The sequence below is a fragment of the Mesorhizobium sp. 01N446 genome, from assembly GCF_056399285.1.
Genome location: NZ_JBFTRA010000009.1, coordinates 161,574 through 272,535, shown reverse-complemented (window position 1 = coordinate 272,535; position 110,962 = coordinate 161,574). Strand labels below are relative to the sequence as shown.

Here is a 110,962-nt window from a genome sequence, read left to right as displayed (position 1 = left end):
ACACGCCGGCAACGACCTGCGCGAGCAGGAGCGAAAGCGCCTGCCACAGCTGGGTCGGATCTGCCGGATCTGGGGTCAGGCCGGCTTGGGTGATCACCTTCAGGATCTCATCCTGAAGGTCATTGACCAGCTTGGCGGGAGGAATGGCGCCAATGAGACCGGCCGTGCGGTTGGCATCCCAATAGGGGACGCGCGTGTTGCTTTCCGGCGCGTTGCGCGGATTGACGAATTTCATGTGATCCTCGTTTCAGACGGAGAAGATGACAGTCGTCCAGGCCGGCTTCATCGCTCTGAACAGACAGATGAGATCGGCGGGCAGGCCAAGGTCGCCGAAGGGCGTCAAGCCCATTTCGGCCTCGCCCATGTGGAAGTCGTAGACCGGTACGTTGGGCACGCTGACGATCCAGACATACTGGACGGGTTCGCCGCCGCTCAACTCGTCATTGCCGCCCATTTCGGAACCGCCCATGCAGAACGGCTCGGGTTCCTCGATCGTGATGGTGTATCCGGCATCGGCCGCGAGCTGGATGAAGTCGGCGGGGGTGATGGTGCCGCCCGAGCGGATCTTGAGCAGCAGCGAGCGCATGCGCATGTCGATCGTCTGGTCGGGACCGAGGCATGGGTCCGGCAGGCCGTACTCGATTTCCCAATCATCCAGCGAATTGACGATGGTGACCGCCGTCGATTCCAGCGCAACCCCGAACAAAGCGCGGTAGGCGTCGCCAAGTCCGGAACCGATCGCGCGCCAGAAGCGGGCAAGCACCGACAGCGGATCAAGCGCCTGGTTGTCGGGGGTGCCCCATGCGGCGCCTCTCGGCAGCAATGCCGTCAGGAACCCGCCGGACGTTTCGTCATCCGGATCGGCCAGGATGTCGGACTGGTCGGGTACGGCAATGGAGGTGTCTTCCGGGGCGAAATGGAAGAATGCCCGCTCGTCCTCGCCGAGATATGGCGGCCAGCGGGTTGCCGGACCAATGGGGGCCGGATCAGACATAGGACACCGTGCCGAGGACCGGCATCTTGCCGTCGATATAGGTGATGTCGCCTGAGGGATCGATCAGGACATGCCGGTCCTCGCCGACAGCCTTGCTGACCGCTTCCGACACCCACGACCGCGACAGCGTGAAGGGAGCCGTCGAGATACCTGGTCTTCCTCGCGCTAGCAGCATGGCCGCGATCGAGGCCGATATGGCCGACCGGGTCTGCACCGTGTCGAGGGCAAGGCCGGCGATGGTAATGTCGAGATTGACGGGAACTGGCGCCGATACCGACAGGCCCGCACGGATCAAGCGGCGCGCTTCAAGCGCCTCCTGGACGATGGAGATGTCACCGGCCTCGGGAATGCCGTTGACGCGGCCATCGAACAGAAACCAGACACCGACCGTTCCCGGCGCGTCGGCGAAGGGCAAGGCCCAGGCCTGCGAGACGCCGGGGACTTCGCGGGCGAAGCGCTCATAGTCGGAATAAGCCCCACCCTGTGGCGGCCGCCGCTTGCGGTCGAGGATGCGGGCGCGCAGGCTGGCATCGGTCTCGGTATCGGCGCCGCCGCCAATGCCGGCAGCTGCCACGCTAGCATCGAGGTCAAGATTGGGGAATTGCGTCGGGTCGGCGCGCTGCATCGTCTCGCCGGCCGCAATGTTGGTGACCGCACCATAGTCGTCGGACAGGACCAGAAGTGTGACCAGCCCCACCAGGTCGGAGCGGGCGTCCGATGCCGAACGGTAGAGGCGGCTGTTGTAGACGAAGCCGATGCCGGCCGGATAGATCGTGTCGGCATAGCCGCTCAGCGTGACATAGCCTCCGGCGCGCGACTTCGGGCGCCGATAGATGCCGTACTCCGCGCCGTGGCGCTCGAGGTGCTGCACGCTGGCTGTCGTGGCGAAGATCTGCTCGTAGAGCCAGGCGGCGCGCAGATGCATGTCGTGCAGCCCGGCCGCGACCATCTTGACGATCGCGGTCAGATTGTTCGGCGACACCAGCGCATCGGATCCAGGCAGATAGCGGCGCAAGGCACCGCGCAGCCGGGTCGATATCTCAGTTGGCGAGAGGACGGTCCAGGGCATTGGCTATGCCTCACGCGCCGCATCGGCGGCGTCGCCGCCTGGCGCTCCGGCGGGGCGGGCAAACGTGCCCGACGCCCGGTCGGGCTTGCGGCCTGTGGCCGGTTCGCGTTCGACCTTGTTGAGTTGCGTCTGCACCATTTGCTCCATCAGTCGGCGGCTAGAGGACGGTCCAGGCCACGCATCTGCTCCCACAGGACGCCGAAGCGCTGGTCGAACACGACCGCGCCTTCGCGGTCCTTCAAGGTGATGACGAGGTCGATGCGGCGCTGCGCCGGATCGGCGGTGGCGACCACGTCGACAGATGACACCGCCTTTTGATCGACAAGGGTTTGCAGCGCGGCGCGCGCGTAATCCTCCGCCCGCAGAGCGGTGGCGTCGCTTGCGGTCGAGCGGCGCAACAGCCAGAGCTTGGAGCCGATCGGCGTTTCGCCGAGGTCGGTGCGCAGGTCGAAACTGTCACCGGCCCAGCCGCGGTTCTGTTCTTCGGGCGGCAGCTCGTCCGGCTCGACGCGGGCGTCGGTCATCAGGCAGAGCAGGACAGCAGTCGCCAGCTCTGCCCGTGCACGCAGACCTCCGGCATTGGCCTTATCGTCGCCGGCCAGCGCCCAATCGCCGCTGGTGCCGTCCCATATGGTGTCGGGTGACAGCAGCGGTTCGCCGTCGCCTGTGAGCGGAACGATGCGGATCATCAGTGCGAATGGTGGTTGGTGTTGCCGGTGGTGTCGATGATCGACCCCGTGGCGAAGATGTCGCCGTCGACGTTCAGGTTGCCCTTCAGGTTCCAGGTGCCCCCGGTCAGGGTGATAGTGCGCGAACCGAAATCCATGGTCACCCCTCCCGCGAACAGTTTGATGATGTTGCCGCTGGCGTCGTAGAGCGCCGATGCGCCGTCCGGAATATCCGGCCGGTGCGAGGCGTGCTCGATGCCCATCAGCATTGCCTGCGTGCGCCGGCCGGGCATCACCATGGCGACGCCGATCGCGCCCTTCGGCGGGCGGCTGGCAGCGCCATGCGGCTGGACGAACAGGAGATCCTTGAACGCCTCGCCAGCGAGGCCGCGACCGGAAATCAGCAACTGACCGTTGTCGAAACGCGAACTGTCGATCTCGAAGCGGGTCAAATGCGCAGAGGACTTCATTGTCATTGCGCCGAGTACTCCGCTTTCGGTTCCGGCGCGGTCCAGCCTTTGCCCGACTTGGAGCCTGACGAGCTCCCCCCCAGGGCGCGCGGATCGGCGAGCGTCAAGGTCGCGCGCGTGCCGTCGCTTTCAGCCTTGGTGTCCTGCGTCAGTTCGACGGATTTGATGACCATCATCTGGTCGAGATAGATGCGGGGGTGCCTGACATAGACCAGCCAGTTGGGCGTCCAGATCCTGCCGCCCTGATCGCGCCAGCCGACAACGGAAATCGTCGCGCTGACCGCCAGACCAGCTGCGGCGCGCGCTTCCCACTCAACGGCGTTCTTCATGTGCGAGGCAGTGGCCTCGCCGTCCAGCACGATAATCTTGGGCCGGCTGCGGCCGGCAGCGGATGCCCTTGCCTCGGGGCGCAGCGCTTGCGCTGTGACCCCGCGCGATTGCTGGCCGCGCACGATGGTCGGAGTGAATCTGCCCTCGCCCGAGAATTCGGCGCTGGCCGAGACGATGTTGACGCCAGCGGCGAGCCCGCCCGAATGCGATCCTTCCGGCTTCTTGACGATGGCGAGTTTGCCCTCGGGCGTGTCGTGAATGACGGCGGCCTCGGCGCGCGCCAAAGGCTCTAGCGTCGAGTAGAGCGATTCCCCCGGCTCGATCTGGTGCTTGGCGATGGTCTCGAAAGACCCTTTCGCCTCGATGCCGATGCCGAGATTGTCGAAGGCATCGCCGATGCCCTTGATGTCCTTGTTCTCGACCAGGCCGGTCTTGTGCAGGATCGAGGTTTCCACCGCATCGACCGTGCGCGAAACAAGGGTGATCGTCGCCTGCCAATCGTCCGGTCCCTGGTCGGGGCGCAGATCCCTGACATAACCCGTAAGCAGCAACGTGCCGTTGGCGGTCAGGGTCGCCTTGTCATCAGGCCATGGCGGCGACACGCCGGACGGTATGTGCCCGGTGACGACAGCGGTGCGGACTGCCTCTTCGGCCGAGATCGAAATCGACACATCGTGCCAGGGCAGGAAGATGCCGCCGGCCATGATGGCAATGGTTTCCAGAGGCAAGGCACACTTCCTTCAGTCTGGCAGGCCATCTGGCTGCGCCGTCGTTTCGACATCGTTAGCCAGGTCGTACGTGACACGTTGCGGTAGAAGCGATGCGCTATATCGTAAAGGTAAGTAATACTGACCGGTTTATGCCGCGCAACGCGAGTCGCGTTGACTTAACAAAGGCACAGGGTCAAGAATGCTATAATTTAAGGAGGGAGCAATGCTCGAATTTAGAACTACCCAAGGACTCACGTCGTCTCTAAATCCCAGCAGGCTGGTGGAACTTCTATATATCGACCGACAAACGTCGAAATCTGGGACAAGCATAATTTTTACTCACTGGAGTGACGAGACGGCCGAGCCGGCAGAAAGCCTCGCCGAACGGTTAATGGCCCAAGCAAAAATCGTGAACTTTCATATACTAATAGATGGGAAAGCTTCCATTCCGGTATGGTTCAACGCTGATGCCATTATCCAGGTCTGGGAAACAAAAACCGGTCACTCCATGATTGTAGCGGAACCTCGGACAACCACTCTTGTTGCCGAGAGCTATAAAGAGGTCCTCGACGCTCTTGCCAACGCAAAGGTAAAGTCATCGCCGGCAAATGCCCAGGTGGCCTCCACAACGACAAAGCGAGGCCCTCGCAACGGCTGAGCGAATTCCAGCTTGCGCTGGCTAAGGCGCAACGGCCTCAAACAGGACGGGCATGGCGGCCGGCGTGGCAACGCTGTTGCGCGACACGAGTTCGCCCGCCCTGCCCGCGTCGCCGTAAAGCGCGTAAGCAAGCGCCGTCGCCGGCAGCGATATCTCGGTCTGGACGTTGACCAGCGGCGCGCGGTTTGCGGCGACAGCACTCAGATCAGATGCGGCGGTGGCGGCAATGTCTGACAGCCATTCATTGACCGTCACGTCAAGGCCGCCGGACAGCGCGTCGAGAACCGGATCGACCACAGGCGCGATGCGGTCGCGCGCGCGTCGGGCGTCCTGGCGGGAGAAGTAATCACCAGCGGCGAGCGTCTGGCAGAAGCCGGCCGCAAAGGCCGCCGCCGCCACCAGATCGAAAGCATCTGAACCTGCGGGTACGGCCGCCAGGGCGAACGCCTCTACCGTGGGTGCGGGATCGCCGACATTGGCGATTGCCCCGCAAGTCGAGACGATCGCAGACGCAATGGCCGGCGCCTGCGCCACCGGCTCGCTCGACAGGCGGTTGATCGTGGCGATCGCATCGCCGATTTCGGATTGCTTCGCATCCGGCAAGGCCGCTGCGCTTGCCACGGATGTCAGTTGGCCGGCAGCGGTGGCGATGGCCAGCGCCGAAGGTGCGGCCTGCCCCGCTGCCGTGTCGCGCATGCGGAATGCGGCGGCATTGGACACGAGTGCTGCGCCAGCCGAAATCAACGACGCAATTGCCAGCGCGCCGGGGACGGCAGCGAAAGGCAGCGACGGCAGACCGGCGGCGACGAAGTCGATTTCGAAGCCGACAAAGCCGGCGCGGCCGCGCTCGCGCGACAGGCTCCAGCGCGGCACGCGCACCAGGACCGGGCCGGACATCGGCAGGACAAGCGTCGCCGCTTCCGGCGCGTTGAGCGCGGCCGTGAAACTGCGAGCGGCGGCATCGGCAAGATCGCCGGCAACGTACGCCGACAGGCTGAAGCGCCTGACATCGCCGCCCATGTCCTCGGTGACATGCAGGTCGGAATAGGCAATCGGCGAAACGGCAACACGCCGGCCGCCCTCGGCATTCTCGACCTCGACGAAAAACGGCACGCCCCGAAAGGATGCCGGGCGGAAGGCCTTCAACCAGTCGCGCATCAACGTGGCCCCATGACACGGCCGGCATCGGAACGGCCGGTATCGGCGCGCACCGGCTTGAGCGAACCGATCGGGCGCGACAGGTCGGCGGCGGCACTGCGCGCGGCGGCTGCAAGGCTGTTGGCGCCCGAGACCAAGGCATCCTTGAGGGTACCGGCGACCGACGACAGGCTGTCGGCGCCTTCCTTGATGCTATCGCCGGCCTGCTTGCCGCCGTCCGAAACAGAAGACGCCGTCTCGATGCCGGCGCGCTTCAGGTCGGCAGCAGCAGTGGTGGTGGCCATCTCCAAAGCGTCCGGGTCGATTATGGCCTCGCGCAAGCCGACATGTTTCTGTTCGAAAGCGCCGTTGCGAACGGCAGCCGCATGACCGCGCCCATAGAGCTGGTATTGCTCTGCCATGGTCGGCGCTGACGGGCGCGGCGACGGTACCGGGATTGAACCGGCCTGATCCTGCCGGCGCGACGGCAATTCCGGGCTGGCGCTCATCGGCCCCTTGGCGGCGAGCAGGCCTTCCGGCGAACGCCAGCCACCCTTGAACGCCATCATGCCCTGGTCCTGATTGTCGAAGCCGTTGCGTAGCCACCACATGCGCTTTTCCCAGAAGCTCATGCCCTCCTTGTCCAGCTGCGCGTTGATGAACTGCGCCTTGTCCATGTTGGAACTGACGAAGTCCATGGCGCCGGTCGCGCCAGGCGCGATGCCAGAACCGATCGCGCGCATCATGCGTTCCCATGATGCGCCCATCCTGTCGATCTTCGCCTGGTTGTCATCAAGGATCTTGCCGAGATCGCGCAGGGTCGATCCGTCGACGTGGTCAAGATCGGCGACGAACTGATGGAAAGCGTCCTTGCCCTGAACGAGCGCGCGCATGCCCTTCTGGACCTGGAGATCGGTGAACAGGCGCGGGATCCTCGACAGATCGCCCTTGGTCGCCTTCTCGGTCAACTCGATCATCACGTCGAGCAGATCCTTGCCTTCCTGACGGGCTTTGGCCAGTTCCTCCGGCAGATTGATATGGAATTTGGCGAAGTTCTTGACCGTTTCCTGGCTTTCCATTTTCTGCAAAACGTTCTGCAGGTCGGTCGCAGCCTCGGATGCATCGCCTTCACGGATGCGGATGGTCTGCAACGCCGACGCCAGCCGGCCGAGGCCCTTCTCGCCCTTGTAGCCAAGCGCGGCGAAGGCCGGCGCCAGGCTCGGGATATACTGTGCCATGTCCTTCAGTTCGAACTTGCCCTGCTTGCCCGAGGTGACAAGGATGTCGAAGGCGCGCTGCATCTGGCCACCGGCAATGCCGAAGTTCGTGCCGATGGAATCCGCCGTGGTGGCGATGTCGGTGATTTCCGCGCCCGCCGCCTGCGCGGTCGCGGTCACGGCCGGAAGGAAGGATAAGGCATCGTCAAGGTTGCGGCCGGCGGCGACGAGCGTTTCCAACCCATCGGTCACACTGTCCTGCGTCGTCGAATAATCGAGCGCCGCACGGTCGACGGTGCGGAACATTTCGGCAAGCTTGTCCTTGCCGGCATCGGCATTGATGGCAATGCGGTTCAGCCGGCGTTCGGCGCTGGCGAAATTGGTGACGAGCGCCCCTGACCCGCGCACGATCTGGTAGCCGATAACGCCACGCATCGCATTCATGGCAAGGGCGGACGTGCGCGCCATCATGGTCTGCGTCCTGTTAAACGCTAGGGCCTTCTGGTTGACCTGGTTGAGCTTGCCCGACAGTTGGCCGAACGCGCCCATGGGGCCAAGCTTCGCCGACAGGCGCAGTATGGCCTCGATCGTGCGGTTCATTTTTGTGGCCTGCGTTTCAGAAAATCCATGCCGCGTCGGTGCAGCTTGGCGATGTCGGAAAAGGTCAGCGGCAGAACAGCGCTCGGCTGCCAACCAAAATAGAAAAGAAGGTCATCGGCCCGCAAGCCAACAACGTCGCCTACGCGCTGCCCGATGGCGCGGTACGGGTAAAAAAATCGATGACGCCATCCCTCACCAGTCTGGCATCCGCGAGACTGAGGACGCCCAGCTTTTCGATCCCCGGCGCGGTGACGCAACGCTTGACATAGGCCGAAACCGTTGCCGTATTCTCGATAACGACATCTTGGCCGGCGGCACGTTGCATTTCGTAAGGCTCGCCGAGCGCCAGCAGATCTTCGAAGCCGGGCTCGCGCACGGTGACGCTTTTAAAAACCTCGCCGTGCGCCTCATACTGCTTCGATAAAGCGATGATCTTATCGGCCATCGTCAGATTTTCTTGTAAGCGCGTGCGATGCCGGCGACGCCGGAGACCTCGCCTGTCGCACGATTGATGGACGGCTGGCCGGTAAACGCGGCCTCCGTCCACAGATGCTGTGCGCCATTGAACGTTTCGTTCAATGTGACATTGAAGCCTGACGAACGCATGAGGCGGTTCCAGTCGTCGGCCGGCATATCTTCGAAGGTCAGCTCGAAGCCGTAGCCGGTCGGCTCGGCGGTGCGATAGACCGATCCGTCCTGGTTGGCGGCGCCGGTAAAATTGAGGTTGGACGGCTTCACCGTCGCAGCCCCGCGCACAACGATGCGGTCGCCCGTCGACAGGGCAAACGTCATCTCTCCACCGAAATTCTGCATCGGTTTTTCCTCTTTTTTGTGAAGCCGTTTGGACTGATCGCACGCTTGCCGCGCACCAAGCGGCGAAGGCTTCGCCCGTCACGATCGGGCGCGACGCAGCCAGTCGGACGTTAAGCTGGCGCCCAGAACAAGACCGGCAGCTGCGAGGCCAAAATCTTCGGGAACCTGAAGCATCACCGCTGCACCGGTGCCGATCAAGGCCCAGACGATTGGGATCACCGACAGCGGCATCACGGATCGACCGCGTAGCTGCAACAACAAGCCGATCGTGAAGATGGTGCTTGGGCACGGCGCCACCCCGAACAACGGCCCTTTCATCAGGCCGTGGCCGGCCGCGATGCCAAGAATTTCGTAGACGAGCGCCGAATAGAGGATCAGCGCAAGGCCGACAATTGATTGCCAGCTCGATCGAAGCTCGAAGCTGAGGTCCGGCGGGGCAATCGCCGCATGCAGGGCAAAGAGTGCTGCCTGGGCCACGAACAGGCCGGCAAAGACTTTTGCCACCGGATTGACCGGCGCAAAAAACAGCAGCTGATAGGCCACTCCATTCCATGCCCACAGAACCGACAGGACAGCGAAAACAATCCTCTCTCGGGCAGGAGAACGACCACTCAGCATTGCACCGACGGCTAACGCGCCAAGGGCGTAGGCGACGATCTGGAAGGGCCAGATCGCTTTGTTGTAAGCGGCGAAGACCGCAAAGAACTGTTCAACACCGAATGGCAAGGTCGGATCCAAACTGTGCGGGAAGGCGTTGCGTCAGTAGGTAACAAGGTCCGTGTGTCCAAAGCCCTTGGTGTAGTCGAGCACCGAAATGACCGACGGCATTACTCGAAATATCCGCACGTCCTCCGGGCCTGGCATCTTCATCGGCAAGGGCGGGGCGTCCGGATATTTCAGAGGCAACAAGCTGAGGACCTTCTCCGCTTCGGCCCGGTCCTGCACAGGTTCGGCGTGGGCAGCCATCGACAGGCCGGTGATCGCCATCAGATCGGCGGTGTCATGGTCAATCGTTAGGGAAAGCCGGTTATCCCTCGCCAGGTTCTTGGCCTTCTGGCTCTCAAGACCGCACAGGAAATAGAGGGTCAAGCCGTCATTCACATATCCAACTGTGGTGGCCTGGGGCCAGCCGTCGGGCCGCAAGGTGGCAACCGTCATGATGCGGTGGGAGCTCAACAGGTTGAGAATGGTATCTCTGATCTTCTGATCCATGGCTATCTCCAACAAGCAAGACTTGGCCACGGTAGCGAAAACGCCTCAACCGGCTTTGATACGTGTCAAACAGCGCTGCACGGATGCTCCGGAGCACCCTCACCTATCGACGCGATATTGGCTGTAAAGCCGGGCGTTGGCGGCGATCACGTCGAGGGCGTTGACGCGGTCGATCGGCGCCAGGATGTCGACGCGGTTGGCGTTCTGGGTGTTGCGCTGCACGATCAGGCGATCGGCGAAGCCGCGCGCGTTCTCGAGCACACCCTGAAGCTCCAGCGTGTCGGCAGCATGCACAAGCGTCGCCTTGATCGATTTCGGCGTCGACAGCGACCCGAGGCCGCCGGGATTCTCATCGGCAAGCGCCTTCTGGCCGTGTTCATAGGACAGCTGCGCCCGGAAGAAACGGAGAATGGCGATCAGCTGGCCGATGGCCTGGATATCACGGAAGGTCTCGTCCGGCTGGGCGTTGGCGTCCTTCTGGTAGGTGGTGATGATCTTGTCGATGGCAACGCGACCGTCCGAGGTGATCAGAAAACTCGAAATGCCGGAGCGCAGCAGGGTGTTGCGGCCCGCATAAGTCGGCACGGTCGAGCGGTTGCGCTGCGCCTTGACGCCTTCGACGACGAGGCCGGTCTGGTTGCGCGACACGTTGCCGGTCACGCCATCGGACAGCCAGGGCACGATGCGGGCAACAAGGCCCGCCGCCCACAGCCATGCCGGCGTGGCATTCCCGGCCGACGCGATGCGCGGCAGTATGGTCAGGTGGCGATCATTGAGCGACAGGCCGAGCGTGGTGAGCGCCGAGGTCGAGCCAGTCGACGGCACGAAGACATGGCCATAGACCTGGCGGCTGTACGCCCAGCGACCAGAGGTGTCGTTGAGAAGCGCGGCATAGCGGGCGATGTTGGTGGCGTCGGCGAAGGGCGAGACGATCCAGTCATAGGGATCGTCGCCGAGCGAGGCCAATGCGTTCGACAGGTCAGGATCGCCAGTCGGCACCACAGTGTTGGTGAGGGTCAGCACGGCGCCGGCAAAGGCGTTGGCGTTGACCGTGGTCGGCACGAAGAAATCGAGATCCGAGAAGATGGCGCCGGCATGCCGGGCGGTGACGGTGACGGTATCGGTCGTGACGGTCGCGGTGACCGGCAGGGACGCGCCGGTCAGGCTGTTGAAATAGGCGTTGATGGCGGCCGCAAGTGCCGCGGCGACGGTGTTGGCGCTGTCGCCGGCCGCGATCTGGACCTGGACGGGTTCGCCGGCGATCTCGATGACGCCAGCGCCACTGCCGGCCGGAACCGAATTGACCGTGATGGTGTCGACGCGCGCCGTGCCGGTCGCGGCGGCCGAGACAATCCAGGTTTCCTGCACCGGAGCGTTGAGGAAGGCGACGCGGGCCATCTCGGCCAGCATCGAGCCGGCACCGGCCAGCGCCACGGCTTCCTGCGCCGACCCGATCGCCTGCGGGGTGTTGTCGGCGATCTCCGCGCCCGCGTTCTTGTGGCCGATCAGCAGCAGCCGCGACGCAGACTGGTAGCTGCCGCCCGAGGTCACCTCGAACGCAAAAAGCGGCGCCACCAGCCCGGCGCCGGGGATATTGTTGAACTGGATGGACATAGGTGCTCCTCTGGTTAGGCCTCACGCGCCGCGTCGGCGGCTTTGCCGCCTGGCGCTCCGGCAGGGCGCGCCATCAGGCGCGACGCCCGGTCGGGCTTGCGGGCTTCGCCCGGGCAGGCTCTTCGATGACCAGCGAACCGTCATTGATCAGTTGCATCCAGACCGGATCTTCGCGATCGATGGTCTGGCCTTCGGCCGGGAAATCGGTGTTCGGTCGGAAGGGGTGCGGCATGCGATGCGTCGCATCAACCAGCCTGGCGAAAACCAGCTTGGGCATGTCAGTCTCCGATGTCGGCGAAGGGCGGCGAAATATTATATGCCGGTCCGGCCTGGCCGGATACGCCATTGACTTTGGTTTCGAAGGCGAAGGTGTCGAGCACCGGCATCGGTTCGGTAGAGCTGAAGTGCGCCGCGATGCGTAGGAGTGTCGCCTTGGCATAGGAGTTGTCCGGCAGCATTGTTGCGATCCCCGCGGCGGGCTGCGGCAAGCCGCCGGCAGGCGTGAAGTCGTCGTCCGGTATCAGGCAATCGAACAGCATGGTTGTCCGCTGCCAGCGCAGGCCGAGTTCCGGAACCGCGAACCCTTCTTCGTCGATGCTCTCGACGGCGATGACCGCCTTGCGAAAGATTACGCCGGTCGGGCCAGCGGTCAGCGCGAAACGCACCTGGGCGCAAAGGGCCGCAAGCACGATGCGCGCCTCTGGGTCCGAGCCAACGATGGCGTCGACGAACGCGCCGTCCTCGTCACTCGAGGCCACGGCCAGTTCGGCGACCACTTCGAGGATGGTGCGACCGTTGCGCGAGACGCTCCCCTGCCCGGCGCCGCGACGCGCTGATTCCGATTTGCGCGTGAACAGCGACAGCACGGGCGTGTACTCCTTGCCAGGCTCCAGATTGTCGAGCGACGGCCGGCGGCTGTCGAAGACGCGCTCGCGGGCGAGCGTCGGGAATGTGCCCGCGCCGGTTGGAGACAGGCTTTCCACGGCCGCCAGGCGAACGATCTCGGCCGCGATGGTCATAAGGCGGCCCTGGTGCGGTTGACGAACAGCGCCTTGCGGCGGCCACCATCGTCAGGGATGGCCGCGACGATGTAACGGGTCTCGCCCAGGCCGACGATGTCCTCGAGCTTGATCGGATGCGGCCATTGCGTGGACAGCGCGGTGATGACGGCTTCATGGCTCGGCATTTCGCGAACCCTGTCCCGGTCGGTCATCAAGGTCGCGGGATGGGAAAAACCCGGCACCAGCGCGGCCGGGCCGAAGTGGATGGAGCCGGTGAAATCGAAGCCGGCGCGATCGGGATCCGCGACGCGGTTCGCGTTGACGCTGGCACCCTTCGCGGTCGGGAAGACGTGGAAGGTTTTGGTGTCGAAGACTTCGGCGACGGTGGCTTCCGTCGCTGCAAGTGCCGTCTCCCACTCGATCATCTGCCTCAAGCGCGCTTGGCCGTCAGCAGCATTTCCGGCCGCGTGCAGATGAACAGCGGATAGGAATAGATTTCCGGCCGGCGCCAGGCGTCGCGGTCCTTGTCGGCGATGATCATGCCGTATTTTTCCTGCCCCCTCTGGTTCACATAGGGGAAGAATTCGGCCGGGGCATAGCCGACCTGGAAGGCGCCATTGGCGCCGATCGGGAAGAACTTGGCCTTGTCGGACGGGATCGCCAGCTTGGAGCCGTCATCGGTGCCACGGTAGTTGATGAAGGTGATGCCTTCGATCTCGATCGAGGAATAGCCCTCGATGTTCTCCAGGCTGGACGCCCGCTCGGTCCCAAGCTTGGTTTCCTTGATCTGCTTGTGATTGACGAGGTCGTCGAAGAACTGGTCGCCGGTCAGCGACCCGATCCGGGTGCCCGATGTCCAGACACCCTTGGCCGCCTTCTGCATCGAGCGCTTGATGTCACGGCATTTCTTGCGGACATCGGTGGTGTCGACATCGAGCGCGAAACTGACCTCGGCCGGCGGCGCGATGCCCCATTCCGTGAACCAGTTGTTGATGACGGTGGTTCCGTCCGCGTCGTAGACGATGCCGAGCACGGCGCCGAGACGCATATGCTCCCAGGTCAGTTCGAGGTCGTCGGTCATTTGCGCAGTACGGTCGGCGACCTCGCTTTGGACATCGCGGACCGCCTCGTCCATCGGCAGGCCCGCCACGCCCTGCAGCGTTTCGGCGTAGATGGTCGAGCCCTTGGCGAGGCGCACGGTCCGGAACGGACGGATATCCATGCCGGTCAGGTCGAGTTCCTCGGGCGGCGCGCCGGTCGAGGAGGTCGGGATGAGCTGCAGCACGCCTTCCTTCTTGGCAATCAGGATGATGCGCGAGCGCGAGTAGATCGGCTTGAACAGGCCGAGCGTTCCAAGGAGCTGCGGCTTGAACTCGATCTTGCGAACGACTTCCTCGTTGAATTCGACCACGCCGAACGCGTTCTGGTCGAAAATGTTCATGACGGTGGACAATGGTCTTCTCCGTTGAGAGGTCTTGGGGAGGAAGGCGCCGCTTCAGCGGCCGACGATGCCGAGCGCCTCGAGCTGGTCGAGCGCATTCCGCTTTTGGGTAGCGGAAATGCCGTTCGGCCAGATCAGGGCGTTTGCCTTCACTTCGCTGTCGCGCCTGGTGATGGTGCGACGCACGTCGCCGGATGTCGGATCGCAGGGCTCGTAAAGGATGGCCGAAGCCTTCTTGAGACCGTTCGTCGCCGCGAGATTGAGCGCCCCGTAGGGCCCCTTGGTCGCCTCGACGCTGACGGTGAATTTCTCGCCGACGACGAAATCCTGCGTGCCATCGGCGATGGTGAACTTGATCTGTTTGGTGAAGGCGGCGCCGACGGTCGCCGTGCCGACTTCGTTGCCGTCGGGGTCTTCCACGCGGAACTTGCCCCCATTTGCCACGACGGCGATGCAGACGATGTTGTAAACGCCTTCCCTGACATCGGCGCCGAAGGCCGGATCGGCGAGCGTCAGCGCGCCGGTGTTTGCGGCGTTGCCCGCATCGGCGGCGGCGACAACCGTGGCGGAAGCCGCCGAGATCTGGCCAAGCACCGTACCGGCAAGCAGCGGGCCTGTGCCGGTGATCGTGACCTCCTCGCGCGAGCGATAGATGCTGGACGCTTCCGAGACGATGTAATGCGCCGCGGTGCGGCGGTCTTCCGTCAGAACGGTCATGACGGTTTCTCCTTGAATTGATGTCAGAAGGCTGGTTTCAGGCGCGGCGCCTGTTGGTCTGGGCGACGACACCGCCCCAGCCGAGATCGGCCTTTTCCGTCGTGCCCGGTTGGGCGAGCCCGGCGGCGGCAAGGCGGCGCTGCTCGTAGTCACCCTGGTTGACAGTGGCTTTTGGCGCCGCGAAGAGCGCTGCCTTGATCTCGTCAACGGAGAGCTGCGTCGCGCAGAGCATGTCGGCAAGTGTCTCGCGGCCCTTGACCTCCTCCAACGCCATCACCGACGCACGCCGCGCGCGGTCGGCCGCGATGGCTTCGACCCCTGCCTTGCTCAAGGCCGAAGCATGTGCCGTCTTCAACTGTACGATCTCGGCCGCCAAGGCGTCCGCCCGTTCCTTCTCCGTCATGGAATTCTCCTCTTGCTGACGGGTTGACGCGGCTGACTTCGCCGCTGGCGCACTCGCCGCTTGGTGCGACCAGCCGTTTTTGCTGGCCAGAGCGGTAAGCCGCTTCGGCGCATGCGCGTAGATGCGATAATCGAATGCAGCGACGGCGCCGGCCCTGTCATCGCCGGGGCCGGTGGCGAAGCCCTGTTCGACGGCCTCGGCAGCCGTCAACCAGGTCTCCCGTTTCATGATCTCGCGACACTGCTCGACCGAATGGCCGGATTTGGCGGCGTAGACACGCGCATAGGCAGTCGCCAGCGCCTCCAGGCCTTCGATCGATTTTGCGTGGTCGCCCGACGTGCCGAAGGTGAAGCCGGAGGGATCATGGATCATCATGATCGCGCCTTCCGCCATGGTGATCGTTTCGCCGGCCATGGCGATCAGCGAAGCAGCCGATGCGGCTATGCCCTCGACGACGATATCCGTGCGGCCGGCGCGACGGGCCAGCAGCGCATGGATGGCCGCGCCCTCGGTGGCGATGCCGCCGCCGGAATTCAGCCTGACGGTGAGATCGGCGGCGTCGTCGATCCGCGCCAATGCGATCACCACCTCGGAATAGGTGAAGCTGTCGCCGAACCAGGCGTCACCGACATCGCCGGACAGCGTCAGCACGCCCTCGGCAAGGATTGCCGCCATCGTCGTCTCCTTCAGATGAACCGGACTGTCTTTGCGTAGCGCGACCGCTTGCCCTGTTTGGCCGAACAGGCGGAGGCCAAGCGCATCAGTTCGGCATCGAGCGCCGCAACGTTGCCCACCGCGACGCGCACGCGCTGATGCGTGACCGGCGAGCGGACCTCGGTCTCCTCGACACGCTCGCCCGCGATCAGCTTCAGCTTTGCCGCGTAGAGCGCCTGGTAGAGCGCGCAGGGATCCTCGGCATCGACCTCGACGCCCGCGATCCTGATCAAGCTGGACATCAGGCATCTTCCTTTTTCTTCGATGCCTTCTCGCCGGGGATGACATCCTCCTTCGATCCGTCGCCGCCAGGATTGCGGTCGAAGGGCGACGGCATGCCCTCGGCAAGGTAGCGCTTGTGCCAGAACAACCGGCGCTCGAAGACCTCCTCGGCGTCAGCGCCGATCTCGGCGCATTCCATATCCGGCGTCGAGGTGCCGTTGAGCAGCCGCTCGGTTGCGGCCTTGGCGCTTTTCTGGTCGTCGGCGGTTGCCTTGGCCGGTCCCTGCCAATTCGTCCACAGCACCTTGTCCCGGTTCGCGGCAAACGCATCGTAGCCACCTTTGAACGGCAGCCTGCCCGTTCCGATGAGTTCGTCGACACGGTGCTCGAAGCCGATCTGGCAGATCGGCGAGGCGATGCGGTCGCGCCTGCGCGTCACCACCGGGTGCAGCGATGCTCCCTCCATCCGCGTCGAGGAGTAGGTCGCGCCCTCGTAGTTCATGGTGTAGCTGGCGACGCTGATGCCGATGGCCCGCGCCATGCCGCGCTGCAGCTCGTTCGAGACGGGAAGGAACTGCGGCCCCGGAATACCCGTCGCCATCAGGTCGAGCTTTTCGCCGGGCGCCAAATGCGAGATCTTCGGGTCGCTGCCGACCGAAATTTCGCTTTCCGCCGCCTTGTCCATGACGGCGAGGAAATAGTCGCGAAACTGGTTGCGGAGTTCCCTGGTCTCCTCCCCCTCGCCCAGCGCTTCCATCGCCTCGAAGGCCTCGGCCGATGGCTTTTCGCTGGTCAGGACCTGCGCGAACACGGTCTGCAGGATGCCGGCCTGAATGGTCGTGTCGACGAGCAGCTCCCACTGCAGGTATTCGCGGAATGCCGCCACCAGCCGCGAAATGCCGCGCACGTCGTTGCTGTCGACGGGATCGAAGACATGGGCGACCATCTGCCGCCCCGCCGCGTCATAGCCGCGCCGGTCGCGCTTGACGATGATGCCGGTTTCCCGTTCAGCCAGCCGATAGGCGACCGGGCGGCCGTTCTCGTCATGGATCACACCCTGGTAGAGCCCTTCCATCTCGCTGGTGTCCTGCACCAGCGCGGTCGGCGTGGTCAGGCACATCTTGGTGCCTGAACTGATGCCATAGCGGCGCCGCGTCCCGGTCGCCATGTAGTCCATCAGCATCAGCGCCTCGCCGTAGACGACGTCATGGCGCAGCGCGATATCGACCATTTGCGGGGCGGTGAACTTGCCCTTGAGATCGCATTCCCGCGCATTCCAGGCCCAGTGCTTCCACTCGGTCTTGAGCAGCCTGATGAACTCGTCCGTTTCCTTGCGGTCGTAACCAAGCCGCGACAGGTCGGGCATGGGGTTGAGGATGAGTTCGACGCCGACCGTGTCGGCGATGACCTGGTCGACGGCGCCGCGAAGCCGCCCCGAATTCTGGATGATGTCCATGGCCAGGCCAGCCGCGCGGCGCCAGGCGATGCGCACCTCCTCGCGATGGTCGCGAAGACCGCCGCCGCGCGTCGACAGGATCCTCGAGCGCGTGTCTCGCAGATAGGACGCCTGGGGCGCGGGCCGGCTCGACGCGACCGCGGCGCCGGCCTTCACCCGGATGCGCGGTTTTTCGGTCATGCACGCTTCTTCCACTTCTCGCGCCGGGCTTTGGAAGCCTGATGGGTTGTCGTCTCCTTCGATGCCGGCCGGGCGTCGGGTTGGAACTCGGCCGCATTCAGAGCGGTCAGCAGGTCCGGCTCAGGAGCCGGGCTCAGCCGTTTGCGCAGAGCCGCCCAGTCGTCCGCTCTCATCGTCGAGAGGCCGAGCATTTCCGCCATGGCCATGGCGTAGACCTGCGCGTCGAGGCAGTGGTTGTCCTGCCGCAGGCGTTTCCATTCCTCATGGAACTTGCCGCGAACGACTTCGGCGACGAATGCCTCCGCCGTGAGCTGCAGGAAATATTCCTTCGGCAGGAAGTCGCCGAAATGCACATAGCCGGGCGGATCGGCCGGCTCGCCGGACCGCAGGCCGAGCTTGTGGAGATTGGCGAACAGCTCGGCCTTGAGGCCCCAGGTGCCGACCGGCCAAAGCATCGCACTGCCGAACCGCTTGCGCTTGCCCCGCTTGTTGACCGACTTCTTCGCCGGAACGCTGATGGCCGGGACACCACGACCGCCGACACCCTTGACGGCATAGGCGTAGGCGCGACGGCGGCACCACTCCAGCACCTGGTTGGTGCGCCCGCCATCGCCACCGTCCACCGCCAGCGCCTCGATCCGCCTGGTGCCGCCGAAGGCATCGTCGAGGGGCGTGGCGAAGAACGTGTCGAGTTGCGGCCAGGCGCCTTCGGCGGCATTGTCCGTCGCGCCTTCGAAGAAGCGGACGCCCAGCACCCAGCTCTGGCGATCCTCGCCGAAGGCGGCAACGATCGCCCAGATTCCATTGTGCTGGACGTCGGCGCCGGCGACAAGAATAAGCCCTTCGGCCGGAACCTTCATTTCGCCGAAAGGCTCGCGGCGTTCCATCAGCCGTTCGTATTCGGGGGCGTTGCCCTTCATCTTGGCGGGCAGGCCCAGCACTAGGTTGAAGACGCCCTTTTCGCCGAGCCCGCCGGATTTGGAGTGGTTGAGCACGTCCTCGGCGATGGCCTCGTAGCTCATCATCAGCGAATCGAAGGCATCGACGTGAAAGCCCGGATGGCGGTCCGGTCCCTGCGCCGCCGCGATGTAGCGGCCGGCCCTTACGCCGACAACGCGTTCCGTCTCGCTGACGATGTGGCCGCAATCCGGGCAGACGTAGAAGCTCTTGTGCGGGTGCAGGCGGTCGAGGTGGAAGCCGTCATAGACCTGCTTGAACCAGTGTCCGCACTCGACGCAGGCGATGTTCCAGAAGCGCTGGTCGGAACGCTTGAAGGAACGGTCGATCCGGCAGTGGCCCGGCGCGTCGCCAAGCTCGTCGCCGGTGTCGATTTCCGGCGTCGAAAGCTCGAAGATCTTAAACGATTTCGTCCGGCGGAACGCGGTGAAACGGCCGAAGAAGAGCGTCTCCGGATCGTCGCCATTGATGTGGGTCTGCCATTTGGAGACCTCGTCCTTGACGCCATAGCGGGTGGTCTTGCCGGACAGGTCGGTCGCCACATTGGCGTTGGCCAGCATCAGCGATCCGCCCGCGAAGCGCTTCTCGTACATGGTCGAGCCGGCGCCGGAGCGATCGATCGCCGGGAAGATCACCCGCTTGCCGGTCTGGGCGTGCCAGGCCTCGATCGTCGGCTGCAGCTTCTGGCTGTTCATGTCCCGCAGGAAATCGATCGAAGGCAGGCCGTAGATCGTGTTGTCGGGCGCGGTGTCGGCGATGTAGAGCGACCAGGCCAGGGCGAGGATCGTCACGCCGGTCTGCTGAGACTTGCGGACCGTGACCAGATTGCAGGGATGTTCGATGCTCAGGCAGTCGGCGATATCGCCGAGGTAGGGCGCGTCCTCGAGCGCCCAGAGTTCCCCCTTCTTCGGCCCGTCGATCAGGACGATGTTCTGCGGCAGCCAGTCGCGAAAGCGCGCCGGCGGTCGCGGCCTGATGGCATCGGCCAGGGCGCTGCCGGCAAGGCGCAACGCGCCCGGATGGCCAGCGTCGAAATGGATGCTCACAGGTCTTCGTCCTCGAGCACTTCGTCATGCTCGGCGGCGTGCTCGACGATGGCGCGCAGTTTGTCGGCAATCTCGGTGTTCAGATCGAAGGCGACGGTCCGCAACAGAACGCGCAATCCGTGCGAACCTTCTCTCGATACGGCAAGGGCCATGTCGTCGGCTTTGTTCTGCAGGCGGGCGATGCTCGATTGGATTTCGCGGCCGCAGACGATCAATGCCTCGCGCATGCGGTCGGCGCGGACCAACTGGCTGACCTGTTCCTGCCGCCGTAGCTTCTCACGACCGACCTTCAGCCAGGCTTCCTGCCGAAGCGCTTCGTCGCGGGACGTGCTTGAATTGGCAGATGCATGCGGCGGCGAATCCCTGCGCGCTGCCGCAATCTTCTCGGAGCTGGAGAACTCGCCCCGATAGTGATCGTAATGGGCGAGCGAGAACCGAATGACGCGGTCTCGACCGTCGCGCTCGACGGGCAGGTCATGGTCGTCGACCAGGCGCCGCACGAGTTTTGTCACGGCTTGCTTCGTGACGCGGTCTCGCGCCGCCACGTCCGCCGGCGTCGCCATCACGATTTCTTCCGACGGCATCCAGACAACCTCGCTTACGCCGCTGACAACCCTGACAACCCAACTTTTCCAAATGATCGACTGGCCGAAACCCGGGGTCGTCCCGGCCCGTTTGGGGGGTGGACGGTTGTACGGTCCCTAGACGGGGTGGGTCATCGAGGTAGGAGGTTCGAGACCTCGTGGAGGTAGCGAGCGAGGAGATGGCTCTCCATCACGTCGATCATCCCCTTAAGATACACATCGGGGTTGTTGATCACGGCGTGAGCGGGGTTCGGGCCGTAGAGTTCGTGGATCGGCAGCCTCGCCTTTCCTGCCCGCATGAACACACCCTCGTGGCCGCTGCCCATCGCCGCGATGAAGGCCGAGCGATAAGACCCTCGCATCCGAACGGTCACGCCCTTGGCGGTCTGGCGGGCGCCGATCTTGGCAAGCGGTATCCAGTTCGACCTCATGACCACGTCGGATGCATCACGCCCAGGATTGGACGCAACCTTGGTCAGCCCACGCACAATCGACTGCGGCAGTTGGACATGCTCGGAGCTGCGCTTGACGATGCGCGTGCGCGCCATTTCTGTGACGCGGCGCAGTGCCCTCGACGCCGCCTTGTCCCTGATCTCGGCCGGCAGGCGCGCAATGCTCCGCGCCAGACGCTCGAAGTCTGATGCGTCGGCATGAAGCTCGATTGCCATCCGCTCGTTCCAACAAAAAACCCGCCTCGGCTGGCCGGGCGGGCTGTGATCTGATTTACCGTGTTCAGGTGTAGGTCAAGTTTCCGCCGCGCGTCAACGAGCGGAGCCGGTTTTTTTCGCGGCATGTTCCGCCGCCCCTTCGATCAAGGTTACGCCCGGCCTGTCGCTGTCCAGCCAAGGCGTCATCGACCGGTCCGAGAACACCAGCCTGTGACCTGTCAGCTGGGTGACGATCTCCTGCTCAAGTCGGCGCAGCGCGGCCACCCATATCTGATAGTCGAGGCGGCCAAGGATATCGCCCGCAGGGTCGGCCGACAGTTCATGCTTGCGGTAGGCACCGCTCATCGGCCGCCCGGAACGGGCATTGTAGCCGTCGACTTCGAGATCATAGGTCTTGCCGTCCTCATGGCGTATGCTCTGCAGGATGAACCATGCGGGCCTGCCGCCGCGCTCCACCAACCTGACCTTCGAAGGCTCCGCCTGATAGTCCGGCACGCGGCCAAGAATGGCGGTGCCGACGACCAGGCTGACGACGCCTTCGGCGCGCAGATGCCGTGGCCTCGCTTTGTAGCGTTCGACGGCTCGGTCAACCGCCGCCTGCGCCAGGCCTTCGGTGTCGGGCCAATCCGTCAGAGCGTTCCAGCCCTCCGGAACGACCACATCGCACTGCGCCAGCCCAGCAACGCCGCGGCCGACCAGCACAGCGTCGTCATGCGGTTCGCCCTGCTCGATCCAATAGTTGTCGTAATCCCTGGCCCCACGATCGATCAGCGCGCCGAGTTCGCCAAAGCTCAGGATCTTGCCCCATGACGATGCCTGCAGCGTCCGCCAGACCGAGTTCGGATTGTCCAGCCCGTCCACACCACCGCCCTTAGGCAATTCGTGCACGAATGCCCAGGTCAACAGCTCTTCAATCGTTACCGTTTTCATCCTTGTCCCTGCGATAGTTTTCGATGGTTGCGAGAGTTTAAGCGACAGTCTGAAAGTGAGCTTTGTTAAGGGATTCCGGGGAGTTGGCCGGACGGCGCGGGAGTTGCGACAGTTCTTGTCGGGCGAATGCCAGATGTTTCCCCGGCCCCTGCCCCGTCGTCCCCGTCAACCCGTCCGAAAACTGGTGCAAACTCCCGCAAGCATCTGATTTCATTTGCATATCCGCTCCTTCCAAACTGTCGCGGACTGTCGCCAAGTGTCGCGACTGTCGCGCCAGTCAGCGGCCCAGCCAGCGCCCAAAGCGGGGTTGCGGGGCTCATCGGAACTGGCTTTCCAGGTCCGGGGTCTGTCGCGTCGCCGGCACGTCGACCAGCCGCAGGCCGCGATAGACGACGATGCGCCCGTCCACCCGGTCGTATTTCTTCTTCATGATCAGCCCGAAGGCGGTCAGTGAAATCGGCTTGCCGCCTTCGTCGACGGTGAAGTCGACATAGGCCTGGTAGAACTGCTTGGCGGTCAGCTCGCCCGCGGGATCGCCGACGACGCAACGCGCGCAGAAGGCCGAGGTGCGGTCCATCTCGTCGCGGTATTCCTGCGTCTTCAGCCGCACCGCATCGGGAATGACCAGGCCTTCGCGCAGGAAGATCATCACCCCCTCGACCAGCCAGTTGAGGATGCCCGGATATTCCGGCACGAACTCGGCGATCACCGCCTCGAACTCGCGCTGGTCGGCCTCGGCGATGATCTTCGACCAATGGATGACGGCCATGCGGCGCCATATGCCGTTGTCGGTGCCGGTGATTTTCGGATAGCCGTTGCCCGACATGTGACCGGTAAACACCGGCTTGAAATCGAAGTAGCCCTCGAACAGATCGCGCACGGTAAAATGCTCGCCGCCGGTCAGATCCTTGACCAGGTTCTCGCGAAGATCCTCGCCCTCGGGCAGTTCCTTGACGCGCAGGAAACGGCGGCCATAAAGCCTGGCCATGTCGGGGTTAGCGGCACCGCCGGCCTTGCCCTCGCCGATGAAGGATTCCGATGGCAGCGTCACCGCCGCCTCGCCCAGCAGGCGGCAGAGCGTCTCCATGTAGACCGACTTGCCGTTCGCCCCCTTGCCGTAATGGAAAAACAGCTTCTGCACGGTGATGCCGACGAGGCCCAGCCCCGAGGCGACCTGGACCATGCGCCGGACATCGTCGATCGGCAGCTTGTCGCGCAGGAACTCGTCCCATTTCGGACATGTCGCGGTCGGGTCATACTCGACGGGCACACGCTGCGTGATCATGTCCTGGCGGCGATGGCCGTAGACGATCTTGAGTTCGGCGTCCGCCACCTGCAGGAACTCGGGCAGGTCCTCGCGGCAATCGTCTGGATCGTCGAAAGCGGGATTGCGGATCCGCCTTGTCGTGCGGCGAAAGCACAGCGTGTGCGAAGCAAGCGCCACCTTCAGCGGGTCGGCGTTGAACTCGTCAGGGCCGCGCTGGATATGCGGCGCGGCACAGGCGAGCATCGCTTCCAGACGCCCCTTGTTCTTGGAGGACACCGCATGCGTCATGCGGCGGCTGACGCGCCTGGCGACATTGGCGTGCGAGGCCTCAGCGACCTTGGCAAGCTTCCTCTGCGCCGGCGTTCGCTCCTCTTCCGGCACTTTCAGCGCCTCGGTGCCGCGTTCGATGGCCAGCCTTTCGGCAGGCGTCGGCTCGATATAGTCGACCTCGAGCGCGATCCGCCCGCCGACATTCTGGGCGATGGCCAGCGCGCGCGTCTCTCCGGTCTCGATGTCCCAATGCGTGCCGGTCCAGACCGCGAAAGCAGCCCTGCGCGCCTTCGATTGCGCCCGCACCAGCAGATCCTCGCCGAAATGCGCCAGCAGGCGTTCGGCATTGTCGGTGTCGGAATGGTCGAGCGCAGCACATGCGCGGACGATGTCGAGATCGACCTTGCCGCCACGGCGCGGCTCGCCATCCTGCGGCTCGCCAACGGCGTCGTCAGACGGGGTGCGGGGCAAGGCCGCCGCCTGCGCCTGGCGCGTCGCTTCATCGAGGAGTGCTGCGACCTCGGGCGGCATGGCGGTCTGTTTCCTGGCCATTCAAGCCTTCGCCCCGGCAGCCATGCCGGCAAAGTCGTAGCCGGCGCGCGGCCAGACGATCGGGACGAGGCGCCCCGCCCTTGCGTGCCTTGCGCGGGCGCGCGCCATGGCGGCGGCCGTCATCACGCGTTCGGAATCGCCGTCGGCCAACAGCACCAGTTCGCTGACATGGTCGGCCACCCACATGCCGTCGTCGCGATCCCGGCCTGCCTTCGGCAACGGCCCGGCCACCATCACCGGGCGGGCAATGCCCTTGCTGTCGGGCTTGCTTAGCGTCGGATGCGCGAAGCGTGACGAGACCTCGGCCGGGCCGGCGAGATTGCCGAGATCGCCGGCGGCGAAATAGAAGGTGTCGCCGCGCCAGCCCTCCCAGGCCGCGAACGCGGCGCCGTTCTCGATGCCCTCGCCGCCGACCCAGCGCGCAGCGCGAGGCTCACCAAACAGCGGGATCAACCCGCCCTTCTTCGAGCCGCGCATCTTCTTGGTCGGCAGCACATCCCCGGTGAGCGGGTCGACCAGAAGCGGCCGGTATTTCGGCGGCCGCTTTTGGTCGAGCCAGGTAATGTGGCAGCCAATGGCGAGCAGGTCCGCCCCGATAAATGGCGCGACCATGGCCGGTCCGCGATGAACTTCCCGTGGCCGACCGTCACCGTCCTGGCCATGCCAGTAAGGCAATGCGGATGCATGGCGCAGCCAGCGCGACGCGCCGATGCGGCCGCAGCCCCGCGCCTCGAGATAGTCGGCGACTGGTCGGCCATAACGGCCAACCGGGGCAGCCGCGTCAAGGATGGCTAGCGCTTTCGCCCGTTCCCGATCGCGGAAGCCTGCCTGCCTCTCCGCCTTGGCGCCGGCTTCCGCTTGATTGTTCTGCCGGCGCTGCTCAATCCGCTCCAGAAGCGCGGTGCAAACCGCACTGCCACCGCCGTAGCCCGGAACAGGCCGGGCGAGCACGATCGAGCAGGCCTCGAGGAATCCCTCCCGCCGGTGAATGTCGAGCCCGAAGCAATGCGCCGCCATGCCGATGGCATCATTGCCGCCGGCACCACCGGTGCGGCAGTTCCATTTCTGCTTGCGCGTGTTGAAAGCGAAGGTGTCGGTGCCCCCGCAGCTGGGGCAAGGTTGCGGGTGCTCGTAGTGGTGGCTCGTGAATCTGAGACCGAGCTGCATTGCGGCTGCAGATATCGACACTGACCTTGCGTCGTCGACGAATTGATCGAGAGCCAAGTCCATCTTCTCAGTCCGCTACGCTCATCATTCGAACAAGGCGAGCTGCGCCGGCGGAGCCTCTCTGGGCAAGCCGATGGCTAAGAGTGCGGATCGCATGCGCTGCCGCCAGAGGCACAACTCCGTTGCCGAGCATGCGAAGTCGATCCACGCGACCAGTGTCCAGTTTGCCGGCCAACCCATCAGCCATTCGACAAACAGCGGGTTCAAGATGCGGCGCCCCTCCAATAATGTCCTGCCAGGTCTCGACGTCAGCGGGGCCGGGAGGGAAGAGGCCAATCGCAGGGTCTCGTTCATCGATTTCGAATTGCCGGGTTGATGGCTCTCGCCGAAGCTCAGCGAAGTCGGTGTCGGCCACGAGCGTGCCTGGGTCTCCAGACCTACCTGGCGCTTCGTTCCGTCCGGTGCCATGCCTGTGGGAGAAACGCCCGCCCGAAGCGTTCGACCCCCATTCGGCAGGTTGGGCGTATACCAGAGATGCTCCACGAAATTCGGCAGCTGGTGCAGATGGCCCGCCCCTTTCGTCACATGGTCCGATCCATTGGCACCCTTGTAGTCCCGCGCTGCAGGCGTCGGCCAGTTGGCCACCACGTCCTCCAGCCGACCGTTTGGATCGTCCACATGGTCTCTCAGCATCGAGGCCGCACTTGCTCTCATGGTCGGCCATGCCGAGGATGAAGACCCGCTCGCGCTCGTGGCTCGCGCCAACTTCCGCCGCAGTGAACAGTCCAATCTCAACCGAAAAACCAAGCTTGCGAAGGTCTCGCCAAACCCTCTCGGCTCCAGCGATTTCGTCAGCCCCCGCCGCGAGCATCCCGGCAACGTTCTCGATAAGGACGAGCCACGGCCGTGCTTGGACAACGATGCGTCGGGCATCGCTCCAGAGATCTCGCGCATCGAAACTCCCTTGCTTGCGTCCGGCGAGACTATGCGGCTGGCACGGAATGCCGCCAATGACGCCATCAACCACACAACGCCATGCGCGGCCATTGAAGGTTCTGGCATCGCTCCACACAGCTGCCGGATGTAGGAGACCCTTTTCCATCGCTGCCACCAAATGCGCGACCGCGAAGGCTTCCCTCTCCACCATGCAGATTGTTCGAGCACGCGGAACTGCCAACTCGAAACCGAGATCGAGCCCGCCGCCTCCTGTGCAGAGGGAGATAAGGTTGAGCGAGGGAGATATAGCCACACTCATTTGCCCTCGATGGACGGAAGGTGCTCGCCCATCCGCGCAAATCGGGCCTCGAGCGCTAGCATGGTACGAATTTGCCGAGTTGAAAGCCCCAGCCGGCCCGTAACCTGCTCCATCGTCTGGCCCATCTCGAACAGCAGCCGGACGCCCTCCGCCTGCATCGGCAGGGGCAGCTTGAACAGCCTGGCGGCTTCGATGCTGCCCGGCGCGCCGAAGCAGGTCCTTGAATCGCGTGTCATTGCTTGGGCTCCCGTCATGGATGAGATTCGACGGTCATTCGACATGGCCAGCGGATCCTGTTTCAGTGCTCTCCCCGTGAAACAGTCTCGCCAACCCGCGCGCCGTCACCGATTGCGGCGGTGGGTCGTAGAGGGCGCGAAACGACAGGCTCAGCCAGTCGCAGACCGCGATCACCTTTGGTGCCGAGACGCTCTGGCCATTGCAGATGCGCGACAGGTCGGAGGCGCTGACGCCGATTTCGGCGGCGCAGACGCGCCAGCCGCGCCCGTCCTTCTCCAGCCTGGCGCGCAGCAGCTTGCCCAGCTCGCGATAGTCGTAGGACGCCAAGCGAACCGGCGCGCATGAACTAGCCATGTCGGATCTCCTTCTTGAGGAAGAGCGCCGGCTCCTCGCCGATCCAGTCGCACAGGGCGAAGAACTCGAAGGCGCCCGGGTTGCGTCCACGCGCCGCGCGGAACACGGCCTCGAGCGCCACCTCCGCCTCCCTGGCGACACGCCGCGGGGTCTTGCCGCGATGGACGCGGCGCGCCTCGAGGAACAGGGCGAACACCTCGAAGTCGACATGGCCGGGGTCGAATGCCGGCGAGATAAAACTCATTTCCGTGCTCCGTTTGAAGGATGGCCGGCCCCGGCTTGGGAGGCAGCGGGGCCGGCGCCGATGTCGGCTGCGGCAACATCGGGAGGTGGGCCGAAGAGATCGGGGCGCTGCTCATGCCGGGAGATGCCGGTCAGCCTTTCGAAGGCCAGCACCCGCTCGGCCGGCACCCGCTTCCACGAATAGAAGGCCTGGTGCCGGATGCCCAAGGCGAAGGCGAGCTTCGCCAGTCCGCCCGCTTGGGCGGCGCCGCGTTCAACAATCTGAATCATGGCCTGACGGTAGGTGTTGCCTACCTACTTGTCAATCACCTACGTAGGTGCAATTATGTAAGTAATGGTTACAACCCGAGCATGACAAAAATGACGCCGGACACCGCGACACTTGGCCAAAGGCTGCGCAGCGCGCGCGAGGCGGCGGGCCTGACGCAGGACGATGTCGCCGCCCGCTTCGGCATCAAGCGGGTCTCGGTCACGCAATGGGAATCGGACACGACGCGGCCGGCGCTGACCCGCCTGCCCGAGCTGGCGGCGCTGCTCAACACCGACATGGAATGGCTGCTCAACAGCCAGGGCGCACCGCCGGCGCCGGCGCCCAAGGTCGAAAAGCAGCGCCAGCCGAGGACGCCGATCATCCCCGGCAAGGACCTCGTCGGCAATCGCGACCTGCCGATCTACGCCGCCGCCATGGGCGGCGAAGGCCATATGATCGTCACCTTCGAGGCCATCGACTGGGTCAAGCGGCCGGCTGTGCTGCAGAATGTCAGGGGCGGCTACGGCATACTGGTGCGCGGCGAATCGATGATCCCCGCCTATTGGCCGGGCGACACCGCGCTGGTGAACCCGCATCTACAGCCGGCGCGCGACACCGACGCCGTGTTCTTCCACACGCCGCCGAAAGAACAAGGCGACGAGGAAGCCATCATCAAGCGCCTGGTCGGCATCAACGACCGTGACTGGACGCTCGAGCAATACCGCCCTGCCCGCACGTTCAGCGAAAGCCGGATTGATTGGCCGGTGTGCCATCGGGTGGTGGGGAAATATAACGCGCGGTAGCGCTTGAAACAGGTCCTAAATCACGAATGCGAGCGCCTCTTATGCGCATCTTAATGTGCTTCGAACCTCTGGGTCCACTGCCAAACACCGACGGCGCACCCGCTTTGTAAACCGAAGGTCGGCGGTTTGATTCCGTCCGGGGGCACCAGCAAAATCAATAACTTAATAGGAAAACGCGCTGCATTGACTCTCCAAGCGTTAGTTCGGGGTATACGATGGGGTAAACTGGGGTCTGGCATTGATGTGACTATAAGCGCTGCTCACGGCGCCCCCCTGTGGGTGGTACGTTAACGAAATGTGTAATACAAACACAGCGAAACGCCGCTGCACGTGCGAAAACGAGATGACCTTGCGGTAAAATCGCATTTGACGGTGTTGTGAGGTGTGCGAAAAGCACTATCTGGGTAGGAATCGATTCGATGATTGAAATACGGATTTCGCCTTGATCGACAAAAGCGCATTCCGACCAATCAACGATGATCACGCGATTCAAAGCGTAAAGTTCGTTGTGGCATTTAAGAATTTGATCACGCCGGAATCAGTCCAACGCGTGGCAGACGGGCATTCGAATTGGTCGGAGTCGCTCCCCGCTTTCACCTTGAATGAGGCCAGCATCGAGGCAGGGTCGAGAACGATTCAGGTCCCTGTTGCGACGTTCGCGTTTCTGTTACCCAACGGTGCTGCAAATTGGTCCATGGCGGTAGGCGGCAATCAAATAGGTGTTGAATGCTTCCTCTATACTAGATGGAATCGCGTTTGGGATGCCGCCGCAAATTATATAAATCAGGTTGCAGAATTGCTGAATGCTAGTCAGACATCGCTTCAGCTGGCCTCAATTGATCTTACAGTACGTGACGTCTTTTTGTCTGCAGAGAGAGATTATACACTTTCTGATCTATTTAATAAAGCGTCCGGGTATATCAGCCCATCAATATTCGATATTAAGACTGCTTGGCACTGTAACCTTGGATGGTTTGAGCCTGTTAACGATTCTACCGTGACTCTTAATCACCTGAATACTGACGCAACGCCGAGTGGCGAGCAGGGTTGGGCGATTGGAATTACGCATTTCCAACAGGAAAGAACTGCGTCTGCAATATCAGTTGAGAGAGTGGTGCATACAATTCCTTCAATTTTAGATGCATCAATGACACGGATGCATGACAGCAATAAGAGACTCCTTAGTCGATTGCTGAGATCAGAAATTACAAGTAAGATTGGCTTATTCGGGGGGCGTAATGGACAATCTGGCTAGGCAATCGACGATAGCCGACGCAGTGCTAGATAATCTGGATAATCTGGCCGATTTTTACGATCAGCCTGACCCTTGCGAATTTGTACAGGCCCCAAATGATCTGGTAACTGGGCGAGAGGTATCAAATATTTTTAGGCGGCACCAAGCCGCGCCTCTCGCGTTAGGCCATAGACAGGACGTTTTCCACACCGACCTGGCTACTAGCTTTGCAAGTTTCTATTCGGAGCCGGTGCCGGCTCGGCTAGCAATGCGCCAACACCTACTCCCTAAGGATGCCGGCAAGTCTTTCGCTTTTGCCTCGGTTGTGATTGCCAACCGGTTGGTCTTGGACAGGAAGAGAGCGTCGGGCGATCTTCTTTTCGGCCTTACATATGGGGTTTGGGGAGGTCCGCTTGAGGTCGCAATTCATGAACTGGGCCGTCTACCAGATGGTTGGGCTGGCGAAGGTAGCAAGGCACCTAGCACCTCGATTTTGCTGGATATTCAGTCGTTGAACTCTCTGCTTCCACCATCCGTAACGGCTCCGGAAATAGACGTTGATCAAGACGATGGTTTTGTATCGCTCCGCTGGTTTGACGCGGGTGCGGTCAACAGCCTGACGATAACGTTTTTCGGAGGGCATAAGATCATAGTGACCCTCAGTTCGCTTGAAGGTAACGATCGCGCGGCTCGACAACTCAACATTCGAGATGTTGGAGAGGTCACATCTTTTTTGAGCGATACGGCCTTCGAAAGTCTGCTGACCTCGAATGCTTTGCCCTGAAATCTGCCCACGAGAGCAGGTCTCCGCAGACCCACAGGTATCACCCGGCCCCATCTCAGGGGACGAAGATATTTGCCGAGCTGCTTATGATCCTATGCACCTCAAAAAGGACAGGCTGCTAAAAAGCTTCATCCGGTCCAACGACCTTCTGGCGGGTGAGCTGTCTGTTTGGCGTCTTGCAAACCCACCTCGGGCGGGTGCTAGCCTTGACGAAATCGTGGAGAATCTAAAAGGCTTTGCTCCAGCCAACAACCAGCTGCACCAAGTCAAATCATGCACTGCAGAGATATTGCGAGACCTGTCGATTGTAACTAGGCCTGGCAGGGTTGTGAGCATCATTGACGATTGCTCGATAGATTTGATTGGCGGTAAGAATCCAGCACATGCCGTAATTGCCATTTGCGAAAAGTTGAATCCGCAGAATCTCTCTAAGGAGAGCGAGCTTTTCGAAGAGATCCGAAACAAAATCCATTTGGCTTTTGCCGCATGTACAAAATGGCAGCGTCCAGCGGTCTCATAATTATAACATCAAAAAGGCCACGCTTGATTTGCGTGGCCTTTTTGTATTCCTCTCGAAGAGGGGGGTGGAATCGAACCACCTTAGCGCCGCATTAAACGGCGAACCTTAGCCAATAGGCGAATCCCCTCAGTCAAAATGTGGCCCAAAATAGACCTCCATACGTTCGAGGAATACCATGCGTAATTGATACCGGTTTCGAGCACATTCAAGGGTACCCAGGCAAAAAATTTCAGCTCGTTTTTTCCCGAGTGATTCCCCTTGAATTGAAAAGTTCGCTGTGCACGGGCCTAGCCTTGAAACTGTTGACAATTATCCTTCCGTCGACAGAGCCAGCGCCTGTTTGAATGTTTGCTGCTTATCGTTGAGCGGGCCTTCCTTCTTCGCCGGTAGCCAGCGTGAGTGCGGGTGAGGATGTCCTAGAAGGTAACGAGTTAGGAATAACCGCGACGATGAATCTCATCGTGGCGTTTTATCTTCTCCGGCAACACCATCTCAACGCCGTCAGGATTTATCCACGCGCCGAACAACACCAACTCCGTTCCGATAGGCGCGCAAAGCCCCCTACCGTCTGTACCGTTTTGGCCTGCTGCAGCTTCCCATTGGGCTATCGCCAAGTCTCGACTATTGCAATGCACCGACAATTCATTGATCCACACCTTGGACGACAGACCATCAATTGAGCCGGACGCCGACCATTGCCCCGGGCCATCCGTTCGCAGCGTATCCTCACTTTCCAAAGCATGGAGCACCTTTGGACGAAGCATCATCACCATATGTGAATTCGCGCGTCGACCTAACTCGGCATCATTGAGAAATTGAGCTCGAATGCCGCAAGGACCATTGAAGAACCTGTCAAAAGCAACAGGAGGCACCGAGAACACAAACTTGATACGCCAGCAATCTCTTAGCCGCTCATCGTTTGCAGGCTCTTTGCTTAGTTTGGGGATAGGCAGAATACTACGACAAATTGCGTCGGCTATATCGGGGAATCCTGGCGAGGCTTCGAGGGCGACCCGCCGCTGTTCATCGAATTCCGTAAAAAAATGCCATTCTCCCGATCTTTCGAATGGAAACGAAACCATGTTGTTTACCCCTCTCCCAATCCTTCAAATAGCGGATTCGACAATAACATGCAGAGCGCTCATTATCGTGCTCGGGGTTTTGGGGTAGCTGCATGCATTTGCGTTTGCATTTTATCGCAGCGGCTTTGGCTAGCGTGATTGGCACCATAATGAATGGTACCGCTACGGCCGAAGGCAATTCAATGCAGCAGTTGTTCGCAATGGCCGATAAGCTTTGTTTGCACAGGCACCAAAACACGGACAGTGAAGAATACAAGCAATGTCGTGGGAAGCAGTCGATTGCCATTGCGCGGCTTATCCAGGGCATGGCGGTGCTCCCCGACCAATCCTCATTTGAAGCTCTCTATAAGAGATGCTTGATGAACGGCCCGGATATGGCCGCTGGCCTGGCCGATTTTGATGACGGCTTGAATTGTGTCGTCGCAGAAGACCCAACCACGCGAAAGGTGTTTTTCAGCGACGAGCAATAGCAAAATCGAGTTTGGGCGCGGAATTGGATAGATCCCGTTACGACAACAACTCTGACCAGTGGCGGCGGCGCACTGGGGCGAAGCGCACCCGCGCCAGACGATGGGCAAGCGTGCCTCTTCGCCTCGTGCTGGTGACGGTCGCCGCGGCGGCGGCCTTGGCAACGCAATTCGCCATGCACCACAGCGGATCGTTGCCGGAAATCAATCTGCAAAACCTGATCAAGCCGAAGCCGATGGTGATCGCTGGCGTAGCTTCTGTCATTGATGGCGACACGATCGAGGTGCACGGGCAGCGGGTGCGCTTTAACGGGATCGACGCGCCGGAAAGCAGCCAATATTGCGATGATGCAAAGGGTTTCGAATATCCGTGCGGCCGACGTTCCGCTGAAGCGTTGGATGGCTTCCTGGCTGCCTCCACGCCCGTCCAGTGCGCATTCATCACGTGGGACCGCTACGGGCGCTTCGTTGGCGACTGCACGCGAGCTGACGGCGCCAGCGCTGCAAGCTGGATGGTCGAGCATGGCCAAGCACTTGATTGGCCCAAATACAGCAACGGCGCATACGCTACACAACAGGCAAAGGCCAAGGCGACAAAGCTCGGTTTGTGGGTGGGGTCGTTTCAGGCCCCATGGGATTGGCGAGCGCAGCACAGTGACGACGTTCAGACGCCATCTGCACCGCTTTTTGCGACCGGCAACGGCAACGCCAGTTGCAAGATCAAAGGCAACATTTCGGCGAGCGGTGAACGCATCTACCATGTGCCAGGACAGAAATATTACTCGGTGACGGTCATTAGCCAAAACAAAGGCGAAAGGTGGTTCTGCTCGGAAGCGGAAGCCGTTGCGGCCGGCTGGCGAAGATCGAAGCGATAAACCGCAACGCCACCACGGCCCATTTGAGCCTATTGATTGACGGAGAAAAACCCGCCGGCCGAAGCCGACGGGCTATCTCCCCCGTACTACGGGGCTTCCCGGGATGGCCCCACCACCAATCCAGAAAACTCAAGCGAATCACTCGTACCTCAAAACCTCCATCAAATCGGTAGCCCAGATACGTGGCGCGCAAGCGGATATCCGAACACTTTGTAGGCTAGCCAAGACGCGTCTCCAAGTTCTTTTGCCTTGGCGCGCGCCATGGTGGTTGCCTCCGCAAGTATGTTGCCTGCGAGTAGCGCGTCGTAAAACGTTTCGGCGAACACACGCGATGGCTGGTCCCGGATGGGCCAGGACGTCCCAACGAAAACGCCGGCGCCGGCGCTCAGGAAGGCCTCCGGCCAGCCGCTCCAGCTGGTCAGGCTGGGTCCAAGTCGCCCACTTTCACAAGCATTCAAGAATACAATCGGCTTGCTCTTTCTCATGTTCCCTTCGGAGCGCAATGTCACAGGGTCGATGACGATCGGCTTTGGCGGCTGCCCCGGCCCGCGATCCGCCTCGCCGATAAGAAGCTCGGAGCTTTCGATCTGTGTGTGCTCGGCGTTTCCATGGCAAGCGATGTGAAGCACGTCGAAATCGCCCTTCTTCACGCATTCATAAAACGCGTCGTCATCCGGCTCAATGGCAGTTGGATGGACGCCACGCCCGGGAAGAATGCGTGTGAAGTAGTCGATCTCTGCGCCGATCTTTTTCACCTCGGGGCTTAGATATTCGCCTTTCAGGTATTTCCAGCGGTCTAGCGATAAGCGCCTCACCACGTCCTGTGTGATCAATTCCCTAACCAAGCCATACTCGGCGAGATACTTCTCGTCGTCCTCACCAGTATCGGGATTCCGTAACCGGAGGAGTTCCCATGGGATAAATGGCTCCCAGGATACGATGCGGATCATTCGAATACGATCCCGCAGCGGCCACAGAGTCCGTATGAAATCCGCGTCGAAAAGTTGCTTGCACAGATCCACGCCGATTGCACGAACCGACCGCTGCAGATCGGCTGCATCCGCGCGACCCTCCAACTCCTTGCCCACCTGTTTGTAGATCCAGTCGACATAGGCTATCGTGCTGGCGAATATGCCACCGCCACGATCTTTCAGGACATTTGGCGTCGAGAACTCCCGATACCGGATGTCGTGACTGGTCGCCGTCAGCAGGTAGCGGTAGCGAACGCCGTTCAACTCCTGGCGCTCCTCGATATAGAGGTCCACTAGGTCATCTGCAGCAAGTTCGCGGGGGGCTGCTGCCTTGCGCGCGCCAATTGCCGCCTTCGATGCCACTCCCTCAATCACCTTCACCTTGAAGATCAAGCGTGCAAGCTCGCTGCCGCCTTGCCGGAACAACAGGGCGAGATCCAGATCACCCGTCTCCATTGGCTTGATTGCAAAAGTCGACTCGGCTGCGTCCCCAGGCTGCGGCGGAGTCAACTCTCGAAAATCGGCTCCGACCAGTTCGATCCTGACGCCGTTCGCCGCTAGCGACACGCGGATCGGTTCGTCCGGTTCGACGAGAGCATCGGCATGCGCGCCAGACAGGGGAGTCGCCTCGGCTGCGTGCTCGATGCGGAACTTGAGCCGTCCTGTGTCGCGGATCTGAAGCTCTTGCGGCGCATTGCCCGAAACAGTGAGAGGCACCGGCTGGCGTTCGGATTGCTCCAGCTTGTTTCTTGCCAGGGGCGCAGTCTGAAGTGAAGCTGCCTTCTCCGCCCCCGCCGAGTTGGCGGATCTGGTGACCGGCGATGCAGCCTTGGCAGCCCGCGCCGGTTTTGCGGACGCGGCGCTGGCCTTTGGCGACGTGGCTTTGGCAGTCCGCGCCGGTTTAGCGGGCGCTGCGCCAGCCTTTGGCGACGCAGCCTTGGCAGCCCGCGCCAGTTTAGCGGGCGCTGCGCCAGCCTTTGGCGACGCAGCCTTGGCAGCCCGCGCCGCTTTTGCGGACGCGGCGCTGGCCTTTGGCGACATGGCCTTGGCAGTCCGCGCCAGTTTAGCGGGCGCTGCGCCAGCCTTTGGCGACGCAGCCTTGGCAGCCCGCGCCGCTTTTGCGGACGCAGCGTCAGGCTTTGCCTTTGTCGGCCCCACCATAGTAGCCGCCGCCGGCGACGGCCGTTGAGCAAAAAGCCCACCATCGAGACTGAGACCGAGACCGAGACCGAGACGGTTAAATCGACCGAAGACGAACTCGCCGCTTCCGCTGACAGGGGGAGCCGCCTCCATTGGGTGCTGCTGTTCCTGCTGTTCCTGCTGCTGCTGCTGTTGTTGCTGTTGTTGTTGTTTCTGCTGTTGTCCGACGTAGCTGCCAAGCCTGACAGGTTTGCCGGAACGGTCGAGGAGGACGACTAATCGGCTAGCCACCTGTCGCTGCTGTTTGTGCTGTTGCTGTTGCTGTTGCTGTGGACCCAGTGGTTCGTAGTAGATCGTTTCGATTTGATGCCGCGTCACGCTTCCAACAAAATCGCTTATTGGTCTGCGGACGGCGCTGTTCTGCATGCCGCGCAGAGCCCGTTTCACCGCTGCGGCTCTAAAACCGTAGAAATTTCCAGGTGACATTGGGTCGATTAAGACCAGCCAATCCCTAGGATATTCCTGCAGTTGCTCACGCACCGTGGCCGCAGGCGAGCTTGCCTCAACAAAAAATCCCCTGTCGCCAAGCCAAGTGATCGTAGGGTATTCCCAGATCGAAGGCATACCGTCAGAACTCCCTTGCAAAATGCCGCCAGGCCGGCGCTGCCGCCAGGTTGCCGACCGCGAATGAATCCTCGGCCGGTTCCACTCCGCCCGTCGGCGACGAGACGCGCACCCTATATGTATTGGCCGGTTGCCGAGGAAACTCCGCTCTGAAGAGACCGTGCGTCGATCTCGTCATCGTCCTGGTTGCGATGTGGCGCCCATCCCCTTCTGAGAGCTTCACCTCAAGTTTGATATCTTCTCTCGACGAACGCGCTTGGACCATCACTGGCTCGGCAGTGGTCAACAAATCTGGAACTCTTAAATCCACACGCGCTAGATCGGGCAAAAGGGCTCCGGCAGCCCCCCGAAACGAACCAAGGTCGAAATAGAAGCTTTTTATCAGCCCCCGAATGTGAACGAGCACGGCATCGGCGTTCTGGATCGATCCGTGCCGCGTCGCCACGAAAACGGAAGACTCACCCAATGTGTGCTCGATAGGTTGGGCGGATACGCTCGCCACAGTCCCGTCGCCACCATAGTTCTTGCCATCGTGACTCTGAAGGAGCTCGACTCCAACGCCATCAAGGACGGCGGATTGGCTGGTCGACTGCTCTATACCCGCAACAGGATAGACCTTGTAGCCTTCATGTTCGAAGTCTCCGAGGTTTCGGTTGCGCGTGACCGCTTCCTCGATCTCGCGATGGAACCTCAGCGCGGCGCCGGCGCGGCCCGCGTCGACATTGGGGATTCCCTCTATGTCGCCGACGCGCAGTAACTTTCCACCTCCATCGTCATAACAGGGGTAGATTGGCAGAAGTTGATAGATCGACGTGAAGCTCCTTGCGGTCTTGCTGAAATCGAACGTTCCAAAGGGACCCATCCGCAAACCATTGGCCAGTGTGTCGACAGCGTTGAGCGAGCCGCGATAGGGAGTGCCAAATGTGATTAGGGCTCGGGTGTCCTTCCAACCTTGAAGGCATTCAAGGAAATACCTTGCCACCAGCCCTCCCATCGAATGGGCGATCAATATCAGCTTGGCATTGTTGTTTCCGGACTTGGCTCTCCAAGTTTTTAGCCATTGGTTGCAGGATTGCTCCAGCTTACGCGCCGCTACGCGGTTATCCCGACGCCAATCATATGGAAACGGAAACAGATTCTCCCCCGGAGTGACCTTGAAATTTGCCTTGATGGTCTCGAGGACTTTGGTATAGCCGTCAATCTTCCAGAACCCTGGGATCAAGTGGAGGTCCTGGATTAGTTCATCCGCTACAACCCCGTCGCCAAGATCGTCTTCCTCAACCGGGTCTTCCCTGAGCAGCAACGCGCGTTCGAGGCTGTCGCCGCCAGACAGAAATATGCTGGCCAAAGCGGATGGGGCGAAGCCCCACACGACCCGTCCGTCCTTTGTCAGTCGGCTGCCGCTTATCCCCGGCAGAAGCGCGATGACGTCGGGCATATCGTCTTTCGGCAACGGCGACTCCCGCAATATAAAAGTAGTGCCTCAAAAGCAGGACATGCTCTGACTACTACCATGCGGCAAGATAACTGTTAACTGCCTTGTTCAACCGAGGCGCTGGCGCCTTGATTGTGAGGCGTCACCCAAGTTCTGCTTAGTCAATTTGGATGGCGATTCGCGAGGCGGGCCGAGAGGCCCAAATCGCTTCTTCACTCGCCTAGTTTGGCCGAAGGAGAAATATCGTGGCTTTTTCAGACTTCGACTTTGCGGCCGAAAGACGGCCGAAATGGAACGCTAGTCAACTTGCCAAGATTAGTCGTTGCCATCGACTGGCTCTGTTTAGCTCGCAATAGCAATCTCGTGTTCCAGCGCAGGCAACATCCCGCACGAAAACAGGATCGTGGCGTCTTCATATTCGCCGCTGGCCGGATCGCCGCTGCGGCTGAAGGCGATCACCCCGGCGTTGGTCTTAGACAGTTTTTCAGCCAGCCGCATCGCATGCTGCTCGTCCTGGACCTGAATCGGGGTGGCGGCTGCCAGCGCGCCTTTGGCTGTCTTCTCATAACCCTGAACAACGAAGTATGTCAGCATCAAGCGCTCCACTCACGGCTGCGTCACCATGACTCACCGATGAGAACAAAACAAGTACGATTGACGCATTGGGCGGCCGTTCCACGCGCGCTATGTAAGAACAACTTACCTCCTGTCATCTTGACGATATAGGTAGGCAACACTTACGTCTCACATCGTTGAACGGTTGGAGCGTGTGGTGGACCTAATCCTTGGGAAGAAGCAAATAGGGGACATTGGAGCCGGCGGGGCCGTAGAGCATGAGCACGGCCGCACAGGCCATATCCTCGCTTTTGCCCGCCCAAGCCGAGACCGTCTCCTCGATCTTGCTCTTCACGACGCCGGCGACGACGGGATCGTCGAGCTTGACCTCATAGGCCGCCAGCATGATTGCGGCCGCGCTGTCGCTGACCTTGACCCTGGAGCAGATCCTGGTTGCCGCGATGGCCTGGCCGATGTCGGACATGACGTTCATCTGTTCGTCGGAATAGGCGAACGTCTGCCCTGTCCCTATCGCGCCGAGCAGCGCCGCAACCAGCCATCGCCTCATCCGCAAAGCCTCCCCCGCTCGCCGAAGACCGAGCTTTACCACGCCAAACCCGCCAGGGAACTGCCTTCACTCGCCGCGCTCGCAGCCATCGTGTTCTGCATGGCGATCGTCCTTGGCCTTGTGCCGTGACGCCCTGCCTATCCCCAACCAGGAGACCGCCTATGTTTGACGCTGAAATCCGCATGCCTGAACCTTTGTCCGCCCTGCCCGATGAAGCCGGGGACTCCCATCCCCGTTGTCTCGAAATGGCCGAGACCATGCGCGATCTTTTCGCCGCCACCGGCGGCGTGCGATCACGCGACCTGATCGGCGCCGGTTTCACCTGGGCAGAGATCGCGGAGTTCAGGGAAGCCGCCGCAAAGCGCGCCAACGCCGCCTCCGTGCGCGAGATTCACAGCCGCCCCGACATGGTGGCGGACCTCATCGCCAAGGCCTGCACGCCTTTGCCGAACAGGCCGCCTCTACCGCGCGACACGTCGGAAACGCAGGCCCTGCTCGTTGACTGGGGGCGCTATTGCACGGCCCGCGCGGCCCTGGTCCTCGATCCCTGGGCCGGCCAGCGGGAGCGCTGCCTCACGGTCCTTGCCTCCTATCTGGACCGGCTGCCGATCTTCCCGGCCATTCGTCAGACCGTGCTCCGCAAGGTCGAGACGAGCCTGCCGGAGGCGAGCCAATGAGCGCGCCCGCCAAGCACCTGACCAGGGACGAGCGCCTGGCCGTGCAGCAGGCCGCCCGTCGATCGTCGGAAACAGCGGCAAACGCGCCGATCGTCATGTTCGACGCTAAGGTCGCCGACCTCGCCGAAATCCGCGCCGAGCAGATCGACTTCGCCCATCTGGCCAGCACCCTGTCGAAGGTCTCGCGCTTCAATGGCCGGCACCAGGGCGCCGCCGTGTCGGTCGCGCAGCATTGCGTCATGGGCGCGGACGCTCTGTTTCGCGAGAACGGCGATGCCGTTCTTGCCGGTTACTTCCTGCTGCATGACGGCCACGAATATCTGCTGGGCGATATCGGCCGGCCCGTCGTCGTCGAATTCGATCTTCGCACCGCCGCGTATCTGGTCGAGCAAGGCGTGCCGGCCGAACTTGCCCGTGGCGCCGTGGTCGAAGGAATCAGGCGGTCCAAGGCGGCGCTCGATGCGCCGATCCTCAAGGCGGCGCGGCTGCCGCCGATCGCGCCGGTTTACGCCAGGCTGGTCGCCGAGATGGATGAGCGCATGGGCACGGCCGAGGCGCGCGCCCTTTACGGTTCCAGAACAGGCATCCCCCTCGTCCGCAGCGACCTGCCGCCGCCGAGGCTTACCGGCGCCATCGAGCCATGGGGCGCGATGAAGGCCGAACTCGCTTTCCTTGAGCGCCTGCAGCGCTACCTCGGCATTGCCGTGCGGGCTTGAGCGGCGAGCCGCGATGACGTCACGATCCGTCCCCCTGCCCGCAAGGCGCATGCTGTCGCCCGCCGAAGCCGCGCAATATTGCGGTGGCGCGTCGGTCGAATGGCTCAAGGCGCACGTCAAGGTCACGCCGGTCCGGATCGGCAGCCTCGTGCGCTACGATGTGCGGGCGCTTGACAAGTGGTTGGATAGCAAGGACGATTCGCTGCCGCTGAGCGGCGACGATTGGCTGGGGCTTCTCGATGCGCGTGAAGATTACGGGCGTTAAACGCTACAAGGACAGGCTGGGCAACGAACGTGCCTATCACCGCAAGAGCGGCACGCCGATCGACCCGAAATTGACCGGCCAGGCTCTTGCCGCCGAGGTCGATCGTCTCGACAAGCTGCACGCGCCTCAAAAGCCCGAGGCCGGAACGCTGGGCGGGCTGTTGGAAAGCTACAAGAAATCGCCGAAATTCACCGACCTCGCGCCCCGGACCCGGTCCGACTACTTCAAATACATGGACCATCTGAAGCCGATCACCAGAACGCCGCTCTCGCTGATCGATTCCGCCTTCATGGCCAAGCTGCGCGACAAGACGGTCAAGACACGTCGCGGCGCCTTCACCAACCATATGATGGCGATGCTGTCGTCCACCTTCAGGCACGGCAAGGAATATGGACTGGTCAGCACCAATCCATGTCTGGAGCTGGAGAAGGCGAAGATCCCTGCCGACCGCCGCAAGGAGAACCGGCCCTGGACGAAGGCGGAGCGTGTCGAGGTGCTGGCCGCGGCACCTCTGCACTACAAGGTTCCCCTGGCGCTTGCCCGCTTCCTCGGCATTCGCCGCGGCGACATCCTGCGCCTGCCGCGCATGGCGTACCGCGACGGCTACATCTCGTTCAGGGCGAGCAAGAACGGCAAGCTGATGAAGCTGCCGGCACTGGGCGAACTGAAGCGCATTCTCGATGACGCGCTGACCGCATGGCCGATCGCCGAGATCGACGTGACGATGCTGTGCCTCAACTCGGATCGCCAGCCCTGGACCGAGATGGGCTTCACCGCCTCGATTCGGAAATTCTTCGCCAAATGCGTCGACAAGGGCATTGCCGGCGAAGGCCTGACGATGCACGGCCTCCGCCACACGGTCGCGGCGGAGTTGCGGACGCTCGGCTATAAGCTTGAGGACATCAAGAACTTCCTCGGCCAGGAGACAATCGAGATGGATGAGCATTATTCTTCGTCCGCAGACGTGTCAGGGGTCTTGATCGACATGGCGAATGTGATACAAGCCAGCCCGAAACGAGAACGGGTTTTGACTAACCCGCGCAAGAAAAGTGTCTAACCGCTTTTCGCTCGTTCGGCCAAAGCCTTGATTTCAAAGGCTTTTTGGGGAATAGGTTAACGGTAGACCCACGGACTCTGACTCCGTTAGTCCTGGTTCGAATCCAGGTTCCCCAGCCAAACAATTTCAAGCACTTAGCAGGAACCGGCAAGCCCAAGACGAAACCATGTCGCGTTTATGTCGCGTTGGCGGCTGACATGAGTATTTGCTCCGCAGCGGCCAGCGCGTCGGCGTCGTTCGTGTTGGGGAACAGGTGGCCGTATACGTCCATGGTCATGGTGATGGACGAATGCCCCATACGCTCCTGCACTACCTTGGGCGGAAGCCCTAGGCCGCCATGCTGCGGCTGGTTGATGCACCACGATGCGAAGAAGTGCCTCAACGAATGCATGCCGGTATATTTAGCCTCCAGAATTGGAGCGCCCTGCCCGTCCTTCTTGCCGGTGTCGATCGTTATGCCGGCGGCGATCTGCGGCGGGATCAAACCCCGGGTGATGATGTTGGCGTGCCATTCAATGTTTCCCTCGCCATTCGGGAAAACTAGATCGAGCTCGCCCTTGGGGCACTGAAGCTTCCACTCCTTCAACGTGTTCACCACCATAGGCGGCAGCGGAATGGTGCGCTGGCCCGCGTCTGACTTAGGCATGCCTATGGGATCGTGGGCCTCGGCATTCTTGGCGCTGTGGTACTTGTCTGCGCGCTGGCGAACGTGGGCTTCATTCTTCTTCAGATCGACATCGCTCCAGCGGAGGCCGCGAAGCTCTGAAGCCCGCATGCCTGTGAAAACCGCAGTGATCAGCAAAGGGCGATATCTGCCTTCCGCCTTCTGAAGCAATTTGCTGATTTCGGTGGGCGCCGGGATATCGACACCGACTTGAAGCCGGGCCTTCTGGCGCCGCTCACCCTTGCGGGCTTTACCACCACGGCGCTTCGACATCTCACGAACCGCATTGCGGGCTGCATGGCCTCGCTCTTGAGCATCGGCGATGATGCTGCCGAGACTTACAGTGACGCGCTTCACCATAGCTGGCGATCGGCCTTCTTCGCGAAGCTTGTCCTGAAAAGCGCGCACCATAGGAACGCCGAGTTTCGATAGAAGCGTGCGGCCAATGTAAGGGTCAATGTGGAGATCCAGGTGGTTCCGGTATTGATCGATCGTTGACCGCTCAAGGCCCGCGTTCTCGCAAGACGTGATCCACTTGTCCCCGGCCGCCTTCACCGTAATGCTTTGGCTTTCGGCAACGTGAGTGCCTTCGCTGACCTGCACGGTTGTTGCAGCTTCCCAGGCGTCGGCCTCTTTCTTGCGCTCGAACGTCTTCAGCCTGCGAACGCCCTGCCCGTCCACGTAGTCGACAATCCACGCCTCTTTCTCGATGCCCTTGGCCGTAGTCCACTTGCGTTTGCGAACCGACATTGAAGGCAACTCCCCGCGTAGCCATTCGGAATGAATGGGACCATGTCGCATTATGTCGCAAATAATCCTCTTGTCAAGGAATGGTGCCTGTTGATAGTGAGCGGGAGAGGGTTGCAATAGAACAAAACATGTACTAACTATTTCAACAACTGTCGTTGGATGACGATCGGTGGAACGAGCCGGATGGCTCAATCTCTTGTGGGCTAGAAGCTTACCCGCCCATTTGACGCGAATGCGATCGAATGGGTTGACCGCGAAGGCGGTGCGCGGATGCGCGGCAAGTGCTGGTAACCCTTTGCTGCCGAAGGGCGGAGAGCAAGCGGAAAATTTAACCCGCGCTCGCTGCCCTTTTTGATTCCTGACGGATCATTTGCACGCGAGCGCCAGTTTTATGGAGCTTGCCGGATGATTCCGAGCAACAACATTCCCTCACATGAAGACCAGGGCCTGGGGCTTGTCTGGGGCGCCGCCGCCATTGCGCGGGAGCTGAACCTCAAGAACGAGCGTCAAGCGTTCTATATCCTCGAAAGCGGCCTACTCCCGGCAAAGAAGGTCGGACGGCAATGGGTTACGTCCCGCGATACTCTGCGCGCCTACTTCGCAGACGTGATGTCGGGAGCCGCTGCATGAGCGAGTATCTGACACCAGCCGAACACGAGCACTCTGCCGCGCTCGACCTGGCCGCCGAATGGCTCGCCGAACGCCTTCGCAGCCAGAAACTCACCTTTCCAGTCATCTCAGAATTGTGTTTCAGGTTCGGCTTGACCACGGAACAGGCGTGCGCAGTCGCCGCTGAGGCCTATAACAGCCGGGGGCGCCGATGAACGCCCTGAATGAAGCGAGGCCGGAAAGCGCTCGATACGCTTCCGGCCTCCAAAAATCGTCAGGCTTCCCGGCAACTGACAGTTTTGAAATTAGCCTATTTGCAGTTAATTTCCAAGCACAAGTTTTGCGGGAACGCTACGGTCTCAAGCCGCCAACCGCCCGTGTCGTAGCCGAGCTGGCTTTCGGGATCGGCGGTGCAGCATGATCCCGAACCGAAGCACTGAAGACCTTTACGTAGACGCTGCCCTTCGGCATCTGGTGACTGCACGCAATCACCTTCAATGCGCGGTGTTCCGCTTTGATGACGCGGGCATCGAGCATGAGCCGGTTGCGCGGTCATATAGCTACGTCTCGGGCATCGTTGCCGAGTTCAAGGGTAGGCCGTATCGACCAGTGGTAGCGCCGGAACCCTCTCACGTCGAGGTTGCCGCAAGAGAGTACCGCCGCATGGCAGGGAGGGGCTACTGATGCATCTTCTCAGCTATGCCGAAATGGAAGCTATGCCGGAACCGGAATGGCTTGTTGATGGCCTAATCCAAAAGCGCAGCACGGCGTTGATGTTTGGCAAGTCCAACTCGTTTAAATCGTTCCTGGCGATCGACATCGGGCTTTCGGTCGATAGCGGGCGCGACTGGCACGGCCATGCCGTGAGCGAGGGTGGTGTCCTGTTCGTCGCTACCGAGGGCGCCAACGGCGTTGGTCGGCTGCGCATCCCGACATGGTACCAGCACCACGCAGTTCCCGATGAAGACCGCAGGGCCTTTCTCTATCCACAAGAGATCTGCCTCGACACTGCCGACGACGTGTCGGAGTTGATCAAGGCTATGAACATTCGGGGCAACTTCTCGCTTGTCGTCATCGACATTTTCGGCGGCTCGATGAAGGGCAGCGAGATCGAGGACAAAACCGCTCGGGCCTGGGTGCATGGCATACAGCGTATCCTTCGCGAGACAGGCGCGTCCGTCCTTGTGGTGGCTCATACAGGCTGGCAGGACGACACGCGGGCAAGGATGCACACTCACTTCTGGGGAAGCTTCGACAGCCGCTTGCGTATGGAAGGCGACAAGGATGCCCTCACAGCCACGTTGACAATCGAACGCCACAAGGATGCCGACAGCAGCGGCTCATGGGGCTTCAGGATGGTGTCTGCCGGCGCCAGCCTGGTTCCCGAAATCGATGCAAGCGTGAAGGTGGAGAAATCCTCCTCATTGTCTGCCAAGAACCGTGCTGCACTCAACGCCCTGGACGACGCTATCGTTGAACATGGAGCGGTGAAGACCGGGGCAGACTGGCCGCCCTGCAATGTGGTCATGATTGAACGCTGGCGAGAGCACTTCTATCGCCATTCAGCAGACGACACAGCCGAAGCCAAACGGAAGGCATTCCAGCGCGCAAGGGATGCTCTCAGGGAACGCAAGCTTGTGGAATTCTATGACGATCATGTGTGGCGGTGTTTCGCGTAGGCCGGGACGGGACAGCCGGGACATACCTAAAGGTATATGTCCCGTCCTGTCCCGCCTTCCTGCCGTGACATACCGTGACATGTCCCGCAATGTCCCGCTTGTCCCGGTTAAACGATGGTTCTGATGTAGAGGCCGAATAGACCCGCACCGAGCGACGCCCGGCCGCGCTGGCTTTTTCCTCGATGCGAAGACCCCTCCCCGCTCGCATTCCAGGCCCAGCCCGACTTGCGGATTACATCTCCGCCAGTCTACCGATAACACATTGAGATTATTGCTCTTATAAGATCGTGTTGCGTGCATGTCGCGTCGGTGGTAGATTGCAATTAACTGATTTGGAGTTAATTTAATTGCTTGCAGATACCGACCAGATAGACACTGAGAGCCAGGCCGTTGCGTCCTCGAAAGGGCCGAAAGCCCGATTGCGCACACTCGACGATCTGGACCGCCGCACCAGGGCGGCACAGGCTACATTCGAGCTTCGCGACCAGATAGCCAAAGACCTTGGCGGCATCGATCGCCTGTCGGCCATGAAGCGTGAGATTGTGGACAGTGCGGCACTGCTCGGCGCCATGATCAAGGATGCCGGTGCAACGTACCTGTCAGGCGATCCTGTCGACCTTGGCGAGTTCATGGCCCTGACGAATGCGCAACGTCGCCTGCTTGCCGACATCGGCCTTGAGCGCCGCGCACGGGACGTGACGCCTTCGCTTCAGGACATCATTGCGGGCCACGCCGCATGAACATCCTCCAGGCCTGTGAAAGCCCGCTGCTGTTCGCCCCATGGTTCAAGAAACGGGAGAACTACGCGTCGTGGTTCGCCTTCCTCGCGGCGTTCTTTGGCTTGCCGATGTCGGACGATCAACTGGCGACGTTCAAGCACCACACAGGACGCACAGAAGCCCCTACCGAGGCCGGCAGCGAGGCTTGGCTCATCGTCGGGCGCCGTGGCGGCAAGTCGTTCGTGATGGCCCTTGTTGCCGTGTTCCTGGCGTGCTTCTTCGACTACCGCCAATACCTCGCACCAGGCGAGCGCGCCACTGTGCTGGTGATCGCAGCCGATCGTCGGCAGGCCCGCGTCATCGTCCGCTACATCAAGGCGATGCTGACCGGCATCCCCAGCCTTGCGCTGCTGATCGATCGGGAAACGGCGGACTCATTCGACCTTACCAATTCAGTGACCATCGAAGTAGGAACAGCATCGTTCCGCTCGACGCGTGGTTACACCTATGCGGCTGTCCTGGCCGACGAAATCGCATTCTGGCGCACCGATGACGCGGCAGAGCCAGACTTTGCCATCCTCGACGCTGTGAGGCCTGGTATGGCCACTGTCCCCACTTCGATGCTGCTCTGTGCCTCGTCACCCTATGCACGCAAGGGCGCTCTCTGGGACGCTTACAGGCGCTATTGGGGCAAGGATGGAACCCCGCTTGTCTGGAAGGCCACCACGAGGGAGATGAACCCGACCGTTCGGCAGTCCGTGGTCGATGCTGCCCTGGAACGTGATCATGCGGCAGCTTCGGCGGAATGGCTTGCCGAGTGGCGGTCTGACATCGAAGCCTTTGTCACTCGCGAAGTGGTCGAGGCATGTGTCAGCTTGAACGTGACGGAGCGCGCACCGGCTGGCATGGCCTACAAAGCCTTTGTCGATCCATCTGGCGGCAGCAACGACTCGATGACGTTGGCCATAGGGCACAGGGCAGAACGCAAGGCTGTGCTTGATGCCACTCGGGAGCGCAAGCCGCCCTTCTCACCTGAAGCTGTCGTGTCGGACTTTGCAGCCTTGCTGAAGAGCTATGGCATCTCATCGGTTACGGGCGATCGATATGCCGGCGAGTGGCCGCGCGAACAGTTCCGCAAGCACGGGATCACATACCGCGTGGCCGACAAGACGCGCTCGGATCTTTATCGGGATCTTCTGCCGCTCTTGAACAGCGGCAGTGTTGATCTGCTCGATGACGACAAGTTGGTCAATCAGATCGTGGGCCTGGAGCGTCGAGTTGCGCGTGGTGGCCGGGAATCGATCGATCACGGTCCAAACGCCCACGACGATATCGCGAACTCGGTCGCTGGCGTCGTTGAGATGCTTAACCCCAGTCGGCAGGCACCTGTCGCGTATTCTTGCACATTTCAAACCGCTTGGTGAAGGAAAGACCACGAAAATGAAACCATCCGAACTACTCGAAAGCCACGCCGCAGCCGGCACCCGCTATGCCGCCGCGCTCACCGAATTGCAGGCAGCGTTCATCGACCTGGCCGGCCATGACATGGCTCTCGACAACAAGAATGTGCCAGTCGGCCCGACGCCTGTCCGGTCGTTCTTCGGCATCCCCGATTCGATCCCGTGGCCGCTCCGTCATGGCCAGTTCGCACCCGATGGCGGGATGAACTGGCAGGACGCCAGCCGCGCGCGCGGCAATGAACTTATCAACAGCGTGAAAGCCTGAGAGGCCGGTCAATGAACATTCGCACCCAGCAGATTGTAGCCCGCATCAACAACGATGCCCTTCGCCAGGCCGCGACCCTTTGCCTTGACGTAGCCGATCGGTTTGGCCAACGCGCCGCCTCCATCAATGGCGATCCGAGCTTTACGAAGGTAGGGCGTGAAAAAGTCCTGATGGACGAGGCGGCCAAGAACTATATTCCGGGCCTGAGGGTGGCCTACGCGCCGATTGCGAAGGCCTTCGCCGATGCCAAGACGGCGAGAGCCGCAATTTCGATCCCGGCGCCGGATCCGAGCAATCTCGCCGCTGCGCTGGAGCGGCAGGAAATTCGCGCCATGGTGAGGGCAATGAGCCCCAATGAGCGCATGTCTTTTGTTATGGGGACTAAGGACGAACGGATCGTGGATGCGGTCCTTTCGGCCCCTGGGTGTCTGTCCGGGCTCTTGGATGAGCAGTTCGGGCAGCTTCGGGACCTGGCAGTCGAGCGTCGTTTCGGCGATCGGGTCGCAGAGATTCGAGAGGCGGAGGAAACCGCCGAAGCCGCGCAGGCGGCAATGCTCGTAGCACGTAATGACATCAGGGCCGCCACCGGCCTGGACGAACGTGCCTTCGACCGTTTCGAGAAGAAGGCCGTCGTCACGCCGTGGCTGGTTAGAGAGGGCGACAGGGTGGTCAAGGTTGTTCCGGGCAGTGTCTACCCACAGGCCACGGCTGACGAGATCGCCTTGGGCAAGTTCTACGCCAACCAGGCTGAATATCTCGCCGACAATCCCGGCGCCCGCCTGGCGGCAGCGGCCTAGGGGGATCAAATGAAAGCACTCGCACCCCACGAACAGACTGTCGTCAGCCTGCCGGCCTATTCAACGCTATCGATCGCGGTTTCAGGGTCGGGCGCGGGAACCATCGAGCGTCTGGGCAACAATCCGGGTGATCCGTCACTGGGGACGACGACGGTCAGCGGCAACATGGCGATTGGGCCGTTTGCCGTCCCGACCAGGCACACCCTACGCTGTTCGATGACGCCTTTTAGCTATGACACTGCCCCGGCGGATTTCCCGGCGGTGACATCGGCAATCGAGCGCATCACCACGCTTTCGCAAGCTGAGTACGACGCACTGTCGCCGGCCGATGCGACCACGCTTTATCTGATTGTAGGCTAAAATCACCATGTCCGAACAAGCCGGCTCCGTCACAATCCAAATTACGGCCAATACGACCGCTTTCGAGGCGGCGCTTGCGCGGGCGAAAGAGCGCGCGACCGCATTCGATGCTCAAATCTCCGCGCAGTTGAACGGAGCCGGTGTTTCCGAAGGCCTGGCCAAGATCTCGGCCGGCGTGGAGCAGACCAACCTTTTGCTGGCCAAGCTGACCACCAGCGGCACTGCCGCAAGTGCCGTCATGGCGAAGATTGGCACGGCTACCACGGCCACCACAGCGGCGTTGTCCCAGGTCGCCACGGCAACGAAACTCGTCAACGCCGAGATGGCGAGCATCGGCGGTTCTGCCGGCGGTGCGGCGGCTCTTGGTGCAGGCACAATCGCAGYGAAAGATTTCGCGGCGGCACTCGAGGCGACAGGGGGCAACCTCGGCAAGATCACGCCGGCCATGCTCGGGCTCGCCACCGCCAACGAAGAAGTTGCCGTCACCACTAAAGCCGCTGCTGTTGGCATGGCGGAATTGGGCGTTGCTGAAACCAAGGCGGCCGGACTTGGTGCCGGCGTCACGAGAGAATTTTCGGTTTTGGGCGCCGAAGTCCTGCGCGGCAATTTCAGCCGCATTCCAGGCTCCCTGATCGTTTTGAACGAACGCCTGGTGGGTACCGGCGCCGGTGTCCTGACCCTCAGAAACGGGCTGACGGCGCTCGGTGGCCTGGCCTCGGCTGTCTTCAATCCCTTTACCCTCGGCTTCCTGGCCATCTCGATCGGTTCGGAGGTGGCGATCAAGGCCTTCAGCGGCATGAAGGGCAGCATTCTGGACGTCAACACAGTGCTGGAAAACAACAAGACGCTGATCGACGACATAGCCAAGGCCTACCCCGAGGCAGCGGTCGCGGCGAAGCAATACCAGGAGCAAGCCAACCAGATTCCAAAGTCCATTGCAGCGGCCGACCTGGCCAATCAGATAGCAGAGTCGCGAAAGACGCTTTCGGCGGAGCTGAACACCCTTCGTATCGACTTGCACGCGCTTGGCGGTGAATACGCGCTGACGGGCGAGGCCGGGTCGAAGGCCTTTGAGTATCTTTCCGGCCGGGTTCATGACGGCACGATCAGCGCCCAGGCGCTCTATTCCGAACTCGGCAGACTCGAACTCGATCCCAAGCTGAGCGCGGAGGCTCACGCCTTCGCCAGATCGCTGGAGGACGCCGCAAAAAAGGCCGCGGATCTGGAGCGGTCAATCCCCGTCGACACTGCTATCGCCACGATCGTCAAAGATGACGCGAAAGCGCAGCATACGCTGTTCGAGATATCTTCCGGCTTCAAGGATGTTGGCGCCAGTGCGAGCAGCGCAGACGCTACGATCGCCAAACTGTTCGGCACCATGAACTCGGGCGGCGGAAGCGGATTCGGCGTTACCAGGTCTCTCGCGGGCCAGTTCGGCAGCCAGCTTACCGGCCAACTCCAGACCACGCTTGGCATGTTCCAACAGGTCGATGCGGCAGTCCAGAACGCCAGGCAGGACCAGTTGGCTGGAATGGTGCAACTTGAGGCTCAGTTCCGCGCCACTACCAGTCAGGTTGACATGTTGAAGCAAGCAATCGCTACGGCTGCGGGCAAGGACAATATCGACGCTTTCTTTGGCGACGTTGCCAACATCAAGGATGCCAACGCCGAGATCGCCAACGCCACTACGACCGTAAACAAGCTGTTCGCCGCTATGGCCTCGGGCAACACCACCGTCAACGCCGTCTATCAGGGGCTCGACATGGTGCGCCAGACGCTCATCAACGATGGTTTCCCAGTCGAAAAGGTCAGCAACTTCGTCGATTCGCTGGTGCGGACCAATCGGGAGTTGGTCGCCGACACGGGCGCTGCGCATCAGCTCAACGCTGCGATTCAGGCAATCAAGGACAAGACCGTCAACATCACGGTCGTTACCCAGCAGGTCGGCAGCGGCACGAAGTCGATTTACGACGTGCCCGGCGGCCCGGTCGGCGTAACCCGCTACAACGGTCAGTCGGATATGACCCAGCAGGGCTATTCGGTGCCGTCTTACTATGGCGGTGCCGAAGCGTCTGGCGCCGGCTCAAGCTATGGCACCATCGGTGGGTCCAGTGGCGTCACAGTGACCCGCTTCGGTGGCGCCCGCGCCGCTGGCGGCCCAATCGTGCCGGGGATGCCCTATCTGGTCGGCGAGCATGGGCCTGAGTTTGTCATTCCATCCGGCGCCGGCACGGTCATTCCCAATGGCCAATCGACCGCTCTAGCCAATCCCCAATCAGCGTTTACCGGCCGCGACGCGACGGCCGAAAACAATCGCTACTGGACCGTATTGATGAACATCGAGGCGAACACGCGCAAGGCCTCGCAGTTGCTCGATGAGATCAATGCTGCCAGCAAATCGAGCGGATCGTCACTCGGCGGTGGATCTTCGTCTGGGAGTGCAAGCACATCTCAAGGCGATCAGTTGCACGCGGAATTCCTCAAAGTCCTCACCTCCGTTCGTTCCAACTTCAAAGCCGCCGGCATCGTCGGCAGCGGCAGCATCGGTTACGGCTCACAAGCGTTGGGGGCGTCGCCTGAGCAGATCGCCCGCAGCATTGTCTATGGTGGCCAGTCATCGGTTGGCATGCCTTCGGGTGGTTCATCCAGCGGGCAACAGGGATATACGGCTCTCCACGGTGGGGATGTCTACGCACAGCAACTTGCCGGGATGAGCCCATACTCGCCTGGTTATGCCCAAGCCTACGCACAGGCGCTTGCGGCGCAGAACAAGATTTCCGGCTTTGCCACCGGCGGCATCGACAGCAGCGATACCCAGAAGGTCGAGTTCTTCAAGAGCCCGAACGAGAAGGTCATCATAGCGCGGCCCGACCAGTTCGCCGATGTACGGCCGGGCTCGACGGGCGCGGGATCGGCTGGAGGCAACGACAATCGTCCGATCAGTTTCTCGATGCCGATCTATCTGCAGGGCGGCGCACAGATGAACAAGGATAGCATGGCTGAGCTGCGCCGTCAGGCTACCCTCATAGTCCGTGATGCCGTGAGGTCCATCAATGGTCGATAAGCCGATAGAGAAATGGTGGCAGGCGCCGCCCGAGTTCGCTCACCAGGTCGAACAGAACCGGGCAAACTTCAAAGCCCAGTTCGGCAGCTTCGATGACGCGCTGATCAAGCGCTATTGGTTGGGAACATCCGACGACGGCAAATACCTGGCCTTCCAATTCCATAAGCCGGATGGTTCGATAAACCGCTTTACGATGTGCAGGGAATGGATGTCCGATTTTGTCATCCAACTCGCAGGGGCGACCGCTGATATGAATGACCGTGCACTCGCTGCGGGGTTGGCGGCTGCGCCAGCGAAGGGGCAGGCCTGATGCCGTTCCTCGCCTTCGCGTTCTCCGCTGGCGTGGTCCTGGCGCTGGCGTGGCCTTTCTGAGATCGTCGGGGCTCGCGCGGCGGCCTAACCTTCAACCCGGACAGGTTGTCCGACTTGAAGAGCCTTCGATGTACACCTGCACGGTCGTCCAGAACCGTGCAGGTAGCAATTTGGGTTAGCGCACTACTTTGAAGCCACCAGATTCCAGCGATGCCAAGGCCGTTTCTGCAAAGGTCGCGCAGTTATCAAACGGATCATTGTTTTCATAGAGCGTCGCTTGATAGGCCGCGAGGATACCTTCAAAAATGGCAGTTAGCACTTGGTCGCGACTTTTGGCGGCGTCAGTGCTCGGTTCAACAGTCATCTTTGGCGTTTCTGGGCCTTTGCCTTCCATGAGAAATTCGAGGAGAGCCGACACCAGCCACTCGGCGCTGTCCCCGTCCAGTTCGAGGACGGTTGTGTCGTCGTCATCGGTCACTAGTTCCAGTGCGCCTCGCAACGGGTTCCGCGATAGAACCGTCACGTCACCATCCTGATATTCGACAATTTTGGTCATCACTTTGCTCCATGTTTTTTAGTGGCCGCAACGCCGCTGAACGGGGCGTGGAAGCCGGATTGTTGTTGTTAGGAGTTGTGTTTGGGCAGCCGTGCTGCTCGTTGTCTACGACGTAAGGGCTCCCCCATCGTCGGTTATCACGCGGCTTGATTCTCCAGAGGTGCCCCGGGCCGCTTCTCTCAAGGCAGAACGAAAATTATCTAACCTGCGCCGACAGTCAACCCGCTATTGCCATTCCGATGCCAACGCCAAGGCCGATAGCAAGGCCCATGAGCAGCTTGCCGGCAAGGTCCAGAGCAATGAGGCGAAGAGGGCGCCAAGCGTCTGTGCGGGGCGTTGTGAGGGCTAGGGTGAGATCGTCAAAGATCGTTTCCATGGGCGGATTCTAGATCGAAACCCCGAATCTGTGAATCCCTCTTCCAACAAAGTCTCACGGCTGAGAAAACGCACTGGAAAGCACGTTAGGTAACTGTTGATTCAACCATTGCTGGTATCTTGTGGAAGTAGGTGGCGACCCCGACCGGGCTGCTTGGGCTAGGGTTTGTCGGGGCCGCCTGCGCAGTCCGGTTGGGCTTGACCGCGCTGTTCCAAATTAGGACAGCGCGGTCAACGAACCGTTAAAATTGTCCGGACCTAATTTAGCGCATGCTAATTAAAGCCGGCTTGCCAGACAGCGCTGGCATGCGTCTTTGTGCCCAGCGACATTGGGCCCTCAGTCTCATTTGAGGGACTGCTAATGTCCTATAGAATGCGCTCAGAACGGGTCTGTAAGTTCCCGTGTGGCCGGCGCAGTTGGTTGGGGTACTGCGCCGGCCTATTCGGTTAGCGACTGGATAGCGGTCTTAATTTGTTCTGGCCATTTGCAACTAGCCGCAATCGCGCAGTAGCGGAATGGGGCAAAAGCCCTCCCAAATCCCCCTGTTTGTTCTCGTTGCCGGATCTCCTTTGGAACCGAATCGGGGGTTCGCAGCTTCTTAGCATTCCCGAAGCATGTATAAGGCACGCCTAATGTTCAGAGACAAGGAAACGCGAGTTTTAGAAGCGGCGCTATTCGCCGCAGTGCCGATTTCGATCATGGTCGCGGTGGCGATGGTTAGCCTTACGTTCAGGTGGTTTGGATGAGCACGCGGGGCACGGATTTCTTGTACAAATGGATTTCAAACAACGTCCCCAAAACGGCTGGCGCAGACGTCATCTCGGTCGCCGAACTGACCCAGAAGCTTTTCGCCGATGCCAAGGCAGTAGGCATCAGCAGCACCGAGATCGAGGAAGACACCGGCAGCGTGTACGAGGCGATCTTGGATGCGATCGTCCATCATGAGCCCGGCTTGGCTGACTGACTAGTGCCCGGCTATGGTCGCCACAATGACAAAGGGCTGGACGTTCCAATCACTGATCGACGCAAGGATGGAAGTGACGGCGTTTTGCAACAATCCGGCATGCCATCATAAGCATGTGCTCGACCTGGTGAAGCTCCGACCGCCTCGGCCCCGATGCGCCAGCAATGGAATGGGACATTCGGCCGAAGCTTCGATGCAAGAAATGCAACGGCAACGACGTTGGCCTGATCTATACGCCCGATACCAGCCCGACCGGCTACGGCAAGGCCAAGGGCAGTTGACAGGCGGCAACAACCCCGGTCTGGTCACTTTGGGCTAAAAAGAAAAACCCCCTCACCGAAGCTTGGGGGTCTGTCGAACTGAGAGCAGTCCGACGTCGTGGGTTGAAGTTAGGGCATCTGTGTTAAGATTTCAAGACCGATTTGGGCCAATCCGTGGTGCCGTCTATATCGATGGCTTCAATCTCTATCATCGTATCGTCGAGACTAAAAAGAAGCATTTTAAGTGGCAAAATCTGTGGAGCTTAAGCACGCTTATTTGCGAGCGGCACGGCACGCACCTGGTCAAGGTTGCTTTCTGCACAGCCGTTCCGGAAGGTCCGCCGGAGCTTCGCCAGCGGCATACGACATACAACACCGCTCTCCGAAGTGTGGGAGTTACAATCGTCCCCGGCCATCACGTCGTGGACCCGGAGAGCGGCAAACGAACTGAAAAACAGTCAGATATAAACTTAGCCCTGTCGCTGGTTCGCGACGCCCACGACGGCATCTTTGACTGCGCATACATCTTAAGCGCCGACTCAGATCAGGCCGCCACGGCTCGGGTCGCTAAAGACTGGTTCCCACATAAATATCTGATTGGAGTTTCTCCCCCCATGCAGGATGTTCCCGCCAAGGTCAAAACGTTCGCGGATACGCATTTCGTTCTTACTGAAGATGACATAGAGCGATGCATATTCCACGAACCCGTGATCGGAATTTCTGGCAAGCCGGTCCCACGACCACGGCAATACGAGCCTCCTAAAGATTGGGTGCATCCCGAACTTAGAGGCAAGTGAGACTGTTCTAGGGAAACACGACCTTACTCGGCGAAACGCCCTGCTTCTCGGCTTCGCGATGCAGGCGGTCTAACCATTGTTCGCGCCATTCTGGTTTGCCGCGATACCAGATCGCCATCATCTCGTGGACCGCTGCCTGATCGCCATCTGACAGAGGAACTTTGGTCGGTCGAGCATCTGAAATCGACTTGCCGAGTTCCCGAAGGCTCAAACCCGCAACGCGTTGCGCTTTTGCCGGATCGTCGCCAACATGCGCGGCGACCCGCATATAAAGCTGTGCAGTTCGCATCGAGAATGAACACTGCTCCGAAACCCAGGCATCCCACTGACCATGCGCCACGGTCGCTTTTGCCTGCTGCAAGAGTCGGCCACATTCGATTGCGTGTGCAACGCCTTCCCGCTTCGCTCGTTCGACGGAGGCATGAGCCGCATTGATAGCGACGGCGATGTTTGATCCGTTGCTCATTCCGCTGCTCCTTTCGGCAAATAGCCCTTGTCGCGCAGGTAGGTCGTTAGGATCTTCTCCACCATCGATGACATAGAGCGCATGTCATCTTTCGCCGCCTGTTCCAGGGCATTTTTCAGCGTCTGTTCTATGCGGAATGAAATCGGCGCTTCTCGGACCATGTATGCGAACCTCTCACAATGTAGTTGACCGTAGCCTACATTGTATGAGAATGTGAGAGAGTAAGCAACCAACCAAAGGGAGATATCCCACAATGCCGAACACCCATGTTCCGGCAGCCGGCGAAGCTATGCCCGCTGCCGAGGTAATGCCAATCATCGGGAGATTTTCCCGCCGCGTATTGCAGCCCTACGGGATGCCCAGGGGAATGAACCCGCGCGAATGGCGCCAGTCTGTCGAGAAGCGCCTGAACGACCTCCTGGACCGCGCCATGAGCCTGATAACCGCACTAGATCTCATGGAGGCCGATTGCGATCTGGAGGAGACGGCAGACGACGAGCCGTCAATCGGCTGGACGGATCGAGGTCCGCAAGCTGGCGGGCTGAACGATGATTGCGAAATGGACGACGCGGACAGAGAGGACAGCGGCGACGAGAACGAGCCGTCTCTTGGCTGGTCAAGCGCCACCGACCAGCATCTTGCCCTGGCAGATTTCGGCACGGCGCGTGATGTCTCTTTCTTCGATGGCGAGCAGGACGCAGGCGACGAGGCGGAACTGTGCCCCGGTGACTATGGCGAAACCGTCACGTGGGAGACTGACAGGTCGCAGGAAGTGCTGGTGTCGCTATGACAGGCCCGAGCGACAACCTCAACGACCTTGAGGGCGATATCTCGAACTTGGCGACGTTGGTCGCTACCATTGCCGATATCGCTGGCGACACCACTACGGACTCCAAGGTGCAGAATCTTCTGTGGATAGCTCGCGATCTGACCGAGCGATTGGTGGAGACTGCATCGGCCGGCCACCACAAGGTGATGAGCGAACGCAAAGCCGCCGCCTGATCAAACTCCAGACCTTGAGAGTTTGGCCCGCTGCCTCACGGTGGCGGGCTTATTTTTTCAGCATCATCGGCTCGCCGAGCGCTAGCCAAGTAACCCCGCCTGTGGCGTCCCGGACCAAATACCAAGCCTGGGCAGTTTGCCGATCAAGCAAGACGGTTGTCGGCTGCGACTGGCCGGGATTCATGTACGTCGCGATGGAGCCCTGCGAAACCTCATATCGAGGCTCGCTGTACGAGCAGCCCGCCAAAGCAGTTACAGCGATGCCTAAAATTGCGCGGCGCATAAATATCCCCTCCTATGTCGCGTCCATGTCGCGCGGACCTGCCGACAGTCGCTGGAGACCCTTGTAAATCAATGGTAGTCGTTAGCAACACGACGCGACATGAAAGCGAACACGGGGAAACATCGTCGCCGCGCAACGATTTGTTTTTATTCAGCTTTTTGTCACAACCCTGCCCCGGTCATGCCGCAAGATGGAGGGACTCTGACTCCGTTAGTCCTGGTTCGAATCCAGGTTCCCCAGCCACTTTCCATTCATCATTTGAATCAGCCGGTTACGCAGAACTTTGTGTCTTGATGCGGGCCATTCCAGGTCACCCGACCAAGTGGTGAGCGCTGGCTGTAGCCGACCTTCGCATTTATAAAAGCAATTGCTAATATAATGAAAAGGTGACAGCATCGGGCTCCGCGTCGCGTATGGGAGGATGCCATGGCCGATGGTGGAATGAATGTCACCAAACTTGAATCCAAATCTCACGACAACCCGGATGAGGTTCGCTCGCCCGCCAAGACGCGCGTCGAGGTGGTGCGGCTTCCAGGCTATACGCTCGGGCGGCTCAACATGGAGCCGGGCTGGAAATGGTCCGAATGCGTGAAGCCGGTCGTCAAGACGGATAGCTGTCAGGTATCGCATGTCGGCTACGTCGTTTCCGGAACCATCACCATCAAGATGAATGACGGAACCCAGAAGACCTTCACGAAGGGTACGTCCTATACGATCCCGCCCGGCCACGACGCCTGGGTGGAAGGCAACGACCGTTTTGTCTGCATCGAGGTCATGAGCGCCGAGCAATACGCCAAACCGGCGTAGTGCAGGCTGCAAACTGCTGGCTGAAAGGTTCGCGTCGGGCGGCGAAACTCCGACGAGACATGAATCTGGCTGTAGCGTCGCCCGCCGGCGGCAAGCGGAAGAGAAATCCTTTCGACGGAAGGATTTAGCGAACCTCACTTGCCGGACACCGTGGTGGTTGCCGGTCGCCTCATCCCGTCCACATCGTCGATCGCAGAACAGCCTGCATATGCTCCGGGAGGTCGAGTTCGCCGCGCGCTTCTATCTCCAGGAGATATCGGGCCTTGGCCAGGCGATCGCCTTCCTCGACCGCGGCATAGCCGCAGATTGCGAGCAGCGCCCTCTCCTCCTCCCGGCTGGCTCCGCCGGAGTCGCTGCCTATATCGTGCAGCGCCTTGCTGAACGCCGCATATGCATTCTTATGCGCCTCAATCAGCTCTCGCAGTCTACCGGACGGCTCCTGGTCTCGGCCCGGCGGCTCCGTGCCGAGTGCGGTTGCCGCAGCCGTCGAAGCGACGACAGCGCTGCCGGAGTGGAAAAGCAAGGCGCGGCGATTGATCCTGGACGTGGCGAACTCTCCCATTGCTTCGATGGCTATCGGATCGATGACATGACACCATCAGACCGTAACACGACGGTTTGCACATTCATGTCAGGATGGAATGGCGGCCGAAGCAGGTGAGATTTGCAGGGCAAAAAAGATTGGTGGCTGGCGCGTTCCAATGGCTAAGTTCCGTAGAGGTTTACTCCACAAGGCTGCGTAATGGTCACTGACTCCGAATTCATTCTCGAAAGCATCAGCCAAGGCTGCGTGGCGCTTGCCGATGGCGAATTCGTCGTCGACAGGCTGGTGAAGTATGTCGGCAACGGAAGGATCCGCTGGCATGTCGAGCTTCGAGGGCATCGCATCGAGTTCACAACCGGCCAGCTCAAGAAGCAGCCTACCTTCCGAAGGAAGATGCTCGAACAGGCCGGTGTGCTGCCGCCCCAGCGTGCTGGACCCCACTACAGGCGATGGGCCATCGATCTGAGGAAGAACGCCATCGAGCTTCCTTGGCGCGATAGGCCAGTCGATGCCGATTTCGCCATCGACGGCCTCGTCAGTCTTGGGGGCGACCGCTGGACGGTTGACTACCAAGGCAAGGTCATCAAGTTCACGACCACCAAACTGCGCAGGCAAACCAGCTTCCGCAAACGCATGCTCGCCAAGGCCAAGGTGCTGCCTCCCCAGTTGGATCCGGCTGCCTATCGGAAATGGGTGGACTGGCTCATTCAAAACGCCACGGATGCGGCACCGCATGCCGGCGATACTTTGATGAGCGAGAAAAGTTGGCTTGACGACCTGCCGGAACTGGCCGGCTGGCAAGACGAAGCGCGGCACGAAGAGACCGATTAACGGCGGCGCGCCACCGACAGTCCCCGTTGTCGTCAACCGAACCGCGCCGAGCCCGCTTACAGCAAGGTTGACGCCAGTTGATGGGCTGGCCATAAGACCAGCATGGTCTGAGGGCGGGACGGTGACGCATCGGTCTGCAAAACCGACGTAATGGGTTCAATTCCCATTCAGACCTCCATTTTCAAAAGCCGCCCGCGCTGACATAGGCCGGGCGGCTTTCTTCTCAGGGACGCCAGCTCTCAAACAGCAACGGTACGTATGGCATTTGCCATGCCTGGAGATTTCGGCACACATTGAGGGTGAAGGAACTCTGGCCCGAGCCGCCCAGACGTTGAATGAGAACATATGGACCGCTTCAACCTCGGCACCTATCGCCGCCCGATCTCCACCGGCTCCACCGAGACCCAACGCTGGTTCGATATCGGGCTCAACTGGTGCTACGGCTTCAACCACGAAGAAGGCATCAAGTGTTTCGAGAGGGCGCTGGAGACGGATCCCGGCTGCGCTTTCGTGCATTGGGGCATCGCCTATGCCGCGGGGCCTTTCTACAACCTGACCTGGAAAGAGCATGGCGAGGCCGAAGCCGACAGCGCGACGAAGCTCTGCTACGAGCATGTCCAGCTGGCTCGCGCCAACGCGGCCGGCGCCAGCGAGGTCGAACGGCGGTTGATCGAGGCGTTGGCCTCTCGCTTTCAGAAGCCGCACAGAGTGAGCCCACAGGAATTCGAGCGGTGGGACGATGCCTATGCCGCCGCGATGCGGCGGGTGTACCAGGATTTTCCCGACGACCATGATGTGATGGCGCTGCTGGTCGAGGCGCTGATGATGCGCACGGTGCGGCGGCTGTGGAACCTCAAGACCGGTGAACCGGCGCCGAATTCGGACGTGCTTGAAGCCCTGGATGTCTGCGAGCGGTCGATCCGGCTCGCCGACGAGGCCGGTGCCGCGCAGCACCCGGCAATCCTGCACCTGCACATCCACCTCCTGGAAATGTCCACCATACCGGAACGCGGCATGCGCTCAGCGGATCTGCTTGGCGAAACGTGCCCAGATGCCGGGCATATGAACCATATGCCCGGGCACATCCATGTGCTGTGCGGCGAGTATGAGAAGGCGAAGATCGCCAGCGAAAAGGCGGTCCGCGCCAACGACCTCTATCTCGCCTATGYCGACGAGCCGACCTATTATTTGCTCGGCTGCTGCCACGATCTGCATCTGATGATGTTCACCTGCATGTTCCTTGGCCAGTACCGGCCGGCGCTGTGGGCCGCCGACAAGGTGCGCAGCCTTGTGACGCGTGAAGTTGTCGCCATCCAGGACCGGCCCAAGCTGACGCAAACCGTCGAAGGCTATCATGCGATGAAATCGCATGTGCTGGTGCGCTTCGGCCGCTGGCGGGAGATCATCGACGAGCCAGCGGTGGAAGAACCCGGCCTCTATGTGCTGGCGGCGGCCATGCAGCACTACGCCAAGGGCGTCGCGCATGCGACGCTCAGGCAATTCGCCGAGGCCGAGCGCGAGCGTGACCGGTTCCACCGGCATGTGGAGACCATTCCAGCCGAGCGGCGTTTTCTCAGCAACCCGACCCGGGCATCGCTCGCTGTCGGTGCCGCTTTGCTCGACGGCGAGCTTGCCTACCACCAGGGCCGACACGACGAGGCCTACGGCCATTTACGGCAAGCGGTCGAACTTGACGACAACCTCTCCTACACCGAGCCATGGGCGTGGATGCACCCGCCGCGCCACGCGTTGGCTGCGCTGCTTCTCGACCAGGGCCACGCGCAGGAGGCCGAGCAGGTCTATCGCGACGATCTGGGTCTCAGCGGCAAGGTGCAGCGTTGCGCCCAGCACCCGGACAATGTCTGGGCGCTGCACGGGCTGGTGGAATGCTTGTGGCGGCGCGGCGAGCGCGAAGAGCTGCCGGGGCTGCAGGCCAAGCTCGCTGTGGCGGTGGCCAAAACGGATGTGGCGATCAGCTCGTCATGCCTGTGCCGGACGAGCGTGCAGCACGGCTGCTGTCATTGAGATTCCGATCTGAGGATGTTTCTCTGTCCGAACCCGACCTTCAGGAGATGGAAGCCCGAGCGGCATCAGCCGATCAGACCAGGCTCAACGAGCGGCTTTCCTCAATGAGCGCGGAGCAGTCGATCTCATCATGAAATTGGGCGCATGCGTCAGGCGCAAGCCAGGATGCGTAAGACCGAAGCCGCTTGAGCCTGGCTGTTTTCTCGAGCCGCGCCAGGCGCTCATCCTCGGCTGGTTGAGCACGAGGCGGTCTTTTGTTCCGCTCGGCGGGGTCTTGCATATCGACTCTCCTCGGTCGGAGCCAATAAAGAGGACCGCTCAATGGGAGTAGGCCCACTCACCGGAAGGATGGAACCACCTGTTGCTCCGGGTCCCGCTCTCCACCTGGGCTGGATGCCACCACGGGCGCGGGCGAAAGTCGCCATCCATTTTGATGAAGCTGCCGCGAATTGGCGTCGGACTGGGAAGACTTACCCTCAAACCCTCAAGCCTCGTCGCCGCTGATCCGGTTCATCATGCTGTGCCCGACGACTGTGCAATCAGATCCTTGCTGCTGTCATTGAATACGGGCTGCCGCCCTCATGCGAATTGTGCCGTCCGCTATGAGAATATCTGCGCCAGTTCGTCGATGCTTGCGCCTTCCTTGACCTGGCGCAGCTCGACATAGCTGACCGCGGCGGCGATCGACAGCACCATGGAAACCACGGTCTGCACCAGTGCGGCGCCAAGCTGCGCCAGAACCCCGCCAAACAGGAAGAAAATCAGCAATATTCCCCACTGGATGACCATTGCGATGATCATCAGAATGAGAAACAGGCCAAACAGCGACCAGCGGTTGCCCTTGGTCAGGGCACGGCTGCGCGACATCGAGCCGATCACGCCCCGCCGCTCCTGGATCAGGACCGGCACCGACATCGACCATCCGAGCCACAGGATGATGCCGGGCACGATCAGTGCCAGCATGGCAAGGCCGGCGCCAAGGACGACGAGCAAGCCAATCGCCAGCGTCGGCAGTAGGAAGCGGATCGCAATCTGGATGCAGTCGGCGAAGGACGGCCGCCTGCCGTTCAGGTCCTCGATGGTCGCCCTCACCAGTGACGACTGAAGCAGCATTGTGAAAACGAAGGAAACCAGCCCGGCGACAAGGCTGAGGTAGGAATTGCGAAACATCGCATGAGGATCCGCCATCGCGGCCGGATCGCCATGCAGCATCGCATCGACCTGCGGCTGGGTCCACAACCGGACAAGCAGCGTCGGCACGCCGGCGAACAGCGCGGCAAGGCCAAGGCAAAGCCCGATGTTGCGGGCGATGACGGCAAAGGTGTTGTTGAACACCCTGCCGATCTCGAACCGGCCGGGTTGTCCCAGTGTCGCAGTGGTCATGGTGCTTCCCCCGCGCCGCCGCCACACCCAAACGGCCGGCCTCGAAAGTAAATCTGCCAAGATTAAAAGGCTTCGTCCAGTGGACTTGCAATTGTCCAGGCGTGTTGCCAGTGTCGGCGCGGAACCGCAGAGGCAGAGGGGCGAGCGGGTGACAGTCGGACAGCCGCAAGACGCCGAATGGTTGGCAAAGATACACAAGCAGTTGCTTGCGGACGATTCCATCCAGTTTGACCTGCCGGCGCTGGTGCAGCCCGAGCCGCCGGAATGGCTGCGGCCTTTTCTGGACGTATTGGCGAAGATCGGCCCCTACATGATCTACCTGTTCTGGGGCGCTGTGATCATCGGCGTCGCGGTCATCGCGGTTCTCGTTGCCCTCGAAGCCAAGGGCGTCGCCTGGCGCCTGCCGTGGCGGCGCGCCCGCAAGCAGGCAGAGGCGCAAGAGGCATGGCGCCCGGATGCCGGCGCCGCGCAGATCCTGCTGTCCGAAGCCGACGCGCTCGCCGCGCGCGGCGACTATGACGAGGCGGTGCATCTTCTGCTTCGCCGCAGCGTCGCCGACATTGCCGGTCGGCTGCCCGACTTCCTGCGCCCGTCGCTCACCTCGCGCGACATCGCCAGCGCCACATCGCTTCCGGCGCGGGCACGCAGCGCCTTCAGCGAGATCGCGCGCATCGTCGAGGCCGCGCTGTTTGCCCGCCGGCCGGTCGGTCCCGAGGGCTGGCAGCAGGCGCGCGGCGCCTACGAGCGCTTCGCCTTCCGGGATGCCTGGACATGAGCGCACCTACGGTCGAGGCCGCGCAGGAGCCGTTCAGCCGAAAAACCCTGTTCTGGGGCATTTTTGCCAGCCTGCTGGCGGCGGCGGGATTTTTCCTGCTGTCGACCTACGCGCCGGATTTTCGTCAGCCCGAAGGCGGCGGCACGCCGCTCTCCAAGGGCGGCTCCGGCTATGCCGGGCTCGTCGAATGGCTGAAACTCGCCAATGGCCAGTCGCCACCCATGGCGCGCAGCGAGGAGGCTTTGAGCTCAGGCCTGGCGTCCGAATTCCTGCTGATCGTCACCATCGCGCCAAACAGCGATCCGGCCGCACTGGCCAGAATCATCGAGCTTCGCTCGGGCAAGCCCACGCTGTTCGTGTTGCCCAAATGGTTCACCTTTCCCATGCAGGACCATGAAGGCTGGGAGACGAAGATCGAACGGCTGCCCGACACGGTCGTCAACGACTGGCTCGGCCGCATCGCCAAGGCCAAGCTTGGCGAAGGCAAGAGCTCGGTCGGGCAGATCGGCGTCGCAGGCCGCATGGTCGCCACGCCAGAAGACCTGCAATGGGTGGCCGACGACCACCCCCTGATCGCGGCAGGCAACGGCAAGGCCGTTCTCACCGAGCTCGACGACGAGCCGTTCTACATCCTGACCGACCCGGATCTGATCAACAACGCAGCGCTGAAGGATCCGCAAAAGGCGGCGGCGGCACTCGACATGATCGCCATGCTGGAGCCCGGCAAGGGCGCGGTGATGTTCGACCTGACGCTGCATGGCGTCGGGCAGAAATACGACCTTGCCAAGCTTTTGATCGAGCCGCCCTTCCTGGCGCTGACCCTGTCGGTGCTGGCGGCGGCGGCGCTTGCCTTCCTGCATGGGCTGGGCCGGTTCGGACCGCCGCGCACCGAGGCCCGGGCGATTGCCTTCGGCAAACGGACGCTGGTCGATACCACGGCGATGCTCTTGAAGCGCGCCGGGCGGATCGGGGAGCTCGGCGACCGTTATGCGACCCTTGTGCGTGCGCGTGCCGGCGCACTGCTCGGCGCGCCGCAAGGTTTGGCGGGCGACGCACTCGACCGCTGGCTCGATTCCCGCGACCGCGGCGAACCGCAGGGCTTCAGCCGTCGATTCAAGGCCGTGAGTGAAGCCAGGACCCCAGCGCAAATGCATGAAGCAGCGCAGGAGCTGCATGACTGGACGACAAGGAGGCTCGGTGAACGTCGATGATGTGAAGGCCCTGGCGACCGCGATCAGGGAAGAAGTGAGCAAAGCGATCACCGGGCAGCGGGACACGGTCGATCTGATGCTGACGGCATTGTTCGCCGGCGGCCACATATTGCTCGAAGGCCCGCCAGGAACCGCCAAGACCATGACCGCGCGATGCTTCGCGCAAGCGCTTGGTGTCGCCTATGGCCGTATCCAGTTCACTCCCGACCTGATGCCTGGCGATATCGTCGGCTCCAACATCTACAATTTCCAGAGCGGGCAGTTCACGCTGACGCGCGGGCCGATCTTCTGCGACCTCTTGCTTGCGGACGAGATCAACCGAACGCCGCCGAAGACGCAGGCCGCCCTGCTGGAAGCCATGCAGGAACACGCCGTCACTTTTGACGGCACCACGCACGCACTCAGCCCGAACTTCATGGTGGTGGCGACGCAGAACCCGATCGAGCACCAGGGTGTCTACCCCCTGCCCGAGGCGCAACTCGACCGCTTCCTGTTCAAGCACCGGGTGAGCTATCCCGATCTCAAGGAGGAACAGGCCATCATCGTCCATCATGGCGGCGGCACCGCCTCGCACGATATCGCGCAATACGGCATCAAGGCGCAGACGGACCGCAAGACGCTGGAAGCAGCACTTGCCTCGGTTGGTGAGGTGACGCTGGTCGACGATGTCGTCGGCTATATCGCGGCCCTGGTGCGCCGCACGCGCCAAAGCCCGGACCTCGAGGTCGGCGCCAGCCCGCGGGCGGGCGCCATGCTGGCGCGGGCGGCACGCGCCAGGGCGGCGCTCGACGGCCGTGCCTATGTCATTCCCGACGACGTCAAGGCGCTTGCCATACCGGCGCTGCGCCACCGCGTCATCCTGTCGCCGGCGGCGCAGATCGACGGGCGGCTGGTCGAGCAGATCGTTTCCGATCTCGTCGACCAGACGGAGGCGCCGCGTTGATCTACCCGACCGGCAGAGCGGTGTGGGCAGCGGCGGCCGGGGCGATCCCCGCCTTCCTGATCGCGCTTGCGCTGCCGCATGTCTGGTATCTGGGCCTGCTGTGGATCTGCGCGCTGCTGGCATTTCTCGCGGTCGACGCGGCGGCCGGGCGTGGGCGCGCCTCGCTCAGCGCCAGTCTCTCGGCACCGCCGCTGGTCGGCGTCGGCGGGCGCTTTACCGTGCATGTCGCGGCCAGCCTTGGCCAGCGGGCGCGCATGCTGCAAGCGCGTGTCGGCCACGACCAGCGCGTGGAGCCGGTCGGCCGCACAGGTGGTTCGTTGCCGGCGAACGGCGGCACGCTCGACCTCGAATTCACGGCGCGCCGGCGCGGCATTGCCAGTTTCGACCGGGTCTGGCTGCGCTGGAACGGCCCGTTCGGGCTGACCTGGAACCAAGTCGTCCTGCCGATGGACCGCAAGGTGGCGGTGCTGCCCGACGTCAGCAGCGCACGCGACGAGGCCATCACCTTGCTGCAGCGCTCCGCGCTCGCCGACGGCCACGCGCAGAGGCGGGCCGGCCAGGGCCGCGAGTTCGAGGCGCTGAAGGACTATCAGCCAGGCATGGGCCGGCGGATGATCGACTGGAAGCGCAGCGCCCGCCACGGCAAGCTTCTGGCGCGCGAGTTCAGGGTCGAGGAGAACAACAACATCGTGCTGGCGATCGACAGCGGCCGGCTGATGTGCGAGCCGGTCGACGGCGTGCCGAAAGTCGACCGGGCGGTAACGGCAGCACTTCTGTCGGCCTTCATTGCGCTCAAGGGCGGCGACCTCGTCAGCGTGTTCTCCTTCGATGCCACGCCTCGCGTCTCGAGCGGCGGGGTGCGCGGCTCGCCGAGTTTCACGATGATCCAGAAGCGCGCGGCCGAGATCGACTATTCCAGCGCGGAGACCAATTTCACCCTGGCGCTGACGACATTGGCGGCCAAGCTCGACAGGCGCTCGCTGGTCATCGTCTTCACCGATTTCGTCGACCCGATCAGCGCTGAGCTGATGCTGCGCACCGTCGGCCGGCTGACCGAGCGGCATCTGGTGCTGTTCATGCTGATGAAGGATGTCGAACTGGAGACGCTGGCCGACATGCAGCCGACGAAACCCGAGGATGTGGCCCGCGCGGTCACAGCGGGCGGCCTGCTGCGGGAGCGGCAAGTGGTGATCGGGCGGCTGCGGCTGCTTGGCGCGCATGTGATCGAGGCCGACCATCAGCGGCTCGGTCCCGCACTGGTCGAGCGTTACATCCAGCTCAAGGAGGAGAACCTCCTATGACACTGCCCGCCGGCACCGATGCCGTGCGCCAGTCGCTGGCAAGCTTCCGCCAGGAGCGCGAGGCCGACTGGAAGGCGTTCGAGGCGCTGCTTTCGCGTGTCGAAAAACGCGCGCCCCGCACGCTTTCGGAAGACGAGTTGCTGTCACTGCCCCTACTCTACCGTTCGGCGTTGTCCTCGCTCTCGGTCGCCCGCGCGACGTCGCTCGACAGCGCGCTGATCGCCTATCTGGAAGCGCTCAGCCTGCGCGGCTACTTCTACCTCTATGGCGCGCGTCGAGGCTTAGGGCAGCGCGTCGGCGATTTCTTCCTGCGTGACTGGCCTGCGGCGATCCGCGATCTCTGGCGCGAGACCTCTGTGTCGGTCGTGCTGACTGTCGTCGGCGCCATCGCCGGCTACTGGCTGGTGGCGTCCGACAAGCGCTGGTACGACGCCATCATCGCCCCCAGCCTTGCTGGCGGGCGCAATCCGGATTCGTCGGCCGAAGTGCTGCGCAGCGTGCTCTACGATGGCGGCAGCAGCCATTTCCTGTCCGGCTTCGCCGCCTATCTCTTTACCCACAACACACAGGTGGCGATCCTGGCCTTTGCTCTGGGCTTCGCCTTCGCGGTGCCGAGTGTGCTGATCATCCTGATGAACGGATGCATGCTGGGCGCCCTGTTCCAGGTCTATGCGACCAAGGGGCTGGGCTTGGAGCTCGGCGGTTGGCTGTCGATCCACGGCACGACGGAACTGTTCGCCATTGCGCTGGCGGGCGCGGCCGGCATGCGCATCGGCACGCGCATCGCCTTCCCCGGCGAACTGACCCGAATGGCGGCCGCGGCCCAGGCCGGGCGGGTGGCGGCGACCGCCATGGTCGGCGTGATGGTTATGCTTCTGTTTGCCGGCCTGCTCGAAGGCATCGGCCGGCAGACGATCACCAGCGATGCGACGCGCTACGCCATTGGCGGAGGCATGCTGGCGTTGTGGATCGCCTATTTCTACCTGTTCCGGATGGTGCGGCATGGCGACGGCTAGGAACCCTGCCGCACTGATAAGGCCGCTGATCACGCCGGAAGGTGTCGACCTCAGGGTCAAGCTGGCGGACGCCGGTACGCGGGCTTCGGCCTTCCTGCTCGATGTGGTGATCATCGTCGCTGCCGCTATTGCTGTCACCCTCGTCGTCATCTTCGGCCTCGGCGGCCTTGGCGTGAAGGAGGCGGAGCCGCTCTTCATCGTCTGGATCATCTTCATCTTCCTGCTGCGCAATGTCTATTTCATCGCCTTCGAGGCGGGGCGGCGGGCCGCGACGCCCGGCAAGCGGATCGTGGGCGTGCGGGTCGCGTCACGCAGCGGCGCGGGTCTCACCCTCGACCAGGTCATCGCGCGCAACCTGATGCGCGAGATCGAGGTTTTTTTGCCGCTGTCGATCGTCGCCGCGCGTGGCGGCGCCGGCGTCGCCGACACGCTGTCGACGGTTTTCGGCCTGGTGTGGGCGCTGCTGTTTTCGCTGTTTCTGCTGTTCAACCGCGACAGGCTGCGCATTGGCGACCTGCTTGCCGGAACCTGGGTGGTGGAGACGCCGAAATTCAAGCTGGTCGAGGACCTCTCGCAGCGAAAGGATCCGTTCGCCAAGCACTTCCATTTCAGCCCCGCGCAGCTCGACGCCTATGGCATCGCCGAGTTGCAGAAGCTGGAGGAAGTGCTGCGCCGCGACGACTATTCCGCGATGAAGGCCGTGGCGGAAACGATCGGCCGCAAGATCGGCGCGGTGGTCGAACCGATCGATTCGAAGGCCTTCTTGACCGCCTACTACGGTGATCTAAGGGCACATCTCGAGCGCAAGCTGCTGCTCGGCAACCGCAAGGCGGACAAACACGCGCGGTAGTGTGGGGCCAAGCCGAGTTTGGCCTGCCTACCCCAGCCACTTCTCATAGTCGGCCACCAGCAGGTGCACCGGGGCGACATCTTCGTCGATGTTGGAGAAGCGGCCGATCGGCTCGCGGAAGACGTTGTCGGTGAGATCGTCGTTGACGGTCGACACCTCGCCGATCAGCACATCCTTGCCCTCGGCCCAGAACGCATGCCAGACGCCAGGCAGCAGTGTGACGCTCTGGCCGGGGTCGAGCTTCAGCAGGCCGCCCGCCGGCAGCCTGTGGATGGTCCCGTCGACCGGCACAGACACCTCGGCCTTCGGATCGATGCCGCCATCGCGGTCGTGCATGAACAGTTCCAGCACCAGCTTGCCGCCGCCACGGTTGATGATGTCCTCGGCCTTGATGTTGTGACGGTGCATCGGCGACAGCTGGTCCTTGCGCGAGATCATGATCTTCTCGGCATAGAGCATGCCCATGCCCTTCTTCATGTCCTCGTAGCGGCCGTTACGCACGGTGAAGAGGAAGAGGCCGAGCTCGTTGAATTTTTCCTGGCCGTAATCGGTGATGTCCCAGCCGAGCCGCGAGGTGAAGATGGCCGACGAATCGACCTGGCGCGCTTTCATCTCCTCGGGCGACCAATAGGCGAAGGGCGGCATGATGTAGCCGAACGAGCGGATGAAAGCGTCGGCTTCGCGGATGATGTCGTTGATGGCGGAGCGTTTCATGATCGTGACCCTTCGTGTGGATTTTTCGAGAAATCGCATAGCCGAACGCCGCTGCGGTGTCGATCCATCTCGCCATTCCCATGCCTTGCGCAACACGCGGATGGCCCAGCGGTCTGGGACGCTGGCTGCGTGACATCCAGCACGTTCAGGCTCATAAACCCTGCGAATTCTCACAGGATTAGAAGATGCCGACCGTCCACGACCTCGATACGCCGTCGATCCTGATCGACGCCGCGCGCGCCGAAGCCAACATTGCCCGTGCACAGACGCATGCCGACAGGCACGGGCTGAAACTCAGGCCGCACATCAAGACGCACAAATTGCCCTATTGGGCGAAGAAGCAGGTGGCGGCCGGCGCCGTCGGCATCACCTGCCAGAAGATCGGCGAGGCCGAGGTGATGGCCGACGCCGGCCTGTCCGACATTTTTCTGCCCTACAACATTCTCGGCCGCGCCAAGCTGGAACGGCTGAAGGCGCTGCACAGCCGCGTGACCCTGTCGGTGACGGCGGACAGCACGGAGACGCTGGAAGGACTGGCCGCCACTTTCGCTGATGCTGGCCATCCCCTGTCGGTGCTGGTCGAATGCGATACCGGCATGGGCCGCTGCGGTGTGCAGACGGCCGGTGAGGCGCTTGCGCTGGCAAGGCTGATCGACAAGGCCGGTGGCCTCGCCTTCGGCGGACTGATGACCTATCCGGCGGCCGGCCGCGCGGCCGAAGCCGAAGCCTGGCTTGCGGATGCCAAGCAGGCGCTGGCGGCATCGGGTCTCGCTTGCGATCGCATCTCCAGCGGCGGCACGCCTGACATGTGGCGCTCCGGCGAGGATAGCGTCGTCACCGAATATCGCCCAGGCACCTACATCTACCTCGACCGCTATCAGGTCGCCAAAGGCGTCGGCACCCTCGACGATTGCGCGCTGACGGTGCTCGCCACCGTCGTCAGCCATCCAACGGCAACGCGCGCCATTCTCGACAGTGGCAGCAAGGCGCTGTCGAGCGACACGCTCGGGCTCAAAGATTTTGGCGAGTTGCTCGGCGCCCCCGACGCAAGGGTCACCGGGCTCAGCGAAGAACATGGCACTGTCACGCTTTCCAGCGACGCGAAGTTGCGCATCGGCGAACGCGTGCGCGTGGTGCCCGATCATTGCTGCGTCGTCACCAATCTGTTCAACGAGGTCAATCTGATCGACGGTGACAAGGTGCTGGAGACCCTGCCGGTGGCAGCGCGGGGGCTGATGGCCTAAGCGGGCTGCCGCTCCGCCTGCCGGGCGGCCACCCGCCGCATGGCAATCACCCGGCGGCGGCGGATTTCGGTGCGCATCGCCATCAGGTGCAGGGCGAAGAACAGCACGGTGAAGCCGACAGCCATGACCAGCAGCGGCCAAAGCAGGCTTGGGTCGATGGTCGGGCCGCCGAGGCGGAACACCGAGGCCGGCTGGTGCAGCGTGTTCCACCAGTCGACCGAGAATTTGATGATCGGGATGTTGATGAAGCCGACCAGCGTGATGATGGCGGCGGCCCAGGCGGCGCGGCTGGCGTCGTCGAGCGCACGCGTCAACGCGATGATGCCGAGATACATCAGGAACAGCACGAAGACCGAGGTCAGGCGCGCGTCCCACACCCACCAGGTGCCCCACATCGGCTTGCCCCAGATCGAACCGGTGATCAGCGCAAGTGCCGTGAAGACAGCGCCGATGGGAGCCGCCGATTTCAGCGCGACATCGGCCAGAGGGTGCCGCCAGACCAATGTGCCAAGGGCTGAGATCGCCATCAGCGTGTAGCACATCATGGCGAGCCAGGCGAAGGGCACATGGATGTACATGATGCGCACGGTGATGCCTTGCTGGAAGTCCTCGGGCGCCGCGAAGCTCATATAGAGGCCGACGGCAAGGACGAGTGCGGCGATCGCCGCCAGCCATGGCACGATCCTGTCGGCGAGCCCAACGAAGCGCGTCGGGTTGGCAAGGTCCATCCAGCCAGTCAGGCGTGAAGTCGTGTCGCTCATGCGGCTTTACATAGACCGCCGGCGCGATCGGGGCAATCGAGTGGTGGTGTCGCAGGGGTAGGAAGCGCCTTTCCTTCTCCCCTTGTGAGGCGTTGGTGTTCCCTGGAACACCCCTCATCCGACCTCGCTTCGCGAGGCCACCTTCTCCCACAAGGGGAGAAGGGAAAAAAGTTACGCGGCCTCGCCCTGGACGGAGCGGCTGAGGCGGCGGACTTCCTCGTCGTTGAGCAGGCCGCCGGCGCGCAGCAAGCTGGCGAAGCGGCCGTTGCGCAGCGACAGTTCGGCGAAGCCGCCCATTTCGACCACCCTGCCCTTGTCCATGAACACGACCAGATCGGCGTCGCGAACGGTGGTCAGGCGGTGGGCGATGATGAAGGTGGTGCGGTCGCGCCGCAGCTCGTCGATCGCTTCCTTGACGCGGTCCTCGGTCTCGACGTCGAGCGCGCTGGTAGCCTCGTCGAGCACCAGGATCGGCGCATCTTTCAGCACGGCGCGCGCAATCGCGATACGCTGGCGCTCACCGCCAGAGAGCTGGCCGCCACGTTCGCCGACCACGGTGTCGTAGCCGCTGCTCTTGGCCAGGATGAAGTCCTGCGCGGCCGCCGCGCTGGCCGCGGCGTGGATCTCGTCATTGCTCGCATCGGCACGGCCGACGCGGATGTTGTCCTCAATCGAGCGGTTGAGCAGTCCGGCATCCTGGAACACGGTGGCGATCGAATGGCGCAGCGACTTGCGGGTCACGGTGCGGGTATCGATGCCGTCGATCAGGATACGGCCGCTGGACGGCGAAAAAACGCGCTGCAGCAAATTGATGAGCGTGGTCTTGCCGGCGCCCGTCGGCCCGACAATAGCGACGGTCTGGCCGGCTTGGACCTCGAAGGACACGTCGCTGACGCCCTGCCCCGAATTGGCGAATTCGAAGCCGACATCCTCGAAGCGGACATGGCCGGTGACATTGGTGAGCTCGCGCAGGCCATCCGGCTCGGCGGTATCGGCGGCCGAGTCCTCGAGCTTGTAGAACTCCTCGAGCTTGGCGCGAGCCTCCGAAATCTGGTTGGCGAAAGCCGACATCTGGTCGAGCCGCGAGATCAGCAGCGCGGCGAAACCGGTGAAGGCAATGACATCACCGACGCGCAGCTGGCCATGGGTCACCAGATAGGCGCCGATCAGAAGCACCACCATCATCGAGATGGTCGACGACAGGCGATTGAGCGCATTGGCGATGGCCCACCAGTCGAGCACCGGGTTCTGCGCGTCGAGCAAGTTCTTGACGTAGCGGCGCAAGGTCTCGGCCTCATGGCCAAGGCGGTTGTAGCTCTGGAGAACGGCGACGTTGCTGACGGAGTCCGTCACATGGGCGAACACCTTGTGGTAGTGGCGCTCGACGGCTGCCTGACCCGCCTTGGTGCGCTTCATCACCAGGCGGCCGATGCCGACATAGAGCACGCCAAGCGCGAGCAGCACCATCGACATGCGCACATCCATGCTGAGCGCCGTCGGCACGAGCAGGACGAGCGCGACAGCCGTGGACAGATGCTGGCGCATGAATTCGAGCCAGAGGCTGAACAGCGTCTCAACGGCGCGCAGCAGCGTGTGCAGGGCGTTGGACGTGCCGCGCTGGTGATGCCAGGCGAGCGGCATGGTGATCACGCGCTCGAAGGACTGGCACAGCACTTCGCTGCGCCGGGCGTGAGCAAAGCGGTCGGCGCCGCGCGCCACCAGGACGAAAGCGATGACGTTGAAGGCGCCCAAACCGGCCCACACGGCAAGCGTGGAAAATACCGAGCCATGCTCGGAGATGGCATCGATCACCCGGCCGAACAAGATCGGCTCCAGGATGGCGACGGCGGCGAGCGCGACATTGGCGCCGCAAATCAGCGCGACGCGCTTCTTGTCGGCGGCCAGATAGCCCAGCGCTCTCCAATAGATCTGCAGAAGTGACACTTCAGCTACTCCGCCAATTCTCTACTGTGCTCGATGCCGTATTGTGCACTGCACCATTGCTTGACACGTAACGGTTGACGCGTCGCAAAACAATGCCCGTCTATCGCTTCCGTTCCCATTTAGCGAACAAAACATGACGACGATGCGAAATCTGACGTGATCACCTAACGGTTTGAGATAAAAGGTGAAATGCCAGCCTTGCGGCAAAATCATGGCAGTAGCAGAGCACTGCCACATTTTTAATCACGACCGTATTGCAAGGCTTAATCGGGAGGCATCTTGCCGGCGCAGCCGCGGATCGCGCGTAAGTAACAAGACGCGGCGTCGCGCGTCCCGAAGGACGCGCCAGCAACCAACCCAAGCTGTTGATTTTACGCCGGTATCTTGACCACGATCTCGGCCTGAGTGCCGGCTTTGGGTTCGAATGAAGCGGACTTTGTTTTCGAACCATCGACTTCTAGCGAGATCGTCTTGGTCTTTTTGTCGCGAATGACATGAACCTTGATCTCGGCGCCCAGCATCTTGAGCGTGGCGTGGTAGCCATCCCAGTGGCTGGGCAGTTTCGGCCGGAACGTGATCTGCTTGCCGCGCCGTTCGATGCCGAGGATGCCTTCGACCGCCGCACGGTAGAGCCAGCCCGCCGAGCCGGTGTACCAGGTCCAGCCGCCGCGCCCGCCCTTGTCGTCTCCGGCATAGATATCAGCGGCCACCACATAAGGTTCGACGCGGTATTGTTCGGCCGAGGCCTCGTCGGATGCGTGGTTGACCGGGTTCAGCATCGAGAAGCATCGATAGGCTTCGTCGGTCAGCCCCATCTCGGCCAGCGCGATGACGAACCACGTCGCAGCATGCGTGTACTGGCCGCCATTCTCGCGTACGCCGGGCGGATAGCTCTTGATGTAGCCGGGGTCCTTCTTCGTTTTCGAGAAGGGTGGCGTGAACAGCTTGACGATCTTGAGCTTGTCGTCGACGAGCAGGCTGGTCGCCTGCTGCATCGCCGTCGTCGACCGCGCCGGGTCGCCCTCGCCGGAAAGCACGCTCCAGGACTGGGCGATGGAGTCGATGCGGCACTCTTCGGAGGTGCGCGACCCCAAAGGTGTGCCGTCGTCGAAACTGCCGCGCCGGTACCACTCGCCGTCCCATGCCGTGCTCTCAAGCGCCCGCTTCAGCCCCTCGGCATGCTTTGCCCAGGCCTGCGCGCGCTTGCTGTCGCCTTCGCTCTTGGCGACGGCGGCGAAGTCGCCCAGCGTCTTCAGCAGGAACCAGCCCAGCCACACGCTCTCACCCTTGCCGTGCTCGCCGACGCGGTTCATGCCGTCGTTCCAGTCGCCGCCCAGGATCAACGGAAGGCCGGCAGGACTGCTGCGCTTGATGGCCAGGTCGAGCGCACGCGCGCAATGGTCGTAGAGCGACACGGTCTTCTTCGAGATTTCGGGAGTGAAGAAGGCGTCGTGCTCTCCCTCGCCCAGCGCCTGCCCGTCGATGAAGGGCAACTGCTCCTTGAGGATAGCGGCGTCGCCGGTGACGGTCAGATAGCGCGCCGTGGCGTGGGCCAGCCAGACCACGTCGTCGGAGATCATGGTGCGCACACCGGCTCCGGTGCGCGGCAGCCACCAATGCTGCACGTCGCCTTCCGGGAACTGCCGCCGCGCGGCATTGAGGATCTGGTCGCGCGCCAGCGTCGGATCATGCGCCAGCAGCGCCAGCGTGTCCTGCAGCTGGTCGCGGAAGCCGAAGGCGCCGCTTGCCTGATAGAAGGCCGAGCGGGCGCGGATGCGGCAGGCAAGGCTCTGATAGGGCAGCCAGTGATTGACCATGGCATCGAGCGCCTTGTCCGGCGTCTCGACCTGGATGGTGTCGAGGAAGCCGCGCCACTCGCGCTCATTGTCGGCCAGGCGCAGGTCGAAATCCTTGCCCCGATGCGTCTGCACCAGCGCGCTCGCCTGGGCGGGGGTATCGGCATCGCCAAGCAGCCAGAGCAGCGTGACGTCGCCGCCGGCCGGGATCTCGACATCGCGGGCGATCGCCGCGCAAGGATCGTCTCCAGCCTCGACACGACCCGACAGCGCCGCGCCGCTCAGCACCGCCTGCGGCAGTTCGCTGGACCCGTGCCGACCAAGGAATTCGGAGCGATCCGTCGTCACCGAATGAACAGCGGCATCGGCAGCGAGGAAAGCCACCCGCTCGCTGAAATCGAGCCCGTAGGGGTTTTGCGCCAGCAACGCGCCTGTCGCCGCGTCGCGCGACGGCACAATGGTAGCGGCCGTGCGCGACCGGTGTCCGCCAAGCACCCATTCGGCATAGGCGTAGACGCGCAGCCGCGCCGGCACCGAGCCGGAATTCTGGATGCGCAGCCGCGTGATCTTCACCGGATCGACAGGGTCGACCACATGGGTCAGGTCCATCGATAAGGGTCCACGCTTCGAGCGGAAGGTGGAGAAGCCCTGGCCGTGCCAGGCCTCGTAGGTCATCGAGGGATCACGCACCACCGCGGCGATCGGCGAGAACGCCCTGCCACTGGCCTGATCGTAGATGTAGACGCCCTCGCCCGGCCGGTTCGAGACCGGATCGTTCGACCACGGCGTCAACTGGTAGTCGCGGCTGTTGCGGCTCCAGGTGAAGGCTGCTCCCTCGGCGGAGGTGTGGAAGCCGAACGAGGCGTTCGAGACGACGTTGATCCAGGGCTGCGGCGTGGTGCGCCGGCCGGCCAAGCGCACCACATAATGCCGTCCGTCGCCGTCGAAACCGCCAAAGCCGTTCCATTGACTGAGACCCGTGCCATCGGCGCGGACATCCGCCACGGGCTGCGAGGCGAAGGCATGCGCCGTCGGCGCCGGGATTTCGCGCGGAGCCGGCAATCCAGACGTCGCCGGCAGGCCGTCGCGGGCCTGCAAGGCAGCCGCCTCGGCCCGTTCGATCTGATCGAAGATGGTACCGTTGCGCGTGTGCAGCACCACGCGGGCGACCGCGAGCAGCGTCTTGTAGGTGGTCTCTTCCATCAAATCGCGGCGCACCGCGAAAATGTGCTGGCGGGGGCCGAGTTCCTTACCGCGCAGACGGCTGTTTTCGCACAGCGTCTCGACCGCGCGCTGCAGGTCCTGGACGTAGGACGAGGCCTGCTCGTTGACGACGACGAAGTCGATCATCATGCCGCGGGTGCGCATGTATTCCTGGAAGCGCAGCGCCTGGGCGACGATCTCCAGATCGGCGACGTCGCCGATCCTGACCAGGAAGATCGGGAAATCGCCCGAAATGCTGGTCGGCCACAGGCTCGACTGCTTGCCAAGGCCGGATGCAATGGACTCAGCCGGCAGGCGCAGGAACGCGTCGGGGTAGATCAGATAGCGCGCCAGCTTCTGCACATTGGCGGCATCGGTCAGGCTGAGGCCCATATGGCGGGTCTGCACCTGGCTGCGCGTCCAGGCGAGCATGGCCTGGCGGGCAAAGCTCTCCTGATGGTCGAGGCGGTTTATCGCTTCGTCCAATTCGGTGCGGTTGGCTCCGACCACGGTCCAGAAGGTCAGCGATATCTTCTTGTTGGCCGGCACGCGCACCTGGCGGCGCAGCGAGGCAATGGGATCGAGCGTGAAGCCGGAATGGCCGCCAAGCCTGGCGCCCGGATCGAAGGCGGCGGCGTCGACGATCGAGCGGCCGCGGCCGATAAAGGCGCGCCTGTCGGTCTCGGCCTCGGCATCGCGCGCCGGTCCGGACGGGTCGGTGACGAAATGCGCCAGGGTGACATCGGGCTCGCTGGTCTCGCGCTTGCGCCGCGTGGCGAAGATCGCGCCGTTGTTGGCGGCGATTTCGGTTTCCACGAACATCTTAGAGAAGGCCGGATGCGCGTTGTCGGAAGCCTCCGAACCCAGCACCAGTTCGGCAAAGGACGTCACCTCGATGAAACGGTCGGACGTGCTTTCATTGTAGAGCGTAATGCGGCGGCCTTCGCCATTGCCTTCTGAAATGACGATGCATTCGACTTCGGAGCGCAGCGTGCCGACCAATTTGACGAAGCTCGCCTTGTCGTCGGAGAACAGGGTCTGCACCTTCTCCTCGGCCGCGCGCTTCGGCTCCGCCGTGGCCGACCACCAGTCGCCCGTGCTGACGTCACGCAGGAAGATGTAGGAGCCCAGACGGTCCTCGACCGGGTCCGGCTGCCAGCGGGTAATGGAAAGATCGCCCCAGCGGCTGTAGCCGGAGCCGGTTGCCGTCACCATCACCGAATAACGGCCGTTCGACATCACGTTGGTCGAACGCAGCGCCCGCAGTGGATCGAGCACGATGCGGGTGTCGGGGCTCTCGGTTTCGGTCTCGTCCTTGGCACGCTCGTCGGCTTCGGTCCTGACGGTCGCTGTCGGGATGTCGCGTGGCGCCCTTTCCTGCAGCAGGAGTTCGGCTGATTCAATGACGGGATCGCTGTGGAAACGGTCGCGCAGGCGACCCTCGAAGATCGCGTCGGCGACCGCCGCGATCGACATGCCCGAATGGTGCGCATAGTAATTCAGCACGACCGCATGGTTGGTGCCTTCAGGCACACGCTGCGGCGTGAAATCGACCGCATCGTAAAAGCCGTGCGGGCCAAGCGCACCGATGTCGCGCAGACGCGCCAGATTTTGCACGGCTTCGCGCGGGTTGAACTGCGCCGCCAGGATGGTGGCGTAGGGCGCAATCACCGTGTTCTGGCCCAGGCCACGCTTCAGCCCAAGCCCGGGCACGCCGAAATTGGTGTACTGGTAGGTCAGTTCACGGTCGCGGGCGTTGTAGGCCGCTTCCGAGATGCCCCATGGCACGTTCTTCTGGCGGCCGTACTGGATCTGGCGCTTGATGATCAGCTTGCTGGTCTGGTTGAGGATCGAGCCCTGTGCCTCCTTCATCACCAGCGGCGGCATCAGATACTCGAACATCGAGCCCGACCAGGACATCAGCGCGCCCTGGAAGCCGATCTCGACGATCGGGCGGCCGAGCCGGAACCAATGCTCGGTCGGCAGGTCGCCCTTGGCGATGGCGAACAGGCTGGTCAGCCGCGCCTCTGAGGCGAGAAGGTCGTAGCAGCTTTCGTCGAGCTGGTGCTCCTCGACGCGGTAGCCGATCGACAACAGCTTGCGTTCCGGCCGCAGCAGGAAGGCGAATTCCATCTCGAAGGCGAAACGGCGCGTGCGCTCGCGCAAGGTCAGCAGCTTGGCGCGCAGCGCTTCGACGGCGTTGTCGTCGCTGTGGGCATCGTGGACGTGCGCCTCGCAAGTGGCTTCCAGCCGCGCCGCCCAGTCGACGATGACTTCGCTCTGGGCCGAGGCCGCCTCGGTGTGGATGGCGGTGGCCAGCTTACGGATCTCGCCCGCCAGCACGGCGAGGTTGATGGTGCGGATCGAGGCCATTTCCGGCTGCGCCTTGATCGTCTCGACGGCACGCCGCATACCGTCCAGGCGATCGACAAGACGCTGGCGCAGAGGCCTGAGCTGACGACGGTCGTCGGGCAACTCATCGAGGCTTTCGCTCAGGATCGTAACCGTGTCGAGAATGCCTTCGAAGTCGCCCTGGAGGTGAACGGAAGGCGCCTCCGCCCATTCGGCGCAGGCCGCCGCCACCGCCACCAGGTGGCCGGCGAGATTGCCGCTGTCGACAGCCGAAATGTAGAGCGGGTAGAGCGGCTTCAGCGTCGTGGTGTCGTACCAGTTGAAGAGATGGCCGCGGTGGCGCGGCATGCTCTCAATGGTCGTCATGGTGGCGTCGATGCGGGTGATGGCATCCGACAGGCTGATCCAGCCGAAATCGCGCGCCGAGACCACCGACAGGAGATACACGCCGACATTGGTCGGCGACGTGCGCGGCGCCACGACCGGTGCCGGGCTTTCCTGGAAATTGTCCGGTGGCAGATTGTGATGCTCCGCCGTGACGAAGCTTTCGAAATAATGCCAGGTGCGCCGCGCCACGGTGCGCAGCGTGTGGATATCGGCCTGTGATATGCGCAGCCGGTCCTCGGTTTCCGCCGAGCGGCTGATCCAGCTGGCGATCGCCGGCGAGCCGATCCAGAACAGGGCGAAGAAGAAGGCGACGAAGGCGCCGGTGGAATCGGCCAGCACCGGAATGGCCAGGCCGACAAAACCGATGATCACGGCGCCGTACATCATGCCGTAGTAGGAGCCGACATCGTTGTCGCCGGCCTTGTGCGCCTGGGAAGCGGTGCGCCATTCCAGAAGATTCTGGCGGCTGACGAACAACCGGTAGAGCGTGCGCACAATGGCGTCGCCCATCATCCAGGCGTTGTGCGCCATCAGCACGATCTTCAGCGCCACCATGGCGGTGCCGAAGGCGACGTCGCGCGCCAGCGCGGAGAAATGGCCGCGCGGCGTCTGGTCGCCGCTCTTGGGCAGGATGGCGTTGACGACGTCGAAGGTCGGCGCCATGAACAGGCTGAGGATCAGCAAGGCCTGCCATTGCGCGGCCTGCGTGAAGGGCAGCAAGGTCCAGCCGGCGATCGCCGCCATCACCCAGAAGATCGGCGTCAGCGAGCGGCGCAAATTGTCCACCATCTTCCAGCGCGACAGGGCCGGAACGCCGGAGCGCGGATCGAGGATAAAGCCCAGAAGCTGCCAGTCGCCACGTGCCCAGCGGTGGTGGCGCGAGGCGTCGACCGAGTAGCGGGTCGGATAGTCCTCGACCAGTTCGACGTCGGTCACAAGTGCTGCGCGCGCCAGCGCGCCTTCGAGCAGATCGTGGCTGAGGACGGTGTTTTCCTCGATGCGACCCTGCAGAGCGGCTTCGAAAGCATCGACGTGATAGAGGCCCTTGCCGGTGAAGGACCCGTCGCTGAAGACGTCCTGATAGAGGTCCGAGACGGCAAAGACGTAGGGGTCGAGGCCGCGGTTGGCAGAGAACACACGCTGGAAGAACGAGGCCTCGTCGCCAGATGTCAGCGAAGCGGTGATGCGGGGCTGCAGGATCGTGTAGCCGGCGGTGACGACGCGTTTGGCGGCGTCGAAATGCGGGCGGTTGAGCGGATGGCAGAGCTTGCCTACCAGGCTCGCCACCGCATCGCGGGTGGTGCGCGTGTCGGCGTCGAGCGTCATCACGTGGACGACTTTTTCCGGCAGCGGCACGTCGAGCGGCAGGAAAGTGGTGTCGCTGTCGCCGCGCAGCAAAAGGTCTAGCTCATGCAGCTTGCCGCGTTTGCGCTCCCAGCCCATCCAGGCCCCTTGAGCCGCGTTGAAGAGGCGGCGGCGGTGCAGGATGTAGAAGCGCGGCGCGCCTTCGGAGGGATAACGGGCGTTGAGGCGCGCAATCTCGGCACGGGCATATTCAAGGATCTCGGTGTCGGCAGCGTCGATCTCGATCTTGCTGTCGGGCCAGTCCGACAGCAGCGCGAAATGGATCTCATCCACCAGATTGGCGAGGTAATGGACTTCGAGGTTGCGGATGTTTTCCTCGACATCGTCGCGCGAGCCGATCAGCGAAGGCACAACCACCAGCGTGCGCGCCTCGGGCGGCACGCCGTGCCTGTAATCGTAACCGATCAGGCGCGTCGGCTTGAGGAACAGCGACACAACGGTGTTGAAAAAGGCCAGCGCGCCTTCGCTCGCCGGCACGGCAAACAGCGCCAGCATCAGCACGATCGAGGTCACCGACAGGCCGAGATTGGCCAACGCATTGCCGGTGAGGACAAGAAGCAGCGCCGTCAGCGCGAAGACCGGCAGGACGATGCCAAGCCATCCGGTCTTGGTGAAAGCCCGTTTGACCGTCTGGCTGATGGTGGGCCGATAGTCGATCGCTCTTTCCAGCTCGAGACGGCGCGGGCCGACGAGGAAGAAGCCGACATCGGTATGCACGGACGGCGCTGGAGCGGAACCGTCGCCACCGCCGGCCGATGCTTGTTCGTCGGCAGCCTGTTCACCAACCGCTTGGTCGGCCAGTTCGATCGCCTTTTCGGCGACACGGTATTCCGACAGGTTCGAGCGGCGCGCCAGTTCCTCGATCGCGGTGCGGTATTGATCGCGCGAGAAGAAGTCGAGCGCGGCGAAATCGGTGCGCTCGCGCAGCACCGTGTCGATGCGGCTGACACCTTCGAACCACACTGTCCAGTCGACGTCGTTGATGAGGCGCAGGCCGCGGATGATGTTGCCGGTCGTCACATTGCCGCTGGACAGCGTGTGATGCTCGGAGATGATGATCTCCTCGGCATCGGAGCCGGTCTTTTCGAGTTCGCCTTCCAGCCATTCCAGGGCCTTGCCGGCATTCTGCGATCCATCGCGCAAGCGGTAGAGAAGCTGCGTGGCAAAGGTGGTGTCCTGCGCATGGGCGCTGAAATTGGCCAGGATTGCCTGGCGGTCGGCGCTATCGTCGGTCGCCAGAACCTTGTCAGCCACATCGTTTGAGATCTGGCGCATCTGGCGGGTGCGATTGACCCTGACAGCCAACCGGCGAAGATTTTCGATCAGCACGAAGCGCAGAAGCGATGGCAGCGCCCAGAGTTCACCGATCTTAAGCGGCTCTACCGACTGAAAACCCTGGACGATGGACTTGAACATGGTCGCCGAGACGGAACTGTCCGAATGCGCGACATAGGTCCAGGCCAGCGCCAGCGCACGCGGCACGGTGCCGCCATCGGGCAGTTTCAACGTCGGCAGCTGGCGATAGAAGCGGCGCGGCAGGTCGCGCTTCACCTGGAAAATGGTCTCCTCGACCAGATAGTTGTTGTCGAGCAGCCATTGCGCGGCCGGGGTGATGGTTTCACCCTTGGCCTGCGCCGCATTGGTCGAACGGTAGACTTCGAGGATCTTCTTGGCGCTGTCGCGGATGCGGGCCTGGAAGTCGAACGGGATCAGGCCGAACAGGTCGGCGAGATCGCCCTTGGCCAGGCTTTCGCCGAGCAGCTTCAGGCGCTCCTCGGGCAGGAATGTCGACCTTATCGGCTCTTCCGTGATGGCCGGGAAGCTCGCGCTTGTCTTCTCGATCTGGGCAGGATTCGTCTGAATATTCATTGAAAATTCCGTAAGCGGGCACTCAGCGGCGTCACCGCCACGGCAATGGCCCTAAAACCGGTTCAAATGCAATTGGTTGCATCAACCCCTATGCCGAAAGTTTGTTTCCGCACCACGACAGGGCGTCATCTTTCGACCAAACTCAAAGACGAGCGCCCCTCGCTCCCGTCGGGTTCGATCGACGGAGAGGATTCGGGCTTTTTCGTGATGCCGGCAGGAGCTTACGCTATATTTCGCCGGCGTTGCGATCATGTTTGGAAACAGGCGGTAACCGTTGACGCGAAAGCGTCAGGCAGCGGTGGTTATCCGGATGATGAACAGGGTTGTATCCCGAGCCGGCTCAACCTTCAGGACAGGAGTCTCCGGCCCGATCAGCATCGTGTCGAGCGGTCCGAGGCGAATTGACCCAGCCTCGCGGAAAATAGCCTCGCCCTTGTGACAAAGGATCAGGGTCGAGCCGATCCCTGTCGCAACGTCCACAGGCTGTGAAATCGCCACGCGCTCGACCGAGTGCAGCGTGCGGCCGCGGCGCGTCATGACGTTGAGGTCAGTGATCGGACCGCCGATTAGGGCCGCACTGGTCGGCAGGTCGGCAGGAAAAGCAAAAGGCGCGGAGACCGGTGTCAGTCTCACCGCCGGACGGCCGGCGACATCGAGCACGATCCCCTCGCCTTCCAGCACCGACAGCGTGCGGTCGATACCGGCAAAGCTGGAAAACGGCCCGCTGCCCTCGACGCGCGCCATCGAGACGCGCCAGTCGAAACCGTCGAGGCTGGCGCCTTCAGGCGAGACGGCGATCTCGGTGGTCGTGCCGCCGCCGTTCTTCCACGGCATGACGCGGTAGTCGGCGGTACGAAGAATGCGCATGGCCTAGCCCTCCGCTATGGCTACGGGCGTTCGAAACTCGAAAAGCCGATTCTGCGGCTTTTCGCCTGCCTGCGGCCGGACGCTTCTCACCCCAAAATGCCGGGCAGATTGAGCTGGTGCTGCTTGGCGCAGTCCATGGCGATGTCGTAGCCGGCATCGGCATGGCGCATGACGCCGGTCGCCGGATCATTCCACAACACGCGCTCCAGGCGCCTGGCGGCGTCGGGCGTACCGTCGGCGACGATGACCATGCCGGCATGCTGGGAAAAGCCCATGCCGACGCCGCCGCCATGGTGCAGCGACACCCAGGTGGCGCCCGACGCCGTGTTGAGCAGCGCATTGAGCAACGGCCAGTCGGACACGGCGTCCGAGCCATCCTTCATCGCTTCCGTCTCGCGATTCGGCGAGGCGACCGAGCCGGAATCGAGGTGATCGCGGCCGATGACGACCGGCGCCTTGAGTTCGCCCTTGGCCACCATCTCGTTGAAGGCAACACCGAGCCTGTGGCGGTCGCCAAGGCCGACCCAGCAGATGCGCGCCGGCAGACCCTGGAAAGCAATGCGCTCGCGCGCCATGTCCAGCCAATTGTGCAGATGGGTGTTGCCAGGCGTCAGTTCGCGCACCTTGGCGTCGGTCTTGTAGATATCCTCGGGATCGCCCGAGAGCGCGGCCCAACGGAACGGGCCGATGCCGCGGCAGAACAGCGGACGGATATAGGCCGGCACGAAACCGGGGAAGGCAAAGGCGTTCTCGAACCCTTCGTCCTTGGCGATCTGGCGGATGTTGTTGCCATAGTCGAGCGTCGGCACACCGGCGTTCCAGAACGCCACCATCGCCTCGACATGTTCGCGCATCGAAGCCCGCGCCGCCTTCTCGACCGCCTTCGGATCGCTGACGCGCTTCTCGCGCCACTCGGCCATGGTCCAGCCCTTCGGCAGATAGCCGTTGATCGGGTCGTGGGCCGAAGTCTGGTCGGTGACCATGTCGGGGCGAATGCCGCGCCTGAACATTTCCGGCACGATCTCGGCGGCGTTGCCGAGCAGGCCGACGGACTTCGCCTCGCCCGCCTTGGTCCAGCGCTCGATCATCTCCATCGCCTCGTCGAGCGTCTCGGCCTTCTCGTCGACATAGCGGGTGCGCAGACGGAAATCGATGGAGTCCGGATTGCATTCGATGGCCAGGCAGCAGGCGCCGGCCATGACGGCGGCCAGTGGTTGCGCGCCGCCCATGCCGCCGAGGCCGCCGGTCAGGATCCACTTGCCCTTGAGGTTGCCGCCATAGTGCTGGCGGCCGGCCTCGACGAAGGTCTCGTAGGTGCCCTGCACGATGCCTTGCGTGCCGATATAGATCCACGAGCCGGCCGTCATCTGGCCGTACATCATCAGGCCCTTTTTATCGAGCTCGTTGAATTTGTCCCAGGTCGCCCAATGCGGCACGAGATTGGAGTTGGCGATCAGCACGCGCGGCGCATCGGCGTGGGTGCGGAACACGCCGACCGGCTTGCCCGACTGCACCAGCAGCGTCTCGTCCTCGCCAAGCGTCTTCAGCGAGGCGACGATGCTGTCGAAATCGTTCCAGGTGCGCGCCGCCCGGCCGATGCCGCCATAGACGACCAGTTCGTTGGGGTTCTCGGCGACTTCGGGATCGAGATTGTTCATCAGCATGCGCAGCGGCGCTTCGGTCGTCCAATAGCGGGCGTTGAGCTTGTCGCCGCGGGGTGCGCGGACTTCGCGGATGTTGTGGCGAGGGTTGTTCATCATTGTCCCTTTCGGATGGCGGCGCGTCAGCGCCCGGCCCAGTCAATGGCGGTTTGAAGGATTTTGGTCAGTGTGGCGCGCATCGGCGCGGCAAACTCGGCATCGTAAGGCACCGGCCAATTGTCTGGCTCGCCCTTGCCCTCGGGCTCGCGCAGATAGCCGCGATCGGCGAGTTCCATCTGCAACGCATGGTAGCCGCCTTGCGGATTGCCGAAGTAGCGCGTGATCCAGCCGCCCTTGAAACGGCCGTTGATGACATAGCTTTCACCGCTTTCGGCCATGATCTGGCCGACCAGGTTCTGCAGCGTCGGGTCGGCGGTCTGGCCGTCATTGGTGCCGAGGTTGAACACCGGCAGCGTACCGTCGAACAGACGCGGCAGCACCGAACGGATCGAGTGGCAATCGTAGATGACGATTTTTTCGTGCAGGCCTCGCAGCCTGATGGCCTGGGCAGCCAGCATTTCATGGTAGGGCACGAAATAGTCTATGCGGCGCTGGTCGATCTCCGACGGCATCGGCTCTTCACCCGGGTTATAGAGCGGATCGCCGTCGAATGTCTCCGTCGGGCAAAGGGTCGTCGTCGTCTGCCCCGGATAGAGCGAGGCGCCGGAGGGATCGCGGTTGACGTCGATGACGGTGCGCGAGATCGACGTATGCACAACCGTCGCGCCAAGACCGGCGGCAAAATCGTAAAGATTGTCGATCCACCAGTCGCAATCGCGGCGGCCGAGCCACGGCGAGACCAGCCGGTTGTCGATTCCGGCGAGATCGGTGCCGGTATGCGGGATCGACACCAAAAGGGGTGCCGTGCCTTCCGTTACTGTCAGCCAGTCGGTCATGTCAGGCTCCCGAGATCGAAGGCAGCATCACCGCGCCGGCAGCCTTGACCGTAGCACCGCTGCGGACCATGGCGATGGCCTTTTCCATGTCGGGGTGGAAATGCCGGTCATTGTCGAGATGCGGCACTTCGGCCCGGACCAGTTTGCGTACCGCTTCCAGCGCATTGCTCGACGCCAGCGGCTGGTGGAAATCGCAGCCCTGTGCGGCGGCCAGCAATTCGATGCCGATCACTGCGGTCGCGTTCTCGACCATGCCGATCAGCCGGCGCGCGCCGTGCGCGGCCATCGAGACGTGGTCTTCCTGGTTGGCCGAGGTAGGGATGGAATCGACGCTGGCCGGATAGGCCTTCTGCTTGTTTTCCGAAACGAGTGCCGCCGCCGTCACCTGAGGGATCATGAAGCCGGAGTTGAGGCCGGGCTTGGGCGTCAGGAAGGCCGGCATGCCGGAGAGCGCCGGATCGACCAGCATGGCGATGCGGCGTTCCGACAGCGAGCCGATCTCGCAGACGGCCAGCGCGATCATGTCGGCGGCGAAGGCCACCGGCTCGGCGTGGAAATTGCCGCCGGAGAGCGCGGTATCATCCTCGGCGAAGATCAGCGGATTGTCGGTGACGCCATTGGCCTCGGTGCCCAGCGTGTCGGCCGCTTGGCGCAGCACGGTGAGTGCCGCACCCATGACCTGTGGCTGGCAACGCAGGCAATAGGGATCCTGTACGCGCTCGTCGCCGACACGGTGCGATTCCCTGATGGCGCTGCCGGCCATCAGATTGCGCAGCGCCTCCGCCGTCTCGATCTGGCCACGGTGCCCTCTCAGGAGATGAATGCGCGGGTCGAAAGGCGCGTCGGACCCCTTGGCGGCATCGGTAGACAGTGCGCCGGCGACCAGCGCCGACTGGTAGAGCACTTCGGCCTCGAACAGGGCGGCGAGCGCATAGGCGGTGGAAAACTGCGTGCCGTTGAGCAGCGCCAGACCTTCCTTGGCGCCCAGCGTCACAGGCTCCAGGCCGTGCGAGACGAACGCGACCTTGGCGGGGAAGCGGCCATGCGGGGTAAAGCATTCGCCGACGCCGATCATCACCGCCGTCATATGCGAGAGCGGCGCAAGATCGCCGGACGCGCCGACTGAGCCTTGCGCCGGCACCACCGGGATGACGTCATTGGCAAGCATAGCTTCCAGCAACTCGATGGTTTCGGAGCGCACACCAGAGGCGCCCTGCGCCAGGCTGGCAAGTTTCAGCGCCATCATCAGGCGGGCAATTGCGACCGGCATCGGCTCGCCGACGCCGGCGGCGTGCGACAGCACGATGTTGCGCTGCAAGGTCTCGAGATCGCTCGCCGGGATGCGCACGCTGGCCAGTTTGCCGAAGCCGGTGTTGATGCCGTAGACCGGCTCGCCCTTGGCGACGATCCTGGCGACGGCCTCGGCGCTCGCCTTGATTTTTGGACGGCAGGCGTCATCCAGCTTCGGCACGGCGCCACGGTAGATGGCGCGCCAGTCGGCCAGCGTCGCATTGCCGGGCTTCAGGGTCAGTTCGGTCATTGTCCTCTCCAGATGCGGGCATGGAGCGGGTTGAAGCCCATGCGGTAAACGAGTTCGGCGGGACGCTCGATGTCCCAGATCGCCAGGTCGGCGGATTTGCCGGCTTCCAGCGTGCCGGCCTTGCCGAAAAGGCCAAGCGCACGCGCGGCCTCGCGGGTGACGCCGGCAAGGCATTCATCGACGGTCAAGCCAAAGAGCGTCGCGGCCATATTCATGGTGAGCAACAGCGAGGTGAGCGGCGAGGTACCGGGATTGCTGTCCGTCGCCACCGCCATTTTCACGCCATGGCGGCGGAACAGGTCGACAGGCGGCTTTTTTGTTTCGCGGATGAAGTAGTAGGCGCCGGGCAGGATGGTCGCCACAGTGCCGGCCTTCGCCATCGCGGCGGCGCCCGCGTCATCGGTATATTCGAGATGGTCGGCGGACAACGCACCATAGCTGGCGGCAAGCGCGGCGCCATGCAGGTTCGACAGTTGGTCGGCGTGAAGCTTGACCGGCAAACCCAAGGCCCTGGCGACATCGAAAACGCGTACCATCTGCTCCGGTGAGAACGCTATGCCTTCGCAAAAACCGTCGACCGCATCGGCCAGTCCCTCGGCGGCAACCGCTGGTACAATCTGCTTGGCAACCATATCGATAAAAGCGTCCCTGTCGCCCTTGGCTTCGGGCGGCAGTGCGTGGGCGGCGAGGCACGTCGTGCGGACGGTGACGGGGCGTTCATTGGCCAGCCGCCGGGCGGCACGCAGCGACTTCTTCTCATTGTCGAGATCGAGGCCATAGCCCGATTTGACCTCTACGGTCGTGACACCCTCGGCCATCAGCGCATCGAGGCGCGGCAGCGTCTGGGCAACGAGTTCGTCCTCGCTTGCCGCGCGCAGCGATTTGACCGAGGACACGATGCCGCCGCCTGCCCTGGCGACTTCTTCATAGGTGGCGCCTGCCAGCCGCATCTCGAATTCGTTGGCGCGGTTGCCGGCATAGACAAGATGCGTGTGGCAGTCGATCAGGCCCGGCGTGATCCAGCGACCCTCGCAATCTACGGTCTCGGCGCCCTGCCCGAGGGCCGCCGGCATGTCCGCTTCGGCGCCGGCATAGGCAATAAGCCCATCGCGCGCGGCGATCGCGCCTTTCTCGACAATGCCGAGGCCAGCCGTGCCGTCGGCCATGGTTGCCAGGCGCGCATTGCGCCAGACACGAAGGCCGCTCTTCCCGTTTGCTCCACCCATCATCTTTTCCATTTGAAAGGATGGCGATTATGTATATACATATTGAAACGCGACGCAAGTGGTCTCGTCGCCCAGGCATGCAGATTTGGAGATGGACGTGACGGCGATCTTTGCGGAACAGGCGCTGCTGCCCGAGGGCTGGCAAGGCAATGTCAGGATCGCGCTCGATGGCGGCCGCATCGCCTCTGTCGAATCCGGCGCCACGCCGCAGGCCGGCGACGAGCGCCACGCCATTCTCCTGCCCGGCATGCCCAATCTGCACAGCCACGCGTTCCAGCGCGGCATGGCGGGGCTTGCCGAACTTCGCGGCCCGTCAGCCGATAGTTTCTGGAGCTGGCGCGAGGTGATGTACCGCTTCGCGCTATCGATGACGCCCGACCAGGTCGAAGCGGTTGCCGCACAGCTCTATGTCGAGATGCTGGAGGCTGGTTTTACCCGCGTCGGCGAATTCCACTATCTGCACCACGACCGCGATGGAAAACCTTACGCCAACCTTGCCGAGATGGCCGAGCGCATCGCGGCGGCCACCGGCGAAACCGGCATCGGCCTGACGCTGCTGCCGGTGTTTTACGCACACTCCTCCTTCGGTGGGGCGGCTCCGAACGAAGGCCAAAGGCGATTCATCAACGATGTGAATCGGTTCTCCCGGCTTGTTGAGAAGTCTAGAGAATCGGTTCGCGCGTTGAATCAAGCTGTCGTCGGTGTCGCGCCGCACAGCCTGCGCGCCGCGACGCCGGAGGAATTGACCCAGGTTGCCGCTTTGGCGCCGAATGGGCCGATCCACATCCACGTCGCCGAACAGGTTAAGGAGGTCGAGGACTGTCTCGCCTGGTCCGGCGCGCGTCCCGTCGAATTTCTGCTGGCCAACGCCGAGGTCAACCAGCGCTGGTGCCTGATCCACGCCACGCACATGACCGATGCCGAAACCATCGGCATGGCCAGGAGCGGCGCCATCGCCGGCCTTTGCCCGATCACCGAGGCCAATCTCGGCGACGGGACGTTTGCCGCGCCGCTATTCACCGAGCATGGCGGCCGCTTTGGTATCGGCTCCGATTCCAACGTGCTGATCGGCCTGCCCGACGAATTGCGCCAGCTCGAATATTCGCAACGCCTGGCGCATCGCGCCCGCAATGTGCTGGCGGTGGCCGGCGGCTCGACGGGACGTGCGCTGTTTGATGCGGCGCTTGACGGCGGCAGCGTGGCGCTTGGCGCCGGCGCTTCGCAGATCGCCGCCGGTGCTGCCGCTGATCTTGTCTCGCTCGACGCCCAAAACCCGTCGCTGACCGGCAAGACCGGCGACGCGATCCTCGACGCCTGGATCTTCGCCAATGGCAGCAAGGTCGACTGCGTCTGGGTGCATGGGCAGAAGCAAGTCAGCGGCGGCCGGCACGCCAGGCGCGAAGCCATCGGTGAACGGTTTCGCGCCGTGTTGAAGGCGCTTTCCGCATGAGCACGGTCGAGACGGCGGATGCGGACAGTGGCGGCTCGCTGCACCAGCGCATCCTGTCCGACATCAGCGAAAAAATCATGTCCGGCGCCTGGGCACCTGGACATCGCATTCCGTTCGAGCACGAACTGACGACCGAGTATAATTGCTCGCGCATGACGGTGAACAAGGCGCTGTCGCAACTGGCGAAGGCCGGGCTGATCGAACGCCGCCGCCGCTCAGGCAGCTTTGTCCGCCGGCCGCAGTCGCAGGCAGCGGTGCTGGAACTTCATGACATCCGGATCGAGGTCGAAGCGCTTGGCCTGCCCTATCGCTACGAGCGGCTGGAGCGCCTCAAGCGGCGCAGCAATGCAGAGGATAGAGCGCTGCTCGGGCTGTCCGCCGCCGGATCGGTGCTATGGATCGAAGGCCTGCATTTTGCCGGCGAACGGCCCTTCGCACTCGAGCAGCGCCTTATCAATCTTTCCGCGGTTCCGGAAGCCGGGGACGAAGAGTTCAGGGAGATCGCCGCAGGCCCCTGGTTGATCGGCCGCGTACCCTGGAGCGAAGCCGAACATCGCATCCGTGCCATGGCCGCCGATGCGGCTATCGCCGACGCGCTCGACATCGATCCCGGCGCGCCGTGCCTGGTGGTCGAGCGCCGGACCTGGAGCGCGGAGCACCCGGTGACGCATGTGCGGTTTATCTATCCCGCGGAAAGCCACACGCTGGTGGCGAGGTTCACGCCGTCGCAGGGGTGACTGCCCCTCACCCAGCCTCCGCTTCGCTCGGCTGACCTCTCCCCGAGGGGAGAGGAGTCCGTCAGCGCCGGCGCAAATCTCTTCGCGCCACCGGGGAGAAGGTGGCCGCGAAGCGGCCGGATGAGGAGGAGTGACGGCTCAGATCGCCGCCGTGACGATAATCTCCACCAGATATTCCGGACCAGCCAACTTGGCTTCGCCGGTGGCGCGGGCGGGGGTGTGGCCCTGCGGTACCCACTTGTCCCATTCCGAATTCATCTCGGCGAAGGTGCCCATGTCGGCCAGCCAGATAATCGCCTGAACGATCTTGGTCTTGTCGGTTCCGGCCTTGGCCAGCAATTCGTCGATGGTCGACAGGATGTCGCGGGTCTGCGAGGCGACGTTGCCGCCGGGCTCGCCGACCTGGCCGGCCAGATAGACAGTGTTGCCGTGGATGACGATCTGGCTCATGCGCGGGCCAACATCGATGCGACGAATGCTCATGGGAGGTTCCTTCCTGTTATGGGTGGCGACTGTTTAGAGTTGCGGTTCGCATCGGGCAAGGCCGCCGAGGCCAAATCCCCTTGGACCAGTGCGTGGAGATTCACGGCAAGTTGAGCCGCCGGTCGCAATTCCGCCCGATTGCCTTGTTGACTAATGTAATAACATCACATATCCAATCGACCCCTGCCCGCGGCCGGATTTCGCTGCTCCACGGAACGACATGACCCAGACCTGCCTGACATTCCGTGACCTGACGCTGGGCTACAACAGCCACCCGGCGATCCACCATCTCGACGGCACGATCCGCAAGGGATCGCTGACCGCCGTTGTCGGCGCCAACGGCTCCGGCAAGTCGACGCTGATGAAGGGCATTGTCGGGGTGCTGAAGCCGATGGCCGGCGAGGTTGTCCGTGCACCAGGCGTGCGTGCCGCCTACCTGCCGCAGCAATCGGAGCTCGATCGCTCCTTTCCCGCCCGCGTCGTCGACCTGGTCTCGCTCGGCCTCTGGCCGAAGCGCGGCATGCTCRGCCGCTACACATCGGAAGATCGCGCGGCGGTCAGCCAGGCGCTGATGGCGGTCGGCCTCGGCGGCTTCGAGAAGCGGCCGATCGATACGCTGTCGGGCGGCCAGTTGCAGCGCACGCTGTTTGCCCGCGTGCTCTTGCAGGATGCCGACCTGATCCTGCTCGACGAACCGTTCAATGCCGTCGACGCCAAGACGGTCGGCGACCTGATCGCCTTGATCAAACGCTGGCATGGCGAGGAACGCACCATCATGGTCGTCGTCCATGATCTCGATCTGGTGCGGCAGAATTTCCCCGAAACCCTGCTGCTTGCCCGCCAGCCCATCGCCTGGGGCGAAACGCGCGAGACGCTGAAGCCGGAAAACCTGTTACGTGCCCGCCGCTTCCACGAAGCCTGGGAAGAAAACGCGCCGTGGTGCGAACCGGACGGGCACGCCCATGACCATGGTCACGATCATCATGGCCACGATCACGACCATCACCACGGCGCCGGACCGAGGGCTGCCTGATGGACGCGCTCTACGGTCTGTTCATCGCGCCCTTCGCCGATTTCGGCTTCATGCAGCGGGCACTGTTCGGCTCGCTGATGCTGTCGCTCGGCGCCTGCCCGATCGGCGTCTTCCTGATGTTGCGGCGCATGAGCCTGTCGGGCGACGCCATGGCGCATGCCATCCTGCCGGGTGCGGCCGCCGGCTTCCTGTTCTATGGGCTGGAAATCCTGCCGATGACCATTGGCGGGCTGATCGCCGGCGTCATCGTCGCGCTCGGTGCCGGCGCCGTCTCGCGCTTCACCATCCAGCGCGAGGACGCCTCGATGGCGGCCTTTTATCTCATTTCGCTGGCCATCGGCGTGCTGATGGTGTCGATCCGCGGCTCCAGCGTCGATCTCATGCATGTGCTGTTCGGCACGGTGCTGGCGCTCAACAACGAGGCGCTAACGCTGATCGGCGGCATCGTCGCGGTGACGCTGGTCAGCCTTGCCGTCTTCTGGCGGGCGCTGGTCGCCGAATGCCTCGATCCGCTGTTCCTGCGCTCGGTCAGCCGGATGGGCAGCCCGGTGCATTTCATCTTCCTTGGCCTGGTCGTGCTCAACCTCGTCGGCGGTTTCCAGGCGCTCGGCACACTTCTATCCGTCGGACTGATGATGCTGCCGGCGGCCGCTGCCCGCTTCTGGACGGCGCGCGTCGAGCCGATGTGCGTGCTGGCCGTGCTGATCGGCTTTGCCTCCTGCATCGCCGGGCTGCTTCTGTCCTATCATGCCTCGCTGCCGTCCGGCCCGGCCATCATCCTGTCGGCCGGCGTCGTGTATTTCGCCTCGATCCTGTTCGGCACGCGCGGCATTCTGCGCGCCCGCATCATCCATCACCGTCACAGAACGGCCTGATCCCCCGCCCCTCGAAAGGAGACCCCGCCTATGCTGAGTTCCATCCGTGCCGCCCTGGCGATGAGCGTTATAACATTAACTTCCTTTGGCGCATCCTCGGCATTCGCGGCGCCGCTGAAAGTCGTCGCCAGCTTCACGGTCATTGCCGACTTCGCCAAAAATGTCGGCGGCGATCGTGTCGACATCACCACCATCGTCGGCCCGGATGGCGACGCCCATGTCTATGAGCCGAGCCCCGCCGACGCGGTGGCCATGGCCAAGGCCGATATCGTGCTGGTCAACGGGCTGCACTTCGAAGGCTTTTTGCAGCGGCTGGTCGACGCCAGCGCTACCAAGGCCTCCGTCGTCACCTTGACCAAGGGCGTGACGCCGATCGACTTCAAGCCTGAATTCGCCGACGCCGACGCGGCCGAAGACGCCGGCACCGGCGGCGGCAAGACGGTCACCGATCCGCATGCCTTCCAGTCGATCGCCAACGCCAAGATCTATGTGAAGAACATCGCCGAGGCTTTCTGCGCGGCCGACGGCGATGGCTGCGTCAGCTATCAGACCAATGCCGCCGCCTACACCAAGAAGCTCGATGCGCTGGAAGGCGAAGTGAAGGCGGCGATCCAGTCGATCCCCGAGGCCAAGCGCGTCGTCATCACCTCGCATGACGCCTTCGGCTATTTCGAACACGAATACGGCCTGACCTTCCTTGCCCCGCAAGGCATCTCGACCGATTCCGAACCGTCGGCCGCCGATGTCGCCAAGCTGGTCGAGCAGGTCAAGCAGGACAAGGCGGCGGCGATCTTCGTCGAAAACATCACCAACCCGCGCCTGATCGAGCAGATCGCCAGCGAAACCGGCATCAAGGTGGGCGGCACGCTCTACTCGGATGCGCTGTCGCAGCCCGATGRCCCGGGATCGACCTATATCGACATGATGCACAACAACATCCGCCAGATCAAAGGCGCGATCCTCGGTAGCTGAATTCAACCAGCCATCCGGCCGGGCCATATCGGCCGGTTGGAATTTCCGGCGCGCAATGCCTATTTGGCAGAGAATTCCCTGGAGGCGGATTGCCGGCCGGGTCGGGGAGTGGCAAGACTCCCCGCAAATCAGATTGCGAGGATGCTGCGATGGAATACCGTGAAATCAGCGACGACTATTCGGTCTCTGGCCAGATCCAGCCCGAAGACGTCGCCGCCATCAAGGAAGCCGGTTTCAAGAGCGTCATCTGCAACCGGCCTGACGATGAACAGCCCGGCCAGCCTTCAGCCGAAAGCATCGGATCGGCGGTCGAGGCCGCCGGCCTCGCCTTCCGCTACATCCCCGTCATCAGCGGCCAGATCACCGCCGAGAATGTCGAGGACCAGGCCGAGGCGCTGGACGAGTTGGAAGGGCCGGTGTTCGCCTATTGCCGCTCCGGCGCGCGCTGTACCAATCTTTATGGGCTGATCCAGCAGTCGAAGGGCTAAGAGCCAAAGCAACCCAATGCGGCGAGCCTATTCAGCTCCTTGCACCTCTATCTTTGACGAATTCGATGTAGAGCAACGCAAGAAATAGACTAATGAAAGTTCCCCTTGCAACGTCATTGCCCTCTGCCACCAGGCTTGCAACGAAGCTTCCTATTGCAAGATATACCAATGACGACAGCAAATTTCTGAAAGAAATTCTCGCACCAACTGGCATTGTGTATCCGATTACTACAGCGATAGGAGACACGAGATAGATGGATTTTGGCGCAAGGTAAACGACAATGAAGGTCGTTGCCAATAAAACGGCAGATATCGATAGAAACAACAGCACATAATATCGCGTTGACTTTCTTTCCATATCTCCTCCTGTATCTGCAATCAAATCGGCAGCGCACCGGTTTCCTTCAACGTCTCCAGCACGATCGCCGTCTTCACATGCTGCACCGACTCGTGCGGCAAGAGCACGCCGTTGACGAACTCCGACAGTGATTTGAGATCGGGCGTCACCACTTTCAGGATGTAATCCATCTCGCCGGTCAGCGCGTGCGCCTCCTGCACCTCGGGCAGCCGCGCCACCAGTTCGCCGAAGCGCCTGGCGTTGTCGCGGTTGTGGGTGGCCAAGGTCACCGAGATGACGTTGACCAGCGAGAAGCCGAGCTTGTCGCGGTCAAGCACCGCCCGGTAGCCCTTGATATAGCCGTCCTCCTCGAGCCGCTGGCGGCGGCGCGAGCATTGCGATGCCGACAGGTTCACCCGCTCCGAGAGATCGTTGTTGGTCAGCCGCGCATCACCCTGCAGGAGCGCCATTATCTTGCGGTCAAACTGATCAATGCGCGTATCATCCATGGTTTTGTCTCTCATCATGCGTGCTTTACGCATGACATCATCATTTCAAGCGTTTGAATGCAAGCACCATGCGTCGGCTCCGCGCTATGATGGCGTCAGATGGCCTTTTCGGGCCAAGACAGCTTTGGAGGAATGCCATGGGTCCCTTCCCGCACGACGCCCCGCCCGCCAGGATCAGCAAGGACAATCCGGCCGGCACCGATGGTTTCGAGTTCGTCGAATTCGCGCATCCGGAGCCGCAGAAGCTCGCCGAACTGTTCACCCGCATGGGCTATGTGGCGGTGGCCAAGCATCGCACGAAAGACATCACCGTCTGGCGCCAGGGCGACATCAACTATGTCGTCAATGCCGAGCCGGGCTCGCATGCGATGAAGTTCGCCGACAAGCATGGCCCGTGCGCCGCCTCGATGGCCTGGCGCGTGGTCGATGCCAAGCACGCGTTCGACCATGCCGTGTCGAAGGGCGCCACGCCCTACGAAGGCGACGACAAGGCGCTCGACGTGCCGGCCATTGTCGGCATTGGCGGCTCGCTGCTTTATTTCATCGACGCCTATGGCAAGAAGGGCTCGGCCTATGATGCCGAGTTCGAATGGCTCGGCGCGCGCGATCCGCGGCCGCAAGGCGTCGGCTTCTATTTCCTCGACCACCTCACCCACAATGTCTATCGCGGCCAGATGGACAAATGGTGGGATTTCTACCGCAATCTGTTCGGCTTCAAGCAGATCCATTTCTTCGACATTGACGGCAAGATCACCGGCCTGGTCAGCCGTGCCATCACCTCGCCCTGCGGCAAGATCCGCATTCCGCTCAACGAATCCAAGGACGAGACCAGCCAGATCGCCGAATATCTGAAGAAGTACAATGGCGAGGGCATTCAGCACATCGCTGTCGGCACCGACGAGATCTACGCCGCCACCGACAAGCTCGCCGCCAACGGGCTGAAATTCATGCCCGGCCCGCCGGAGACCTATTACGACATGTCGTATGACCGCGTGAACGGCCATGACGAGCCTATCGACCGGATGAAGAAACACGGCATCCTGATCGACGGCGAAGGCGTGGTCGATGGCGGCATGACCAAGATCCTGCTGCAGATCTTTTCCAAAACCGTGATCGGCCCGATCTTCTTCGAGTTCATCCAGCGCAAGGGCGACGAAGGCTTTGGCGAAGGCAATTTCCGCGCGCTGTTTGAATCGATCGAGCAGGACCAGATCAAGCGCGGCGTGATCAAGGTGGACGGCAAGGCAGCGTAGGCTGCTCCGAACCGAACTTCTTGCGGCGCGATCAATTATGACCTAAATTATGGTCATAAAGGATCGCGCTATGAATGTTTCCATCGCCGAGGCCAAGGCTAAATTGTCTGAACTCGTCAGCCGCGCTGAAGCCGGCGAGGAGATCATACTTACACGCCACGGCAAAGTGGCCGCGCGCATTGTACCGCCGGCGGCCGCCGAACCGCTGCCGCGTATCGGCGCCTTGAAGGGCAAGATCTGGATTGCGGACGATTTTGATGAACTCGGTCCTGAGTGGGACGAGTACGTGAAATGACGGTCGGCCCGTTTCTCGCCGACACCCATATCATCCTCTGGTCGATTTCGGACGACCGACGTCTCAGCGAGCAACACCGCGCTATCCTGGCTTCGGACGCGGTGGTGTTCGCGAGCGCGGCAAGTGTTTGGGAAATTGCCATCAAACGTTCGATCGGGAAACTCAACGCGCCAGACGATCTGGCAACGCTGCTTCCAAGGATGCAATTTCAGCCGCTCGCCGTAACCCTCCAGCATGCGAACGCCGTCGGCGGCCTACCCCACCACCATGGTGATCCGTTCGACAGACTGCTGATTGCGCAGGCGCAGGTGGAGAACCTGACCATCCTGACATCCGACCCGCATTTCGTCCGCTACAATGTCGCTCTGGCCTGATAGACGAAAAATCCGGATCACAACCCCAGCCGCTCGACCTCCGCCTTCCTCAGCTTGATGTCATAGTCGAGCAAAAACTCATCCAGCTGCGGCGGCGCCACCGAGGTGCCGGACAGCATGGCGTGCACCTGGCCGCGATGGTGAATGTCGTGCAGGAAGACGTGGGCGAGAATGTCGCCGATCTTTTCGGGGATCATGCCGTCCTCGCGCCGGTCGGTGATGACACGGCGATCGAGATCGGCCTCAGACAGGCCATTGCAGAAGGCGATCAGCCGCCGGTCGGCCGCGACCTGGGCGGCAAACAGCGCCCGGGGTTCGTCGAAGGGCACGAACTCATCATGGGCCGCGGCACCCACGCCGCCCTCTTCGAGAAAATCGAGATAGAGGTGATCGACCGCAAGGATGTGGTTGAGCGTTGCCTTGATCGACGGGAAGAAGCTGGTGCGTTCGGCTTCGAATTCGCCAAGCTTCAGCTGCAGCACGGCACGATAGAGCCGGTCGTTCGACCACAGATTGTTGCCGCCCATGCGGCGCAGATGGTCAAGCAAGGTCATGAGATCATCCCCCTGACCGCACCAGATGCAAGCCTGCCGCCATGACAGCGAATCCGGCCAGAACGATCAGCAACAACCCATTCATGCGGCGACGCATGGCTTGCGTTTCTTCGTCCCGTGCGACTTTCATGTTGGTGATGGTGTGAAACATCATCGCCTTGCGCGGGAAGCCGCTGCGGTTGGTCAGGTCCGGCGAGCGCGCCTCGATGCGATAGCTCAGCCGGATCGCCAGGATGAAGACGACCAGAATCCCAAGCGCCCAAACGCCGGCCAGCAGATAGAAAGCCTCCCCCGTCATCCCGTCCCCTATCCCGCGTATTTCTCGACCTTCTGCTCGATGGCGCCGAAGATCGAATGGCCTGTCTTGTCCTTCATCTCGATGCGTACCGTGTCGCCGAAGCGCAGGAACGGCGTCTTAGGCTCGCCGGCCTCGATGGTCTCGATCATGCGCAGTTCGGCGATGCAGGAATAGCCGGCGCCGCCAGCCGAAACCGGCTTGCCCGGCCCGCCATCGAGCTTGTTGGAGACCGTGCCCGAGCCGATGATGGTGCCTGCCATCAGCGGTCTTGTCCGGGCGGCGTGGACGATCAGCGCCGGAAAATCGAAGGTCATGTCGACGCCGGCATTGGCGCGGCCGAAGGGCTTGCCGTTGAGATCGGCAAGTAGCGGCAGGCTGACCTTGCCGCCATCCCAGGCGTCGCCCAGTTCATCCGGCGTCACCGCGACCGGCGAAAAGGCCGAGGACGGTTTCGATTGGAAGAAGCCGAAACCCTTGGCCAGTTCCGGCCCGGTGAGCGCGCGCAGCGTCACGTCGTTGACCAGCATAACCAGCCGGATCGCGGCGCGCGCCTCATCGAGGCTGGCGCCCATCGGCACGTCGTCGACGATGACGGCGACTTCCGCTTCCATGTCGACGCCGAAGGCTTCATCGGCCATGCGGATCGGATCGCGCGGCGCAATGAAGGAATCCGAGCCACCCTGGTAGATCAGCGGATCGGTCCAGAAGCTCGCCGGCATCTCGACGCCGCGTGCCTTCCGCACCAGTTCGACGTGGTTCACATAGGCCGACCCGTCAGCCCATTGATAGGCGCGCGGCAGCGGCGAATGCGCGTCGTGCTCGTGAAAGCGCGCGGACGGCACGGCATTGTTTTCCAGCGATTCCGCGATCGTGCCGAGATGCGGCGAGACCCTGCGCCAGTCGTCGAGTGCCGCCTGCAGCGTACGCGCCAGGAACGAGGCATCGGTGTACTGCGTCAGGTCGCGCGAGACGACGACGAGTTTCCCGTCGCGCGTCCCGTCCTTCAATGTGGCAAGCTTCATGCGGTTTCCTCTCCTTGTGCGGCCTTGGCGCCGCTTAGCTCCACAACAAGGCCGTCGCGGGCGATCGTCAAGTCGCCGGCCCATGTTTTCCTGACGGCAGCGCTCCAGTCGGCCTCGCCGATCTCGGGATCGTCGGCGGGAATGAGGTGGTTGAGCACCAGCCGCTTCACGCCGGCATCGCTGGCGATCCGGCCGGCTTCTTCGGCAAAGCTGTGGCTGGCGAGCAGATGCTCCTTGAGCCGAGCGCCATTGCCGGTTCTGGCAACCAGCCGTTCGATGCCATCCTCCAGCATGGCTTCGTGGACGAGAATGTCGGCACCCTTGGCGAAATCGGCGAGCAGCGGAAAGAAAGCCGTGTCGGCTGAAAAGACCACGCTTCTGTCGCCATGGTCGAAGCGCAGGGCAAAGCAGTCGGTCACCGGCGGATGATCGACGCGCAATGCTGTCCCCTTCAGGCCACCTTGCTCGAGCACCTGGCCCTCACCGAATTCACTGACCGAAACCAATTCGCGGATGTCAGGCCGGCCCTCGTCGACAATGCGGATTTCGATGTCGAACTCCATCGCCTGGCAGAAGCGCCTCCAGTAGTGGCCGGTGCCGGACGGGCCGAACACGGTGACTGGTGTCGCCAGCCCCGCCGTCCAGGCGGTGTGGAGCAGCGGCCCGAGTTCCAGCACATGGTCCGAATGCAGATGCGTGATGAAGATCACGTCGAGCGCCTTCAGGCTGATGCCGGCGTCGACCAGGCCGCGCGTCACGCCAAGCCCGCAATCGACGACGATGGTTCGCCCACCGATCTCGAGCAGCGAGGAACTTGGCCACGGTCCGCCCGGCCGCAGCGCAGGACCGCCCTTGGAGCCCAACAGCACCAGCCGATCCGGCGTAGGCCCGCCGCTCAAGACCAGTCGCCCTCGGGCGTGCCATTAAAGCGCTTCTTCAGGTCGGCCCAGCAGTCGATGTAATTGTCCTGCCTTGTTTCCAGTTCGGCGCCGTAGCGGGTCAGCATCTGCGGAAAGCGGGTCTCGAACATGAAGGCCATGGTGTTGTCGAGCTTGACCGGTTTCAGCTCCGCGCGCGAGGCCTTTTCGAAGCCAGGGGCGTCCGGGCCATGGGCCAGCATCAGATTGTGCAGGCTGATGCCGCCGGGCACGAACCCTTCTTCCTTGGCATCGTACTGGCCATGGATCAGCCCCATGAACTCGCTCATGATGTTGCGGTGGTACCAGGGCGGCCGGAACGTATCTTGCGCCACCAGCCAGCGCGGCGGGAAGATGACGAAGTCGATATTGGCGGTGCCTTCCTCGCCGCTCGGGGCCGTCAGCACGGTGAAGATCGACGGATCGGGGTGATCGAACAGGATGGCGCCGACAGGCGAAAAGGTCGCCAGATCATATTTGTAGGGCGCGTAATTGCCATGCCAGGCGACGACATCGAGCGGCGAATGGCCGATCTCGGTGACGTGGAAATTGCCGCACCATTTCACGATCAGCCGGCACGGCGTCTCCTTCTCCTCGAACCAGGCGCAGGGCGTCTTGAAGTCGCGCGGATTGGCCAGGCAATTGGCGCCGATCGGCCCGCGGTCGGGCAAGGTCAGCTTGGCGCCGTAGTTTTCGCAGACATAGCCGCGCACTTCGGCGTCGACCAGTTCGACCTTGAAGACGAGGCCGCGCGGCAAGACGGCGATCTCGCCAGGCCGAAGCTCGATGACGCCCATTTCGGTGACCAAACGCAAGGCGCCGACCTGCGGGACAACCAGCAACTCGCCGTCGGCGTTGAAGAAATGATCGTCGACCATCGACGTGTTGGCGACATAGACATGTGCCGCCATGCCGCTCTGACCGAGCACGTCACCGGCCGTGGTTATGCTGCGCATACCTTGAATGAAATTGGTCGGCTCCTTCGGCATCGGCACCGGGTTCCAGCGATACTGGCCGAGCGCCAGTTCATGGTCGCCGACATTCGGCGCGGTCTTCCACAAGGGATAGCTTGCCGCCTTGAAACGGCCGGTGTGCTTGACGCTGGGCCGGATGCGATAGAGCCAGGAGCGCTCATTGGTGCCACGCGGGGCAGTGAACGGGGAGCCGGAAAGCTGCTCGGCATAGAGGCCGTAGGCTGGCCGCTGCGGCGAGTTGCGCCCCTGCGGCAGCGAGCCGCGCAAGGTCTCGGTCTCGAAATCGTTGCCGAAACCGGGCATGTAGGAATAGGCCATCCGATCCTCCCTGATCCCCGGCTTCAAGCTTCACAGAGCCAGCCTGCCGGTGATATTGACCAAACTGGTTTCATCTGTAACCATCGAAAATGTAACTATCAACGGCCGCGGCGCGTCATGGAACCCGACACTCTGGAGCTGGAAAGCTTCCTGCCCTACCGCCTCTACCGGCTTGCCGATGCCGTCAGCCGCGAATTCTCGAAGATCTACCGCGACCGCCATGGACTGACGCGACCGGAATGGCGCACGCTTTCAGGCCTCGGTCAGCGCGGTACGATGACAGCGACCGAGCTCGGAGAGCAGTCGGCCATGCACAAGACCAAAGTGTCGCGCGCTGTGGCCGAGCTGGAGCGGCGGCGCTGGCTGACGCGCACGCCGGACGAGAACGATCGCCGTGTGGAACACCTTGTGCTGACCAAGGCAGGGCTTGCCGCGTATCGTGAGATGGTGCCGCTGGCGAAGGCGTTCGAAAGGGAGTTGCTGGAGAGGCTGAGCCACCAGGAGCGGGCTGCGATTGTCAGCGGAGTAGCCGCGCTGGAGGGGGCCTTGGACGGAAAGTAGAGCTGACAGGCTGGCGCGAGGCGCCAAGCCTCTTCTATCGGCAAACTACCAATCCATCACCACCTTGCCGGAACTGCCGCTCCGCATCGCATCGAAACCCACCTGGAAATCATCGATGCCGATCCGGTGCGTAATCAACCCACTCACATCCAGCGGACCCTGCACCAGCGCGATCATCTTGTACCAGGTCTCGAACATCTCGCGGCCGTAGATGCCCTTGAGATGCAGCATCTTGAAGATGACCTTGTTCCAGTCGATCTCGAAGCCGGTCGGGGCGATACCCAGAATGGCGATCTTGCCGCCATTGTTCATGGTGTCGATCATGTCGCGGAAGGCGGGGGCGGCGCCTGACATTTCCAGGCCGACGTCAAAACCCTCGGTCATGCCGAGCGCCGGCATGACGTCGCGCAGCTTTTCCTTGGAGGCATCGACGACATGCTGGACACCGAGTTTCCTCGCCAGCGCCAGCCGCACCGGGTTGATGTCGGTGATGACCACTTTTCGCGCGCCCACGCACTGGGCAACGAGCGCGCCCATGATGCCGATCGGCCCGGCGCCGGTGACCAGCACGTCCTCACCGACCAGGTCGAAGGACAATGCGGTATGCACCGCGTTGCCCAGGGGATCGAAGATCGCGGCGATCTCGTCCGGCACGTCGTCGGGGATCGGCACGACATTGTGCTGCGGGATCGCCAGATACTCGCCGAAGGCGCCCGGCCGGTTGACGCCTACACCGAGCGTGTTGCGGCAAAGATGCCCCCTGCCGGCGCGACAATTGCGGCAGTGGCCGCAGACGATGTGGCCCTCGCCCGAGACGCGCTGGCCGACCTTGTATTCGGTGACCGCGGCGCCGAAATCGGCGACGGTGCCGACAAATTCATGGCCGGTGACCATCGGCACCGGCACGGTCTTCTGCGCCCACTGGTCCCAATTGTAGATGTGCACGTCGGTGCCGCAGATCGCTGTCTTCTTCACTTTGATCAGCACGTCGTTTGGGCCGATCTCCGGCACCGGCACCTCTTCCATCCAGATGCCCGGTTCGGCCTTGGCCTTCACCAGCGCCTTCATCATGTTCGACATTCTTTTGTCCCTTGAATCTCTTGATCCGGAATCGCTTTTCGGTGCCGGCTACTCAGGAAATGACACTCAGCTCCCTGCCGACCGCAGCGAAAGCCTCGACCGCCCTGTCAATATCGGCGCTGGAATGCGCCGCCGACATCTGCGTGCGGATGCGCGCCTGACCCTTCGGCACCACCGGGAAGGAAAAGCCGATGACATAGATGCCGCGCTTCAGCATGCGCGCCGCCATCTCCTGCGCCAGCGTCGCGTCGCCCAGCATCACCGGAATGATCGGATGGTCGGCGCCGGCCAGCGTGAAGCCGAGCTTACCCATCTGCGACCTGAACCGCGCCGCATTGGCATAGAGACGCTCGCGCAGGGCGTCGCCATTGCGGATCAGTTCGAACACCTTGATCGAGGCGCCGGCGATCGCCGGCATCAGCGTGTTGGAGAAGAGATAGGGCCGCGAGCGCTGGCGCAGCCAGTCGACCACCTGGCTCTTGCCTGAGGTGTAGCCGCCGGAGGCGCCACCGAGTGCCTTGCCCAGCGTGCCGGTGATGATGTCGACCCTGCCCTCGACGCCGCAATGCTCGGCCGAGCCGCGGCCTTGTCTGCCGACGAAGCCGACCGCATGGCTGTCGTCGACCATGACCATGGCATCGTATTTGTCGGCAAGGTCGCAGACGCCCTTCAGGTTGGCGATGATGCCGTCCATCGAAAACACGCCGTCGGTGGCGATCAGCCGGAAGCGGCAATCCCTTGCCTCCTTGAGCCGCGCCTCGAGATCTGCCATGTCGTTGTTGGCGTAGCGGAAGCGCTTGGCCTTCGACAGCCTGACACCATCGATGATCGAGGCGTGGTTCAGCGCATCCGAGATGATCGCGTCTTCCTCGCCAAGCAGCGTCTCGAACAGGCCACCATTGGCGTCGAAGCAGGAGCCATAGAGGATGGTGTCTTCCAGGCCAAGGAAGGACGATATCGTCGCTTCGAGCTGTTTGTGTTCTTCCTGCGTGCCGCAGATGAAGCGCACCGACGCCATGCCGTAGCCGTAGCGATCCAGAGCCTCGGTGGCCGCCTTTCGCAGGTCGGCGCTGTCGGCGAGGCCGAGATAGTTGTTGGCGCAGAAGTTCAGCACCTTCTCGCCGCCGACCACGATCTGAGCCGACTGCATCGAGGAGATCACCCGCTCGGATTTGTACAGGCCGGCCGCTTTGAGCCCGGCAAGCTCGCTGTCGATATGGGAGAGAAATGCTGCGGTCATGATCAGGCCTCGTTTGACGTGGGCAGACTGTCGTCCCGCCCGCGCAAAAAATCCATCGCAAAAGCGACCGGATGGGGTGGCCTGGCAGCATCAGATTAGACGCACGGCGTCGCCCAATCGACCATTCGAGAACGCTCGGGAGAACGAATAGTCAAATGCAGGGCGGCGGCGAAAGGAGCCGATAACCATTTCGTGATCTTTCCGCGCCCGCCCCTTGCCGGCCGGCTGTCGGTTTCCAGTCCTGTTAACGTTTGCGGGTCAATGATGCTCATACAGGAATCCGTTGGCGAGAGGGCCGCCCCCGAACATGTCGCAGCAGCCGGTGCAAACCGTTTCAGGCAAGCTCATATTGCTGATCAAGGCCGGCTACTGGCTGGCGCTGCTGATCATTGCAACCATGGTGGCGGCGTCCTTCGTCCTGCTGCAGCAGACGATGGCCACGCAGCAGCACAACAACACCTTGCTCGACATTGTCGGCACGCAGAAGACCTTGTCGCAGCGCATCGTCTTCCTGGCCAGTGCAACGGGAGCGGCCTCGCGTGACAAGCAACCAGCGCTGGTCAGCGCGCTGAAGCAGGCCACAGCTGAGTTCGAGACCAACTACGATCTGCTGCTCAAGCAGACCGGCGCGGATCCGCAATCTCCGGCCAAGCTCGATCCGAAGTCGATCGAAAGCGTGCTTTTCGCCAAACCCTTCCATCTCGACTACTTCTCGGTCGGGCTGATCGCCAATGGCGACCGTCTGATCTCGGCCCTTGAATCGCAACTCAATCTCGGCAATGACGGCTACAAGGGCGGCGCCGAACGCGTCAATCTAGATGCCTCGGTCGCCAACGCCACCTTGTCGGGCTATGCCGCGCTCGGACAGCGCATCAGTGCCGATGCCGACGAGCGCTCGGAAAAGCTGCTCACACTCCACCGCACGCTGTTCTACGCCACCCTCGGCGTCATCCTGCTGGTGGCGCTGTTCATCTTCAGGCCGATGTCCAACGCGATCCTGCGCAAGACGCGTGAACTGGTCGATGCGCGCAATTCGATGGCCTTCATCGCGGTTCATGACGGCCTGACCGGGCTGCACAACCGTACTTTCCTGACCGATCATTTCGACACGCTGATCAAGGGCGCGCATCGCCGGCGCGAACGGCTGGCTGTCGTCCAGCTCGACCTCGACCGCTTCAAGCAGATCAACGACACACTCGGCCACGCCGCCGGCGACTACGTCCTGGTCGTCACCGCCCAGCGCATGCGGGACTCCTGCCGGGCGTCGGATCTGTGCGCGCGGCTCGGCGGCGACGAATTCGTGATGATCCTCAACGGAGCGGGCAGCACCGAAGACATCAACATGCTTGCGCGACGTATTTTGGCGCACATCAACGAGCCGATCGTCTTCCAGGGCACCACCATTCTTCCGGGCGCCAGCGGCGGCATAGCCGTCTATCCGATCGACGCCGACAATGCGCAGGACCTGCTCGTCCATGCTGATCTGGCGCTCTATTCCGCCAAGAAAATGGGCGGCGGCAACTTCTCGTTCTTCTCGGAGGAATTGCGCCGCGAGCTCGACTACCGCAAGCAGCTCGAACACGACATCAAGGTCGCCATCGCCGAGCGGGCATTCCAGGTTTATTTCCAGCCGCAGGTCTCCTTGACCGACGGCACGATCAGCGGCATCGAAGCCCTGGTGCGATGGAACCATCACGAGCGCGGCATGATCTCGCCGGGCGAATTCATTCCGGTCGCCGAGAAATGCGGCTTCATGCCGGAGATCGGCCGCATCGTGATCTGCAAGGCGATCAACGAGGCAGCCGAATGGAACCGCGCCGGGATTGCCTTCGGCCGGCTTGCCGTGAATGTCTCGGGCACCGAGCTGCGCGAGCATGATTTCGATGCGTTTCTGTTCGAGACGCTGGAAAAGGCCGGACTGCCGCCGCAGAAACTGTCGCTGGAAATCGTCGAGTCCGTCATTCTCGACGATGAGAAGACTGGCATAGCCGCGAAGCTGCGCCACATCCGGGCCGCCGGCGTGCATCTGGAACTCGACGATTTCGGCACCGGCTATGCATCGCTCAGCCACGTCAATCCCAATGAGATCGACCGGCTCAAGATCGACCGCCGCTTCGTCCAGAACATCCATGAGAATGGCGACAACTCGAAGATCGTACGCGCCATCACCGAGCTGGCCCGCGGCCTCGGCATCTCCATCGTCGCCGAGGGTGCTGAAACCGAGGCCGAACTCGACTCGCTGATGGCGATCGGCTGCGACCAGGTGCAGGGCTATTCCATCGCCTTCCCGATGCCGCAGGACAAGGCGCTGGAATGGCTGACCGCCCGCATGCCGAAGAAGGCCAAACTGCGGGTCCTGCAGGGCAGCCTGGCGTAGCGGACCGGCTTGACAACCAGCCGCCGAAATGGCGGCCTGTCGCGACAACAACCGGATCGTTCAGCTGATGACATTCTTTCGGTTTGTCCTGGCGGCCATGCTGATGTCCGCGTGGCCGGCCTATGCGGCGGATCGCACCATCTATCTCACCTTCGACGATGGCCCGCTGAACGGCACCAGCAACATCCTCGACGTGCTGGAGGCGGAGCAGGTTCCGGCGACGCTGTTCATGGTCGGCATGCATGCCGAGGCCAGTGCGTCCAACAAGGCGCTGGTGCGGCGCGCCAAGGCCATGCCGCTGGTGACGATCGGCAACCACAGCTTCAGCCACGCCTATAATCACTACCGGCACTTTTACGGTGACACGGAAGGTGTGGTTGCCGACATGCTCAAGGCGAATGCCGTGCTGGGCCTGAAGCCCGCGGTGCATGCGCGGCTGCCGGGGCGCGATGTGTTCCGGCTGCCTTCAATGTCGAAGGACGACAATTCGCTCGGACCCGCGCAAGCCGGACGCGAGGACCCCGATTACGAATTCGTCGCCGCTTCCGGCTTCTATCTCTATGGCTGGGATCACGAATGGGTGCACAAGGACAACGGCGAGCCGGTACAAAGCGTCGATCATCTGGTCAGCGAGATCGATCATTTGTTCGGCTATGGCCACTTCGCCAAACCGGGCAGGCTGATCCTCCTGATGCATGACGAGATGTTTCAGGACGGGTTCGACGGCAAGACGAAACTCACCGACCTGATCGCGGCCCTGAAGCTGCGCCATTACGCCTTTGGAACGATCCCGAACTACGATAACTGAGCCAAAAGTCGCGTCTTTCTAGCTTTCGACATTGTCCCGCAACGCCGCCAGCACCTGCGCAAACTCCGCCAGGCGCTCGTCGGGCAGCCCCGTGCGAAGGCGCTTGTCGAAGGCAAGCGCGGCTTGCCGCAATTTTTCGAACAGCGCTTCTCCCGCTTCCGTCAATTCGACCAGATGAACCCTTCGGTTGACGGGATCGCGGCGGCGCGTCAGCAGGCCCTGCGCTTCCATCGCATTGAGGTGATGGGTCAGCGTCGCGCCCTGGATACCGATCATGCCGGCGAGTTCGCGCTGATTGGCGAGTTCGCTCGACTTGACCGACAGCAGCGTGAGCCAGACCGGCAAGGTCCCGCCCGCTTCGACCAAAGCAGCGTCGAAGGCCTGCGCAACGAGCTTGGCGGTGCGGCCGAGATTCATGCCGACCGGCGGGCGTTCAAAAGGCGTCATTGCTGGACACTAGACGGTGTTTTTCCCAGATGGAACTGGCTCTCGCTTTATACGTTGACATCTAACAGTTAGATATCTAACTATTGGCACACCAGCAGGCGAGGAGGAGAGCCGTGATGCAATACGTCTACATCGTCGTTATCGGGCTTCACGTCATGGCAGGCGTGTTCTGGGCCGGCACCACCGTCACGCTTGCCCGCGATCCCGAGATCAAGGCGGAACGCTTCATCCAGCCGCAGATGGGCGCGGCCGGCATGGTTTTCCTGACCGGGGCGCTGCTGTGGTATTTCTTCCATGGCGCCTATTTCGGCTCGATGGAAATGGTGCTTGCACTCGGCATACTGGCGGCTTTCGCTGCCGCCGGCGTGCTCGGCGCCATGGTCAGGGCGCCGAGCCGGCGGCTCGCCGGCGCCAATGCGGAAATCGAAACGCAACTGCGCGCCAGAATGGCCATGGGCGAACGCATCGCCGCGCGGCTGCTGGCGCTCACGGTGCTGTGCATGGCGATCGCCAGGATGGTCTGAGCACCGTCCGCACCGCAAAGCCCAGAGATCGCATGTTGCCCGGCGACGAGCCAGTGACGTGCGGGCGCGCGGCCAGGCCGGCATACATGGGCTCTCGTATGCAGGTCCGACCGCGCGCCACCAACGCCGACAATTGCGCCGGCCTGAGCGGGCCGTGCATCAGATCCGCAAGCCGAACCTGATCCCGTCATAGATGGCGGCGTGAATGTTGCGCGAGGCGACCGCATCGCCGATACGCAACAGCACGAAGCCCGCTGCGGGGTTGCGTGCCGGGAAAATGTCGCCACCGCCGACCAGGCGTTCGTAGTCGATCGCGCCGTGGTTCTTCGAAAGCGGCTTCAGGCTGAGATAGAGATCATCGAGCGGCGCCGTGCCATGCTCGACCACCACCTGGTCGACCCGGCGTTCCCCACGCCAGCCGTCGGCAAAGTCCGAGGCGAGTTCGGCGACCAGTTGATTGCCTTCGCGCCGCACCGAGCGCAGGCGCGTGTTGATGGTGATGGTGACGCCCTTTTCCTGGAAGGCGCGCATATAGGGCACGTGGTTCATGCCGCCCATTTCGGGTGCGAAGAACCGTTCCGGCGAAACCAGTTCCAGCCTCGCACCGCTGTTGGCGATCAGTTCGGCCGCCCCCATGCCTTGATGGCCGCCATTGTCGTCAAAGAGCAGCACGTTCTCGGCAGGCTTGACGCTGCCGGCCATGATGTCCCAGCTCGACGTGACGAGATTGTCGCCGGCCGTCAGCGGCGGATTCTGCGGCAGGCCACCGGTGGCGATGACCACCACATCGGGCGCCAGCGCCAGAACATCGTCCTTTTCCGCCCAGGTGTCGTAGCGGATCTCGACGCCGAGCCGGTCGAGTTCGGCCAGCCGCCAGTCGATGATGCCGATCAGCTCCTTGCGGCGCGGATTCTGCGTTGCCAGACGCACCTGGCCACCCGCTTGCGAGGATGCCTCCAGGACGGTCACCTGATGGCCGCGCTCGGCCGCGACGCGCGCCGCCTCCAGTCCGCCGGCGCCGGCGCCGACGACAACGACCTTCCGCTTCGGCCCTTCGGTCTTGACGATGATGTGCGGAATCTCGGCCTCACGGCCGGTCGCCGCATTGTGGACGCAGAGCGCCTCACCACCTTCATAGATGCGGTCGAGACAATAGGTGGCGCCGACACAGGGGCGGATCTCATGCTCGCGGCCCTCCATCACCTTCCTGATGATGTGCGGATCGGCAATATGCGCGCGCGTCATGCCGACCATGTCGAGCTTGCCGGTGGCGATCGCATGGCGCGCGGTGGCGACATCGGAGATGCGCGCCGCATGAAAGGTCGGGAACTTCGTCGCCGCCCTCACCTCGCCGGCGAAATCGAGATGCGGCGAAGACCGCATGCCGGTCACCGGAATGACCTTGGTCAATGCCGCGTCGCTCTCGATCGAACCGCGGATGATGTTGAGGAAGTCAACCTTGCCGGAGCCGGCAAGCCGCCTGGCGATCTCGACGCCCTCCTCCTTCGACAGGCCTTTCTCGAAGTCCTCGTCGGCGACCATGCGGATGCCGACGACGAACTTTTCGCCGACCGCCGCGCGCACGGCATCGAGCACCATGTTGGTGAAGCGCAGGCGATTGTCGAGCGAGCCGCCATACTCGTCGTCGCGATGATTGGTGGCCGGCGACCAGAAACCATCCATCAAATGGCCGTAAGCCTCGAACTCGATGCCGTCGAGGCCGGCGGCCTGACAGCGCTGGGCCGCCGACGCATAGTCGGCGACGATGCGTTCGATGTCCCAGTCCTCGATGATCTTCGGGAACGCGCGGTGCGCCGGCTCGCGCACCGGCGAGGCCGACAGCACCGGCAGCCAGTCGGCCTTGTTCCAGCCGGTTCGGCGGCCAAGATGGGTGATCTGGATCATCACCTTGCAATCGTGCTCGTGGCAGGCCTCAGCGAGTTCAGCCAGCCACGGCACGATGCGGTCGTCATAGACATGCAGATTGCCGAAGGCCGCGGGACTGTCGCGCGAAACGATGGCTGAGCCGGCGGTCATGGTCAGCGCCATGCCACCCCTGGCCTTCTCGGCATGGTAGAGCCGGTAGCGCTGCTTCGGCATGCCGTCCTCCGAGTAGGCCGGCTCGTGGCTGGTCGACATCACCCGGTTCTTCAGCGTCAGATGTTTGAGCTGGTAGGGCTGGAGAAGCGGGTCGTTGCTCGTCATCGTCTTCCTGCGGTTTCAAATTGCGCTGAGCAGCAGGTGCTGCCCCAGTTCTTATTCAGGCATCGGATTCGGCCGAAAACCGCTGCACACTTGTCGATCCGATGCTAATGAGCGGCAAATTCGAAGGAACCCCGCCCATGATCGACACCAAGACCCTTACCCAGCTCGGCGCGCACGTCGAGACGCCACAGAGCCCCGAAGCAGCGGTCCTGGAAACCGTGCCTTTTGCGCGCGGCGACGGCCCGCCGGCGATCGTTCGCTTCACCTGCCCGGAATTCACCTCGCTGTGCCCAGTGACCGGCCAGCCGGATTTCGCCCATATCGTCATCGACTACGCACCCGATGCGGCTTTGGTGGAATCAAAGTCTCTGAAGCTGTTCATAACCTCGTTTCGCAACCACGGCGCCTTCCATGAGGATTGTACCGTCATGATCGGCCGCCGCATCGTGGCAGCAACCAAGCCGCTGTGGTTGCGCATAGGCGGCTATTGGTATCCGCGCGGCGGCATTCCGATCGACGTGTTCTGGCAGACCGGCGCACCACCTGAAGGCGCCTGGTTGCCCGACACCGGTGTCGCGCCCTATCGCGGGCGCGGCTGAGCCGCCCCTCATTCGCACTGATATTGGCTGAGCGCCCACTCGCCGGTCACCGACAGCAGGTCGGATATCTTCCAGTCGCCGTCGACCTTCTTGAGCTTCCATTCAAGACGGTGCGGGTTG

Annotated in this window: 116 protein-coding genes, 2 tRNA genes and 1 pseudogene (2 of these 119 only partly in view); 51 read left to right on the top strand and 68 right to left on the bottom strand. The window is 62.5% G+C overall.

What is annotated here, in order from left to right:
* The 7 genes in view from AC1DPX_RS28970 to AC1DPX_RS28940 are tightly spaced (at most 12 nt apart) and all read right to left on the bottom strand, a layout consistent with a single transcriptional unit that may run on beyond the window.
* Positions 1 to 235, bottom strand: the beginning of a protein-coding gene (locus tag AC1DPX_RS28970; protein WP_477240963.1) for a phage tail protein. It extends 530 nt beyond the left edge of the window; 235 of the gene's 765 nt are visible here — the first part of the coding sequence; its start codon is at positions 233 to 235; the stop codon falls past the left edge of the window.
* A 12-nt stretch (positions 236 to 247) separates the two neighbouring features.
* Positions 248 to 994 (bottom strand): putative phage tail protein, encoded by a 747-nt coding sequence (locus tag AC1DPX_RS28965; RefSeq protein WP_477240961.1) that lies wholly within the window; start codon positions 992 to 994, stop codon positions 248 to 250.
* Complete coding sequence (locus tag AC1DPX_RS28960; RefSeq protein ID WP_477240959.1) at positions 987 to 2,063, bottom strand: baseplate J/gp47 family protein; 1,077 nt, start codon at positions 2,061 to 2,063, stop codon at positions 987 to 989. Before AC1DPX_RS28960 ends, AC1DPX_RS28965 begins: the two co-directional genes overlap by 8 nt.
* 3 nt (positions 2,064 to 2,066) lie before the next feature.
* On the bottom strand, positions 2,067 to 2,198 hold the full coding sequence (locus tag AC1DPX_RS28955; RefSeq protein ID WP_477240957.1) for a hypothetical protein: 132 nt from the start codon (positions 2,196 to 2,198) through the stop codon (positions 2,067 to 2,069).
* Between the two features lie 11 nt (positions 2,199 to 2,209).
* Positions 2,210 to 2,752, bottom strand: a complete 543-nt coding sequence (locus AC1DPX_RS28950) for a phage GP46 family protein (RefSeq protein WP_477240955.1) — start codon at positions 2,750 to 2,752, stop codon at positions 2,210 to 2,212.
* Positions 2,752 to 3,207 (bottom strand): phage baseplate assembly protein domain-containing protein, encoded by a 456-nt coding sequence (locus tag AC1DPX_RS28945; protein ID WP_477240953.1) that lies wholly within the window; start codon positions 3,205 to 3,207, stop codon positions 2,752 to 2,754. Before AC1DPX_RS28945 ends, AC1DPX_RS28950 begins: the two co-directional genes overlap by 1 nt.
* A complete protein-coding gene (locus AC1DPX_RS28940) occupies positions 3,204 to 4,259 on the bottom strand; it encodes a phage baseplate assembly protein (protein ID WP_477240951.1) in 1,056 nt (351 codons plus the stop codon). The genes AC1DPX_RS28945 and AC1DPX_RS28940 overlap by 4 nt, the downstream gene beginning before the upstream one ends.
* A gap of 205 nt (positions 4,260 to 4,464) precedes the next feature.
* On the opposite strand from AC1DPX_RS28940, the gene AC1DPX_RS28935 reads away from it, so the two are divergent.
* Positions 4,465 to 4,899, top strand: a complete 435-nt coding sequence (locus tag AC1DPX_RS28935; protein ID WP_477240949.1) for a hypothetical protein — start codon at positions 4,465 to 4,467, stop codon at positions 4,897 to 4,899.
* 21 nt (positions 4,900 to 4,920) lie between these two features.
* Here the strand turns inward: AC1DPX_RS28935 and AC1DPX_RS28930 are convergent, their stop codons facing one another.
* The 28 genes and pseudogenes from AC1DPX_RS28930 to AC1DPX_RS28795 all read right to left on the bottom strand — a co-directional run bounded on the left by AC1DPX_RS28930 (position 4,921) and on the right by AC1DPX_RS28795 (position 27,426).
* A complete protein-coding gene (locus tag AC1DPX_RS28930) occupies positions 4,921 to 6,057 on the bottom strand; it encodes a DNA circularization N-terminal domain-containing protein (protein WP_477240947.1) in 1,137 nt (378 codons plus the stop codon).
* On the bottom strand, positions 6,057 to 7,853 hold the full coding sequence (locus AC1DPX_RS28925; RefSeq protein WP_477240946.1) for a phage tail tape measure protein: 1,797 nt from the start codon (positions 7,851 to 7,853) through the stop codon (positions 6,057 to 6,059). The genes AC1DPX_RS28930 and AC1DPX_RS28925 overlap by 1 nt, the downstream gene beginning before the upstream one ends.
* Entirely contained in the window at positions 7,850 to 7,978 is a 129-nt protein-coding gene (locus AC1DPX_RS28920) for a hypothetical protein (RefSeq protein WP_477240944.1), read from the bottom strand. Before AC1DPX_RS28920 ends, AC1DPX_RS28925 begins: the two co-directional genes overlap by 4 nt.
* A 14-nt stretch (positions 7,979 to 7,992) precedes the next feature.
* On the bottom strand, positions 7,993 to 8,298 hold the full coding sequence (locus tag AC1DPX_RS28915; RefSeq protein WP_477240942.1) for a hypothetical protein: 306 nt from the start codon (positions 8,296 to 8,298) through the stop codon (positions 7,993 to 7,995).
* 2 nt (positions 8,299 to 8,300) lie between these two features.
* The gene (locus AC1DPX_RS28910; RefSeq protein ID WP_477240940.1) at positions 8,301 to 8,666 is read right to left on the bottom strand and encodes a phage tail tube protein; all 366 of its coding nucleotides are present in this window, start codon (positions 8,664 to 8,666) and stop codon (positions 8,301 to 8,303) included.
* 78 nt (positions 8,667 to 8,744) lie between these two features.
* Positions 8,745 to 9,392 (bottom strand): DUF6064 family protein, encoded by a 648-nt coding sequence (locus AC1DPX_RS28905; RefSeq protein ID WP_477240937.1) that lies wholly within the window; start codon positions 9,390 to 9,392, stop codon positions 8,745 to 8,747.
* Between the two features lie 33 nt (positions 9,393 to 9,425).
* Entirely contained in the window at positions 9,426 to 9,878 is a 453-nt protein-coding gene (locus tag AC1DPX_RS28900; RefSeq protein WP_477240935.1) for a pyridoxamine 5'-phosphate oxidase family protein, read from the bottom strand.
* 99 nt (positions 9,879 to 9,977) lie between these two features.
* Positions 9,978 to 11,492, bottom strand: a complete 1,515-nt coding sequence (locus AC1DPX_RS28895; protein ID WP_477240933.1) for a phage tail sheath subtilisin-like domain-containing protein — start codon at positions 11,490 to 11,492, stop codon at positions 9,978 to 9,980.
* 73 nt (positions 11,493 to 11,565) lie between these two features.
* A complete protein-coding gene (locus AC1DPX_RS28890) occupies positions 11,566 to 11,769 on the bottom strand; it encodes a hypothetical protein (protein WP_477240931.1) in 204 nt (67 codons plus the stop codon).
* A 1-nt stretch (position 11,770) separates the two neighbouring features.
* Positions 11,771 to 12,511, bottom strand: coding sequence for a hypothetical protein (locus AC1DPX_RS28885; protein ID WP_477240929.1), 741 nt, complete (start codon positions 12,509 to 12,511; stop codon positions 11,771 to 11,773).
* On the bottom strand, positions 12,508 to 12,927 hold the full coding sequence (locus tag AC1DPX_RS28880; RefSeq protein ID WP_477240927.1) for a hypothetical protein: 420 nt from the start codon (positions 12,925 to 12,927) through the stop codon (positions 12,508 to 12,510). The genes AC1DPX_RS28885 and AC1DPX_RS28880 overlap by 4 nt, the downstream gene beginning before the upstream one ends.
* The gene (locus tag AC1DPX_RS28875; RefSeq protein ID WP_477240925.1) at positions 12,924 to 13,946 is read right to left on the bottom strand and encodes a major capsid protein; all 1,023 of its coding nucleotides are present in this window, start codon (positions 13,944 to 13,946) and stop codon (positions 12,924 to 12,926) included. The genes AC1DPX_RS28880 and AC1DPX_RS28875 overlap by 4 nt, the downstream gene beginning before the upstream one ends.
* 42 nt (positions 13,947 to 13,988) lie before the next feature.
* Positions 13,989 to 14,651 (bottom strand): head decoration protein, encoded by a 663-nt coding sequence (locus AC1DPX_RS28870; RefSeq protein ID WP_477240923.1) that lies wholly within the window; start codon positions 14,649 to 14,651, stop codon positions 13,989 to 13,991.
* A 37-nt stretch (positions 14,652 to 14,688) separates the two neighbouring features.
* Complete coding sequence (locus AC1DPX_RS28865; RefSeq protein ID WP_477240921.1) at positions 14,689 to 15,729, bottom strand: head maturation protease, ClpP-related; 1,041 nt, start codon at positions 15,727 to 15,729, stop codon at positions 14,689 to 14,691.
* 11 nt (positions 15,730 to 15,740) lie between these two features.
* Positions 15,741 to 16,010, bottom strand: a complete 270-nt coding sequence (locus AC1DPX_RS28860) for a hypothetical protein (protein ID WP_477240919.1) — start codon at positions 16,008 to 16,010, stop codon at positions 15,741 to 15,743.
* Positions 16,010 to 17,626, bottom strand: coding sequence for a phage portal protein (locus tag AC1DPX_RS28855; RefSeq protein WP_477240917.1), 1,617 nt, complete (start codon positions 17,624 to 17,626; stop codon positions 16,010 to 16,012). The genes AC1DPX_RS28860 and AC1DPX_RS28855 overlap by 1 nt, the downstream gene beginning before the upstream one ends.
* Positions 17,623 to 19,629, bottom strand: a complete 2,007-nt coding sequence (locus tag AC1DPX_RS28850; protein WP_477240915.1) for a terminase gpA endonuclease subunit — start codon at positions 19,627 to 19,629, stop codon at positions 17,623 to 17,625. The genes AC1DPX_RS28855 and AC1DPX_RS28850 overlap by 4 nt, the downstream gene beginning before the upstream one ends.
* Positions 19,626 to 20,195, bottom strand: coding sequence for a hypothetical protein (locus tag AC1DPX_RS28845; protein ID WP_477240913.1), 570 nt, complete (start codon positions 20,193 to 20,195; stop codon positions 19,626 to 19,628). Before AC1DPX_RS28845 ends, AC1DPX_RS28850 begins: the two co-directional genes overlap by 4 nt.
* Before the next feature lie 149 nt (positions 20,196 to 20,344).
* A complete protein-coding gene (locus AC1DPX_RS28840) occupies positions 20,345 to 20,881 on the bottom strand; it encodes a phage tail protein (RefSeq protein WP_477240911.1) in 537 nt (178 codons plus the stop codon).
* Positions 20,882 to 20,974: 93 nt separating this feature from the next.
* Positions 20,975 to 21,811, bottom strand: coding sequence for a hypothetical protein (locus AC1DPX_RS28835; protein ID WP_477240909.1), 837 nt, complete (start codon positions 21,809 to 21,811; stop codon positions 20,975 to 20,977).
* A gap of 316 nt (positions 21,812 to 22,127) precedes the next feature.
* Positions 22,128 to 23,900 (bottom strand): DNA primase family protein, encoded by a 1,773-nt coding sequence (locus tag AC1DPX_RS28830; RefSeq protein ID WP_477240907.1) that lies wholly within the window; start codon positions 23,898 to 23,900, stop codon positions 22,128 to 22,130.
* Complete coding sequence (locus tag AC1DPX_RS28825; RefSeq protein WP_477240905.1) at positions 23,901 to 25,124, bottom strand: DUF7146 domain-containing protein; 1,224 nt, start codon at positions 25,122 to 25,124, stop codon at positions 23,901 to 23,903.
* A gap of 27 nt (positions 25,125 to 25,151) precedes the next feature.
* On the bottom strand, positions 25,152 to 25,745 hold the full coding sequence (locus tag AC1DPX_RS28820; protein WP_477240979.1) for a hypothetical protein: 594 nt from the start codon (positions 25,743 to 25,745) through the stop codon (positions 25,152 to 25,154).
* Positions 25,746 to 25,839: 94 nt separating this feature from the next.
* A pseudogene (locus tag AC1DPX_RS28815) lies at positions 25,840 to 26,322 on the bottom strand (DNA cytosine methyltransferase); the annotation flags it as partial.
* Positions 26,319 to 26,558, bottom strand: a complete 240-nt coding sequence (locus AC1DPX_RS28810) for a hypothetical protein (RefSeq protein WP_477240903.1) — start codon at positions 26,556 to 26,558, stop codon at positions 26,319 to 26,321. The pseudogene AC1DPX_RS28815 and the gene AC1DPX_RS28810, both read right to left, overlap by 4 nt.
* Positions 26,559 to 26,592: 34 nt before the next feature.
* On the bottom strand, positions 26,593 to 26,913 hold the full coding sequence (locus tag AC1DPX_RS28805) for a hypothetical protein (RefSeq protein ID WP_477240901.1): 321 nt from the start codon (positions 26,911 to 26,913) through the stop codon (positions 26,593 to 26,595).
* A complete protein-coding gene (locus tag AC1DPX_RS28800) occupies positions 26,906 to 27,157 on the bottom strand; it encodes a hypothetical protein (RefSeq protein ID WP_477240899.1) in 252 nt (83 codons plus the stop codon). Before AC1DPX_RS28800 ends, AC1DPX_RS28805 begins: the two co-directional genes overlap by 8 nt.
* Positions 27,154 to 27,426: a YdaS family helix-turn-helix protein gene (locus tag AC1DPX_RS28795; protein ID WP_477240897.1), complete on the bottom strand. Its 273-nt coding sequence runs from the start codon at positions 27,424 to 27,426 to the stop codon at positions 27,154 to 27,156. The genes AC1DPX_RS28800 and AC1DPX_RS28795 overlap by 4 nt, the downstream gene beginning before the upstream one ends.
* A 90-nt stretch (positions 27,427 to 27,516) precedes the next feature.
* Here AC1DPX_RS28795 and AC1DPX_RS28790 point away from each other — a divergent pair, with 90 nt between their 5' ends.
* The 3 genes from AC1DPX_RS28790 (at position 27,517) to AC1DPX_RS28780 (ending at position 30,227) form a co-directional block, all read left to right on the top strand.
* Positions 27,517 to 28,209 (top strand): XRE family transcriptional regulator, encoded by a 693-nt coding sequence (locus AC1DPX_RS28790; RefSeq protein WP_477240895.1) that lies wholly within the window; start codon positions 27,517 to 27,519, stop codon positions 28,207 to 28,209.
* 442 nt (positions 28,210 to 28,651) lie between these two features.
* Positions 28,652 to 29,464, top strand: coding sequence for a TIGR04255 family protein (locus tag AC1DPX_RS28785; protein ID WP_477240893.1), 813 nt, complete (start codon positions 28,652 to 28,654; stop codon positions 29,462 to 29,464).
* Entirely contained in the window at positions 29,448 to 30,227 is a 780-nt protein-coding gene (locus tag AC1DPX_RS28780; protein ID WP_477240891.1) for a hypothetical protein, read from the top strand. Before AC1DPX_RS28785 ends, AC1DPX_RS28780 begins: the two co-directional genes overlap by 17 nt.
* A 951-nt stretch (positions 30,228 to 31,178) precedes the next feature.
* On the opposite strand, the gene AC1DPX_RS28775 is transcribed toward AC1DPX_RS28780, so the two are convergent.
* Entirely contained in the window at positions 31,179 to 31,829 is a 651-nt protein-coding gene (locus AC1DPX_RS28775) for a hypothetical protein (protein WP_477240889.1), read from the bottom strand.
* A 92-nt stretch (positions 31,830 to 31,921) separates the two neighbouring features.
* Here AC1DPX_RS28775 and AC1DPX_RS28770 point away from each other — a divergent pair, with 92 nt between their 5' ends.
* Positions 31,922 to 32,299: a hypothetical protein gene (locus AC1DPX_RS28770; protein ID WP_477240888.1), complete on the top strand. Its 378-nt coding sequence runs from the start codon at positions 31,922 to 31,924 to the stop codon at positions 32,297 to 32,299.
* Positions 32,300 to 32,409: 110 nt separating this feature from the next.
* Positions 32,410 to 33,171, top strand: a complete 762-nt coding sequence (locus tag AC1DPX_RS28765; protein WP_477240886.1) for a thermonuclease family protein — start codon at positions 32,410 to 32,412, stop codon at positions 33,169 to 33,171.
* A 161-nt stretch (positions 33,172 to 33,332) separates the two neighbouring features.
* Here the strand turns inward: AC1DPX_RS28765 and AC1DPX_RS28760 are convergent, their stop codons facing one another.
* From AC1DPX_RS28760 to AC1DPX_RS28745, 4 genes are all read right to left on the bottom strand, one after another.
* The gene (locus tag AC1DPX_RS28760; protein WP_477240884.1) at positions 33,333 to 35,906 is read right to left on the bottom strand and encodes a CHAT domain-containing protein; all 2,574 of its coding nucleotides are present in this window, start codon (positions 35,904 to 35,906) and stop codon (positions 33,333 to 33,335) included.
* A 4-nt stretch (positions 35,907 to 35,910) separates the two neighbouring features.
* Entirely contained in the window at positions 35,911 to 37,359 is a 1,449-nt protein-coding gene (locus AC1DPX_RS28755; RefSeq protein WP_477240882.1) for a lipase/acyltransferase domain-containing protein, read from the bottom strand.
* Positions 37,360 to 37,683: 324 nt separating this feature from the next.
* Complete coding sequence (locus AC1DPX_RS28750) at positions 37,684 to 37,935, bottom strand: hypothetical protein (RefSeq protein WP_477240880.1); 252 nt, start codon at positions 37,933 to 37,935, stop codon at positions 37,684 to 37,686.
* 184 nt (positions 37,936 to 38,119) lie between these two features.
* Positions 38,120 to 38,464, bottom strand: coding sequence for a hypothetical protein (locus AC1DPX_RS28745; protein WP_477240878.1), 345 nt, complete (start codon positions 38,462 to 38,464; stop codon positions 38,120 to 38,122).
* Positions 38,465 to 38,625: 161 nt separating this feature from the next.
* On the opposite strand from AC1DPX_RS28745, the gene AC1DPX_RS28740 reads away from it, so the two are divergent.
* The 5 genes from AC1DPX_RS28740 to AC1DPX_RS28720 all read left to right on the top strand — a co-directional run bounded on the left by AC1DPX_RS28740 (position 38,626) and on the right by AC1DPX_RS28720 (position 41,298).
* Positions 38,626 to 39,141: a hypothetical protein gene (locus tag AC1DPX_RS28740; protein WP_477240876.1), complete on the top strand. Its 516-nt coding sequence runs from the start codon at positions 38,626 to 38,628 to the stop codon at positions 39,139 to 39,141.
* Positions 39,138 to 39,857 carry a hypothetical protein gene (locus AC1DPX_RS28735; RefSeq protein WP_477240874.1) on the top strand — a complete coding sequence of 240 codons (720 nt, stop codon included), beginning with the start codon at positions 39,138 to 39,140 and terminating at the stop codon, positions 39,855 to 39,857. The genes AC1DPX_RS28740 and AC1DPX_RS28735 overlap by 4 nt, the downstream gene beginning before the upstream one ends.
* 49 nt (positions 39,858 to 39,906) lie before the next feature.
* A complete protein-coding gene (locus tag AC1DPX_RS28730; protein WP_477240872.1) occupies positions 39,907 to 40,122 on the top strand; it encodes a hypothetical protein in 216 nt (71 codons plus the stop codon).
* Complete coding sequence (locus tag AC1DPX_RS28725) at positions 40,097 to 41,179, top strand: tyrosine-type recombinase/integrase (protein WP_477240870.1); 1,083 nt, start codon at positions 40,097 to 40,099, stop codon at positions 41,177 to 41,179. Before AC1DPX_RS28730 ends, AC1DPX_RS28725 begins: the two co-directional genes overlap by 26 nt.
* 45 nt (positions 41,180 to 41,224) lie before the next feature.
* Positions 41,225 to 41,298, top strand: a tRNA-Gln gene (locus AC1DPX_RS28720).
* Between the two features lie 56 nt (positions 41,299 to 41,354).
* Here AC1DPX_RS28720 and AC1DPX_RS28715 read toward each other — a convergent pair.
* Complete coding sequence (locus AC1DPX_RS28715) at positions 41,355 to 42,593, bottom strand: tyrosine-type recombinase/integrase (RefSeq protein WP_477240868.1); 1,239 nt, start codon at positions 42,591 to 42,593, stop codon at positions 41,355 to 41,357.
* Positions 42,594 to 42,998: 405 nt separating this feature from the next.
* Here AC1DPX_RS28715 and AC1DPX_RS28710 point away from each other — a divergent pair, with 405 nt between their 5' ends.
* From AC1DPX_RS28710 to AC1DPX_RS28660, 11 genes are all read left to right on the top strand, one after another.
* The gene (locus AC1DPX_RS28710; protein ID WP_477240866.1) at positions 42,999 to 43,223 is read left to right on the top strand and encodes a DNA-binding protein; all 225 of its coding nucleotides are present in this window, start codon (positions 42,999 to 43,001) and stop codon (positions 43,221 to 43,223) included.
* Complete coding sequence (locus AC1DPX_RS28705) at positions 43,220 to 43,417, top strand: hypothetical protein (protein ID WP_477240864.1); 198 nt, start codon at positions 43,220 to 43,222, stop codon at positions 43,415 to 43,417. The genes AC1DPX_RS28710 and AC1DPX_RS28705 overlap by 4 nt, the downstream gene beginning before the upstream one ends.
* Positions 43,414 to 43,623 carry a hypothetical protein gene (locus AC1DPX_RS28700; RefSeq protein ID WP_477240862.1) on the top strand — a complete coding sequence of 70 codons (210 nt, stop codon included), beginning with the start codon at positions 43,414 to 43,416 and terminating at the stop codon, positions 43,621 to 43,623. Before AC1DPX_RS28705 ends, AC1DPX_RS28700 begins: the two co-directional genes overlap by 4 nt.
* A 262-nt stretch (positions 43,624 to 43,885) precedes the next feature.
* Positions 43,886 to 44,881 (top strand): AAA family ATPase, encoded by a 996-nt coding sequence (locus tag AC1DPX_RS28695; protein ID WP_477240860.1) that lies wholly within the window; start codon positions 43,886 to 43,888, stop codon positions 44,879 to 44,881.
* Positions 44,882 to 45,228: 347 nt separating this feature from the next.
* Complete coding sequence (locus tag AC1DPX_RS28690) at positions 45,229 to 45,621, top strand: hypothetical protein (RefSeq protein ID WP_477240858.1); 393 nt, start codon at positions 45,229 to 45,231, stop codon at positions 45,619 to 45,621.
* On the top strand, positions 45,618 to 47,024 hold the full coding sequence (locus AC1DPX_RS28685) for a hypothetical protein (protein ID WP_477240856.1): 1,407 nt from the start codon (positions 45,618 to 45,620) through the stop codon (positions 47,022 to 47,024). The genes AC1DPX_RS28690 and AC1DPX_RS28685 overlap by 4 nt, the downstream gene beginning before the upstream one ends.
* 16 nt (positions 47,025 to 47,040) lie before the next feature.
* The gene (locus tag AC1DPX_RS28680; protein ID WP_240565105.1) at positions 47,041 to 47,325 is read left to right on the top strand and encodes a hypothetical protein; all 285 of its coding nucleotides are present in this window, start codon (positions 47,041 to 47,043) and stop codon (positions 47,323 to 47,325) included.
* An 11-nt stretch (positions 47,326 to 47,336) separates the two neighbouring features.
* Positions 47,337 to 48,122 carry a hypothetical protein gene (locus AC1DPX_RS28675; protein ID WP_477240854.1) on the top strand — a complete coding sequence of 262 codons (786 nt, stop codon included), beginning with the start codon at positions 47,337 to 47,339 and terminating at the stop codon, positions 48,120 to 48,122.
* Positions 48,123 to 48,131: 9 nt separating this feature from the next.
* The gene (locus AC1DPX_RS28670; RefSeq protein WP_477240852.1) at positions 48,132 to 48,482 is read left to right on the top strand and encodes a phage upper tail fiber protein; all 351 of its coding nucleotides are present in this window, start codon (positions 48,132 to 48,134) and stop codon (positions 48,480 to 48,482) included.
* A 7-nt stretch (positions 48,483 to 48,489) separates the two neighbouring features.
* On the top strand, positions 48,490 to 51,546 hold the full coding sequence (locus tag AC1DPX_RS28665) for a hypothetical protein (protein WP_477240850.1): 3,057 nt from the start codon (positions 48,490 to 48,492) through the stop codon (positions 51,544 to 51,546).
* Positions 51,536 to 51,856: a hypothetical protein gene (locus AC1DPX_RS28660; protein ID WP_477240848.1), complete on the top strand. Its 321-nt coding sequence runs from the start codon at positions 51,536 to 51,538 to the stop codon at positions 51,854 to 51,856. Before AC1DPX_RS28665 ends, AC1DPX_RS28660 begins: the two co-directional genes overlap by 11 nt.
* Positions 51,857 to 52,033: 177 nt before the next feature.
* Here AC1DPX_RS28660 and AC1DPX_RS28655 read toward each other — a convergent pair whose 3' ends face one another.
* Positions 52,034 to 52,414 (bottom strand): hypothetical protein, encoded by a 381-nt coding sequence (locus tag AC1DPX_RS28655; protein WP_477240846.1) that lies wholly within the window; start codon positions 52,412 to 52,414, stop codon positions 52,034 to 52,036.
* Between the two features lie 1,118 nt (positions 52,415 to 53,532).
* On the opposite strand from AC1DPX_RS28655, the gene AC1DPX_RS28650 reads away from it, so the two are divergent.
* Positions 53,533 to 53,754 carry a DUF768 domain-containing protein gene (locus AC1DPX_RS28650; protein ID WP_477240844.1) on the top strand — a complete coding sequence of 74 codons (222 nt, stop codon included), beginning with the start codon at positions 53,533 to 53,535 and terminating at the stop codon, positions 53,752 to 53,754.
* Between the two features lie 400 nt (positions 53,755 to 54,154).
* Positions 54,155 to 54,811 carry an NYN domain-containing protein gene (locus AC1DPX_RS28645; protein WP_477240842.1) on the top strand — a complete coding sequence of 219 codons (657 nt, stop codon included), beginning with the start codon at positions 54,155 to 54,157 and terminating at the stop codon, positions 54,809 to 54,811.
* A 7-nt stretch (positions 54,812 to 54,818) separates the two neighbouring features.
* On the opposite strand, the gene AC1DPX_RS28640 is transcribed toward AC1DPX_RS28645, so the two are convergent.
* Both AC1DPX_RS28640 and AC1DPX_RS28635 read right to left on the bottom strand, forming a co-directional pair.
* Complete coding sequence (locus tag AC1DPX_RS28640) at positions 54,819 to 55,277, bottom strand: DUF3102 domain-containing protein (protein ID WP_477240840.1); 459 nt, start codon at positions 55,275 to 55,277, stop codon at positions 54,819 to 54,821.
* Complete coding sequence (locus AC1DPX_RS28635) at positions 55,274 to 55,438, bottom strand: type II toxin-antitoxin system antitoxin (RefSeq protein ID WP_477240838.1); 165 nt, start codon at positions 55,436 to 55,438, stop codon at positions 55,274 to 55,276. The genes AC1DPX_RS28640 and AC1DPX_RS28635 overlap by 4 nt, the downstream gene beginning before the upstream one ends.
* 92 nt (positions 55,439 to 55,530) lie before the next feature.
* Between AC1DPX_RS28635 and AC1DPX_RS28630 the strand changes: the two genes are divergently transcribed.
* The 3 genes from AC1DPX_RS28630 (at position 55,531) to AC1DPX_RS28620 (ending at position 57,369) form a co-directional block, all read left to right on the top strand.
* The gene (locus AC1DPX_RS28630) at positions 55,531 to 56,067 is read left to right on the top strand and encodes a hypothetical protein (RefSeq protein ID WP_477240836.1); all 537 of its coding nucleotides are present in this window, start codon (positions 55,531 to 55,533) and stop codon (positions 56,065 to 56,067) included.
* Positions 56,064 to 56,279 (top strand): hypothetical protein, encoded by a 216-nt coding sequence (locus AC1DPX_RS28625; RefSeq protein ID WP_477240834.1) that lies wholly within the window; start codon positions 56,064 to 56,066, stop codon positions 56,277 to 56,279. Before AC1DPX_RS28630 ends, AC1DPX_RS28625 begins: the two co-directional genes overlap by 4 nt.
* Positions 56,280 to 56,988: 709 nt before the next feature.
* Positions 56,989 to 57,369 (top strand): cupin domain-containing protein, encoded by a 381-nt coding sequence (locus tag AC1DPX_RS28620; protein ID WP_202354815.1) that lies wholly within the window; start codon positions 56,989 to 56,991, stop codon positions 57,367 to 57,369.
* A 169-nt stretch (positions 57,370 to 57,538) separates the two neighbouring features.
* Here the strand turns inward: AC1DPX_RS28620 and AC1DPX_RS28615 are convergent, their stop codons facing one another.
* A complete protein-coding gene (locus AC1DPX_RS28615) occupies positions 57,539 to 57,892 on the bottom strand; it encodes a hypothetical protein (RefSeq protein ID WP_477240832.1) in 354 nt (117 codons plus the stop codon).
* Positions 57,893 to 58,111: 219 nt separating this feature from the next.
* On the opposite strand from AC1DPX_RS28615, the gene AC1DPX_RS28610 reads away from it, so the two are divergent.
* From AC1DPX_RS28610 to AC1DPX_RS28600, 3 genes are all read left to right on the top strand, one after another.
* Entirely contained in the window at positions 58,112 to 58,744 is a 633-nt protein-coding gene (locus tag AC1DPX_RS28610; RefSeq protein ID WP_477240830.1) for a hypothetical protein, read from the top strand.
* Between the two features lie 104 nt (positions 58,745 to 58,848).
* A tRNA-Cys gene (locus AC1DPX_RS28605) sits at positions 58,849 to 58,922 on the top strand.
* Positions 58,923 to 59,089: 167 nt separating this feature from the next.
* Positions 59,090 to 60,769 (top strand): hypothetical protein, encoded by a 1,680-nt coding sequence (locus AC1DPX_RS28600; protein ID WP_477240828.1) that lies wholly within the window; start codon positions 59,090 to 59,092, stop codon positions 60,767 to 60,769.
* Between the two features lie 600 nt (positions 60,770 to 61,369).
* Here the strand turns inward: AC1DPX_RS28600 and AC1DPX_RS28595 are convergent.
* Positions 61,370 to 62,152 (bottom strand): hypothetical protein, encoded by a 783-nt coding sequence (locus AC1DPX_RS28595; protein ID WP_202354819.1) that lies wholly within the window; start codon positions 62,150 to 62,152, stop codon positions 61,370 to 61,372.
* 148 nt (positions 62,153 to 62,300) lie between these two features.
* Between AC1DPX_RS28595 and AC1DPX_RS28590 the strand changes: the two genes are divergently transcribed.
* From AC1DPX_RS28590 to AC1DPX_RS28565, 6 genes are read left to right on the top strand one after another with little or no spacing between them, the layout of a single operon-like run.
* A complete protein-coding gene (locus AC1DPX_RS28590) occupies positions 62,301 to 62,927 on the top strand; it encodes a DUF4129 domain-containing protein (RefSeq protein ID WP_477240826.1) in 627 nt (208 codons plus the stop codon).
* On the top strand, positions 62,924 to 64,138 hold the full coding sequence (locus AC1DPX_RS28585; protein ID WP_477240824.1) for a DUF4350 domain-containing protein: 1,215 nt from the start codon (positions 62,924 to 62,926) through the stop codon (positions 64,136 to 64,138). Before AC1DPX_RS28590 ends, AC1DPX_RS28585 begins: the two co-directional genes overlap by 4 nt.
* Positions 64,125 to 65,081: an AAA family ATPase gene (locus AC1DPX_RS28580; protein ID WP_477240822.1), complete on the top strand. Its 957-nt coding sequence runs from the start codon at positions 64,125 to 64,127 to the stop codon at positions 65,079 to 65,081. The genes AC1DPX_RS28585 and AC1DPX_RS28580 overlap by 14 nt, the downstream gene beginning before the upstream one ends.
* Positions 65,078 to 66,382: a DUF58 domain-containing protein gene (locus AC1DPX_RS28575; RefSeq protein ID WP_477240820.1), complete on the top strand. Its 1,305-nt coding sequence runs from the start codon at positions 65,078 to 65,080 to the stop codon at positions 66,380 to 66,382. Before AC1DPX_RS28580 ends, AC1DPX_RS28575 begins: the two co-directional genes overlap by 4 nt.
* Positions 66,379 to 67,398: a stage II sporulation protein M gene (locus AC1DPX_RS28570; RefSeq protein WP_477240818.1), complete on the top strand. Its 1,020-nt coding sequence runs from the start codon at positions 66,379 to 66,381 to the stop codon at positions 67,396 to 67,398. The genes AC1DPX_RS28575 and AC1DPX_RS28570 overlap by 4 nt, the downstream gene beginning before the upstream one ends.
* Positions 67,385 to 68,248 carry an RDD family protein gene (locus AC1DPX_RS28565; RefSeq protein ID WP_477240816.1) on the top strand — a complete coding sequence of 288 codons (864 nt, stop codon included), beginning with the start codon at positions 67,385 to 67,387 and terminating at the stop codon, positions 68,246 to 68,248. Before AC1DPX_RS28570 ends, AC1DPX_RS28565 begins: the two co-directional genes overlap by 14 nt.
* Before the next feature lie 27 nt (positions 68,249 to 68,275).
* Here the strand turns inward: AC1DPX_RS28565 and AC1DPX_RS28560 are convergent, their stop codons facing one another.
* Positions 68,276 to 68,962, bottom strand: coding sequence for a D-lyxose/D-mannose family sugar isomerase (locus tag AC1DPX_RS28560; RefSeq protein ID WP_044550185.1), 687 nt, complete (start codon positions 68,960 to 68,962; stop codon positions 68,276 to 68,278).
* Between the two features lie 185 nt (positions 68,963 to 69,147).
* On the opposite strand from AC1DPX_RS28560, the gene AC1DPX_RS28555 reads away from it, so the two are divergent.
* Positions 69,148 to 70,206 (top strand): D-TA family PLP-dependent enzyme, encoded by a 1,059-nt coding sequence (locus tag AC1DPX_RS28555; protein WP_477240814.1) that lies wholly within the window; start codon positions 69,148 to 69,150, stop codon positions 70,204 to 70,206.
* Here AC1DPX_RS28555 and AC1DPX_RS28550 read toward each other — a convergent pair.
* The 8 genes from AC1DPX_RS28550 to hutI form a co-directional block, all read right to left on the bottom strand.
* The gene (locus AC1DPX_RS28550; RefSeq protein WP_477240812.1) at positions 70,203 to 70,967 is read right to left on the bottom strand and encodes a heme ABC transporter permease; all 765 of its coding nucleotides are present in this window, start codon (positions 70,965 to 70,967) and stop codon (positions 70,203 to 70,205) included. The genes AC1DPX_RS28555 and AC1DPX_RS28550 overlap by 4 nt on opposite strands.
* 171 nt (positions 70,968 to 71,138) lie before the next feature.
* On the bottom strand, positions 71,139 to 72,911 hold the full coding sequence (locus AC1DPX_RS28545; RefSeq protein ID WP_202354828.1) for a glucan ABC transporter ATP-binding protein/ permease: 1,773 nt from the start codon (positions 72,909 to 72,911) through the stop codon (positions 71,139 to 71,141).
* 371 nt (positions 72,912 to 73,282) lie between these two features.
* Entirely contained in the window at positions 73,283 to 81,883 is an 8,601-nt protein-coding gene (locus AC1DPX_RS28540; protein WP_477240810.1) for a glycoside hydrolase family 94 protein, read from the bottom strand.
* A gap of 288 nt (positions 81,884 to 82,171) precedes the next feature.
* Entirely contained in the window at positions 82,172 to 82,750 is a 579-nt protein-coding gene (locus AC1DPX_RS28535; protein ID WP_477240808.1) for a HutD/Ves family protein, read from the bottom strand.
* Positions 82,751 to 82,836: 86 nt separating this feature from the next.
* A complete protein-coding gene (hutU, locus tag AC1DPX_RS28530; RefSeq protein ID WP_477240806.1) occupies positions 82,837 to 84,510 on the bottom strand; it encodes a urocanate hydratase in 1,674 nt (557 codons plus the stop codon).
* A gap of 23 nt (positions 84,511 to 84,533) precedes the next feature.
* Positions 84,534 to 85,346 (bottom strand): N-formylglutamate deformylase, encoded by an 813-nt coding sequence (gene hutG, locus AC1DPX_RS28525; protein WP_477240804.1) that lies wholly within the window; start codon positions 85,344 to 85,346, stop codon positions 84,534 to 84,536.
* A gap of 1 nt (position 85,347) precedes the next feature.
* Positions 85,348 to 86,886 carry a histidine ammonia-lyase gene (gene hutH, locus AC1DPX_RS28520; protein ID WP_477240802.1) on the bottom strand — a complete coding sequence of 513 codons (1,539 nt, stop codon included), beginning with the start codon at positions 86,884 to 86,886 and terminating at the stop codon, positions 85,348 to 85,350.
* The gene (hutI, locus tag AC1DPX_RS28515) at positions 86,883 to 88,112 is read right to left on the bottom strand and encodes an imidazolonepropionase (protein ID WP_202354833.1); all 1,230 of its coding nucleotides are present in this window, start codon (positions 88,110 to 88,112) and stop codon (positions 86,883 to 86,885) included. The genes hutH and hutI overlap by 4 nt, the downstream gene beginning before the upstream one ends.
* 97 nt (positions 88,113 to 88,209) lie before the next feature.
* Here hutI and AC1DPX_RS28510 point away from each other — a divergent pair, with 97 nt between their 5' ends.
* A complete protein-coding gene (locus AC1DPX_RS28510) occupies positions 88,210 to 89,562 on the top strand; it encodes a formimidoylglutamate deiminase (RefSeq protein WP_477240800.1) in 1,353 nt (450 codons plus the stop codon).
* Positions 89,559 to 90,299: a histidine utilization repressor gene (gene hutC, locus AC1DPX_RS28505; protein WP_477240798.1), complete on the top strand. Its 741-nt coding sequence runs from the start codon at positions 89,559 to 89,561 to the stop codon at positions 90,297 to 90,299. The genes AC1DPX_RS28510 and hutC overlap by 4 nt, the downstream gene beginning before the upstream one ends.
* 138 nt (positions 90,300 to 90,437) lie before the next feature.
* On the opposite strand, the gene AC1DPX_RS28500 is transcribed toward hutC, so the two are convergent.
* Positions 90,438 to 90,782, bottom strand: a complete 345-nt coding sequence (locus AC1DPX_RS28500; RefSeq protein WP_202354836.1) for a RidA family protein — start codon at positions 90,780 to 90,782, stop codon at positions 90,438 to 90,440.
* Positions 90,783 to 91,002: 220 nt separating this feature from the next.
* Between AC1DPX_RS28500 and aztA the strand changes: the two genes are divergently transcribed.
* From aztA to AC1DPX_RS28480, 4 genes are all read left to right on the top strand, one after another.
* Entirely contained in the window at positions 91,003 to 91,815 is an 813-nt protein-coding gene (gene aztA, locus AC1DPX_RS28495) for a zinc ABC transporter ATP-binding protein AztA (protein WP_477240796.1), read from the top strand.
* The gene (gene aztB / locus AC1DPX_RS28490; RefSeq protein ID WP_477240794.1) at positions 91,815 to 92,690 is read left to right on the top strand and encodes a zinc ABC transporter permease AztB; all 876 of its coding nucleotides are present in this window, start codon (positions 91,815 to 91,817) and stop codon (positions 92,688 to 92,690) included. The genes aztA and aztB overlap by 1 nt, the downstream gene beginning before the upstream one ends.
* A gap of 30 nt (positions 92,691 to 92,720) precedes the next feature.
* The gene (aztC, locus tag AC1DPX_RS28485; RefSeq protein WP_477240792.1) at positions 92,721 to 93,662 is read left to right on the top strand and encodes a zinc ABC transporter substrate-binding protein AztC; all 942 of its coding nucleotides are present in this window, start codon (positions 92,721 to 92,723) and stop codon (positions 93,660 to 93,662) included.
* 149 nt (positions 93,663 to 93,811) lie between these two features.
* Positions 93,812 to 94,150 carry a protein tyrosine phosphatase family protein gene (locus tag AC1DPX_RS28480; protein WP_202354840.1) on the top strand — a complete coding sequence of 113 codons (339 nt, stop codon included), beginning with the start codon at positions 93,812 to 93,814 and terminating at the stop codon, positions 94,148 to 94,150.
* Between the two features lie 378 nt (positions 94,151 to 94,528).
* Here the strand turns inward: AC1DPX_RS28480 and AC1DPX_RS28475 are convergent, their stop codons facing one another.
* Positions 94,529 to 94,996, bottom strand: a complete 468-nt coding sequence (locus AC1DPX_RS28475; protein WP_477240790.1) for an Lrp/AsnC family transcriptional regulator — start codon at positions 94,994 to 94,996, stop codon at positions 94,529 to 94,531.
* 137 nt (positions 94,997 to 95,133) lie between these two features.
* Between AC1DPX_RS28475 and hppD the strand changes: the two genes are divergently transcribed.
* From hppD to AC1DPX_RS28460, 3 genes are all read left to right on the top strand, one after another.
* Positions 95,134 to 96,249 carry a 4-hydroxyphenylpyruvate dioxygenase gene (hppD, locus tag AC1DPX_RS28470; protein ID WP_202354841.1) on the top strand — a complete coding sequence of 372 codons (1,116 nt, stop codon included), beginning with the start codon at positions 95,134 to 95,136 and terminating at the stop codon, positions 96,247 to 96,249.
* A gap of 70 nt (positions 96,250 to 96,319) precedes the next feature.
* The gene (locus AC1DPX_RS28465; protein WP_202354842.1) at positions 96,320 to 96,544 is read left to right on the top strand and encodes a type II toxin-antitoxin system Phd/YefM family antitoxin; all 225 of its coding nucleotides are present in this window, start codon (positions 96,320 to 96,322) and stop codon (positions 96,542 to 96,544) included.
* A complete protein-coding gene (locus AC1DPX_RS28460; RefSeq protein ID WP_477240788.1) occupies positions 96,541 to 96,918 on the top strand; it encodes a type II toxin-antitoxin system VapC family toxin in 378 nt (125 codons plus the stop codon). Before AC1DPX_RS28465 ends, AC1DPX_RS28460 begins: the two co-directional genes overlap by 4 nt.
* A 17-nt stretch (positions 96,919 to 96,935) precedes the next feature.
* Here AC1DPX_RS28460 and AC1DPX_RS28455 read toward each other — a convergent pair whose 3' ends face one another.
* Genes AC1DPX_RS28455 through hmgA form a run of 5 tightly spaced genes read right to left on the bottom strand, consistent with a single transcriptional unit; the run spans position 96,936 to position 101,001 of the window.
* Positions 96,936 to 97,472, bottom strand: coding sequence for a DinB family protein (locus AC1DPX_RS28455; protein WP_477240786.1), 537 nt, complete (start codon positions 97,470 to 97,472; stop codon positions 96,936 to 96,938).
* A gap of 4 nt (positions 97,473 to 97,476) precedes the next feature.
* A complete protein-coding gene (locus AC1DPX_RS28450; protein WP_477240784.1) occupies positions 97,477 to 97,770 on the bottom strand; it encodes a hypothetical protein in 294 nt (97 codons plus the stop codon).
* Positions 97,771 to 97,778: 8 nt separating this feature from the next.
* Complete coding sequence (locus tag AC1DPX_RS28445; RefSeq protein ID WP_477240782.1) at positions 97,779 to 98,792, bottom strand: fumarylacetoacetate hydrolase family protein; 1,014 nt, start codon at positions 98,790 to 98,792, stop codon at positions 97,779 to 97,781.
* Positions 98,789 to 99,691: an MBL fold metallo-hydrolase gene (locus tag AC1DPX_RS28440; RefSeq protein WP_477240780.1), complete on the bottom strand. Its 903-nt coding sequence runs from the start codon at positions 99,689 to 99,691 to the stop codon at positions 98,789 to 98,791. Before AC1DPX_RS28440 ends, AC1DPX_RS28445 begins: the two co-directional genes overlap by 4 nt.
* Positions 99,688 to 101,001 (bottom strand): homogentisate 1,2-dioxygenase, encoded by a 1,314-nt coding sequence (gene hmgA, locus AC1DPX_RS28435; RefSeq protein ID WP_477240778.1) that lies wholly within the window; start codon positions 100,999 to 101,001, stop codon positions 99,688 to 99,690. The genes AC1DPX_RS28440 and hmgA overlap by 4 nt, the downstream gene beginning before the upstream one ends.
* A gap of 117 nt (positions 101,002 to 101,118) precedes the next feature.
* On the opposite strand from hmgA, the gene AC1DPX_RS28430 reads away from it, so the two are divergent.
* Positions 101,119 to 101,562 (top strand): MarR family winged helix-turn-helix transcriptional regulator, encoded by a 444-nt coding sequence (locus tag AC1DPX_RS28430; RefSeq protein WP_477240776.1) that lies wholly within the window; start codon positions 101,119 to 101,121, stop codon positions 101,560 to 101,562.
* Positions 101,563 to 101,607: 45 nt separating this feature from the next.
* On the opposite strand, the gene tdh is transcribed toward AC1DPX_RS28430, so the two are convergent.
* The 3 genes from tdh to AC1DPX_RS28415 all read right to left on the bottom strand — a co-directional run bounded on the left by tdh (position 101,608) and on the right by AC1DPX_RS28415 (position 104,154).
* Complete coding sequence (tdh, locus tag AC1DPX_RS28425) at positions 101,608 to 102,642, bottom strand: L-threonine 3-dehydrogenase (protein ID WP_477240774.1); 1,035 nt, start codon at positions 102,640 to 102,642, stop codon at positions 101,608 to 101,610.
* Between the two features lie 52 nt (positions 102,643 to 102,694).
* Positions 102,695 to 103,882 (bottom strand): glycine C-acetyltransferase, encoded by a 1,188-nt coding sequence (locus AC1DPX_RS28420; protein WP_477240772.1) that lies wholly within the window; start codon positions 103,880 to 103,882, stop codon positions 102,695 to 102,697.
* 95 nt (positions 103,883 to 103,977) lie between these two features.
* On the bottom strand, positions 103,978 to 104,154 hold the full coding sequence (locus AC1DPX_RS28415) for a hypothetical protein (RefSeq protein ID WP_477240770.1): 177 nt from the start codon (positions 104,152 to 104,154) through the stop codon (positions 103,978 to 103,980).
* A gap of 35 nt (positions 104,155 to 104,189) precedes the next feature.
* On the opposite strand from AC1DPX_RS28415, the gene AC1DPX_RS28410 reads away from it, so the two are divergent.
* Positions 104,190 to 106,259 carry a putative bifunctional diguanylate cyclase/phosphodiesterase gene (locus AC1DPX_RS28410; protein ID WP_477240768.1) on the top strand — a complete coding sequence of 690 codons (2,070 nt, stop codon included), beginning with the start codon at positions 104,190 to 104,192 and terminating at the stop codon, positions 106,257 to 106,259.
* 67 nt (positions 106,260 to 106,326) lie between these two features.
* Positions 106,327 to 107,067, top strand: a complete 741-nt coding sequence (locus AC1DPX_RS28405) for a polysaccharide deacetylase family protein (protein WP_477240766.1) — start codon at positions 106,327 to 106,329, stop codon at positions 107,065 to 107,067.
* Between the two features lie 18 nt (positions 107,068 to 107,085).
* On the opposite strand, the gene AC1DPX_RS28400 is transcribed toward AC1DPX_RS28405, so the two are convergent.
* The gene (locus tag AC1DPX_RS28400) at positions 107,086 to 107,514 is read right to left on the bottom strand and encodes a MarR family winged helix-turn-helix transcriptional regulator (protein WP_202354855.1); all 429 of its coding nucleotides are present in this window, start codon (positions 107,512 to 107,514) and stop codon (positions 107,086 to 107,088) included.
* A 116-nt stretch (positions 107,515 to 107,630) separates the two neighbouring features.
* Here AC1DPX_RS28400 and AC1DPX_RS28395 point away from each other — a divergent pair, with 116 nt between their 5' ends.
* Entirely contained in the window at positions 107,631 to 108,038 is a 408-nt protein-coding gene (locus AC1DPX_RS28395; RefSeq protein WP_202354856.1) for a hypothetical protein, read from the top strand.
* Positions 108,039 to 108,197: 159 nt separating this feature from the next.
* Here the strand turns inward: AC1DPX_RS28395 and AC1DPX_RS28390 are convergent, their stop codons facing one another.
* A complete protein-coding gene (locus AC1DPX_RS28390) occupies positions 108,198 to 110,243 on the bottom strand; it encodes an oxidoreductase (RefSeq protein WP_202354857.1) in 2,046 nt (681 codons plus the stop codon).
* A 137-nt stretch (positions 110,244 to 110,380) separates the two neighbouring features.
* Between AC1DPX_RS28390 and queF the strand changes: the two genes are divergently transcribed.
* Positions 110,381 to 110,842: a preQ(1) synthase gene (gene queF, locus AC1DPX_RS28385; RefSeq protein WP_477240764.1), complete on the top strand. Its 462-nt coding sequence runs from the start codon at positions 110,381 to 110,383 to the stop codon at positions 110,840 to 110,842.
* Between the two features lie 8 nt (positions 110,843 to 110,850).
* Here queF and AC1DPX_RS28380 read toward each other — a convergent pair whose 3' ends face one another.
* Positions 110,851 to 110,962: the 3' portion of a YqhG/Tai3 family protein gene (locus AC1DPX_RS28380; RefSeq protein WP_202354859.1), read on the bottom strand. The gene runs 512 nt beyond the window's last position; 112 of the gene's 624 nt are visible here — the last part of the coding sequence; its start codon lies beyond the right edge, outside the window; the stop codon is at positions 110,851 to 110,853.

Coding starts and splice junctions, on each gene's coding strand:
- AC1DPX_RS28860 (WP_477240919.1), bottom strand. CDS start 16,010: ATGTCCAGCTTGATCAGGATCGCGGGCGTCGAGGTCGATGCCGAGGAT.
- AC1DPX_RS28780 (WP_477240891.1), top strand. CDS start 29,448: ATGGACAATCTGGCTAGGCAATCGACGATAGCCGACGCAGTGCTAGAT.
- AC1DPX_RS28945 (WP_477240953.1), bottom strand. CDS start 3,207: ATGACAATGAAGTCCTCTGCGCATTTGACCCGCTTCGAGATCGACAGT.
- AC1DPX_RS28930 (WP_477240947.1), bottom strand. CDS start 6,057: ATGCGCGACTGGTTGAAGGCCTTCCGCCCGGCATCCTTTCGGGGCGTG.
- AC1DPX_RS28420 (WP_477240772.1), bottom strand. CDS start 103,882: ATGACCGCAGCATTTCTCTCCCATATCGACAGCGAGCTTGCCGGGCTC.
- AC1DPX_RS28445 (WP_477240782.1), bottom strand. CDS start 98,792: ATGAAGCTTGCCACATTGAAGGACGGGACGCGCGACGGGAAACTCGTC.
- AC1DPX_RS28770 (WP_477240888.1), top strand. CDS start 31,922: ATGCATTTGCGTTTGCATTTTATCGCAGCGGCTTTGGCTAGCGTGATT.
- AC1DPX_RS28620 (WP_202354815.1), top strand. CDS start 56,989: ATGGCCGATGGTGGAATGAATGTCACCAAACTTGAATCCAAATCTCAC.
- AC1DPX_RS28855 (WP_477240917.1), bottom strand. CDS start 17,626: ATGACCGAAAAACCGCGCATCCGGGTGAAGGCCGGCGCCGCGGTCGCG.
- AC1DPX_RS28935 (WP_477240949.1), top strand. CDS start 4,465: ATGCTCGAATTTAGAACTACCCAAGGACTCACGTCGTCTCTAAATCCC.
- AC1DPX_RS28680 (WP_240565105.1), top strand. CDS start 47,041: ATGAAACCATCCGAACTACTCGAAAGCCACGCCGCAGCCGGCACCCGC.
- AC1DPX_RS28760 (WP_477240884.1), bottom strand. CDS start 35,906: ATGCCTTCGATCTGGGAATACCCTACGATCACTTGGCTTGGCGACAGG.
- AC1DPX_RS28725 (WP_477240870.1), top strand. CDS start 40,097: ATGCGCGTGAAGATTACGGGCGTTAAACGCTACAAGGACAGGCTGGGC.
- hutU (WP_477240806.1), bottom strand. CDS start 84,510: ATGATGAACAACCCTCGCCACAACATCCGCGAAGTCCGCGCACCCCGC.
- AC1DPX_RS28675 (WP_477240854.1), top strand. CDS start 47,337: ATGAACATTCGCACCCAGCAGATTGTAGCCCGCATCAACAACGATGCC.
- hppD (WP_202354841.1), top strand. CDS start 95,134: ATGGGTCCCTTCCCGCACGACGCCCCGCCCGCCAGGATCAGCAAGGAC.
- AC1DPX_RS28405 (WP_477240766.1), top strand. CDS start 106,327: ATGACATTCTTTCGGTTTGTCCTGGCGGCCATGCTGATGTCCGCGTGG.
- AC1DPX_RS28960 (WP_477240959.1), bottom strand. CDS start 2,063: ATGCCCTGGACCGTCCTCTCGCCAACTGAGATATCGACCCGGCTGCGC.
- AC1DPX_RS28390 (WP_202354857.1), bottom strand. CDS start 110,243: ATGACGAGCAACGACCCGCTTCTCCAGCCCTACCAGCTCAAACATCTG.
- AC1DPX_RS28635 (WP_477240838.1), bottom strand. CDS start 55,438: ATGGTCCGAGAAGCGCCGATTTCATTCCGCATAGAACAGACGCTGAAA.
- AC1DPX_RS28775 (WP_477240889.1), bottom strand. CDS start 31,829: ATGGTTTCGTTTCCATTCGAAAGATCGGGAGAATGGCATTTTTTTACG.
- AC1DPX_RS28810 (WP_477240903.1), bottom strand. CDS start 26,558: ATGACACGCGATTCAAGGACCTGCTTCGGCGCGCCGGGCAGCATCGAA.
- AC1DPX_RS28740 (WP_477240876.1), top strand. CDS start 38,626: ATGTTTGACGCTGAAATCCGCATGCCTGAACCTTTGTCCGCCCTGCCC.
- AC1DPX_RS28630 (WP_477240836.1), top strand. CDS start 55,531: ATGCCGAACACCCATGTTCCGGCAGCCGGCGAAGCTATGCCCGCTGCC.
- AC1DPX_RS28790 (WP_477240895.1), top strand. CDS start 27,517: ATGACGCCGGACACCGCGACACTTGGCCAAAGGCTGCGCAGCGCGCGC.
- AC1DPX_RS28550 (WP_477240812.1), bottom strand. CDS start 70,967: ATGAGCGACACGACTTCACGCCTGACTGGCTGGATGGACCTTGCCAAC.
- AC1DPX_RS28730 (WP_477240872.1), top strand. CDS start 39,907: ATGCTGTCGCCCGCCGAAGCCGCGCAATATTGCGGTGGCGCGTCGGTC.
- AC1DPX_RS28465 (WP_202354842.1), top strand. CDS start 96,320: ATGAATGTTTCCATCGCCGAGGCCAAGGCTAAATTGTCTGAACTCGTC.
- AC1DPX_RS28895 (WP_477240933.1), bottom strand. CDS start 11,492: ATGTCCATCCAGTTCAACAATATCCCCGGCGCCGGGCTGGTGGCGCCG.
- AC1DPX_RS28500 (WP_202354836.1), bottom strand. CDS start 90,782: ATGAGCATTCGTCGCATCGATGTTGGCCCGCGCATGAGCCAGATCGTC.
- AC1DPX_RS28610 (WP_477240830.1), top strand. CDS start 58,112: ATGGTCACTGACTCCGAATTCATTCTCGAAAGCATCAGCCAAGGCTGC.
- AC1DPX_RS28750 (WP_477240880.1), bottom strand. CDS start 37,935: ATGCTGACATACTTCGTTGTTCAGGGTTATGAGAAGACAGCCAAAGGC.
- AC1DPX_RS28560 (WP_044550185.1), bottom strand. CDS start 68,962: ATGAAACGCTCCGCCATCAACGACATCATCCGCGAAGCCGACGCTTTC.
- AC1DPX_RS28430 (WP_477240776.1), top strand. CDS start 101,119: ATGGAACCCGACACTCTGGAGCTGGAAAGCTTCCTGCCCTACCGCCTC.
- AC1DPX_RS28840 (WP_477240911.1), bottom strand. CDS start 20,881: ATGGCAATCGAGCTTCATGCCGACGCATCAGACTTCGAGCGTCTGGCG.
- AC1DPX_RS28695 (WP_477240860.1), top strand. CDS start 43,886: ATGCATCTTCTCAGCTATGCCGAAATGGAAGCTATGCCGGAACCGGAA.
- AC1DPX_RS28745 (WP_477240878.1), bottom strand. CDS start 38,464: ATGAGGCGATGGCTGGTTGCGGCGCTGCTCGGCGCGATAGGGACAGGG.
- AC1DPX_RS28450 (WP_477240784.1), bottom strand. CDS start 97,770: ATGACGGGGGAGGCTTTCTATCTGCTGGCCGGCGTTTGGGCGCTTGGG.
- AC1DPX_RS28965 (WP_477240961.1), bottom strand. CDS start 994: ATGTCTGATCCGGCCCCCATTGGTCCGGCAACCCGCTGGCCGCCATAT.
- AC1DPX_RS28540 (WP_477240810.1), bottom strand. CDS start 81,883: ATGAATATTCAGACGAATCCTGCCCAGATCGAGAAGACAAGCGCGAGC.
- AC1DPX_RS28595 (WP_202354819.1), bottom strand. CDS start 62,152: ATGACCACTGCGACACTGGGACAACCCGGCCGGTTCGAGATCGGCAGG.
- AC1DPX_RS28570 (WP_477240818.1), top strand. CDS start 66,379: ATGACACTGCCCGCCGGCACCGATGCCGTGCGCCAGTCGCTGGCAAGC.
- AC1DPX_RS28565 (WP_477240816.1), top strand. CDS start 67,385: ATGGCGACGGCTAGGAACCCTGCCGCACTGATAAGGCCGCTGATCACG.
- AC1DPX_RS28650 (WP_477240844.1), top strand. CDS start 53,533: ATGAGCACGCGGGGCACGGATTTCTTGTACAAATGGATTTCAAACAAC.
- AC1DPX_RS28400 (WP_202354855.1), bottom strand. CDS start 107,514: ATGACGCCTTTTGAACGCCCGCCGGTCGGCATGAATCTCGGCCGCACC.
- AC1DPX_RS28915 (WP_477240942.1), bottom strand. CDS start 8,298: ATGGCCGATAAGATCATCGCTTTATCGAAGCAGTATGAGGCGCACGGC.
- AC1DPX_RS28800 (WP_477240899.1), bottom strand. CDS start 27,157: ATGAGTTTTATCTCGCCGGCATTCGACCCCGGCCATGTCGACTTCGAG.
- AC1DPX_RS28415 (WP_477240770.1), bottom strand. CDS start 104,154: ATGAGCATCATTGACCCGCAAACGTTAACAGGACTGGAAACCGACAGC.
- AC1DPX_RS28555 (WP_477240814.1), top strand. CDS start 69,148: ATGCCGACCGTCCACGACCTCGATACGCCGTCGATCCTGATCGACGCC.
- AC1DPX_RS28685 (WP_477240856.1), top strand. CDS start 45,618: ATGAACATCCTCCAGGCCTGTGAAAGCCCGCTGCTGTTCGCCCCATGG.
- hutI (WP_202354833.1), bottom strand. CDS start 88,112: ATGGGTGGAGCAAACGGGAAGAGCGGCCTTCGTGTCTGGCGCAATGCG.
- AC1DPX_RS28700 (WP_477240862.1), top strand. CDS start 43,414: ATGAACGCCCTGAATGAAGCGAGGCCGGAAAGCGCTCGATACGCTTCC.
- AC1DPX_RS28830 (WP_477240907.1), bottom strand. CDS start 23,900: ATGGCCAGGAAACAGACCGCCATGCCGCCCGAGGTCGCAGCACTCCTC.
- AC1DPX_RS28455 (WP_477240786.1), bottom strand. CDS start 97,472: ATGACCTTGCTTGACCATCTGCGCCGCATGGGCGGCAACAATCTGTGG.
- AC1DPX_RS28710 (WP_477240866.1), top strand. CDS start 42,999: ATGATTCCGAGCAACAACATTCCCTCACATGAAGACCAGGGCCTGGGG.
- hutG (WP_477240804.1), bottom strand. CDS start 85,346: ATGACCGACTGGCTGACAGTAACGGAAGGCACGGCACCCCTTTTGGTG.
- AC1DPX_RS28660 (WP_477240848.1), top strand. CDS start 51,536: ATGGTCGATAAGCCGATAGAGAAATGGTGGCAGGCGCCGCCCGAGTTC.
- AC1DPX_RS28805 (WP_477240901.1), bottom strand. CDS start 26,913: ATGGCTAGTTCATGCGCGCCGGTTCGCTTGGCGTCCTACGACTATCGC.
- AC1DPX_RS28735 (WP_477240874.1), top strand. CDS start 39,138: ATGAGCGCGCCCGCCAAGCACCTGACCAGGGACGAGCGCCTGGCCGTG.
- hutC (WP_477240798.1), top strand. CDS start 89,559: ATGAGCACGGTCGAGACGGCGGATGCGGACAGTGGCGGCTCGCTGCAC.
- AC1DPX_RS28910 (WP_477240940.1), bottom strand. CDS start 8,666: ATGCAGAATTTCGGTGGAGAGATGACGTTTGCCCTGTCGACGGGCGAC.
- AC1DPX_RS28655 (WP_477240846.1), bottom strand. CDS start 52,414: ATGACCAAAATTGTCGAATATCAGGATGGTGACGTGACGGTTCTATCG.
- AC1DPX_RS28865 (WP_477240921.1), bottom strand. CDS start 15,729: ATGGCGGCAATCCTTGCCGAGGGCGTGCTGACGCTGTCCGGCGATGTC.
- AC1DPX_RS28885 (WP_477240929.1), bottom strand. CDS start 12,511: ATGACCATCGCGGCCGAGATCGTTCGCCTGGCGGCCGTGGAAAGCCTG.
- AC1DPX_RS28950 (WP_477240955.1), bottom strand. CDS start 2,752: ATGATCCGCATCGTTCCGCTCACAGGCGACGGCGAACCGCTGCTGTCA.
- AC1DPX_RS28795 (WP_477240897.1), bottom strand. CDS start 27,426: ATGATTCAGATTGTTGAACGCGGCGCCGCCCAAGCGGGCGGACTGGCG.
- AC1DPX_RS28625 (WP_477240834.1), top strand. CDS start 56,064: ATGACAGGCCCGAGCGACAACCTCAACGACCTTGAGGGCGATATCTCG.
- AC1DPX_RS28835 (WP_477240909.1), bottom strand. CDS start 21,811: ATGAAAACGGTAACGATTGAAGAGCTGTTGACCTGGGCATTCGTGCAC.
- AC1DPX_RS28670 (WP_477240852.1), top strand. CDS start 48,132: ATGAAAGCACTCGCACCCCACGAACAGACTGTCGTCAGCCTGCCGGCC.
- AC1DPX_RS28475 (WP_477240790.1), bottom strand. CDS start 94,996: ATGGATGATACGCGCATTGATCAGTTTGACCGCAAGATAATGGCGCTC.
- hutH (WP_477240802.1), bottom strand. CDS start 86,886: ATGACCGAACTGACCCTGAAGCCCGGCAATGCGACGCTGGCCGACTGG.
- AC1DPX_RS28460 (WP_477240788.1), top strand. CDS start 96,541: ATGACGGTCGGCCCGTTTCTCGCCGACACCCATATCATCCTCTGGTCG.
- AC1DPX_RS28900 (WP_477240935.1), bottom strand. CDS start 9,878: ATGGATCAGAAGATCAGAGATACCATTCTCAACCTGTTGAGCTCCCAC.
- AC1DPX_RS28705 (WP_477240864.1), top strand. CDS start 43,220: ATGAGCGAGTATCTGACACCAGCCGAACACGAGCACTCTGCCGCGCTC.
- AC1DPX_RS28480 (WP_202354840.1), top strand. CDS start 93,812: ATGGAATACCGTGAAATCAGCGACGACTATTCGGTCTCTGGCCAGATC.
- aztB (WP_477240794.1), top strand. CDS start 91,815: ATGGACGCGCTCTACGGTCTGTTCATCGCGCCCTTCGCCGATTTCGGC.
- tdh (WP_477240774.1), bottom strand. CDS start 102,642: ATGTCGAACATGATGAAGGCGCTGGTGAAGGCCAAGGCCGAACCGGGC.
- AC1DPX_RS28535 (WP_477240808.1), bottom strand. CDS start 82,750: ATGCGCATTCTTCGTACCGCCGACTACCGCGTCATGCCGTGGAAGAAC.
- AC1DPX_RS28870 (WP_477240923.1), bottom strand. CDS start 14,651: ATGACCGTTCTGACGGAAGACCGCCGCACCGCGGCGCATTACATCGTC.
- AC1DPX_RS28395 (WP_202354856.1), top strand. CDS start 107,631: ATGCAATACGTCTACATCGTCGTTATCGGGCTTCACGTCATGGCAGGC.
- AC1DPX_RS28890 (WP_477240931.1), bottom strand. CDS start 11,769: ATGCCCAAGCTGGTTTTCGCCAGGCTGGTTGATGCGACGCATCGCATG.
- AC1DPX_RS28925 (WP_477240946.1), bottom strand. CDS start 7,853: ATGAACCGCACGATCGAGGCCATACTGCGCCTGTCGGCGAAGCTTGGC.
- hmgA (WP_477240778.1), bottom strand. CDS start 101,001: ATGGCCTATTCCTACATGCCCGGTTTCGGCAACGATTTCGAGACCGAG.
- AC1DPX_RS28585 (WP_477240824.1), top strand. CDS start 62,924: ATGAGCGCACCTACGGTCGAGGCCGCGCAGGAGCCGTTCAGCCGAAAA.
- AC1DPX_RS28410 (WP_477240768.1), top strand. CDS start 104,190: ATGTCGCAGCAGCCGGTGCAAACCGTTTCAGGCAAGCTCATATTGCTG.
- AC1DPX_RS28640 (WP_477240840.1), bottom strand. CDS start 55,277: ATGAGCAACGGATCAAACATCGCCGTCGCTATCAATGCGGCTCATGCC.
- AC1DPX_RS28715 (WP_477240868.1), bottom strand. CDS start 42,593: ATGTCGGTTCGCAAACGCAAGTGGACTACGGCCAAGGGCATCGAGAAA.
- queF (WP_477240764.1), top strand. CDS start 110,381: ATGATCGACACCAAGACCCTTACCCAGCTCGGCGCGCACGTCGAGACG.